The organism is Nocardiopsis sp. CNT312 (genome assembly GCF_000515115.1).
GTDB lineage: Bacteria > Actinomycetota > Actinomycetes > Streptosporangiales > Streptosporangiaceae > Nocardiopsis.
This window is the reverse complement of the sequence record NZ_KI911538.1, coordinates 132,395-247,137: the sequence shown is the minus strand read 5'-3', so window position 1 is coordinate 247,137 and position 114,743 is coordinate 132,395. Positions and strand designations below refer to the sequence as shown.

At 70.9% G+C, this 114,743-nt stretch carries 105 protein-coding genes, 3 pseudogenes and 1 riboswitch (2 of these 109 running past the window's edge); of the genes and pseudogenes, 52 read left to right on the top strand and 56 right to left on the bottom strand.

From position 1 onward, the window contains the following. Both B042_RS0121375 and B042_RS24595 read left to right on the top strand, forming a co-directional pair. Window positions 1–943: the 3' portion of a cation acetate symporter gene (locus B042_RS0121375; protein ID WP_028650069.1), read on the top strand. The gene continues 710 nt to the left of window position 1, outside the view; only the last 943 of its 1,653 coding nucleotides appear in the window; the start codon falls outside the window, past its left edge; the stop codon is at window positions 941–943. Window positions 944–1,015: 72 nt separating this feature from the next. Then, window positions 1,016–1,696, top strand: coding sequence for a hypothetical protein (locus B042_RS24595; protein WP_028650068.1), 681 nt, complete (start codon window positions 1,016–1,018; stop codon window positions 1,694–1,696). A 17-nt stretch (window positions 1,697–1,713) separates the two neighbouring features. On the opposite strand, the gene B042_RS0121365 is transcribed toward B042_RS24595, so the two are convergent. The 4 genes from B042_RS0121365 to B042_RS0121345 all read right to left on the bottom strand — a co-directional run bounded on the left by B042_RS0121365 (window position 1,714) and on the right by B042_RS0121345 (window position 6,810). After that, entirely contained in the window at window positions 1,714–2,490 is a 777-nt protein-coding gene (locus tag B042_RS0121365; protein WP_028650067.1) for a DUF4239 domain-containing protein, read from the bottom strand. Window positions 2,491–2,603: 113 nt separating this feature from the next. Further along, the gene (locus B042_RS0121360) at window positions 2,604–3,179 is read right to left on the bottom strand and encodes a hypothetical protein (RefSeq protein ID WP_028650066.1); all 576 of its coding nucleotides are present in this window, start codon (window positions 3,177–3,179) and stop codon (window positions 2,604–2,606) included. Window positions 3,180–3,763: 584 nt separating this feature from the next. Further along, window positions 3,764–5,572: a phosphoenolpyruvate carboxykinase (GTP) gene (locus B042_RS0121350; protein ID WP_028650065.1), complete on the bottom strand. Its 1,809-nt coding sequence runs from the start codon at window positions 5,570–5,572 to the stop codon at window positions 3,764–3,766. A 329-nt stretch (window positions 5,573–5,901) separates the two neighbouring features. Further along, the gene (locus B042_RS0121345; RefSeq protein ID WP_028650064.1) at window positions 5,902–6,810 is read right to left on the bottom strand and encodes a universal stress protein; all 909 of its coding nucleotides are present in this window, start codon (window positions 6,808–6,810) and stop codon (window positions 5,902–5,904) included. A 233-nt stretch (window positions 6,811–7,043) separates the two neighbouring features. Here B042_RS0121345 and B042_RS0121340 point away from each other — a divergent pair, with 233 nt between their 5' ends. Beyond that, window positions 7,044–7,763, top strand: a complete 720-nt coding sequence (locus tag B042_RS0121340) for a hypothetical protein (RefSeq protein ID WP_028650063.1) — start codon at window positions 7,044–7,046, stop codon at window positions 7,761–7,763. Window positions 7,764–8,526: 763 nt separating this feature from the next. Here the strand turns inward: B042_RS0121340 and coaA are convergent. Next, a complete protein-coding gene (gene coaA, locus B042_RS0121335) occupies window positions 8,527–9,432 on the bottom strand; it encodes a type I pantothenate kinase (protein WP_028650062.1) in 906 nt (301 codons plus the stop codon). 344 nt (window positions 9,433–9,776) lie between these two features. On the opposite strand from coaA, the gene glmS reads away from it, so the two are divergent. Beyond that, window positions 9,777–11,630: a glutamine--fructose-6-phosphate transaminase (isomerizing) gene (gene glmS, locus B042_RS0121330; protein WP_081748927.1), complete on the top strand. Its 1,854-nt coding sequence runs from the start codon at window positions 9,777–9,779 to the stop codon at window positions 11,628–11,630. 69 nt (window positions 11,631–11,699) lie between these two features. Here glmS and B042_RS0121325 read toward each other — a convergent pair whose 3' ends face one another. Together B042_RS0121325 and B042_RS0121320 are read right to left on the bottom strand one after the other, a co-directional pair. Further along, complete coding sequence (locus tag B042_RS0121325; RefSeq protein ID WP_028650060.1) at window positions 11,700–12,065, bottom strand: STAS domain-containing protein; 366 nt, start codon at window positions 12,063–12,065, stop codon at window positions 11,700–11,702. Window positions 12,066–12,217: 152 nt separating this feature from the next. Beyond that, window positions 12,218–12,769: an ATP-binding protein gene (locus tag B042_RS0121320; RefSeq protein ID WP_028650059.1), complete on the bottom strand. Its 552-nt coding sequence runs from the start codon at window positions 12,767–12,769 to the stop codon at window positions 12,218–12,220. A gap of 349 nt (window positions 12,770–13,118) precedes the next feature. Here B042_RS0121320 and B042_RS0121315 point away from each other — a divergent pair, with 349 nt between their 5' ends. Both B042_RS0121315 and B042_RS0121310 read left to right on the top strand, forming a co-directional pair. Beyond that, the gene (locus B042_RS0121315) at window positions 13,119–14,006 is read left to right on the top strand and encodes a helix-turn-helix transcriptional regulator (protein ID WP_028650058.1); all 888 of its coding nucleotides are present in this window, start codon (window positions 13,119–13,121) and stop codon (window positions 14,004–14,006) included. A 421-nt stretch (window positions 14,007–14,427) separates the two neighbouring features. Further along, window positions 14,428–14,664: a DUF397 domain-containing protein gene (locus tag B042_RS0121310; protein ID WP_028650057.1), complete on the top strand. Its 237-nt coding sequence runs from the start codon at window positions 14,428–14,430 to the stop codon at window positions 14,662–14,664. A 161-nt stretch (window positions 14,665–14,825) separates the two neighbouring features. On the opposite strand, the gene B042_RS0121305 is transcribed toward B042_RS0121310, so the two are convergent. Further along, window positions 14,826–16,193: a KamA family radical SAM protein gene (locus tag B042_RS0121305; RefSeq protein WP_081748926.1), complete on the bottom strand. Its 1,368-nt coding sequence runs from the start codon at window positions 16,191–16,193 to the stop codon at window positions 14,826–14,828. A 430-nt stretch (window positions 16,194–16,623) separates the two neighbouring features. Between B042_RS0121305 and plsX the strand changes: the two genes are divergently transcribed. Next, window positions 16,624–17,727, top strand: coding sequence for a phosphate acyltransferase PlsX (gene plsX / locus B042_RS0121300; RefSeq protein WP_028650055.1), 1,104 nt, complete (start codon window positions 16,624–16,626; stop codon window positions 17,725–17,727). Between the two features lie 76 nt (window positions 17,728–17,803). Further along, entirely contained in the window at window positions 17,804–19,549 is a 1,746-nt protein-coding gene (gene argS, locus B042_RS0121295) for an arginine--tRNA ligase (RefSeq protein ID WP_028650054.1), read from the top strand. 52 nt (window positions 19,550–19,601) lie between these two features. Here the strand turns inward: argS and B042_RS0121290 are convergent, their stop codons facing one another. Both B042_RS0121290 and B042_RS0121285 read right to left on the bottom strand, forming a co-directional pair. After that, window positions 19,602–20,501, bottom strand: a complete 900-nt coding sequence (locus B042_RS0121290) for a ribokinase (RefSeq protein ID WP_028650053.1) — start codon at window positions 20,499–20,501, stop codon at window positions 19,602–19,604. After that, complete coding sequence (locus B042_RS0121285; protein ID WP_081748925.1) at window positions 20,498–21,304, bottom strand: exodeoxyribonuclease III; 807 nt, start codon at window positions 21,302–21,304, stop codon at window positions 20,498–20,500. The genes B042_RS0121290 and B042_RS0121285 overlap by 4 nt, the downstream gene beginning before the upstream one ends. A gap of 296 nt (window positions 21,305–21,600) precedes the next feature. Here B042_RS0121285 and B042_RS0121280 point away from each other — a divergent pair, with 296 nt between their 5' ends. The 3 genes from B042_RS0121280 (at window position 21,601) to B042_RS0121270 (ending at window position 26,807) form a co-directional block, all read left to right on the top strand. After that, window positions 21,601–23,550 (top strand): acyl-CoA dehydrogenase family protein, encoded by a 1,950-nt coding sequence (locus tag B042_RS0121280; protein ID WP_028650051.1) that lies wholly within the window; start codon window positions 21,601–21,603, stop codon window positions 23,548–23,550. A 20-nt stretch (window positions 23,551–23,570) separates the two neighbouring features. After that, window positions 23,571–24,791, top strand: coding sequence for a winged helix-turn-helix domain-containing protein (locus tag B042_RS0121275; protein WP_028650050.1), 1,221 nt, complete (start codon window positions 23,571–23,573; stop codon window positions 24,789–24,791). A 591-nt stretch (window positions 24,792–25,382) separates the two neighbouring features. Further along, window positions 25,383–26,807: an FAD-binding oxidoreductase gene (locus tag B042_RS0121270; RefSeq protein ID WP_028650049.1), complete on the top strand. Its 1,425-nt coding sequence runs from the start codon at window positions 25,383–25,385 to the stop codon at window positions 26,805–26,807. A gap of 73 nt (window positions 26,808–26,880) precedes the next feature. On the opposite strand, the gene B042_RS0121265 is transcribed toward B042_RS0121270, so the two are convergent. After that, the gene (locus B042_RS0121265; RefSeq protein WP_028650048.1) at window positions 26,881–28,023 is read right to left on the bottom strand and encodes an acetyl-CoA C-acetyltransferase; all 1,143 of its coding nucleotides are present in this window, start codon (window positions 28,021–28,023) and stop codon (window positions 26,881–26,883) included. 98 nt (window positions 28,024–28,121) lie between these two features. Next, a complete protein-coding gene (locus tag B042_RS0121260; protein WP_028650047.1) occupies window positions 28,122–30,176 on the bottom strand; it encodes an MDR family MFS transporter in 2,055 nt (684 codons plus the stop codon). A 178-nt stretch (window positions 30,177–30,354) separates the two neighbouring features. Between B042_RS0121260 and B042_RS0121255 the strand changes: the two genes are divergently transcribed. Both B042_RS0121255 and B042_RS26295 read left to right on the top strand, forming a co-directional pair. Continuing rightward, entirely contained in the window at window positions 30,355–31,497 is a 1,143-nt protein-coding gene (locus B042_RS0121255; protein ID WP_028650046.1) for an acyl-CoA dehydrogenase family protein, read from the top strand. Window positions 31,498–31,577: 80 nt separating this feature from the next. Next, complete coding sequence (locus B042_RS26295; RefSeq protein ID WP_028650045.1) at window positions 31,578–31,745, top strand: hypothetical protein; 168 nt, start codon at window positions 31,578–31,580, stop codon at window positions 31,743–31,745. A gap of 16 nt (window positions 31,746–31,761) precedes the next feature. Here B042_RS26295 and B042_RS0121245 read toward each other — a convergent pair whose 3' ends face one another. The 3 genes from B042_RS0121245 to pdxH all read right to left on the bottom strand — a co-directional run bounded on the left by B042_RS0121245 (window position 31,762) and on the right by pdxH (window position 35,765). Continuing rightward, window positions 31,762–34,035, bottom strand: coding sequence for a SpoIIE family protein phosphatase (locus B042_RS0121245; protein WP_028650044.1), 2,274 nt, complete (start codon window positions 34,033–34,035; stop codon window positions 31,762–31,764). Between the two features lie 148 nt (window positions 34,036–34,183). Continuing rightward, a complete protein-coding gene (locus B042_RS0121240) occupies window positions 34,184–34,885 on the bottom strand; it encodes a metal-dependent transcriptional regulator (RefSeq protein ID WP_028650043.1) in 702 nt (233 codons plus the stop codon). 226 nt (window positions 34,886–35,111) lie between these two features. Beyond that, a complete protein-coding gene (gene pdxH, locus B042_RS0121235; protein ID WP_028650042.1) occupies window positions 35,112–35,765 on the bottom strand; it encodes a pyridoxamine 5'-phosphate oxidase in 654 nt (217 codons plus the stop codon). Window positions 35,766–35,891: 126 nt separating this feature from the next. Between pdxH and serC the strand changes: the two genes are divergently transcribed. Both serC and B042_RS0121225 read left to right on the top strand, forming a co-directional pair. Then, window positions 35,892–37,016, top strand: a complete 1,125-nt coding sequence (gene serC / locus B042_RS0121230) for a phosphoserine transaminase (protein WP_028650041.1) — start codon at window positions 35,892–35,894, stop codon at window positions 37,014–37,016. Between the two features lie 195 nt (window positions 37,017–37,211). Then, window positions 37,212–38,213, top strand: coding sequence for a glycerophosphodiester phosphodiesterase family protein (locus B042_RS0121225; protein WP_028650040.1), 1,002 nt, complete (start codon window positions 37,212–37,214; stop codon window positions 38,211–38,213). A 340-nt stretch (window positions 38,214–38,553) separates the two neighbouring features. Here B042_RS0121225 and B042_RS0121215 read toward each other — a convergent pair whose 3' ends face one another. Continuing rightward, window positions 38,554–39,618 carry a hypothetical protein gene (locus B042_RS0121215; RefSeq protein WP_028650039.1) on the bottom strand — a complete coding sequence of 355 codons (1,065 nt, stop codon included), beginning with the start codon at window positions 39,616–39,618 and terminating at the stop codon, window positions 38,554–38,556. A gap of 92 nt (window positions 39,619–39,710) precedes the next feature. On the opposite strand from B042_RS0121215, the gene B042_RS0121210 reads away from it, so the two are divergent. Then, window positions 39,711–40,436: a 3-keto-5-aminohexanoate cleavage protein gene (locus B042_RS0121210; protein WP_028650038.1), complete on the top strand. Its 726-nt coding sequence runs from the start codon at window positions 39,711–39,713 to the stop codon at window positions 40,434–40,436. A gap of 212 nt (window positions 40,437–40,648) precedes the next feature. On the opposite strand, the gene thpR is transcribed toward B042_RS0121210, so the two are convergent. The 3 genes from thpR to B042_RS0121190 form a co-directional block, all read right to left on the bottom strand. Continuing rightward, a complete protein-coding gene (gene thpR, locus B042_RS0121200) occupies window positions 40,649–41,197 on the bottom strand; it encodes an RNA 2',3'-cyclic phosphodiesterase (RefSeq protein ID WP_028650037.1) in 549 nt (182 codons plus the stop codon). Between the two features lie 48 nt (window positions 41,198–41,245). Continuing rightward, window positions 41,246–42,529, bottom strand: a complete 1,284-nt coding sequence (locus tag B042_RS24155; RefSeq protein ID WP_081748924.1) for an MFS transporter — start codon at window positions 42,527–42,529, stop codon at window positions 41,246–41,248. A gap of 144 nt (window positions 42,530–42,673) precedes the next feature. Further along, the gene (locus B042_RS0121190; protein ID WP_028650036.1) at window positions 42,674–44,131 is read right to left on the bottom strand and encodes an NCS2 family permease; all 1,458 of its coding nucleotides are present in this window, start codon (window positions 44,129–44,131) and stop codon (window positions 42,674–42,676) included. 225 nt (window positions 44,132–44,356) lie between these two features. Between B042_RS0121190 and B042_RS24150 the strand changes: the two genes are divergently transcribed. Together B042_RS24150 and B042_RS0121180 are read left to right on the top strand one after the other, a co-directional pair. Further along, window positions 44,357–44,635 carry a DUF2530 domain-containing protein gene (locus tag B042_RS24150; protein ID WP_036555788.1) on the top strand — a complete coding sequence of 93 codons (279 nt, stop codon included), beginning with the start codon at window positions 44,357–44,359 and terminating at the stop codon, window positions 44,633–44,635. A 46-nt stretch (window positions 44,636–44,681) separates the two neighbouring features. Next, window positions 44,682–46,166 carry a methyltransferase gene (locus tag B042_RS0121180; RefSeq protein WP_028650035.1) on the top strand — a complete coding sequence of 495 codons (1,485 nt, stop codon included), beginning with the start codon at window positions 44,682–44,684 and terminating at the stop codon, window positions 46,164–46,166. A 36-nt stretch (window positions 46,167–46,202) separates the two neighbouring features. On the opposite strand, the gene B042_RS0121175 is transcribed toward B042_RS0121180, so the two are convergent. Together B042_RS0121175 and B042_RS0121170 are read right to left on the bottom strand one after the other, a co-directional pair. Then, a complete protein-coding gene (locus tag B042_RS0121175; protein WP_028650034.1) occupies window positions 46,203–46,832 on the bottom strand; it encodes an SRPBCC domain-containing protein in 630 nt (209 codons plus the stop codon). 25 nt (window positions 46,833–46,857) lie between these two features. Continuing rightward, entirely contained in the window at window positions 46,858–47,202 is a 345-nt protein-coding gene (locus B042_RS0121170; protein WP_028650033.1) for a helix-turn-helix transcriptional regulator, read from the bottom strand. A 103-nt stretch (window positions 47,203–47,305) separates the two neighbouring features. Here B042_RS0121170 and B042_RS0121165 point away from each other — a divergent pair, with 103 nt between their 5' ends. After that, window positions 47,306–48,166: an MOSC domain-containing protein gene (locus tag B042_RS0121165; RefSeq protein WP_028650032.1), complete on the top strand. Its 861-nt coding sequence runs from the start codon at window positions 47,306–47,308 to the stop codon at window positions 48,164–48,166. 19 nt (window positions 48,167–48,185) lie between these two features. On the opposite strand, the gene B042_RS0121160 is transcribed toward B042_RS0121165, so the two are convergent. From B042_RS0121160 to B042_RS0121145, 4 genes are all read right to left on the bottom strand, one after another. After that, on the bottom strand, window positions 48,186–51,278 hold the full coding sequence (locus B042_RS0121160; protein WP_028650031.1) for a sacsin N-terminal ATP-binding-like domain-containing protein: 3,093 nt from the start codon (window positions 51,276–51,278) through the stop codon (window positions 48,186–48,188). Between the two features lie 138 nt (window positions 51,279–51,416). Further along, window positions 51,417–52,178: a DUF3027 domain-containing protein gene (locus B042_RS0121155; protein ID WP_028650030.1), complete on the bottom strand. Its 762-nt coding sequence runs from the start codon at window positions 52,176–52,178 to the stop codon at window positions 51,417–51,419. 176 nt (window positions 52,179–52,354) lie between these two features. After that, window positions 52,355–52,738, bottom strand: a complete 384-nt coding sequence (locus tag B042_RS0121150; protein ID WP_028650029.1) for a cold-shock protein — start codon at window positions 52,736–52,738, stop codon at window positions 52,355–52,357. Between the two features lie 472 nt (window positions 52,739–53,210). Then, window positions 53,211–53,954, bottom strand: a complete 744-nt coding sequence (locus B042_RS0121145; protein ID WP_028650028.1) for an HAAS signaling domain-containing protein — start codon at window positions 53,952–53,954, stop codon at window positions 53,211–53,213. A gap of 159 nt (window positions 53,955–54,113) precedes the next feature. Here B042_RS0121145 and B042_RS0121140 point away from each other — a divergent pair, with 159 nt between their 5' ends. The 4 genes from B042_RS0121140 to B042_RS0121125 all read left to right on the top strand — a co-directional run bounded on the left by B042_RS0121140 (window position 54,114) and on the right by B042_RS0121125 (window position 59,312). Then, window positions 54,114–56,564, top strand: a complete 2,451-nt coding sequence (locus B042_RS0121140; protein WP_028650027.1) for a helicase-associated domain-containing protein — start codon at window positions 54,114–54,116, stop codon at window positions 56,562–56,564. Between the two features lie 69 nt (window positions 56,565–56,633). Beyond that, on the top strand, window positions 56,634–57,029 hold the full coding sequence (locus B042_RS0121135) for a hypothetical protein (protein ID WP_028650026.1): 396 nt from the start codon (window positions 56,634–56,636) through the stop codon (window positions 57,027–57,029). A gap of 85 nt (window positions 57,030–57,114) precedes the next feature. Further along, window positions 57,115–57,579: a hypothetical protein gene (locus B042_RS26805; protein ID WP_231494165.1), complete on the top strand. Its 465-nt coding sequence runs from the start codon at window positions 57,115–57,117 to the stop codon at window positions 57,577–57,579. Window positions 57,580–57,668: 89 nt separating this feature from the next. Next, window positions 57,669–59,312, top strand: a complete 1,644-nt coding sequence (locus B042_RS0121125) for a DNA repair helicase XPB (protein ID WP_028650025.1) — start codon at window positions 57,669–57,671, stop codon at window positions 59,310–59,312. Here B042_RS0121125 and B042_RS0121120 read toward each other — a convergent pair. Then, on the bottom strand, window positions 59,309–59,545 hold the full coding sequence (locus B042_RS0121120) for a hypothetical protein (RefSeq protein WP_028650024.1): 237 nt from the start codon (window positions 59,543–59,545) through the stop codon (window positions 59,309–59,311). The two genes, B042_RS0121125 and B042_RS0121120, sit on opposite strands and share 4 nt — an antisense overlap. A 242-nt stretch (window positions 59,546–59,787) precedes the next feature. On the opposite strand from B042_RS0121120, the gene B042_RS0121115 reads away from it, so the two are divergent. From B042_RS0121115 to B042_RS0121105, 3 genes are all read left to right on the top strand, one after another. Further along, window positions 59,788–60,777 (top strand): R2-like ligand-binding oxidase, encoded by a 990-nt coding sequence (locus tag B042_RS0121115; protein WP_028650023.1) that lies wholly within the window; start codon window positions 59,788–59,790, stop codon window positions 60,775–60,777. Window positions 60,778–60,922: 145 nt separating this feature from the next. After that, window positions 60,923–61,429, top strand: coding sequence for a hypothetical protein (locus tag B042_RS24140; protein ID WP_155989278.1), 507 nt, complete (start codon window positions 60,923–60,925; stop codon window positions 61,427–61,429). Between the two features lie 161 nt (window positions 61,430–61,590). Next, window positions 61,591–62,568, top strand: a complete 978-nt coding sequence (locus B042_RS0121105) for a mechanosensitive ion channel family protein (protein WP_028650022.1) — start codon at window positions 61,591–61,593, stop codon at window positions 62,566–62,568. A gap of 69 nt (window positions 62,569–62,637) precedes the next feature. On the opposite strand, the gene B042_RS24590 is transcribed toward B042_RS0121105, so the two are convergent. Both B042_RS24590 and B042_RS0121095 read right to left on the bottom strand, forming a co-directional pair. Further along, window positions 62,638–63,189 carry a CAP family protein gene (locus B042_RS24590; RefSeq protein ID WP_051415874.1) on the bottom strand — a complete coding sequence of 184 codons (552 nt, stop codon included), beginning with the start codon at window positions 63,187–63,189 and terminating at the stop codon, window positions 62,638–62,640. A gap of 160 nt (window positions 63,190–63,349) precedes the next feature. Beyond that, complete coding sequence (locus B042_RS0121095; protein WP_028650021.1) at window positions 63,350–64,414, bottom strand: zeta toxin family protein; 1,065 nt, start codon at window positions 64,412–64,414, stop codon at window positions 63,350–63,352. A 270-nt stretch (window positions 64,415–64,684) separates the two neighbouring features. On the opposite strand from B042_RS0121095, the gene B042_RS0121090 reads away from it, so the two are divergent. Continuing rightward, a complete protein-coding gene (locus B042_RS0121090; protein WP_028650020.1) occupies window positions 64,685–65,101 on the top strand; it encodes an NUDIX domain-containing protein in 417 nt (138 codons plus the stop codon). A gap of 4 nt (window positions 65,102–65,105) precedes the next feature. Here B042_RS0121090 and B042_RS0121085 read toward each other — a convergent pair whose 3' ends face one another. Then, a complete protein-coding gene (locus B042_RS0121085) occupies window positions 65,106–65,957 on the bottom strand; it encodes a CPBP family intramembrane glutamic endopeptidase (protein ID WP_051415872.1) in 852 nt (283 codons plus the stop codon). A 133-nt stretch (window positions 65,958–66,090) separates the two neighbouring features. On the opposite strand from B042_RS0121085, the gene B042_RS0121080 reads away from it, so the two are divergent. Both B042_RS0121080 and B042_RS0121075 read left to right on the top strand, forming a co-directional pair. Next, the gene (locus tag B042_RS0121080; protein WP_028650018.1) at window positions 66,091–67,824 is read left to right on the top strand and encodes an ABC transporter ATP-binding protein; all 1,734 of its coding nucleotides are present in this window, start codon (window positions 66,091–66,093) and stop codon (window positions 67,822–67,824) included. Beyond that, a complete protein-coding gene (locus B042_RS0121075; RefSeq protein ID WP_028650017.1) occupies window positions 67,821–69,617 on the top strand; it encodes an ABC transporter ATP-binding protein in 1,797 nt (598 codons plus the stop codon). The genes B042_RS0121080 and B042_RS0121075 overlap by 4 nt, the downstream gene beginning before the upstream one ends. Window positions 69,618–69,713: 96 nt before the next feature. Here B042_RS0121075 and B042_RS26800 read toward each other — a convergent pair. The 5 genes and pseudogenes from B042_RS26800 to thrC form a co-directional block, all read right to left on the bottom strand. Beyond that, window positions 69,714–70,115: pseudogene (locus B042_RS26800) on the bottom strand (Uma2 family endonuclease); the annotation flags it as partial. A gap of 94 nt (window positions 70,116–70,209) precedes the next feature. Next, a complete protein-coding gene (gene groL / locus B042_RS0121070) occupies window positions 70,210–71,841 on the bottom strand; it encodes a chaperonin GroEL (protein WP_028650016.1) in 1,632 nt (543 codons plus the stop codon). Between the two features lie 455 nt (window positions 71,842–72,296). Continuing rightward, window positions 72,297–72,491, bottom strand: a complete 195-nt coding sequence (locus B042_RS0121065) for a hypothetical protein (RefSeq protein WP_028650015.1) — start codon at window positions 72,489–72,491, stop codon at window positions 72,297–72,299. Window positions 72,492–72,576: 85 nt separating this feature from the next. Further along, complete coding sequence (locus tag B042_RS0121060; RefSeq protein ID WP_028650014.1) at window positions 72,577–72,855, bottom strand: ubiquitin-like small modifier protein 1; 279 nt, start codon at window positions 72,853–72,855, stop codon at window positions 72,577–72,579. A gap of 86 nt (window positions 72,856–72,941) precedes the next feature. After that, window positions 72,942–74,201 carry a threonine synthase gene (thrC, locus tag B042_RS0121055; RefSeq protein WP_028650013.1) on the bottom strand — a complete coding sequence of 420 codons (1,260 nt, stop codon included), beginning with the start codon at window positions 74,199–74,201 and terminating at the stop codon, window positions 72,942–72,944. 13 nt (window positions 74,202–74,214) lie between these two features. Further along, window positions 74,215–74,356, bottom strand: a riboswitch (SAM riboswitch). Window positions 74,357–74,707: 351 nt separating this feature from the next. Between thrC and B042_RS0121050 the strand changes: the two genes are divergently transcribed. Further along, complete coding sequence (locus B042_RS0121050; protein WP_028650012.1) at window positions 74,708–76,144, top strand: trehalose-6-phosphate synthase; 1,437 nt, start codon at window positions 74,708–74,710, stop codon at window positions 76,142–76,144. Between the two features lie 79 nt (window positions 76,145–76,223). Here B042_RS0121050 and B042_RS0121045 read toward each other — a convergent pair whose 3' ends face one another. Then, window positions 76,224–76,724 carry a GrpB family protein gene (locus tag B042_RS0121045; protein ID WP_369797743.1) on the bottom strand — a complete coding sequence of 167 codons (501 nt, stop codon included), beginning with the start codon at window positions 76,722–76,724 and terminating at the stop codon, window positions 76,224–76,226. Window positions 76,725–76,961: 237 nt separating this feature from the next. Further along, window positions 76,962–78,128: a S8 family serine peptidase gene (locus B042_RS0121040; protein ID WP_028650010.1), complete on the bottom strand. Its 1,167-nt coding sequence runs from the start codon at window positions 78,126–78,128 to the stop codon at window positions 76,962–76,964. Between the two features lie 227 nt (window positions 78,129–78,355). Here B042_RS0121040 and B042_RS0121035 point away from each other — a divergent pair, with 227 nt between their 5' ends. Together B042_RS0121035 and otsB are read left to right on the top strand one after the other, a co-directional pair. After that, on the top strand, window positions 78,356–78,640 hold the full coding sequence (locus tag B042_RS0121035) for a DUF3263 domain-containing protein (RefSeq protein ID WP_028650009.1): 285 nt from the start codon (window positions 78,356–78,358) through the stop codon (window positions 78,638–78,640). Window positions 78,641–78,780: 140 nt separating this feature from the next. Continuing rightward, a complete protein-coding gene (otsB, locus tag B042_RS0121030) occupies window positions 78,781–79,611 on the top strand; it encodes a trehalose-phosphatase (protein WP_028650008.1) in 831 nt (276 codons plus the stop codon). Here otsB and B042_RS0121025 read toward each other — a convergent pair. Beyond that, entirely contained in the window at window positions 79,577–80,614 is a 1,038-nt protein-coding gene (locus B042_RS0121025; protein ID WP_028650007.1) for a serine hydrolase, read from the bottom strand. The two genes, otsB and B042_RS0121025, sit on opposite strands and share 35 nt — an antisense overlap. A gap of 162 nt (window positions 80,615–80,776) precedes the next feature. Here B042_RS0121025 and argJ point away from each other — a divergent pair, with 162 nt between their 5' ends. Next, window positions 80,777–81,934 (top strand): bifunctional glutamate N-acetyltransferase/amino-acid acetyltransferase ArgJ, encoded by a 1,158-nt coding sequence (gene argJ / locus B042_RS0121020; protein WP_028650006.1) that lies wholly within the window; start codon window positions 80,777–80,779, stop codon window positions 81,932–81,934. A gap of 96 nt (window positions 81,935–82,030) precedes the next feature. Here argJ and B042_RS0121015 read toward each other — a convergent pair whose 3' ends face one another. Together B042_RS0121015 and B042_RS0121010 are read right to left on the bottom strand one after the other, a co-directional pair. Further along, entirely contained in the window at window positions 82,031–82,972 is a 942-nt protein-coding gene (locus B042_RS0121015; RefSeq protein WP_036555785.1) for a type IV toxin-antitoxin system AbiEi family antitoxin domain-containing protein, read from the bottom strand. Window positions 82,973–83,134: 162 nt separating this feature from the next. Next, window positions 83,135–83,887, bottom strand: coding sequence for an SDR family NAD(P)-dependent oxidoreductase (locus B042_RS0121010; protein WP_028650004.1), 753 nt, complete (start codon window positions 83,885–83,887; stop codon window positions 83,135–83,137). A gap of 327 nt (window positions 83,888–84,214) precedes the next feature. Between B042_RS0121010 and B042_RS25975 the strand changes: the two genes are divergently transcribed. Further along, window positions 84,215–85,204, top strand: a complete 990-nt coding sequence (locus tag B042_RS25975; RefSeq protein WP_155989276.1) for a hypothetical protein — start codon at window positions 84,215–84,217, stop codon at window positions 85,202–85,204. Window positions 85,205–85,389: 185 nt separating this feature from the next. Here B042_RS25975 and B042_RS0121005 read toward each other — a convergent pair whose 3' ends face one another. The 10 genes from B042_RS0121005 to B042_RS25445 are packed head-to-tail and all read right to left on the bottom strand — an operon-like array spanning window position 85,390 to window position 93,787. Then, a complete protein-coding gene (locus B042_RS0121005) occupies window positions 85,390–85,860 on the bottom strand; it encodes an NUDIX hydrolase (protein WP_028650003.1) in 471 nt (156 codons plus the stop codon). Continuing rightward, window positions 85,779–86,462: a histidine phosphatase family protein gene (locus tag B042_RS25450; RefSeq protein ID WP_081748933.1), complete on the bottom strand. Its 684-nt coding sequence runs from the start codon at window positions 86,460–86,462 to the stop codon at window positions 85,779–85,781. Before B042_RS25450 ends, B042_RS0121005 begins: the two co-directional genes overlap by 82 nt. Beyond that, the gene (locus tag B042_RS0121000; RefSeq protein WP_028650002.1) at window positions 86,455–87,216 is read right to left on the bottom strand and encodes an SDR family NAD(P)-dependent oxidoreductase; all 762 of its coding nucleotides are present in this window, start codon (window positions 87,214–87,216) and stop codon (window positions 86,455–86,457) included. The genes B042_RS25450 and B042_RS0121000 overlap by 8 nt, the downstream gene beginning before the upstream one ends. Further along, entirely contained in the window at window positions 87,201–88,331 is a 1,131-nt protein-coding gene (locus B042_RS0120995) for a hypothetical protein (protein WP_028650001.1), read from the bottom strand. Before B042_RS0120995 ends, B042_RS0121000 begins: the two co-directional genes overlap by 16 nt. Further along, window positions 88,328–89,431: a glycosyltransferase family 9 protein gene (locus B042_RS0120990; protein ID WP_028650000.1), complete on the bottom strand. Its 1,104-nt coding sequence runs from the start codon at window positions 89,429–89,431 to the stop codon at window positions 88,328–88,330. Before B042_RS0120990 ends, B042_RS0120995 begins: the two co-directional genes overlap by 4 nt. Continuing rightward, window positions 89,428–90,000 (bottom strand): phosphoribosyltransferase, encoded by a 573-nt coding sequence (locus tag B042_RS0120985; RefSeq protein ID WP_028649999.1) that lies wholly within the window; start codon window positions 89,998–90,000, stop codon window positions 89,428–89,430. Before B042_RS0120985 ends, B042_RS0120990 begins: the two co-directional genes overlap by 4 nt. Window positions 90,001–90,022: 22 nt before the next feature. Continuing rightward, window positions 90,023–91,819, bottom strand: coding sequence for a DUF4254 domain-containing protein (locus B042_RS0120980; RefSeq protein WP_036555783.1), 1,797 nt, complete (start codon window positions 91,817–91,819; stop codon window positions 90,023–90,025). Next, window positions 91,816–92,484: a hypothetical protein gene (locus tag B042_RS26795; RefSeq protein WP_028649997.1), complete on the bottom strand. Its 669-nt coding sequence runs from the start codon at window positions 92,482–92,484 to the stop codon at window positions 91,816–91,818. Before B042_RS26795 ends, B042_RS0120980 begins: the two co-directional genes overlap by 4 nt. Further along, window positions 92,481–92,969, bottom strand: coding sequence for an NUDIX domain-containing protein (locus B042_RS0120970; RefSeq protein ID WP_028649996.1), 489 nt, complete (start codon window positions 92,967–92,969; stop codon window positions 92,481–92,483). Before B042_RS0120970 ends, B042_RS26795 begins: the two co-directional genes overlap by 4 nt. A 2-nt stretch (window positions 92,970–92,971) precedes the next feature. Then, window positions 92,972–93,787 carry a TauD/TfdA family dioxygenase gene (locus B042_RS25445; protein WP_255342381.1) on the bottom strand — a complete coding sequence of 272 codons (816 nt, stop codon included), beginning with the start codon at window positions 93,785–93,787 and terminating at the stop codon, window positions 92,972–92,974. A 133-nt stretch (window positions 93,788–93,920) separates the two neighbouring features. Between B042_RS25445 and B042_RS0120960 the strand changes: the two genes are divergently transcribed. Together B042_RS0120960 and B042_RS26290 are read left to right on the top strand one after the other, a co-directional pair. Continuing rightward, window positions 93,921–94,337 carry an NUDIX domain-containing protein gene (locus B042_RS0120960; RefSeq protein WP_028649995.1) on the top strand — a complete coding sequence of 139 codons (417 nt, stop codon included), beginning with the start codon at window positions 93,921–93,923 and terminating at the stop codon, window positions 94,335–94,337. Continuing rightward, complete coding sequence (locus B042_RS26290) at window positions 94,334–95,521, top strand: helix-turn-helix domain-containing protein (RefSeq protein ID WP_197024377.1); 1,188 nt, start codon at window positions 94,334–94,336, stop codon at window positions 95,519–95,521. Before B042_RS0120960 ends, B042_RS26290 begins: the two co-directional genes overlap by 4 nt. A gap of 117 nt (window positions 95,522–95,638) precedes the next feature. Here B042_RS26290 and B042_RS0120950 read toward each other — a convergent pair whose 3' ends face one another. The 4 genes and pseudogenes from B042_RS0120950 to B042_RS0120935 all read right to left on the bottom strand — a co-directional run bounded on the left by B042_RS0120950 (window position 95,639) and on the right by B042_RS0120935 (window position 97,571). Then, window positions 95,639–96,169, bottom strand: coding sequence for a DUF6879 family protein (locus B042_RS0120950; RefSeq protein ID WP_028649994.1), 531 nt, complete (start codon window positions 96,167–96,169; stop codon window positions 95,639–95,641). Between the two features lie 118 nt (window positions 96,170–96,287). After that, window positions 96,288–96,452, bottom strand: a pseudogene (locus tag B042_RS26790) (glutamate--tRNA ligase family protein); the annotation flags it as partial. 65 nt (window positions 96,453–96,517) lie between these two features. After that, a complete protein-coding gene (locus B042_RS0120940; protein WP_028649993.1) occupies window positions 96,518–96,700 on the bottom strand; it encodes a DUF397 domain-containing protein in 183 nt (60 codons plus the stop codon). 28 nt (window positions 96,701–96,728) lie between these two features. Next, window positions 96,729–97,571, bottom strand: a complete 843-nt coding sequence (locus B042_RS0120935; RefSeq protein WP_028649992.1) for a helix-turn-helix transcriptional regulator — start codon at window positions 97,569–97,571, stop codon at window positions 96,729–96,731. A 210-nt stretch (window positions 97,572–97,781) separates the two neighbouring features. On the opposite strand from B042_RS0120935, the gene B042_RS24115 reads away from it, so the two are divergent. After that, window positions 97,782–98,306, top strand: coding sequence for an ATP-binding protein (locus B042_RS24115; protein ID WP_081748919.1), 525 nt, complete (start codon window positions 97,782–97,784; stop codon window positions 98,304–98,306). Window positions 98,307–98,424: 118 nt separating this feature from the next. Beyond that, window positions 98,425–98,856, top strand: a complete 432-nt coding sequence (locus tag B042_RS0120925) for a hypothetical protein (protein ID WP_028649991.1) — start codon at window positions 98,425–98,427, stop codon at window positions 98,854–98,856. A 126-nt stretch (window positions 98,857–98,982) separates the two neighbouring features. On the opposite strand, the gene B042_RS0120920 is transcribed toward B042_RS0120925, so the two are convergent. Both B042_RS0120920 and B042_RS0120915 read right to left on the bottom strand, forming a co-directional pair. Then, complete coding sequence (locus B042_RS0120920; RefSeq protein WP_028649990.1) at window positions 98,983–99,237, bottom strand: hypothetical protein; 255 nt, start codon at window positions 99,235–99,237, stop codon at window positions 98,983–98,985. Window positions 99,238–99,344: 107 nt separating this feature from the next. Further along, entirely contained in the window at window positions 99,345–99,935 is a 591-nt protein-coding gene (locus B042_RS0120915; RefSeq protein WP_369797742.1) for a L,D-transpeptidase, read from the bottom strand. Between the two features lie 435 nt (window positions 99,936–100,370). On the opposite strand from B042_RS0120915, the gene B042_RS0120910 reads away from it, so the two are divergent. The 4 genes from B042_RS0120910 to B042_RS0120895 all read left to right on the top strand — a co-directional run bounded on the left by B042_RS0120910 (window position 100,371) and on the right by B042_RS0120895 (window position 106,665). Further along, complete coding sequence (locus B042_RS0120910) at window positions 100,371–101,096, top strand: response regulator transcription factor (protein WP_028649988.1); 726 nt, start codon at window positions 100,371–100,373, stop codon at window positions 101,094–101,096. Window positions 101,097–101,112: 16 nt separating this feature from the next. Continuing rightward, complete coding sequence (locus B042_RS0120905; protein WP_051415866.1) at window positions 101,113–103,011, top strand: cell wall metabolism sensor histidine kinase WalK; 1,899 nt, start codon at window positions 101,113–101,115, stop codon at window positions 103,009–103,011. A 280-nt stretch (window positions 103,012–103,291) separates the two neighbouring features. Further along, window positions 103,292–103,993, top strand: coding sequence for a GNAT family N-acetyltransferase (locus tag B042_RS24110; RefSeq protein ID WP_036555777.1), 702 nt, complete (start codon window positions 103,292–103,294; stop codon window positions 103,991–103,993). Window positions 103,994–104,100: 107 nt separating this feature from the next. Continuing rightward, complete coding sequence (locus B042_RS0120895; protein ID WP_081748918.1) at window positions 104,101–106,665, top strand: penicillin acylase family protein; 2,565 nt, start codon at window positions 104,101–104,103, stop codon at window positions 106,663–106,665. 76 nt (window positions 106,666–106,741) lie between these two features. On the opposite strand, the gene B042_RS0120890 is transcribed toward B042_RS0120895, so the two are convergent. Next, complete coding sequence (locus tag B042_RS0120890; protein ID WP_028649985.1) at window positions 106,742–107,632, bottom strand: oxidoreductase; 891 nt, start codon at window positions 107,630–107,632, stop codon at window positions 106,742–106,744. A 90-nt stretch (window positions 107,633–107,722) separates the two neighbouring features. Here B042_RS0120890 and B042_RS0120885 point away from each other — a divergent pair, with 90 nt between their 5' ends. The 10 genes and pseudogenes from B042_RS0120885 to B042_RS24100 form a co-directional block, all read left to right on the top strand. Then, window positions 107,723–108,307 carry a TetR/AcrR family transcriptional regulator gene (locus tag B042_RS0120885; RefSeq protein WP_028649984.1) on the top strand — a complete coding sequence of 195 codons (585 nt, stop codon included), beginning with the start codon at window positions 107,723–107,725 and terminating at the stop codon, window positions 108,305–108,307. Between the two features lie 94 nt (window positions 108,308–108,401). Continuing rightward, a complete protein-coding gene (locus B042_RS0120880; RefSeq protein WP_028649983.1) occupies window positions 108,402–108,962 on the top strand; it encodes a DUF4365 domain-containing protein in 561 nt (186 codons plus the stop codon). Then, complete coding sequence (locus B042_RS0120875) at window positions 108,962–110,152, top strand: hypothetical protein (protein WP_051415865.1); 1,191 nt, start codon at window positions 108,962–108,964, stop codon at window positions 110,150–110,152. The genes B042_RS0120880 and B042_RS0120875 overlap by 1 nt, the downstream gene beginning before the upstream one ends. Window positions 110,153–110,265: 113 nt before the next feature. Then, a complete protein-coding gene (locus B042_RS0120870) occupies window positions 110,266–110,460 on the top strand; it encodes a DUF1918 domain-containing protein (RefSeq protein WP_028649981.1) in 195 nt (64 codons plus the stop codon). A 19-nt stretch (window positions 110,461–110,479) separates the two neighbouring features. Further along, a complete protein-coding gene (gene fusA, locus B042_RS0120865) occupies window positions 110,480–112,585 on the top strand; it encodes an elongation factor G (protein ID WP_028649980.1) in 2,106 nt (701 codons plus the stop codon). Between the two features lie 167 nt (window positions 112,586–112,752). Continuing rightward, window positions 112,753–112,962 (top strand): hypothetical protein, encoded by a 210-nt coding sequence (locus B042_RS0120860; protein WP_028649979.1) that lies wholly within the window; start codon window positions 112,753–112,755, stop codon window positions 112,960–112,962. A gap of 230 nt (window positions 112,963–113,192) precedes the next feature. Continuing rightward, window positions 113,193–113,354, top strand: coding sequence for a hypothetical protein (locus B042_RS27180; RefSeq protein ID WP_155989272.1), 162 nt, complete (start codon window positions 113,193–113,195; stop codon window positions 113,352–113,354). Window positions 113,355–113,401: 47 nt separating this feature from the next. Further along, window positions 113,402–113,749, top strand: a pseudogene (locus B042_RS27175) (MauE/DoxX family redox-associated membrane protein); the annotation flags it as partial. Window positions 113,750–113,954: 205 nt separating this feature from the next. After that, a complete protein-coding gene (locus B042_RS24105) occupies window positions 113,955–114,509 on the top strand; it encodes a TlpA disulfide reductase family protein (protein WP_081748916.1) in 555 nt (184 codons plus the stop codon). Continuing rightward, on the top strand, window positions 114,502–114,743 hold the start of the coding sequence (locus B042_RS24100) for an ABC transporter ATP-binding protein (protein WP_036555774.1). It continues 1,663 nt past the right edge of the window; the window shows 242 of its 1,905 coding nt (coding positions 1–242); the start codon lies at window positions 114,502–114,504; its stop codon lies beyond the right edge, outside the window. The genes B042_RS24105 and B042_RS24100 overlap by 8 nt, the downstream gene beginning before the upstream one ends.

The window sequence follows — 114,743 nt, the reverse complement described above, 5'->3', positions numbered from 1 at the left end:
CACCGACTCCTCGGGGGCGGAGGTGCGGCTGGCGGCGGGTGAGCACACCGCTGAGGAAGGCACGGAGTACGTGTTCCCGGCCGGTGCCCCCGTGCCGCACCCGGCGGGGCTGCCGGATCTGGGCGGCGAGCGGTGGAGCACCCCCCTGTTGGACACCGGCGGGCACCCCGTGTTCGAGACGTGGTCGACGCTGCTGGCGATCACGTTCGGGTGCATGGGGCTGCCGCACGTCATCATGCGCTTCCACACCAGCCCGAGCGCGCGGGTCGCCCGCCGGGTGGCGGTGGGGGTGATCGCGCTGCTGGGGCTGTTCTATCTGTTCCCGACGGTGTACGGACTGTTGGGGCGGGTGCTCACCCCGCAGTTGGTGCTGCTGCGGGGCACCGACACCGTCGCGGTGGTCCTGCCCGCGCAGGCCGAGCCGGGGGCGGTGGGGACCCTCATGACCGCGCTAGTGGCGGCGGGCGCGTTCGGGGCGTTCCTGTCCACGTCCTCAGGGCTGCTGCTGGCCCTGGCTGGCGGTCTGTCCCACGACCTGTTCCAGGGCAGTGTGCCCCGGCTGCGGCTGGCGGTGGCTGTGGGGGCGTGCGTGGCGGTGGTGCTGGCGCTGCCCGCCCAACGGATCGACATCAACGTGCTGGTGCTGTGGGCGTTCACCGTGGCGGCGTCGACGTTCTGTCCACTGCTCGTCCTGGGGATCTGGTGGCGCGGCCTGACCCTGCCCGGAGCTGCGGCCGGGCTGGTCGTAGGCGCGGTCACGGCGACGGGCGCGGTCGGGTGGTCGATCCTGGCGGAGGTGCCGACCTGGCTGCCGGGTGTCCTGCTCGCCCAGCCCGCCGCGTGGACGGTTCCGCTGGCGTTCGCGACGATGGCGGTGTGCTCGCGGCTGGCGCGCCCGCCCGAGTGGGCCGAGCACGCGGTCCTGCGTCTGCACTCCCCCTGAGGGTTTCGGCGGTGGCGGCGGGTCGGGCAGCATACGATCACCATGTGAACCCACGCCACCACGAGGAGTAATATGCCCCCCTTTCTCCGCTTTTGCGGCTTCTCGGCTCTCAGCGCCCTCCTGCTCGCCGGGTCCGCGCCCGCCTCGCTCGCCCAGGAGGCCGGCCCACGGGTGGAGGTCGGCCCCTCCGGTGTGGAGATCGTTGCGGGCGACGCCGAGGTGTCGGTGGGCTCCGACGAGACCGCGGTGCGGCTCCGGGACAAGCACGCGGTGGTACGGCCCGGCTCCTACGTCCTGGTGTGCGCCAACGGGGTGCGGGTGGTGGTGCACGCGGGGTCGCCGCCCCTGTGCCCTGCCCCGGCCGAGCCCCCGGCCGTGGATCCGGAGCCCTACCCCGAGCCGGAACCCGCACCGGAGGAGGAGACGCCGGCCCCCGCACCCCCTGAGGCGGAGCCGCAGCCCGCGGCTCCACCCGCGGCTGCGGCGCAGCCGGAGCCCGCTGTGGAACGGCAGGATCCCCCGGTGGAGCCGGAGCCCTCCGAGCCTGCTCCGCAGGAGTCCTCGGCGTCTCCGGCACCGCCACCCGAGGTCCCCGACCAGGCCCGGGAGCAGATCCTGGCCGACCTGTCCGCGCCCGACGGCTCCCAGGCCGCCGGGACGTTCACCCCCATGCGCACCATGGCGGTCATCGCCGTGATCGGCGCCCTGGCCGCCATGGGTTCGGGCCGGGCCGCCGCGCGCTCGGGTGGCTGACGGCACGGGCCTCCCGGCTAACCGAGGCCGAGCATGGCGCGGTCGGCCCGTTCGAAGGCGGCCAGGGTGCCCTCGATCCCCCCGGCGTCGGTGGCGAGGACACCGGTGTAGGGGTTGCCCATGAAGAAGAGCAGGGCCACCGTGCCGAAGACGAACGCCAGGTTGACCGTAGCCCAGAAGTAGGCGACGCTCGCACCCTTCTTGATCATCGCGAAGGGAAGGACGGCAACCGGGATCGCGGTGAGCACGGTGATGATGAGGACGAGGCCGGGGATGCCGTCCCCGGCGGCGTCGGCCCGAGCGATGCGCGCGTCGCTGAGGTTGGTGAGCTCCTGGCGGGCGGTCAGCCGGTCCAGGCCGTCGCTGTTCTCGGTCTCGGGCAGGACCCGCACCGACGCGGTGAGGTCGGCCAGCGCCATGTCCCCCTGGGCGCTGAGCTCACCCGCGTTCACCATCATGGGCCAGTCCTTCTCCACCACCGTGGACAGGTAGGTGCGCAGGCTGTCTCGGACCGCCTCCCCGTCCTCCTCGGGCAGGGCGGTGGTGCTCCAGTACAGCGCCTGTGCGGCACCCGCCTCGGTGGCGACGCCGTCCTGGGAGTCCTTGAAGTCCTCCCAGCCGATGACGACGCCCATCGCCGCCGCCACCAGGTACAGGGCGAGCACACAGGGAGCGATGACGATGCCGACCGAGCCGCCGGAGTAGTCATCGCTGACGCGGAACCGGCGCACCGCGAGCACGGCCCCGGCCACCATGGTGAGAAGGACGGCCAGGACCGGGATGAGAGTCGTCATGGAACTGTTCCTCGGGGAGTGTGCGGATGTCAGATCATCCGTAACACGCCTGTGGCCAGCGCATACGACGAAGTTCGAAACGTCCTGGAATATACGGTCGGCGACCCCGGCCCTCAGGCGGGGAGCAGGTTCAGCAGGAGCGGCACCACGAACCCGAACAGGACCGCCCCGAGCAGGAATTCGAGGTTCAGGTGGGGCGCGGTGCGGATCTCCTCCCCACGGGAGCGGTGGCCGGCCTTCTTGCCGGCGGCAAGGAAGTCCTCGATCTCACGGGCGCACCGCTGGTTGGTCGAGTGTCCGGTGAGCCTGCCGAGCAGTGATCCGTCCAGGTTGAAGCAGGAGAACGCCTGACCACCCCTGACCTCGATCCGGAGACGGCCCTTCCCGTGCACGGCGGTGATCTCTCGGGCCGGGATGTCCACCCGATGGAAGACGTTCTTCACGACGACGCGGTCGTCGGTGAGTTCGACGCGGGTGAAGAAGGTGACCTTGAGGAAGAACCACCAGAAGAAGGGGAAGAAGACCGCCATGAACAGGAGGTTCTGCACCCGGAGCGGCTCACCGTCCAGGGCCTCGAACACCACCATGAACAGCCAGGCGAGGAGGAAGATCACGGTCACGGCGATCCCGAACCCCGCCGTCCACCGGTTCCGGAGAACCTTTCCGGTCTTCACGTCTTCGCCCGCCATGGGTGCACCCCGCTCCTCGTGATCCCGCAATCCTCGCGAAAGCTACCCAACCACCGTAAACCGCCGCAAGCGGCCCCAAGCCCGTCCAGGCTGGTCAGAGCCCCCGGAGGGGCGGCGCGGACCCCGCCGAGCAGGGCGTTCGGGGGCCGGACTCCACCGGGTAACGATCCGCGGGGCCCCGGAGGAGCCAGGGGACACGGCGGGCAGCCTCAGCAGCCGCGGACCAGGCAGATCGGATACCGGACCACCTGGCACAACGCGGAGGCGCCACAGAAGAACAAGAGCCCCGCCACAAAATAGCTCTTCACGTTCCAGGTCCACTTCCTCTTCTCCCCCTCTGTCTGCGAGGGATACGGCACGGCCCTGGAGAAGAACCCTTGGATTCCGTCGAAATTCCCGCAGGAGACCGGGCCGCGAGGAAGAAGAGCAGCGACAGGGCGCATCCCACGAGCATGCCCTGCCAGGGGTGGCCGTCCATGGCCACGGGGGTGGGCCCCTCCGGGCACGGGGAAGGGGGCGCGGGTGCCACGGATCCCGCGCCCCCTGGACCGGCCCCCGCACGGAAGCGGGGCCGGTGCGGCCGCCTACTGGCCCAGACGGTCCAGCAGGGCGTGGTACTCGTCCCAGAGTTCGCTGGGAAGGTGGTCGCCGAAGGTCTTGAAGAACTCGGGGACCAGCGCGGCCTCCTGCTTCCACACCTGCGGGTCCACGTCCAGGACGAACCTCAGGTCCTCCTCGGACAGGTCCAGGCCCTCGGTGTCGATCGCCTCGGCGGGCGGCACGTTGCCGATCGGGGTGGCGACCGCGTCGGCCCTGCCCTCCAGGCGCTCTACGATCCACTTGATCACGCGGCTGTTCTCGCCGAAGCCGGGCCACACGAAGCGGCCGTCGGCGTCCTTCTTGAACCAGTTCACGTAGAAGATCGTGGGCAGCTTGGCCGGGTCGGCACCAGAGCCGACCTTGATCCAGTGGGCGAAGTAGTCGCCCATGTTGTAGCCGCAGAACGGCAGCATCGCGAACGGGTCGCGGCGCAGCTCACCGACGGTGCCCTCGGCCGCGGCGGTCTTCTCCGAAGAGACGTTGGCTCCCAGGTAGACGCCGTGCTGCCAGCTCAGCGACTCCGTGACCAGCGGAACCGCGGTGGCGCGGCGCCCGCCGAAGAGGATCGCCGAGATCGGCACGCCCGCCGGGTCCTCCCACTCGGGGGCGATGGTGGGAGCCTGCCCGGCGGGGGTGGTGAACCGTGAGTTGGGGTGGGCGGCGGGCTCGTCGGAGTGCGGCGTCCAGTCGCGGCCCTTCCAGTCGGTCAGGTGTGCGGGCGGCTCCTCGGTGAGGCCCTCCCACCACACGTCGCCGTCGTCGGTGAGGGCGACGTTGGTGAAGATGCTGTTGCCCCACAGCGTCTCGACGGCGTTGGCGTTGGTGTCGGCCCCGGTGCCGGGCGCGACGCCGAAGAACCCGGCCTCGGGGTTGATGGCGCGCAGGCGGCCCTCGGCGTCGAACCGCATCCAGGCGATGTCGTCGCCGACCGTCTCGACCTTCCAGCCGGGGATGGTGGGCTGGAGCATGGCCAGGTTGGTCTTGCCGCAGGCGCTGGGGAAGGCCGCGGCGATGTAGTGCGGCTCGCCCTGGGGCGGGGTGACCTTCAGGACCAGCATGTGCTCGGCGAGCCAGCCCTCGTCGCGGGCCATCACCGAGGCGATGCGCAGCGCGTAGCACTTCTTGCCGAGCAGGGCGTTGCCGCCGTAGCCGGAGCCGTAGGACCAGATCTCGCGGGTCTCGGGGAAGTGCGAGATGTACTTGGTGGGGTTGCAGGGCCAGGGCACGTCCCGCTGGCCGGGCTCCAGGGGAGCGCCCACGGAGTGCACGGCCCTGACGAAGTCGCCGCGCTCCTCGATGAGGCGCAGGGCGGGGGTACCCATACGGGCCATGATCCGCATGGAGACCACGACGTAGGGGGAGTCGGTGATCTCGACACCGAGCTGGGAGATGTCGCCGCCGAGCGGGCCCATGCAGAAGGGGACGACGTACATGGTGCGGCCCCGCATCGCGCCCTTGAAGACCTCGCCGAAGGTGGCGCGCATCTGGGCGGGGGCGATCCAGTTGTTGGTGGGGCCGGCGTCCTGCTGCCGCTCGGAGCAGATGAAGGTGCGGTCCTCGACACGGGCGACGTCGGTGGGGTCCGAGGTGGCGTAGAAGCTGTTGGGACGTTTCTCGGGGTTGAGCCGGGTGAAGGTGCCCTGCTCCACGAGCAGGTCGGTGAGGCGGGTCCACTCGGCGTCGGATCCGTCGCACCACACGACCTCGTCGGGCTCCGTGAGCTCGGCGACCTCACGGACCCAGGAGATCATCTCCTCGTGGCTGGTCGGTGCTACGCCCACATCGATACCCACGTCAGTCACAGCCGCTCCTCATCGCATGTCGAGAACACTCGCATCATGAACGACAAGCCCCGATGGTGACCAATTGGTATAGTCCAATGGTCTAAAACTGTCATGGCGAACCTTCGGAATACCCAGCGCAGCAAGGGATCCCGTTCGTTGAACCACGCGCCTGACAGCGCTCACACCGTGTTCGCGAGGTCAGGGCCGCGCGACCGTTCCCCCCCGTACAGGGCGCATCCGGCCCCTCGGCGACCCGCTGACCCGACACGGCGTGCTGTTCGTCACATTCATGGCCTCACCAGGCACGACGCACCCCAGGCACTACCTCGACCCCATGGTCAGCGCAGGATCGCCACGGGCCCCTTCGCCCCGTGGACCACGGAGTGGCTGACCGAGCCGAGCAGCAGGCCGCGGAACCCGCTGCGGCCGCGGGAGCCGACCACGATCAGGTCGGCCGGTGTGGCCTCCTCCAGCAGCGCCACCACCGGGTGGGCTCGTACGACCCGCTGGAGCACGCGCACCCCGGGGTGGCGCAGGCGTGCGGCACCGACCTCCTCCTCCAGGGAGCCGCGCGCCGCCTCCTCGGCGGTGGAGTCGTCGAACAGTTCGGGAGGGATGGGGCCGGTGGCGGCCGCGAACGCCACAAGGGGCTGCCAGGCACTGACCGCCACCAGGTCGGTCTCGGCGAAGGCGGCCTGCGCGAAGGCGAACCCCACCGCCCGGCGGCTGGGCTCGGATCCGTCTACACCCACGATCACGCGGCCGCGGACCCCGTGGGCGAAGGCGTGCTCGTGCGGCATGATCACCACGGGGACGGGCGAGCGGGCGGCGAGTTCGATACCCACGGAGCCCACGAAGGCAGCGACGATCCCCTTGAGGCCGCGCGAGCCCACGACCACGGCCGCGGCACCGGGTTCGGCCGCCTCCGCGAGCAGGGCGTCGAGGGGCCGGGTGTAGGACAGGCGCGACTGGACCTCCAGTTCGGGGAAGAGGCGGGACACCCAGTCCGCAGCCTGCTCCAGGAGGCGCTCGGCACTCGGGGTGCCGGCCTCGCCGGGGGGTACTGACTCACTGGGCAGGTGGGCACCGAACGCGCCCACCGGCGCCCTGGCCCCGGCGGACACGACGATCCGCAGCGCCAGCTCGCGCAGCAGCGCCTGCTGCGCGGCCCACTCCAGGGCGTGTCGGCTGGAGTCGGTGCCGTCCACTCCCACGATGAGCCACCGTGTGGTGGCCGCGCCGTCCATCGCGTGCGCCTCTCCCGTCACTCATGGCCCTACCCGGGGCTGCCGGCCCCGCGCGTGTGCCGCACCCCCGATCATGGCGCGGGAACACGCACACATGGGTAACAGTGCCACTGCGACTCCAGTGACGTAGGGTCCGGAAATGACGACCGTCCTCCAGCGGAAGCGAGGAACGCCGGTCCCGCGGGCCGCGTCCCACAGATGTATTAGAGGGTCCCAGCACAACTGGAGGCGCCATGCCGGACAAGGGCACCGCGAGTCTGCATTGGGACTACCGCGACGGAAGGGTCGCCGCCGTGGCGGCGGCCGTGGTCTACAGCCTGTGGGTCCTGGAGATGGTCCTGCCCGGCGGTGAGACCGTACGGGCGGAGCCGGGCACACCGGTCTCGGCGTTCGAGGCGTTCTGGGAGAGCGCCCACCGGATGGCCTCGATCCTGGTCATGGTGGCCGCGGGGCTGGGCCTGTCCCTGGGCGCTCGGGAGACCCGCCGCTGGCTGCTGGTGTCCTGGTGGGCCATGTTCGCCTTCGGCGCCCTGTCCCTGGCCACGTCCCTCCTACCGGGCCGGTGCACGGTGTCCACGGACGTGGCGTGCACGGTGGAGGCACTGGTGGAGGGGGCCGGCGGCCCCGCGACCCTCCAAGCGGTGCTGGCCGTGGCCGCGATGGCCGCGGCGCTGCTGAGCGTGGTGGCGCTGGCGGTGAACCGGTGGCGGTGCGGCGACCGGATGTGGGTACCGGTGGCGGTCCTGGCCGGGTTCCAGGCCGCGACAGCGGTCGGCGTCCTGGTGGTGTCCTGGGTGTTCGTGTCCTCGGGCACGGGGCAGCCGGGCACCGCGATGGGCACGGCGGAGCGGGCCCACCTGGTGGCGCTCGCGCTGTGGCTGCTGGCCGCCGGGCTCCTGCGTGGGCCGTGGCTGCGCACCCCCCGCACCCGGAGGTCCGCCTCCCCCCGCTGACCCCGCCGTGACCCATCGTGCAGGGCGCGGCGGCCAGGCAGTCATGTCGCTGTCTCGTTTCCTGGCCAGGGGCGGGCTCGTACGACAGAGCCGCCCTCGGTGGAAAGGCGGGAACTGTTGAACCGGCTCAGGGGCGCAGCGGGACGGAAGGGCACGGCCCCGGGCTTCGTCCGTCACGGCGGCCAGCATGACATCTGCCGGGTCGGAGCGTTCCGATTCCCGGCCGGGCCTCACCCCGATGTTCCGGAGCTGACTGCCCTCAAGACGGCCAAGGGGGTCGAGAGCCCGTGCCTCCGTCCGAACACCACCACCAGGCATGGTGCGAACGAGAGGGCCGTTCCCGGTCCGTCGGCCTCCCCGAGGTGCGCACTCACGCCTACGGCCGCACCCTCTCAGACGCCGAGGAGAGGGCCAGGGGCGCGATCACGGGTGGACGGGACATGCCCGTAGAAGACGTCTCCATCACACTGCGCGCCAAAGGGGTCGAGGAGCGGCTCGCCGAAGCTCGGGCGGCCCGGTCCCGCCGGGTCCAGGACAGGGCGCGCGGGAAGGAAGCCCTCGTCAACGCGGTAGCGGCACGCAAGGAGGCCGGAGCGAGTCAACGGGATGCCGCACGCCTCCCAGGCGTCTCCCGCCGGCGCGTTTCCCGGGCCTCAACCTCAGGAACGGTTTCTGCGGCCTGGGAACGCCGCGGACACCGGCCGAGCCCATAGGCTCGCGTCCCTGGGGCCCTGTGGGGGGATTCCACGGGGACGCGGTGCCGTCAGGTCTTGCGCAGACGCACCCGCTGGACGCGGTGCTGGTCGCCCTTGTACAGGACCAGTGTGGCCCGCCCCCGGGTGGGGATGATGTTCTCCACGAGGTTGATCTCGTTGATGGTGCGCCAGGTGTTGGCGGCGAAGTCCAATGCCTCGCCCTCGTCGTAGTTGGTCGCCATGTGGTGGAAGTAGGACCGCGGATCGGCGAACGCGGTACGGCGCAGTTCCCGGAAGCGGTCGAGGTACCAGCCGCGGATGTTCTCGACCTTGGCGTCGACGTAGATGGAGAAGTCGAAGAAGTCGGCGACGGCCAGGCGCCCGGGGACAGCGGGCTGGAGGACGTTGATGCCCTCGACGATGAGGATGTCCGGGCGCGAGACGGTCTGGGTCAGACCCGGGACGATGTCGTAGGCCAGGTGGGAGTAGACGGGGATGTCGATGCGCTCGGCACCCGCCTTCATCTCCGACACGAACCGCACCAGCGCGCGGCGGTCGTAGCTCTCGGGGAAGCCCTTGCGGCGCATCAGGCCGCGCGACTCCAGCACGGAGTTCGGGTTGAGGAAGTTGTCCGTGCTCACCAGTTCCACGTCGGGGTGGTCGGGCCACTGGGCGAGCAGGGAGCGCAGGAGGCGGGCCGTGGTCGACTTGCCGACGGCGACGCTTCCCGCTACCCCGATGATGAACGGGGAGGGGCGGGCGTCTTCCGCGAGGAACGCGCGCACGGCCGCGTGCCGCTGCTGGGTGGCGCCCACGTAGAGGTTGAGCAGACGCGACAGGGGCAGGTAGATGTCCCGCACGTCCTCCAGGGACGTGGGGTCGGTGGTGCCGCGCACGGCGGCCAGGTCGGCCTCGGTCAGCGAGAGCGGCGTGTTGGCCCGCAGGGCGGCCCACTGCTCTCTGTCGAGCTCCACGTACGGCGAGGAGACGCCGTTCTTCGTCGTGTAAGACACGGTTGCCCACCCTAGACGAGGCACTGTCGCGCTCCGCGCAGCTGGGTACCCCCTAGTTTCGGATCTTGCGTGAACGGGGAGGGGAACGGGAGTGAAACCCTACGTTCATGTCCGTGTCGCCGAAGGTTTTTTTCGGTGGCCCAGCGGCACAGAACGGTGTTCCACTTCGCATCCCCGCACCTCCCCCACCTGCGCGGTCTACCCCTGATACACCAAATGGTCTATACCGTTACCTGGGAAAACATCCATTGGTATGAGGCACTGGTTGGTCGATTTCCTGTCCGGTTTCACCTAGTCTTGCGCCCATGTGCGGAATCGTGGGCTACGTCGGGCCGCAACCGGCGCTGGATGTCGTCGTGAACGGCCTCGCGAGGCTGGAGTACCGCGGATACGACTCCGCGGGTGTCGCCGTGCAGGGCGGAGGCGCCCTGCACACGGAGAAGCGGGCGGGCAAGCTCGCCAACCTGCGCCAAGCGCTGGAGAACCATCCGGTGGAGGGCGACGGCGCGGGGATCGGCCACACGCGCTGGGCGACGCACGGTGCGCCCAACGACGTCAACGCCCACCCCCACGTGGACAACGACCACCGGCTCGCCGTGGTGCACAACGGCATCATCGAGAACTTCGCCGCACTGCGCGAGGAACTTGAGGAGGCGGGCTGCAAGTTCGTCTCCGAGACGGACACCGAGGTGGCGGCCCACCTGCTCAGCACCGAGCTGAAGCGGCGCGGCGACCGCGACCTGGCCGCCGCGATGCGCGCCGTGTGCCGCCGCCTGGAGGGCGCCTTCACCCTCGTGGCGACCTCGGTGGAGGATCCCGGCCTGGTGGTCGCCGCCCGCCGCAACTCCCCGCTGGTCGTCGGCCGCGGCGAAGGTGAGAACTTCCTGGCCAGCGACGTCGCGGCGTTCATCGCCCACACCCGCGAGGCCGTCGAGCTGGGACAGGACCAGGTCGTGGAGCTGCGTGCGGACTCCGTGGCGGTCACCGACTACGACGGCGCACCGGTCGACGTGAACGAGTACCACGTGGACTGGGACGCCTCCGCCGCCGAGAAGGACGGCTACGAGTACTTCATGCTCAAGGAGATCGTGGAGCAGCCGCGCGCGGTCGCCGACACCCTGCTGGGCCGGGTGACCGCCGACGGGCGCCTGGCCCTGGACGAGATGCGCCTGACCCCGCAGCAACTGCGCACCGTCGAGAAGATCGTCATCATCGCGTGCGGCACGTCCTACCACGCCGGCCTCATCGCCAAGTACGCCATCGAGCACTGGTGCCGGATCCCGTGCGAGGTCGAGGTGGCCAGCGAGTTCCGCTACCGCGACCCGATCCTGGACCAGCAGACCCTGGTCATCGCCATCTCCCAGTCCGGCGAGAGCATGGACACGCTGATGGCGGTGCGCTATGCCCGCGAGCAGCGCGCCCGGGTCCTGGCGATCTGCAACGTGAACGGTTCCACGATCCCGCGCGAGTCCGACGGCGTGCTGTACACGCACGCGGGCCCGGAGGTCGGCGTGGCCGCCACGAAGACCTTCCTCACCCAGTTGGCCGCCTGCTATCTCGTCGGCCTGTACCTGGCGCAGGTGCGCAGGATGAAGTTCGACGACGAGATCGACGCGGTGATCGGGCAGCTCGCCACCATGCCGGACCAGGTCGAGCGGGTCCTGGAGACGGTGGAACCGGTGCGCGAGCTGGCGCGGTCGCTGGCCGACGCCCGCACGGTGCTCTTCCTGGGCCGCCACGTGGGATACCCGGTGGCCCTGGAGGGCGCGCTCAAGCTCAAGGAGCTGGCGTACATGCACGCGGAGGCGTTCGCCGCCGGCGAGCTCAAGCACGGACCGATCGCGCTCATCGAGGAGGGCCTTCCGGTGGTCGTGGTGGTGCCCTCGCCCAAGGGTCGCGGGGTGCTGCACGACAAGATCGTGTCGAACATCCAGGAGGTGCGCGCCCGCGGCGCCCGCACGATCGTCATCGCTGAGGAGGGCGACGAGTCGGTGCGGCCCTACTCCGACACGCTCATCGAGATTCCCGCGGTACCGACCCTGTTGCAGCCGATCGTGTCGACGATCCCGATGCAGGTATTCGCGTGCGAGCTGGCGCTGGCCAAGGGCAACGACGTGGACCAGCCGCGCAACCTGGCCAAGAGCGTGACCGTCGAATAGCGGTTTCCGCGCCTGAGGGGCGTGTCCGGCTCCCCCGGCGCGTCCCTCGCACGTGAGCGCCCGGCGGTGTCAGCGGGGCTCGGTGACGGCGCGGCCGTGCGCCGCGCAGGCGGCGGCGACGTCGGCGTGCGTGGGCAGGAGGGGATGCAGGGACAGTACGTCGAGGATGCGGGTCAACTGGCGCGGCGGGCAGGCCAGGACCAGGTGGTGCCGGGACCGGGTGGCCACGCGCTGCGCCGCGAGCAGGGCGTTGACCCCCGAGGCGTCGATGAACTCCACCAGGGACAGGTCCGCGACCGCGCACTCGGTCGACACCGAGGACGACAGTCGGGCGAACACGTGGTCCGCCGTGGCCATGTCGATCTCACCGTCCAGTTCGACGACGGTGGTCCCACCGCAGACGAACCGTCCCCGCTCCGTGTCCAGCACGGTCACGCCACGCTCCCGGGCTCGAAAGGTAAGGAATTCGCTTGTCATGATGCATCGGTCGAATGCCGATATGCAGTGACAGCCTACTCCGCCCGAGCGGTGGTGCCGATCCCCCCAGCGGGATGAATGCAGCTTATCCGAGCAAGATAAAGGACGACTTACGCATCAGAGGAACAAATCGCCCAGACGACCTTTCCTTCACCGGGGATCCGCTCCCATCCCCATTCACTGCTGAAAGCGCTGACCAGGCCCAGCCCGCGCCCCGACTCCGCGAAGTGGTGGGCGTCGACCCGTACGGGGCCCCGCTCATCGGTGTCAGCAACCATGCACACCACCTGATGCGACAGGGCCAGCAGCCTCAGCTGCACCAGGACCGGGGCCGCCAGCCGTGAACGCCGCCCGGGGGCCGCGTGCCGACACGAGTTGCCGACGAACTCGGAGATGATCAGCCGCAGGTCCTCGGCGACGCCCCGCATCCCCCACTCCGCGGCGGTCTCGGCCGCGAGAGCGCGCGCCCCCCGGACCGAGTCGGGGGTGGACGCGAACGCCCGAGCCACGACCTCGGGCGTTCGCGCGCACTCTCCCACACCGATCCGGCCCAGCGCGGCCTCCCACCATCCTCCGAGAACGGCACCGGACGCTTCCACCAGTGGTGGACGGCTCCAGGATGCCCCGGTGGCGACTTCCGAGGGCACCAGCTCTGCGTTCATCACGGTCCTCACGATGTGATGTCGGGTCACGCGGCCAGATCCGACACAGTGAGCGTTCCTTACATTTGTAAGTTACGTATGCACGTGCAGATCAACGTTGGCCAAGACTATAGGACGAAGGGGGTCAAACGGTAGATCCTGTGGCCACCAATTCACCGACAAGCACAAGTGGTGACACGGGGACCACTGAGTTCAGCCAGCCGCAAAACGAGAATCGTTCCACCCTGTTCACACTTTCGCGACCTCGGTATACTGGGCCGCCCGCGACCTCAGAAGCCGCTAACTGAGCCGTCGCGAGCTCAGAAGCCGCTACAGGGAGGGCGACGTGGCCGGCGACCAGGCCTTGAAACTGCAGGTCACCCAGGACTTTCTGGCCAATTCCAGCGGTGGCCCCACCGTGCTGCGCATTCTCTTGGGCGGCCAACTGCGCAGACTCCGCCAGGAGAAGAGGATCTCCCGCGAGGACGCCGGGTACGCCATCCGTGCCTCGCACGCCAAGATCAGCAGGATGGAACTCGGCCAGGTCAGCTTCAAACCACGGGACGTGGACGACCTGCTGCGGCTGTACGGGGTGGACGACCCCAAGCAGCGCGAGGCCCTCCTCGGCCTCGTCTCCAGTGCCAACGCCCAGGGGTGGTGGCACAGGTACGGCGACGTCCTCCCCGACTGGTTCGGCATCTACGTCGGACTGGAGGAGGCGGCCTCGGGCATCCGCACCTACGAGGTCCAGTTCGTGCCGGGCCTGCTCCAGAGCGAGGGCTACGCCCGGTCGGTGATCCGCCTGTCGACCACGACCACGGCCACGGAGGACATCGACCACAGGGTCGAGATGCGCATGCGCCGCCAGCAGCGCTTCACCACGGCGGGGGCGCCCCGTCTGTGGGCCGTCATCGACGAGGCGGTCCTGCACCGGCCCTACGGCTCCCCGGAGATCATGCGCGGGCAGATCGAGCACCTCATCGAGATGGGCAGACTGCCCAACATCACCATCCAGGTGGCCACCTTCGCGATGGGCGGCCACCCCGCGGCCGGCGGCCCCTTCAGCATCCTGCGCTTCCCCACCCCGCAGCTGCCGGACGTGGTCTACCTGGAGCAGTTGAACAGCGCCCTGTACTTCGACAAGTACAACGACACCCACGGCTACGCGCTGACGATGGACAACCTCGCCACCCAGGCCCCGCGGCCCGAGGAGACGGAGGACATCCTGCGGGAGTTCCTCTCGCGCTACGGCGGCTGACGCGCCCCGCCTCACCACGCGGCCCCCGCCCACGGCGGGGGCCGTTCTCGTGCGCGCCCAGACGGGCCCCCGAGGTGACCGGCCCCGTGCACGGCACCCACCCGTGGGACACCGCCGCCGGGCCGGGGGGTTCGGAATCGGCCTTGTTCGGCCACGGAACGAGAACGATCGCCCCACCCGAACACACTCGGCGCTCGGTTCCACCATGTGTGACATGCGACGAAGTGTTCGCATCACGCCCGGTTTTCTGCCATGTACTTACCGATGTAAGCACATATGCACGTGCATGGGATACGCTTTGGCCTCGTAGCAGGGACGCGGATGCCTTGAGAGACCGCGCTTCCCGGGCCGCGGGCGGCATCTGGACGACCGCGTAAGGACACACCCGCTCACACGTCCGCCGAAGCTCCAGGAGGTTGAATTGCACTCGATCTACAACGGCGTCCCCGCCGACCGCCTGCCGAAGGTCACATGGACGAAGAGCAGTTGGAGCAACCCCAACGGCAATTGCGTCGAGGTGGCCACGCTGCCGTGCGGTGACATCGCGGTGCGCAACTCCCGCGACCCCCAGGGGCCCGCGCTCGTCTACACGCCCGCCGAGATCGAGGCCTTCGTCATGGGAGCCAAGACCGGGGAGTTCGACGCCCTGCTCACCTGAGGCCGCTCCCGTACCGGACGCGCCCTCCCGAGCCACCCAGGGGCGTGCCCGGCCTGTCGGCCGCCGACCCATCCCACTCCCCGGCGGCCCCGGGCCCCACGGCACGCGAGGAGCCCGGCACCGCACCGGTGCCGGGCTCCGTGGTCTCCGCTGGTGTGCGCCTACAGGCGGGTGGGGTCGATCACCGCGCCACCGGGTCCGACGGGCGGCGCGTCCTCCCACGGGAAGTGGGTCGCCCCGAGCGCGGGCTTGAGGTCGAACAGCCACGCGGCCTTCTCGTCGTACTTGGCGAAGAAGGGCTTGCCCACCAGTTCGGCGTCGCGGGCCTGGATGAAGTGCAGGACGAACAGCTTCTCGCCCCCCACCTCGACCACCCCGTCCACGCACACCTTGCCCGGTGTCGCCGACATCGACGGGCCCCGCACCGTACGCGCCAGGCCGGACACGTTCTTGTACGCACCCTGGAAGATCTCGTAGGCCTCGGCCAGGGGCACCGCGAAGTAGTCCTGCGGGCCCGTGTCGCGCTCGACGAACATGTAGTAGGGGACCATCCCGTGGCGCAGGTGGGTGCGCCACATGCTCTCCCACGTGGCCGAGTCGTCGTTGATCGTGCGAATCAGCGGCGCCTGGGTCCGGATGACCGCCCCCGTGTTCCGGATGCGGCGCACGGCCTCCTGCACCAGCTCCGGAGCCATCTCGTTGGGGTGCGAGAAATGGGCCATGAACGCGAGGTTCTTGCCCGAGGCGACGACCTTCTCGAACAGGCGCAGGGTGTCGTCGGCGTCGGGGTCGGTCACGAAGCGCTGTGGCCAGTAGGCGAGCGCCTTCGTCCCGATACGGATGGCCTCCAGGTGCTCGATCTCCAGCAACGGCTCGATGTACCGGGAGATCACGCCCTCACCCATGATCATGGGGTCGCCGCCGGTGAAGAGGACGCTGGTGACCTCGGGGTGGGACGTGACGTACTCGACGAGCTGGTCGATGTCACTGGAGGCGAACTTCAGGTCCGCGTCACCGACGAACTGGGCCCAGCGGAAGCAGTAGGTGCAGTACGCGTGGCACGTCTGCCCCTGTTTGGGGAAGAAGAGCACCGTCTCCTTGTACTTGTGCTGGACCCCGGGGATCGGCTCCTCATTGCCGACCTTGGGGACGTTGAGCTCCATCTGGCCCGCCGGGTGCGGGTTGAGCTCGGCACGGATCCCGTTGGCGGCTTCGTTGAGCTCCTTACGGGAGGCACCGGAGCGGATCAGATCGGCGATCCTGGCGACATCGCCGGAGGGCAGCATGTCGGCCTGTGGAAAGACGAGTCGGTAGATCGGGTCGTCGGGCGCGGCATCCCAGTCGATGAGCTCGTCGATGACGTAGCTGTTGACCCGGAACGGAAGCACGGTGGCCACCGCCTGCACGGCCAGCCGCTCGTCTGCGGCGAGTCCTGCTCGCGCCGTGAGCTCGTCGAGGTGTTTCGTCGTGTAGGCACGAAACCGACGTCCGGCGGACGGGGACAGTGCCGCGTCTGGCGTTACGCTCACGCCTCTCCTCTCCTACATGTCAGCAGGGCCGCGCCGTGCGGCGGCGCAGGCAGCCCTGATCGGGCGGTTCCGGTTCACGGGTCACCGGCGGACCGCCTTGCATACGGAAAACTGTGTGATGATCACACCGGTCCGGTGATCTTGTCGGAAGACCGCACCAAGGGCCGGGTATACCCCCTATCAGGGGCTTTATACCCATCGGGTACTCGGCACGCACGATGCCCGGCACTAAGAACCAGACATGCAGCCATCATCTTCGCATGCCACTACGTACATCCCCAACCAAGACCTCAGAACCCGATAACGTGGCCGGGGCCGATCACACCAGGTCGGCCCGTGTTCCCCGCGGGCTCCGAGGCACCGCGGGGCCGGGCCGGAGGCCCGTCCGCGGTCACCCGACCACCGCACCCACCCGTGAAGGGCACTCGAGTTGAGCGGTACATCCGACGCGGACACACCCGATACGACCGCCCCGACACCCGCGGTCCCGCCGATGATCGCGGTGGACGCCATGGGCGGCGACCACGCCCCCGAGGAGATCGTCAGGGGCGCCGTGCTGGCCGTGCGGGAACTGGGCCTGCGCGTCGTCCTGGTCGGGCGGCGGTCGCAGATCGCGGAGCTCCTCGCCCGGGAGGACGCCCTCAAGGAGGTGCCCGTCGTGCACTCCGAGGACAGCCTGGCCATGCACGAGGGAGCACTGGCCAGTTGGCGGCGGCCCCGCTCCAGCGCCGCCGTCGCCTGCCGCCTGATCCGGCGCGGCGACGCCGACGCCCTGGTCTCGGCCGGGTCCACCGGCGGCATCGTGGCCACCTCCACAGTGCGGCTGCGCACACAGCCGGGGGTGCTGCGCCCCGCGCTAGCCGTCCCCCTTCCCACGGGAGAGACCCCGACGATCCTGGTGGACGCGGGCGCCAACGCCGACGCCAAACCGGAGATGCTCGTCCAGTTCGCCCACCTGGGGTGCGCCTACGCACAGACCGCCTTCGGTGTCGAGCAGCCGCGTGTGGGACTGCTCACCATCGGTTCGGAACCGGGCAAGGGCAACAAACTGACCCGCCGGGCGGCGGAACTGCTGACAGCCGCCTCCGACGACGACTCCCGGTCCCTGGACTTCCTCGGCAACGTCGAAGGCCACGACCTCATGTCCCGCGTGGTGGACGTGGTGGTAGCCGACGGGCACACCGGGAACGTGGCCCTGAAGACGGTCGAGGGCACCGCGGCGTTCACCATGGCGGCACTGCGCGAGGCGTTCACGTCGTCGTGGAGCGCCAAGGCGGGCGCGCTGCTCCAGCGCAGGGCGCTGGGCGAACTGCGCGCCCGCCTGGACAGCGAGACCTACGGCGGCGCCGCCCTCCTGGGGCTCAACGGCACCGTGGTGATCGCCCACGGCGCCAGCCGGGCCCGGGGCGTCGCACGCGCCTGCCAGTTGGCGCACGACCTGGCGACGGGCCGCGTCGGCGAGCGGATCCGCCGCCGCGTGCAGCACCGGCCGCCGAGCTGGCTGCACCGGCTCGCCCAAACCGAGGAGCGCTGAGCCGGGGCCCGCGGCGGACGCCGGCCCGCCCCGCGGGCCGGGCCGGGAAGCACGGTCCTGTCGGTACGCTTGGGGCATGGCCGACCCGCAGGAAGTACTCTCGCGACGGGTCCAGTCCGCCCTCGGAGCCGCCTTCGGCCCCGAGTTCGCCGGCACCGACCCCGTCATCCGCCCGTCCCAGTTCGCCGACTACCAGGCGAACGCCGCACTGGCCCTGGCCAAGCGCCTGGGCCGAAAGCCGCGCGAGGTGTCCGCGGCGATCATGGAGCACCTGGACGTGGCCGACGTCTGCAGCGGCGTCGAGATCAGCGGGCCCGGCTTCATCAACCTGACCCTGCGCGACGACTGGATCGCCGGACAGACCCGCGCCCTGCTCGACGACCCCCGCCTGGGCGTACCCGAACAGGACACGCTCAACATCCCGCTCGACTACTCCGCGCCCAACGTGGCCAAGGAGATGCACGTCGGGCACCTGCGCACGACCGTGGTCGGCGACTCCCTGGCCCGCACCCTGGAGTTCCTGGGCCACAACGTCGTCCGCCAGAACCACATCGGCGACTGGGGCACCCCGTTCGGCATGCTCATCGAGCACCTGCTGGAGGTCGGCGAGACCTCCGACGAGGCACGCCTGGTCACCACCGACCCCAACGCCTTCTACCAGGCGGCGCGGGCCAAGTTCGACTCCTCCGGTCCCGGGGCCGACGACTTCGCCGCGCGCGCCCGCCGACGCGTGGTGGCGCTCCAGGGCGGCGACGAGCACTCCCTGCGGCTGTGGCGCGAGCTGGTCGACCTGTCCCGGGCCTACTTCAACAGGGTCTACTCCACGCTCGGGGTGACCCTCACCGACGACGACCTGGCCGGGGAGAGCACCTACAACCACATGCTCGCCGACGTGTGCGACGAGTTGGAGGCCAAGGGCATCGCCGAGGTCAGCGACGGCGCCCTGTGCGTCTTCCTCGACGAGTTCACCGGCCGCGAGGACAAACCGGTGCCGCTCATCGTACGCAAGAGCGACGGCGGCTACGGCTACGCCACCACCGACCTGGCCACCGTCCGCCACCGCGTGGACGACCTCAAGGCGGACCGCGTCGTGTACGTGGTCGGTGCCCCGCAGGCCCTGCACTTCACGATGGTGTGGGCGGCGGCACGCGAGGCCGGCTGGCTGCCCGAGCACGTGGAGACCGTCCACGTGCAGATCGGCAACGTGCTGGGCTCCGACGGCAAGATCCTGCGCACCCGCAGCGGCGCGTCGATCCGGCTGATGGCGCTGCTTGAGGAGGCCGTGGAGCGCGCCTCGGCGGTCGTCGCCCAAAGCCGTCCCGACCTGGACGGGGCGGAGCGGGCCGCGATCGCCGAGACGGTGGGCATCGGCGCGGTCAAGTACGCGGACCTGTCGGTCTCCCACGACACCGAGTACACGTTCGACTTCGACCGCATGCTGGCGCTGACCGGCAACACCGGACCCTACCTCCAGTACGCGCAGGCGCGGATCCGTTCGATCTTCCGCAAGGGCGGGCTGGCCCCGGAGCAGGCGCGCGGCACCATCACCGTCGGGGAGCCCGCCGAGCGCGACCTGGCACTGAAGCTCCTGGCGTTCGGCGGGACCGTGGCACAGGTCGGCGACCTGCTCCAACCGCACCGGCTGTGCGCGTACCTGTTCGACCTCGCCCAGGCCCTCACGGCGTTCTACGAGCACTGCCCGGTACTCACCGCCGAGACCGACGAGCTGCGCGAGTCGCGGCTGGCGCTGGTCGCGACGGCTCTGCGGGTCCTGGTCCAGGGGCTGGACCTGCTCGGGGTGGAGGCCCCCGAACACATGTAGTGCGCGGGGCCCTGCGCCGCCCGGACGGGCGGTGCAGGGCGCTCCGCCCGGATCATCCGGCCAGGAGCGCCTCGACCTCGGCGCGCGTCGGCATCGACACGCTCGCCCCCGGCCGCTGCACCGACAGCGCGGCCGCGGCCGCGGCGAAGCGCATGGCCTCCTCCAGCGGGCGCCCCTCCGCGCGCGCCACGGCGAAGGACCCGCAGTAGGTGTCACCGGCCGCCGTGGTGTCCACCGGCCGCACCCGGTGCGCCGGGACGTGCACCGGTTCGGCGCCGCGCCGCCCGAACAGGGAACCGTCGCCGCCCAGGGTGAGCAGCACCCCCGGCACCCGCTCCAGCAGCGCCGCCAGGGCCGCCTCCGGCTCGGTGCGGCCGGTGAGCGCGGCGGCCTCGTGCTGGTTGGGCACCAGGACGTCCACGCACTCCAGGAGCGCGTCGGGCAGCTCGCGGACGGGGGCCGGGGTCAGGTGGACGGGCACGCCCAGAGCAGCACCGGTGCGCGCCGCGGACACGACCGCCGCCATCGGCAGTTCGAGCTGGAGCAGCAGTGCCGCGGCGCCCTCGATGATGTGCGCGTCGCCGTCCGAGGCGGCGCGCACCTCGCCGTTGGCGCCCGGGACCACGATGATCCGGTTGTCGCCGCCGCCGTCCACGGCGATGTGCGCCACCCCGGAGGGCCCGGGCACCGTACGCAGGCCGGACACGTCGATCCCGCTGTCGACGAGGCTGTCGCGCAAGCGGTCCCCGAAGGCGTCCTGGCCGACCGCGCCGAGGAAGGAGGTGGGGGCGCCCGCGCGGGCGGCGGCGACGGCCTGGTTGGCGCCCTTGCCGCCGGGCGCTTGGCGGAACTCCGTGCCGGTGACGGTCTCACCGGAGGAGGGCATCCGGTCGGCGTAGGCCGCCAGGTCCATGTTCACACTGCCGAAGACGGCGATCCGCGGCGCACTCACCCTCCGCTCTCCGTGCCGTCCAGTTCGACGATCACCGGGGCGTGGTCGGATGCCCCCTTGCCCTTGCGCTCCTCGCGGTCGATGCGGGCGCCGAAGACCCGGGCGCGCAGTGCCGGGGAGGCGAGCACGAAGTCGATGCGCATGCCCTTGCGCTTGGGGAAGGACAGTGCCTTGTAGTCCCAGTAGGTGTACACGCCCGGGCCGGGGGCGTACTCGCGGACCACCTCGTCGAAACCGGCGCCGACCAAGGCGCGAAAGGCGGCCCGCTCGGGTGCGGTGACATGGGTCCTCCCCTCGAACTCGGCCATGTCCCACACGTCGTCGTCCTGGGGCGCGATGTTGAAGTCGCCCACGAGGGCGATCGGCGCGTCCGGATCGGCGGCCAGGTCGGCGGCTGAGGTCTCGCGCAGCGCCTCCAGCCAGCGCAGTTTGTAGGCGTAGTGGGCATGGTCGACCTCGCGGCCGTTGGGCACGTACAGGCTCCACACCCGCACCCCGCCGCACAGGGCGCCGATCGCCCGCGCCTCGACCTCCTCGGGGTCCCCGTACCCGGGCTGGCCGGGGAAGCCCTTGCGGACGTCCTCCAAGCCGACGCGGGAGGCGATCGCGACACCGTTCCACTGGGAGAGGCCGAAGTGCGCCACCTCGTAGCCGCGGTCGGTGAAGACGGAGGCGGGGAACTGGTGGTCCCGGGCCTTGGTCTCCTGGACGGCGAGGACGTCGACGTCGCTGCGGTCCAGCCACGCACCGATCCGCTCGGCCCGGGCACGGGCGCTGTTCACATTCCATGTCGCGATACGCACAGGGCAAGGCTAGGGCATGGCACCGACACCCGCCCCGGACGAGGGGAAACCCTGGTGCGGCCGTCCTCCGCACCAGGGTCGTGCGACCCCCGGCGCACATGCGCCTTGCGCCGCGACTTCTTGGACGTGCCAACCCCCCCGAGGGTTCGCACGCCGCCAAGATTTTCTCCGAAAGAGCCGCTGAACAGGTCACACACCGGATCGACGGGAGTCAGATCCCAACACCCAGGGTAAGAGAGCGGGCACGGGAAGCCACCGGACCCGTGTGACCCTTTTCCTCGACGAGGGGATCCGCCATGCCGACCACCGAATCCGGCACCACCCCCGCCCACACGTCCGACGTGGACGAGCGGCGGGCGCGCGCCACGGCGGAACAGGCCCGTGAGAGCGAGTGGACCCGGCCGAGCTTCGCCAAGGAGCTCTACCTGGGACGGCTCCGCCTGGACCTGATCCACCCCCTCACCGCACCCGACGAGACCGCCGCGGCGGCCGGGGACGCCTTCCTCACGCGGCTCCGTGAACTCTGCGGGCGGATCGACCCCCAGCGCATCGAACGCGACGAGCGCATCCCCGACGAGGTCGTCGACGGCCTGCGCGGGATCGGCGCGTTCGGCATGAAGATCCCCGTCGAGTACGGCGGCCTCGGTCTGGGACAGCTCCACTACAACCGCGCCCTGACCATGATCGGGGCACTGTCCCCCGCGATCGGCGCCCTGCTCTCCGCGCACCAGTCGATCGGCGTCCCCCAGCCCGTCTCGATGTTCGGCACCGAGGAGCAGAAACAGGCCTTCCTGCCGCGCTGCGCCCGCGGAGACATCAGCGCCTTCCTGCTCACCGAACCGGACGTCGGCAGCGATCCGGCGCGTCTGCGCACCACCGCCACCCCCACCGACGACGGGTACGTCCTCGACGGGGTCAAGCTGTGGACCACCAACGGCGTGGTCGCCGACCTCCTGGTCGTCATGGCACGTGTGCCCCGGCGGCCCGGGCACCGGGGCGGCATCACGGCCTTCGTGGTCGAGGGCGGCTCACCCGGCATCACCGTGGAGCACCGCAACCGGTTCATGGGCCTGCGCGGCATAGAGAACGGCCTCACCCGGCTGCACGGAGTGCGCGTCCCGGCCTCCCACCGCGTCGGCGAGGAGGGCCAGGGGCTGCGGATCGCCCTGTCCACACTCAACACCGGACGGCTGTCCCTGCCCGCTCTGTGCGTGGGCGCGGGCAAGTGGTCGACCCGGATCGCCCGCGAGTGGGCCCGCGAACGCGTCCAGTGGGGCCGCCCGGTGGGCCGACACGAGGAGGTCGCCAAGAAGATCTCCTACATCGCCGCCACCACCTACGCCATGGAGGCCATGCTCGAACTCTCCTCCCGGCTCGCCGACGACGGGCACACCGACATCCGGATCGAGGCGGCGATCGCCAAAATGTGGACGTCCGAGCACGGCTACGCCATCGCCGACGAACTCGTCCAGATCCGCGGCGGGCGCGGCTACGAGACCGCCGCGTCCCTGGCGGCGCGCGGCGAACGCGGGATCCCCGCCGAGCAGCAGCTCCGCGACCTGCGGATCAACCGGATCTTCGAGGGCTCGACCGAGGTCATGCACCTGTTCATCGCGCGTGAGGCGGTGGACGCGCACCTGTCGGTGGCGGGCGACCTCGTCGACCCGGACACCGAGCGCGCGGACAAGGCGCGGGCCCTGGCCAGGGCGGGCGGATTCTACGCCTCGTGGCTGCCCACCCTGCTCGTGGGCCGCGGACAGCGGCCGTCCGCGTTCGCCGAGTTCGGTCCGCTCGCCCCGCACCTGCGCTACGTCGAACGCGCGTCGCGGCGGCTCGCCCGTTCCACGTTCTACGGGATGTCGCGGTGGCAGGGCCGGATGGAGACCAAGCAGGGCTTCCTCAGCCGGATCGTGGACATCGGCGCGGAGCTGTTCGCGATGAGCGCGCTGATCGTACGCGCCCGCCACGACGCCGACGCCCACCGCGAGCGCGGTGACACCCCGCTGGAACTGGCCGACGTGTTCTGCCGCCAGGCGCGGCTGCGCGCGGACGCCCTGTTCGAGGGGCTGTGGTCCAACACCGACGAAGTGGACGGCAAGCTGTCCCGCCGTCTGATGGACGACTCCTACACCTGGCTGGAGGAGGGGGTCATCGACCCGTCGCTGCCGGGCCCGCTCATCGGCCCCTCCGGGCCCGGCCCGTCGTGGGTCTCGGACCGGCACCGGAGGATGGGCGGAGCGTCGTAGGCGGCGGTTAGCGTGGGCGGATGGCAGAACCCTCCCCGCGCCGCGACGCGCGTCTCTCCCTCGCCCAGGCGCGCCGGGCGGCCCTGTCCGCCCAGGGCTTCGCCGACCCGCGCCCCGGAGGCAGGCCCACCCTCACCCACCTGGCACGGGTGGTGCGCAGGGTGGGCATGGTGCAGATCGACAGCGTGAACGTTCTCGCCCGCAGCCAGTACCTGCCGGTGTTCGCCCGGCTGGGCGGCTACGACACCGCCCTGCTGGACCGGGCCGTCACCAGCCGCGCGGGCGGGAGCGCCGCCCGCCTGGTGGAGTGCTGGGCGCACGAGGCCAGCCTCGTGCCGCCCGCCACCCGGCAGCTGATGCGCTTCCGGATGGAGCGCAACCGCGCGAACGCCGGCCGGGACTGGCGCGACGGCGCCCTGCGGGAGAGTCCGGAGCTGATCAAGGCGGTATACGAGGAGGTGGCCCGGATCGGCCCGGCCACCGCCCGCGAGGTCGAGGCCGCGATGGCCCACGACGCCCCCCGCACCAAGGAGCACTGGGGCTGGAACTGGTCCGAGGTCAAGCGGTGCCTGGAGTACCTGTTCTGGGTGGGCGACGTCATGGCCGACGGGCGCAATGCCCAGTTCGAGCGCCGCTACGCTCTCACCGAGCGGGTCCTACCAGCGGGGCTGCACGGAACTCCGGTTCCCGATCCGGAGGAGGCCCACCGGGAGCTGGTGGCGATCGCGGCCCGAGCTCACGGGGTGGCGACCGAGCCGTGCCTGCGGGACTACTTCCGGCTGGAGGCCGCCGCGTCCAAGCGTGCCGTCGCCGACCTGGTGGATGCCGGGGAACTGGTCCCGGTGCGTGTACAGGGCTGGGAGCGGACCGCCTACCTGCACTCCGGAGCCCGGCTACCGCGCCGGGTGGAGGCGCGCGCCCTGCTCAGCCCGTTCGACTCCCTAGTGTGGACGCGCGGCCGCGCCGAGGAGCTGTTCGGGTTCCGCTACCGGCTGGAGATCTACGTGCCCGCGGCCAAGCGGGTGCACGGCTACTACGTGCTGCCGTTCCTGCTGGGCGACCGGCTGGTGGCGCGGGTGGACCTCAAGGCGGACCGTGCCGCCGGGGTACTGCTGGCGCGGCAGCTCACGCTGGAGGAGGACGCCCCGGCCGAGACCGTGCCCGAGCTGGTCGAGGAGCTGTCCGCGATGGCCGCCTGGCTGGGCCTGGAGAGGGGCGTGGGCGGCCCGGCGCTCGGTTAGCGGTGTTCGCCGGCCCCCGCGTTGGAGGAGATCCCGGTCAGTTCGGCGAGACGCGCGGGGTCCGGCACGACCACCGCCCCACGCTCAGGGTTCGGCCGGTTCGTCTCCTCTGGTCATCTGCTTGATCCGGTCGCTGGACAGGCGGACGTCGCCTTTGCCGCGCAGGCGCTCGGTGGTCCGCCTGCCGCTCGGGTGGGTTCGACCCCCGGCCCTGGGATACGAGCTCCGCCAGAGGCGCTCCCCGGCCCGCGGTCTCGCGGGCCCTCTCGAAGGCGGTCCCGTCCAGGCGTTCCCGCGGCTCTCCCGAGGTGTCGAGCGGACCCGCCCGGGAGAGGGCGTCTCGCGGTGCTTGCGGCTCGTGCGTTGTTCGATCCGCGGGAGAAGCCCACGTTTCGACGCTCGCCCCGGGGGCAGCGCATCCCGGAAGAGGTCGCACGGCGCCTCACTGACCACGCATGATCCGGCAATTTTCGTTCAAAATGGACTTATCTCACGGGTGGGACCGGGCCTAGCCTGGAGGGGAGGCGGAGAGGGGCAGCACACCCACCCTGAGTGGCACCGTCCCCGTCCCGCCACTGCGAGGGGAGAGCCATGACCCGGCTCACGACGGCGAAGTCGGGACCCGCGCTCGAAGCGCTCCGCTCCGGGCTGACCGGCCCCGTACTCACCCCCGGAGACACCGGTTACGGGGACGCCCGATCCGTCTTCAACAGCATGATCGGCCTGCGCCCCGCCGCCATCGCCCAGTGCGCGTCCGTCGACGACGTGCGGCGCTGTGTCGAGTGCGCACGCGAGGAGGGGCTGGAACTCGCCGTACGCGGCGGCGGCCACAGCGTCGCGGGCATGGGGCTCACCGACGGCGGCCTGGTCATCGACCTGTGCCGTCTCCGTTCGGTGACGGTGGATGCTGAGGCCATGGAGGCCCGGGTCGGCGGGGGTGCCCTCATGCGCGACCTGGACGTGGCCACCGCACCGTTCGGACTGGCCACCACGGGCGGCCGGGTCTCGACCACCGGTGTGGCCGGATTCGCGCTCGGCGGAGGGTCGGGGTGGCTGGAGCGCAAGTTCGGTCTGGCCTGCGACAACCTGCTCGAAGCAGACCTGGTGACCGCCGGGGGCGACCGCGTGCGCGCCTCGGCGGGAGAGAACCCGGAGCTGTTCTGGGCGCTGCACGGCGGCGGCGGCAACTTCGGTGTCGCCACCCGGCTGGTCTTCCGCCTGCACCCGCTGCCGAGCTTCTCACTCGGACTGCTCTTCTTCCATCCCGAGGACGGTCCCGCCGTGGTCCGCGCGTACCGCGACCTGATGGGACAGGCCCCGGACGAACTCGGCGGCGGCGTCATCTACCTGGTCGCGCAGCCGGAGCCGTTCGTCCCCGACGCACTGGTGGGCACCCTGGTGTGCGCGGTCGTCCTGCCCTGTGCGGGCGATGAGCGGATGCTGCGGGACCTGGCCGCTCCGCTGACACAGATGGGACCGGCGGCCGGGATGCTCGCCGGGATGCCCTACGCGCAGGCGCAGCAGGCCCTGGACGACCCGCCCGGATACCGCAACTACTGGTCGGTGGAGAACATGGACTCGCTGCCGGACGAGTTCATCGAGCGGTTCTGCGCCCGTGCCTACGGGATGCCGATCCCCTCCCCGACCCAGCACGTCCTCTTCCCGTTCGGTGGCGCGATGGACCGTCCGAAGACGGACTACCCCGTGCCGTGGCGGCACTCCGCGTGGGCGGTGCACCCGCTGGCCATGTGGGAGGACGCGGCCGACGACCGGCGCGCCCGCGACTGGGTGCACGACGTATGCGAGGACACCGCCCCCTGGCGGACCGGCGACGTCTACCTCAACTTCGTCGGCGACGAGGGCTCCGAGCGTGTCGCGGCCGGGCGCGGAGCGGCCAACCACCGACGCCTGGCCGAGGTCAAGCGGGAATTCGACCCAGACAACCTCTTCCACCGCAACCACAACATCCGGCCCGCACCCACCGGGTACCGGCCGCCCCCGCCCCGCCAGGGATGAGGGACGGCGCCAGGAACGGCGTCCCTGTGCGTGACCGAGGGCGTTCCCGACCACGCACGGGTGGAAGTCGGCCTCAGACCCGTTCGATGACGGTGGTGTTGGCCTGGCCGCCGCCCTCACACATGGTCTGGAGGCCGTAGCGGCCGCCGGAGCGGTGCAGTTCGTTGACCAGCTTGGTCATCAGGACCGCGCCGGTGGCGCCCAGCGGGTGGCCCAGTGCGATGGCCCCGCCGTTGGGGTTGACCTTGGCCGGGTCGGCGCCCAGCTCGTCGATCCAGGACATGGGGACGGGGGCGAAGGCCTCGTTGATCTCGATGACGTCGATGTCGTCGATGCTCAGTCCGGCCTTGTCCAGCGCGATCCTCGTGGCGGGGATCGGGGCAGTGAGCATGTACACCGGGTCGTCGCCGACCAGGGACAACTGCACGATCCGAGCCAGCGGGGTCAGCCCGTGCCGCTCCACCGCGGCCTCGGAGGCGAGCAGGACGGCACCCGCGCCGACGGAGACCTGGCTGGCCACGGCGGCAGTCAGGTCCCAGCCCTCGCGCAGCGGCTTGAGGCCCGCCATCTTCTCCAGGGTGGTGTCGGGGCGCACGCCCTCGTCCACGGTGACACCGGCCAGCGGGGCGACCTGGTCGTCGAAGCGGCCCTCGGCGACGGCTCTGGCCGCACGCTGATGGCTCTCCAGTGCGAACCTCTCCATGTCCTCACGCCTGTAGCCCCACTTCTCGGCCATGAGCTGTGCGCCGCGGAACTGGGAGATCTCCTGGGAGCCATAGCGCTCGGCCCAGCCGTCGCCGAACAGGCTGAGGCCGTGGTCGAGGGCGAACCGGGCGTTGGAGCCCATGGGGACCATGCCCATGTTCTCCACGCCGGAGGCCACGACGAGGTCCTGGGTTCCGGACATGACGCCCTGGGCGGCGAAGTGCACGGCCTGCTGGGAGGAGCCGCACTGGCGGTCGATGGTGACGCCGGGAACGGTCTCGGGCAGCCCGGCGGAGAGCCAGGCGGTGCGGGCGATGTCGAGGGCCTGCGGTCCCACCTGGGAGACACAGCCCATGATGACGTCCTCGACCGCGGACGGATCGACCCCTGTACGGGTCACGAGCTCCTTGAGTACGTGGGCACCCAGGTCGGCGGGGTGCACGGCAGCCAGCGCGCCCTTCCTGGTTCCGACGGGGGTGCGTACTGCGCCGACGATGTAGGCCTCGGCCACGGGGTCCTCCAAGCACTGGACGGCATCACTGAACCGAACTGTATTCGGTTTTGGCGCACTGACAAGTGCCCTTCACGCCCTCTCCGCGTTCCACCGGGTCAGTCGGCCCCGGAGGACCCCCTGCCCAGGGCCGCGGCGTCCCCCTCGTCCCCCAGGGTGTCCGCGGTCATCCGCTCCAGGGCGGCGACCACCTCCGGGTGCTCCTGCGGCGCGTAGTCGGCCAGCAGGGAGCGCAGTGCCGTGCGCTGGGCGTCGAAGACGCTCCGCGCCGCCCGCGCGCCGGCCGGTCCGAGCGTCCAGGGCTCCCCCTCTCCGACCAGGTATCCCGCTTCCAGGAGCTCGGCGTGTACGGGCTCCCAGCGGTCGGCGGCGATCCCGGACATCCGCGCCAGCTCGTCGGGGCACAGCGGCCCGGTGACCCCGAGATGGCTCAGCACCCAGCACGCGTGCGGGGAGACCTCCAGCCCGGCGGCCTCGCGCAACCGCTCGTACATCTGGTCCGCGCCCTCCCTGCCGCAGGCCCGATAGACCTCGCGCTCCACGTGCGCGAGGGCGCTGCGGCCCCCGGAGGCCACCGGAGGGACCGACTCGTCCAGGTCGGGGGCGTCGATGGTGGTGCGCAGCGGGATCTGCCTGAGGCACAGTGCGATGACGAACCCGAGGACCCCGACGGGCACCGCGCACAGGAAGACGACGTCGATCGCGTCGGCGTAGGCCTGGAGGAAGGACGCCTGCGTCTGCGGGGACAGCCGGTCGAGACCGCGCGGGTCGCTCTCCAGGTCGGCGACGCTCACCCCGGCCGGGAGAGCGATCCGATCGGCGCGCGCGGCGAGGTTGGCGGCCAGCCGCCCGGCGAACACCGATCCGAAGACCGCGGTGCCGAACGCCCCTCCCACGGAGCGGAAGAACGTGACGGAGGAGGTGGCGACCCCCAGGTCGCGGTAGGCGGCGGCGTTCTGCGCGACGATGACCACCACCTGCATCACCAGGCCCAGCCCCACCCCGAGGGTGAGGAAGAACAGACCCATGACCGGGTCGGGGGTGTCCGGGCCGAGGGTGGACATGAGGAGCAGCGCTGCCGTCACCAGCACCATCCCGGCGATGGGGAAGAGCTTGTAGTGCCCGGTGCGGGTGATCAGGTGCCCGCTCCCGAGCGAGGTGAGGAAGAGGCCCAGCACCATCGGCAGCAGGTACAGCCCGGAGGCCGTGGGCGACAGGCCGTGCACCACCTGGAGGAACATGGGGATGAAGGCCAGCGACCCCAGCATGGCGAAGCCGGTGCAGAACCCGAGGGCCATCGACGCGGCGATGACCCGGTTGGTGAACAGGCCGAGCGGCATGACGGGGTCATCCGCGTGTCGGGCGGTCCACCACCAGCCCGCGCCCAGGACCAGGGCGGCCGCTCCCAGACCGATGACCTCCGGTGAGGACCAGGGGTAGACGCTGCCACCCCAGGAGGCCACGAGGGTCACGCACACCGCGGTCGCCGCGAGGAGGACGATCCCGGCGTAGTCGACACGCTGCCTGCTCCCGGGCCGGACGCGGGGCAGGACCAGCAGGACGGTCAGGAACGCCACCAGGCCGATCGGCAGGTTGACGTAGAAGACCCAGCGCCAGGACAGATGGTCGACGAAGAACCCGCCTAGCAGCGGGCCCGCCACACTGGCCACGCCGAAGACCGCGCCGAACCAGCCCTGGTAGCGCCCGCGCTCACGCGGGGAGACGACGTCGCCGATGATCGCCGACGCCAGCACCATGAGCCCGCCGCCGCCGATGCCCTGGAGGCCCCGGAACAGGATCAACTGGAGCATGCTCTGTGCGGTTCCGCACAGGGCGGACCCGGCGAGGAAGACCGCGATGCAGACGAGGAAGAGGTGCTTGCGGCCGAACTGGTCACCGAGCTTGCCCCAGAGCGGGGTGCTGGCGGTGACGGCGAGCAGGTAGGCAGTGATCACCCAGGACAGGTGGTTGAGGCCGCCGAGGTCGGACACGATCGTCGGCAGCGCCGTGGAGACGATCGTCTGGTCCAGGGCCGCGAGCAGGACCGTGAGCATGAGCGCGACCATGATCACCGCGATACGGCCCCCGTCGTGCTCCCTGCGCCGACGGCGGCTTCCTCCGGCCCCACCGGGCCTCGCCTCGTCTCGGGCCATGCTCTCCCCCCTCGGCTCGGGTGCGCCCCCACCCTAGGAACCAGGCGTTCACCGACTTGTCAGGAATCACCGGGATGAACAGGGATTTTGCCCGCGCTTGTCGCCCCACCTTCTCAACCGAACGTGATTCGGTTAGCGTGTGGGCACAGGTGATCCGCGTTCGTATTCGGAGTAGCGCATGAAACGGGAAGCATTCAGCCCCGAGCACGACCTCTTCCGCGAGAGCGTGGCCGCCTTCCTCACCCGCGAGGTCGCCCCCTTCCACGAGGAGTGGGAACGGGACGGGATCGTCCCCCGCAAGGTGTGGGCGAGGGCCGGTGAGGTCGGCCTGCTCGGCCACGGCGTCCCGGAGGAGTACGGGGGTACGGGGACCGACGACTACCGCTACAACCAGATCGTCAACGAGGAGATCACCGGGGCCCGCGCCAGCGGGCTCGGCATCACCCTCCAGAACGACGTCATGGCGCCCTACATGGTGGGCCTCACCAGCGACGACCAGAAGAAGCGGTGGCTGCCGGGCTTCGCATCCGGTGAACTCATCACCGCCATCGCCATGACCGAGCCGGGGACCGGAAGCGACCTCCAGGGCATCACGGCCTCCGCCGTGCGCGAGGGCGGCGAGTACGTCCTCAACGGGCAGAAGACCTTCATCACCAACGGCGTCAACGCCGACCTGGTGATCGTGGTCTGCCGGACCGGTCCCGGAGCGGGTGCCCAGGGCTTCTCACTCATCGCCGTGGAGCGGGGCACACCCGGCTTCGAGCGCGGCCGCAACCTCGACAAGATAGGCATGAAGGCGCAGGACACCGCCGAACTGTTCTTCTCCGACGCGCGCGTTCCCGTGGGCAACCTCATCGGCCGGGAAGGGCAGGGCTTCATCCACCTGATGGAGAACCTGCCCCAGGAGCGGCTGTCGATCGCCACGTGCGCGGTCGCGGGCGCCGCGGGGATGCTCCGGCGCACCATCGAGTACTGCAAGGAGCGCACCGCCTTCGGCCGACCGATCGGACGCTTCCAGAACTCACGTTTCGTCCTGGCCGAGATGGCCACCGAGGTGGACCTGGGACAGGTGTACGTGGACCGTGCGGTCGCACTGCTCAACCGGGGTGAACTCACCGTCGAGGACGCCGCCATGGCCAAGTGGTGGACCACCGAGATGTGCAACCGGGTCATGGACCGGTGCCTCCAGCTTCACGGCGGGTACGGGTACATGATGGAATACCCCGTGGCGAGGGCATGGCAGGACGCCCGTGTCCAGACGATCTTCGGCGGCACCACCGAGATCATGAAGGAGATCGTGGGGCGCGGACTGGGACTGTAGGCTCCGCCGCGTTCGAGTGGCGGACGGGCCTCCGGCTCGGACGCCGGGCGGAGACACGCGAAGGCACGGAGGAGACGGCCATGAGCGGCGCGTGGGACGGCCTCATCGTCATGGGGCTGCTGATCGTCCTGCTCGTGATCGGCGTCCGCAAGCTCCGGCCGAAGGTCCACATCCCCTGGACCACCAGCGGGATCGTGGTGTTCTTCATCTTCGTGTGCCTGCTGCTGTGGGCGTGGTCCTGGCGCTGAGCGGGGCGGGCCCTTCTCAGCCGAGCTCCTCGGCGCCGTCCTCGTCCTCGCCGCCGTACATCGGCATCTCGAACCAGACCGCCTTGCCGTCCGGCGTGGGGCGCGAACCCCACCGGGCAGCGAGCTGCTCGACCAGGTAGAGGCCGCGGCCGCCCTCGTCGTCGGCGGCGGCGCTGCGGATACGGGGCAGCCGCAGGTCGTGATCGAACACCTCCACCCACACGGCGCAGGCACCGCGCCGCAGCCGCAGGAGGAACTCCTTCTCCGCCGGGTCCTCGACCGCGTCGGAGGAGGCGACCTCCTCCAGCAGGTCCGTCCAGTCCTCGTCGAACTCGCCGCCACCCGTGTCGAAGGGCACCTCGGAGTCCAGGACCCCTCCACCGGTGAACGCGCGGTGTACCGGGTGCGGGGTGGCGTGGATGACGACGTTGGTGACGATCTCCGAGACCAGAAGGCAGGCCAGTTCCGCCTGGTCCCGGTCCATCCCCCACTCCTTGAAGGTGCTGGCCGCCAGGTGGCGCGCCTCGCCCACCGTGGAGGCCTCGGATCTGAACCAGCCCTCGCGCAGCGCCAGTTCGTCGGAGTGCGTGCGCACCACCAGGAGCGCGGTGTCGTCGTCGGCGTCGCCGGGCACGCTGTCCAGGGCGGCCTCGGCGATCTGCCGCACGTCCTTGTCCGCGACCTCGGTGACGCCCTCCACCAGGCGCGCCAGCGCGTCGGCGGTGTCGGGCGCGACCCCGGGCAGGTGCCGCTCCACCAGACCGTCGGTGTACATCACCAGGGTGGCCCCGATGGGCAGCGTCAGGTTCGCCTGGTGGTAGACGATGTCCTCGCCGGCTCCGCCGCGGGCTCGCACGCCCAGCATGCGGTCGGTGACCTCCAGTTCGAGGGCCTCCACCGAGTCGGAGGTGACCAGCAGCGGTGGGGCGTGTCCGGCGTTGGCGTAGGACAGCTCCCGTGACCATGCGTCGTAGACCATGTACAGGCAGCTCACACTGGGGATCCAGGTGCCGCCGCCGTCGTCGTCGGGCTTGCCGAGCTGGCGGACCCACTCGTCGAGTTCCCGGAGGATGTCGGCGGGCTCCCGATCCGCCTGGGCGAAGGCGCGCAGGGCGGCGCGCAGTTGCCCCATGACCGCCGCCGCGTGCGGCCCCCGGCCCTCGACGTCGCCGATGACCAGGCCCACCCGACCCGCAGAGAGCGGGATGGCGTCGTAGAAGTCGCCCCCGACCTGGGTCTGCACCCCGTAGCCGTGGGCGGACAGCGGGCCCGCGGGGAGGTAGTCGTGCGCGATCGTGAGCCCGTCCAGGGGCGGGAAACCGCTCGGCAGCAGGCTCTTCTGGAAGACCAGTGCGGTGGCGCGCTCCTCCTCGAACAGCCGGGCGTTGTCGATGGCCAGTGCGACCCGGGAGGCGATGGCACCCACCAAGTCCCGGTCGAACCCGCCGTAGGTGCTCTTCTGGCGCGGGGAGAGTCCCGACAGAGACAGGGTGAGCACGCCCAGCACCTCCCCGCGGGCTCGCAGGGGCGCCGCGATCGCGGAGGTGACCCCGACCTGACGGGAGACGGTGTCGGCCCGGCCCCCGTAGACGCCGTCGAGGAGGTGGTCGCCGCTGACGACGGTCTCCTGACGCCGCAGTGCCTGGGTCACGAAGTGACGTTCGGGGTAGCGGACCTCGTCACCGACGCCGTACCAGGTGCGTTCCGGGGGCGTCCACCCCTCGGCGTGGACGGACACCCTCCGGATGAGGCGCTCGTGGTCGTAGAGGTCGATGAAGCAGTGGTCGGCGAACTGTGGGACGAGTATGCCGGCCACGCCCTTGACCGTGGAGTCGAACCCCAGGGAGTTGGCCAGGCGGGACCCGATCCGCTCCAGCAGGCCGTACTGCTCCTCCACCCGGCCGCTGCGCAGCGCTTCGCGCGCGATCAGGGTGATGCCGTCGATCTCGCCGTTCCCGTCGTGCATGGGGACCGCTTGGGCTCGGACGTGGATCCAGGTGGAGTCGCCCTTGAGGACGGCGAACGTGCCCTCCCACGGCTCACCGCGCAGGACCCTGCGCGCCAGCTGGGAGGCGTGTTCGCGGTCGGACTCGTGGATGCCGATGTCGAGGAGGGAGAGGCCGACGTAGTCGCGGCCGTCGACGAAACCGAAGAGTTCACGCGCGAAGGGGTTCCAGTACCTGAGCAGGCTGAACCTGTCGATGACGACGATGGCGATCTGGGCCTGGTCCACCACGGAAGCCGAGGCCAGGGTCCCACTCTCCCGGAAGGGCTCGCCCCACCGTGTCATCTAGCCGCCACCTCGCCGTCATGAGCTGCACACATGCCCGCTCCCGGTCACCCGAAACGACCGCACCTTGAAGCGAGCGTAGCAATACCGTCAATGCCCCCGCAGCGCGTTGCGGCAACCCGATGTGCCACCGCACGCAAGGGGCGGTTCACGGTTTGGCGACGAAGATGTGCCCGGAGACGTCCGCCGACAGATCGGTGGTACCGGCCTCGCCTCCCGTGACACGGACCCCGCCGTCCAGGGACCGCACCACCACGTCCTGCTCCGGTTGTACCCCGGATCTGCGCAGGGCGAGCATGGTGTCGGCGTCCGACTGCAGGACTTCGCTGATGCGCCGGACGGTGACCGTGGTGTCCGCCGGCCCGACGGCGTCCGCCATCGGGACGATCGACTCGTCGGTGAAGGGCTCGGTCACGTAGTCCTTCAGGCCCAGCTCCTCCAACCCGGGGATGGGGTTGCCGTGCGGGCACACCGAGGGGCTGTTGAGCAGGCCCACGAGCCGCTCCTCCACCGCTTCGGAGATCACGTGCTCCCATCGGCAGGCCTCGATGTGGACGTCCTCCCAGGGGAGCCCGATGACGTCGACGAGCAGCCGTTCGGCCAGGCGGTGCTTGCGCATGACGTGCGTGGCCAGCCTGCGGCCCTCGTCCGTCATGACCAGGTGCCGGTCGTTCTCGACGCGCAGCAGGCCGTCGCGCTCCATGCGGGCCACGGTCTGGCTCACGGTGGGGCCGCTCTGGTGCAAGCGCTCGGCGATCCGGGCGCGCAGCGGGACGATCCCCTCCTCCTCGAGTTCGAAGACCGTCCGGAGGTACATCTCCGTCGTGTCGATCAGCCCGTGTGCTGTCAACTCTCCCCTCCCAAGGCTCTGTGCCCGGCACGCGAGTTACGCCGGGCACGGCGGGTCTCTCACAACACAGGCCGGAGGCACGTGATTCCCAGGGGCCGAGTGGGGACCGGGACGTCCGCAGGACCGCGGGAGCGACCACCGATGACCGTCATCATATCGCGGCGGAACCGGCCCTGTTTTCGCCGGGGTCTCACTATGTGGATACTTCTTCGATCCGTGTCCGCCCTCACGGTGCCAGGCGCTCGACGCGCCATTCCCCCGCCGCACCGCGGGTGTAGGCGAACCGGTCGTGCATGCGGTCGGCCCCGCCCTGCCAGAACTCCACCTCCTCCGGCACCAGGCGGTACCCGCCCCAGTAGGACGGGCGGGGCACCTCCCGGCCGTCGGCCCACACGTCCTCGAACTCGCGGTAGAGGCGGTCCAGCTCGGCGCGGTCGGCCACCGGCCGCGACTGGCGCTCACTCGCCCACGCTCCGATCCGGGAGCCGCGCGGCCGCGTCGCGAAGTAGCGGTCGTTCTCCTCGCCGGAGAGGCGCACCACCCGCCCGGCCACCATCACCTGGCGGCGTACGGAGTGCCAGGGGAAGACAGCGCAGGCACGCGGATCAGCGTCCAGCGCCCGGCCCTTGCGCGAGGCGTAGTTGGTGAAGAAGCGCAGTCCGCCGCGGTCACAGCCCTTCATCAGCACCGTGCGGGCCCTCGGCATACCCGTGGGCTCGACCGAGGCCAGCACCATGGCGTTGGGTTCGACGACCCCGCGGTCACAGGCCTCCTCGAACCACAGGTGGAACTGGGTCATGGGGTGGTCGGCCAGTCCGGATCGCCGCAAAGGCTCTCCCAGGTACGGTTTCCGCAGTTCGGCAGGGTCGTGGTGGTGCACAGACGGCATACTCTCGCGCCGCGCGGCTCCCGCGCCACCCGCCCCCACCGGTGGCGCGGGAGCCGCGCCGGGAAATCTCGCGCCCTGACCGGCGCGGGCAGGGCCCGGACCACTACGCTGGAGGCCGTGACCGACGACATTCAGATTCCCGCGAACCTGCTGCCCTCCGACGGCCGTTTCGGCAGCGGTCCGTCCAAAGTCCGCCCCGAGCAGCTGGCGGCCCTCCACTCCTCCGGCAGCCGCTACATGGGCACCTCCCACCGGCAGAAGCCGGTCAAGTCCCTGGTGTCCCGGGTGCGCTCGGGTGTGAGCGAGCTCTTCAGCCTCCCCGAGGGCTACGAGGTCGTCCTCGGCAACGGGGGCACGACCGCGTTCTGGGACATCGCCGCCCACGGCCTGCTGCGCTCCAAGTCGCAGCACCTGGCCTTCGGCGAGTTCTCCAGCAAGTTCGCCAAGGTCGCCAAGGGTGCCCCGTGGCTGGAGGCGCCCACCGTCATCGAGACCGAGCCGGGCAGCCACGGCGCGCCCGTCGCCGAGGCCGGCGTGGACGTGTACGCGCTCACCCACAACGAGACCTCCACGGGCGTGGCCGCTCCGATCAAGCGGGTGGCGGGTGCCGACGACGACGCGCTCGTGCTCGTGGACGCCACCAGCGGCGCCGGCGGCCTGCCCGTCGACATCTCCGAGACGGACGTCTACTACTTCGCGCCGCAGAAGAGCTTCGCCTCCGACGGCGGCCTGTGGGTGGCGGTCATGTCGCCCAGGGCCCTGGCCCGGGTAGAGGAGATCGCGGCGACCGACCGCTACATCCCGGAATTCTTCTCACTGACCACCGCGGTCGCCAACTCCCGCAAGGACCAGACCTACAACACCCCGGCCGTGGCCACGCTGCTGCTCCTGGCCGAGCAGTTGGAGTGGATGAACTCCCGGGGCGGCCTGAAGTGGACGGTGGAGCGCACGGCGGAGTCCTCGTCGGTCCTCTACGACTGGGCCGAGCGGTCCCCGGTGGCCACGCCCTTCGTCACCGACCCCGCCCAGCGGTCCCAGGTGGTGGGCACCATCGACTTCAGCGACGACGTGGACGCCGCCGCGATCGCCAAGGTGCTGCGCGCCAACGGGGTCGTCGACACCGAGCCCTACCGCAAGCTGGGCCGCAACCAACTGCGCGTCGCCATGTTCCCCGCCGTGGAGCCCGGCGACGTCAGGGCACTGACCGAGTGCGTCGACTTCGTCCTGGACAAGCTGTCCTGACCTGATCGCCGCGCGGAGGGGCCGCCCCGGGCGTGAACTGGATTTCCCAGTCCAACTTCCGGGGAGCAGTTCAGACGGGCCGGCCCCTCCGCGTCCGAGGCGGCGCGCCCGCTGGGGGACAATGGGGGGCGCGGCCCTCCCCGGTTCCCCCGAAGGGCCGTACCGCCACCGCACGCACTCCAGGACGGTTCGACCTTGCGCAGGAACAAGAAGGAACTCCCGATCACGATCATCTCGCACCGGGGCGCCTCAGGTCACCGGCCGGAGCACACCCTGGCCTCTTACGAGCTGGGGGCCCGGCACGGGGGCGACTTCATCGAGATGGACCTGGTGGCCACCAGGGACGGCCGACTGATCTGCCGCCACGAGCAGGAGATCGGGCACACCACGGACGTGGCCGACCGGCCCGAGTTCGCCGATCGCCGCACCACGCGGACCATCGACGGCCGCGAGGCGGAGGGGTTCTTCGCCCAGGACTTCACCCTGGCCGAGATCAAGACCCTGCGGGCGGTGGAGCGGCTCCGGGACGTGCGCGCGGAGAACACGGCGATGGACGGGGTCTACGAGGTCCCGACCCTGGAGGAGGTCATCGGGCTGGCGCTGTCCCTGACCAAGGAGCTGGGGCGCCCCATCGGGATCTACCCGGAGACCAAGCATCCCGCCTACCATGCCTCCCAGGGCCTGGAGCTGGAACCGCTCCTCATCGCGGCGCTGCGTGGGGCCGGGCTCACCGGCGACGAGCCGAAGGTGCCGGTGTTCCTCCAGTCCTTCGAGGCGGAGAGCCTGCGCAAACTCGCCGGGACCGGGCTGCGGCTCGTCTACCTCATGGGTGCTGGGGAGCCGTGGCGGCCCTACACCACCCCGGAGGGCCTGGCGGAGGTGGCCACGTTCGCCCACGCGATCGGCCCGGACAAGAACCTGGTGGTGCCGGTGACCGGAGACGGCGAACTGGATGAGCCGACACCGCTGGTGGCCGACGCGCACGAGGCCGGGCTGCTGGTCCACCCCTACACGTTCCGCAGCGAGAACCGCTTCCTGCCCGAGAGCCTGCGATCGCCGGGCGATCCGTCCGATTACGGGGGCTTCGCCGCCGAGTACGAGGCCTTCTTCGAGGTGGGCGTGGACGGTGTGTTCACCGACTTCTCCCGGCACGCCTTCCTGGCCCGCGAGCACTTCCTCCTCGGCGACCAGGGCTGACGCCGGTCACTGGACGTCGAACTCGTTGCCCTCCGGGTCGAGCATCGTGACCGGCGAGACCCCGGGCTCCTCCACCGTGCGCACCGCCCGGGAAGAAGCGTTCCGGGGCGTCCACGCTCACCAGGCGCGGATCGACCCGTGAGAGGGCCGCGAGAGCCGTCGACGCCAGTCCCCGGTGGCGGAGAGCCGCTCCGGGGCGGCGGCCGCGGCACGGGCCGAGACGGGAACGGGCACTCCGTACAGGTGGGACTGGGCGGGCGGGGGTTTCGTTCACGCATGCGGCGTCCGAAGGTGCGACAGAGCATCCCAAGACAGAAGCCTGCCCCGCATAACCGACTATCTACCCCTTCCGGGCGAGCAACACGATGCCTCCGATGGCGAGCAGCGCCACAGCGGCACCGGCGACGATGAACCGCAGTGCGCCGCCCGAGCCGGGACCGGCACCGCCGGCCTGCTCCGTCTCCCCCTCCTGCCCGGTCTCCGCAGCGCTCTCCGGGGCCTGCCCGGACCGGTACTCCTCGGGCAGCGGTACCCGCCACACGGGGGCGTTCACCCCCTCGGTCCCGGCCATGAGCGCGGTGCCGTCGGGGGTGAAGGCAATCGCCTCCCCCCGGTCGGACTCCGGCAGTTCGAAGGAGCCCATGGAGGTGCCCGGCACACCCTCAGTGGAGTCGTAGACGGTCACCCCCCAGTAGGTGCGCAGCACGTACCGGGTTCCGTCGGGGTGGAACGCGGCGTCGGTGACGAACAGCGGCGCGCTGTCGATCCGCTCCAGGACGTTGGTCGCCGCGGGGTCGATCTCCTCGGGTGCCGCGTACACCGTTCCGGAGAACTCCTTGGACACCACGTACAGGCGCCCGTCGCGGGGGTCGACCATCATCGCCTCCGCGTCGCGGCCACCGTCGGCGTAGGTGAGGGTGAGCGTCTCGGGTTCCACGGTGGTGTCGGCGAGCACCTCCGGTTCGGTGAACCGGTGCACGGTGACACTGGGCCAACCGCCCCCGTAGTTGTCACCGATGTTCCCCACGAGGACCACCGGGACGCCGTCAGGCCCCTCGGTGACGGTGACCGCCTCCCAGTCGCGGATCCGCACCGCGAGGGTGACCGTCGCCAGTGTCTCGCCCTCCCCGTTCACCGCGTACAGCGCGGGTGCCACGTCCACGCCGCTGTCGTTGTGGGTCCACCACACCCCCTCGTGTCTGAGCGAGGGGGCGATCCCGCTCGACTCGGCGATCCGCGGGTCCTGGAGGGTGAACGCCGTCTCCGACCCCTCCGGGCCCTCGCCGCCCCGCGGGTAGTCCAGGCCGCCGGTCCCGCCGCCGTCGGCCCCGGCGGCCAGCGCCGGAAACGGCACGAGGGCGAGGCCGACTGCGGCGGCCGCGGCGAGCGTGAGCGATCGTGTCATGGCCGCCATCCTGCCAGGCATCCGCGGAGACGTGCTTGCACCCGCTGGGGAGCGGGCACATTCCGGCATACGGAGCGCGGTGAGGAGGGCCCATGAGGATCGTCGCCTGTCTCAACGGTGACCGCCGCCCCGGTGCGCACCCGGCCCTGCCGGTGTCCCCGGAGCAACTGGTGGCGGACGCCCACGCCGTCGTGGGCGCGGGAGCGACGGAGATCCACGTGCACCCGCGCGACGCCACCGGCGCCGAGTCGCTGGAACCCCAGGTGGTCACACCGCTGATGGAGTACCTGCGCGAGGCGGGACCGAACGTGCCCGTGTCGCTGACCACCGCCTTGTCCGCACAGTCCGACCCCTGGCGCCGCTACGACATGGTGCAGCGGTGGGCGGCCTCGGCGCTCCCGGACTCGGCGACGGTGCACCTACACGAGGCCGGTTCGGTGGACCTGGCCCACCTGCTGGAGGACCGGCGGGTGGCCGTGGAGGCGGGGGTGTGGACGGTGGAGGCGGCGCGCATCCTCGTCGCCACGAAGCTCCGGGCGGCGGCGGTGCTGGTCGAGCCGACCCAGGTGAGGGCCGAGGACGCCCGCGCCAACGCCGACGCCGTCCTGAGCCTGCTGGACCGCGCCAAGGTGGCGGCGCCCCGCCTGCTGCACGGCTCCGACGCGACCGCGTGGCCGATGCTGGAGGCGGCCGTCTCCGCCGGGTACGACGTGCGGATCGGACTGGAGGACACCATGCGCCTGCCCGACGGCACGGAGGCCCACGACAACGCCGCCCTGGTGGCCCAAGCGGTGGAGCTGGTGGGCGCCGCGGCGTAAACGGTTCAGGGCGCGCGGACCGCTTCGGCTGGCCCCCGGACCTCCCGTAAGCGGGGCACCGGACACGGCGGCCCGCCTCAGTCCAGGAGCGCTCCAAGCAGCACGAGGAGCATGATCGAGCCGAGCACCACGGGCAGCAGCCAGCGCTGCTTGCGGTTGTTGGTGAGCATGCTCATGGTGTCGGGCTCCGGAGGGTCGGTTGAGAGATCGTCTCAGCCTAACTCCCATGTTCGAACGGTCCGGTACCGGTCGGCGGCTCCCGGACGGCTCTCCACGAGGTGCACCCGGCGCGCCTCCCACACGGTCCCGGACAGGGTTCCCAAGGCGGCGACCGTGTCGGAGAGGTCGCGCGGCGGCCTGCTGCGGGCGATCGTGACGTGCGGCACGTAGGGTCGGCGCTCGACCGGGATCCGCGCGGCGCGCGCGGCCGAGCGCAGACCGCGGGCCAGCCGGTCCAGGGCGACGGTGTCTCCGGTGACCGCCGCCCACAGGACCGCCGAACGCGGTCCCCGCCGCGGGAAGCGCCCCCAGCCCTGGACTCCGAGCGTCAGGGGGTGGCGGACCCGCACCTGCTCCGCGACCCGCTCGGCCAGGGCGGGCAGGCGCTCCTCCGCGACCTCGCCGAGGAAGACCAGGGTGATGTGCCACTCCTCACGGGGCACCCATCTCAGGTCGGGCGTGTGCGCGCGCCCGAGCGCGACGGCCGCCTCGACGGCGTCCAGGGTGTCGGGGGGAGGGGAGAGAGCGACGAACAGCCTCATGTCCCGTTCCTTCCCCCGTGGTGAGGCGTACTCCCGAACGCGTGCCTCTCAGCGTGCGGGGGCCGGTGCGCCCCGCTCGTCCCGGGACCGCGCTCCGGCCCGGCCGGGCAGCAGGTCGCGCGGGTGCACGCCCTTGGCCCTGAACAGCAGCGTGCTGATCACGGCGACCACCAGAACCGTCGCCGTGCCGCCGACCATCAGGCTCACCTGTGGCCCGAAGAGGTCGGCGAGGATTCCGACCATGGGCGCGCCGAGGGGGGCCACCCCCATGAACACCAGCATGAACATGCTCATCGCCCGACCGCGCATCGTGGGTTCGACGGAAAGCTGGAAGGTGGCGTTGAGCGTGGTCACATAGGTCATGAAGCACAGTCCCATGGGGACGAGGACGCACACGAACGACAGGTAGCCCGGCATCAGCCCCGACACCACCTGGGCGATACCGAAACCCAGGGAACCCAGGAGCACCATCCGAAGCCGGGGCCTCTCACGCCGCGCGGCCAGCAGGGCACCGACGAACGCGCCGAAGGCCAGGCAGGCTGCGGCCGCTCCGAAGGCGGCGGCTCCCGTCTCGAAGACGTTGTTGACCATCAGGGCGATCTGGTTCTGGGTATTGGCGCCAAAGAACTGGACGCACGCCGACAGGACGAGCAGGAGGACGAGGTCGCGTCGGCCGCTGATGTAACGCAGCCCCTCGCGGACGCGGCCCTTGCCCAAGGGGACACGGTCGGTGGGGTCGAGTTCGCCGGTGCGCATGAGCAGCAGGGCAGCGATCGTGCAGGCGAAGGAGACGCCGTTGAGCATGAAGACCGGGCCGCTGCCGATCCAGCCGATGAGCAGTCCGGCGACGGCGGGACCGGTGACACGGCCGAGCTGGAAGCTGGCGCTGTTGAGCGCAACGGCGTTGCTGAGGTGGTCGCGGTCGACCATCTCCGGGACGAAGGCCTGGCGTCCGGGGTTGTCCAGGACGGTGACCATGCCCAGTGCCAGGGCGAAGAGGTAGACGTGCCACACCTGGGCGGCACCGATGGTGGCCAGGACGCCGAGGGCGACGGCGAGCACGCCCATGGCGCTCTGGGTGAAGACCAGGAGCCTCCGCTTGTCGAACCGGTCCACCAGCGCGCCGGCCACGAGCCCGAACAGGAGCATGGGCAGGAACTGGAGAGCGGTGGTCATGCCCAGCGCGATCCCGCTGCCACCGCTGAGCTGGAGGACGAGCCAGTCCTGGGCGATGCGCTGCATCCACGTACCGGGGTTGGACACGAGTTGGCCGAGCGCGAAGAGCCGGTAGTTGCGGTTGGCCAGCGAACGGAACATCGCCACACGCCGCATCAGCGCCTCACCGCCTTTCCGAACGGGTGGTGGGACGTCTGGGGCTTGGGGGGCCGGATCGCGGCCACAAAGGTAAACGGCGTTGACTCATCAGTGGAGTCAACGCCGTTCACCTCGGGGTGATTCCCGCCGGAGCGGGTCGGATCAACCGAACAGGGCGGTGATCGGGGCCTCGGCGAAGTGGATCAGGAAGACCACGGCGACCAGCCACAGCAGCGGGTGGACCTGACGGGCCCTGCCCGTCACGAGGCTGACGAAGGCGTAGGTGATCAGGCCGAACCCGATGCCGTTGGCGATGGAGTAGGTGAAGGGCATCATGATGATGGCCATGAAGGAGCCCAGGCCGATCGCCGGATCCTTGAAGTCGATGCTGACCACCTGGGTCATCATCATGAAGGCCACCAAGACCAGCACCGGCGTGGCCGCCTCGAACGGCACCAGGTTCACCAGCGGGGTGAAGAAGGCGGAGACGAGGAACAGCACCCCGGTGACGATCGGCGCGATGCCGGTGCGGGCGCCCTCACCGACACCGGCGGCGGACTCGGCGTAGACGGTGTTGACGGAGGCCGAGCCGACACCGCCGAGGACGGTGCCCAGGGAGTCGGCGACGAGCACCTCCCGGGCGTTGGCCAGGTTGCCGTCCCCATCGGTCAGGCCCGCCTGGTTCGCGACGCCGACCATGGTGCCCATGGTGTCGAAGAAGTCGGCGAGCAGCAGCGTGAAGACCAGCATGAGGATGGTCGCGACGCCGATGGAGCTCCAGCGCTCGACGAGGTTGAAACCGCCGTCGGTGAACAGGCCGACGAGTCCGAGGTTGGGCAGGGCGACCAAGTCGCCGATACCGGTGGGGACGCTCGGAACGGTCAGGCTCCAGCCGAGACCCTCCTCGGTCCCGCCGAACACGGCCTCCACGAGGATCGCGAGGACGGTGGAGGCCACGATGCCGATGAGCAGGGCGCCCTTCACCTTGCGGGCGTACAGGGCGATGCTCACCAGCAGGCCGACGACGAAGACCAGGATGGGCCAGCCGTGCAGTCCGCCGTCGCCCAACTGGACCAGGGTGCCCTCGCCCTGCTGCACGAACCCGGCGTTGGCCAGGCCGATGAGGGCCAGGAACAGGCCCACGCCGACGGCGATCGCGGTCTTGAGGCCCGGTGGGATCGCGGCGAACACCGCGGTACGGAAGCCCGTGAGGACCAGGATCAGCAGGAGGACGCCCTCGATGATCACCAGGAGGAAGACGTCGGCCCACGGCATCAGCGGGGCCAGACCGTAGGCGATGACCGCGTTGAGGCCCATGCCGGCGGCGATGGCGAAGGGGTAGCGGCTGACCACGCCCATGAGGAGGCAGGAGATCGCCGCGACCAGAGCGGTGACGGCCGCGACCTCGGGGATGCCCAGGGTCTGGCCGTCGACGTCCTCGGCGGTGCCGATGATCAGCGGGTTGAGGACGACGATGTAGGCCATGGCGAAGAAGGTCGCCAGGCCGCCGCGGATCTCGGTGCCGAGTGTGGAGCCGCGCTCGGAGACACGGAAGTAGCGGTCCAGCGGCCCTCCCGGGGCCCGCTCCGCGGCGTCGGGGGATGTGGTGGGTGTGTTCACGACCTCAGCCTGACCTGATCTTGTTAACGGACAAACGGGATTCTGAGTCAGATTAGTTGCATATTTCTACAGATAGGAACACATGTATCGGACATGTTTCATAGGAAACACCATAGAGCCGGGTGATCCATCGTAAAAGTGTGAGCGATCACTCCCGGCCGCGCGACCCGCGCCACCCCGGCCGCCGCACCGTCCGGCGGAGCCGTCGGCGGATACCCTGGAACCGTGCCCACATCCCGCCGACCCGACCCCGGCGTCCACGAGAGCGACTACCGCGTGCCCGCGGCCCTGGGCACCCTCGCCTGGACGGTCGCGCTCGTCGTCCTGCTGTCCATGGGCGACTCACTGCCCGAGACCGAGCACTGGTGGATCGGGGTCTGCGTGACCGGGATCCTCCTGGGCGTCTTCGGCTTCCTCTACATCCCGCGGCTGCTGCGCTCACGTGCCCGGGCCGCCGAGCGGCCCGCCTCCCGCACCGGCGGGGACGGCGCGGACGAAGCCTGAGCGCCCCGACCACCACGGAGCACCCCGCGTGACCGATAATGGGCGCGTGCCTGAGACAGACTTCCCCCGCTCGCTCGCCGACCGGCTCCGGGGCATCCTCATCGACGCCGACTACACGGTCTCCGGCGTCCGCGACCGGCTCGGCGACGCGGCCGCGCGTGCCCTGGCCCGCGAGGAACTGGTGCCCGCCCTGCGGGCCACCGGAGGGGACGAGCGACTCGGGCTGCTCCTGCGCCTGTGGTGGCTGCAGTCGCCGATCCCCGAACGGGCCGCGCGCGCCATCCTGCCCGTCGACGAACTGGCCGGGGCCGGGCTCGTGGCCACCGACGGAGACACCGTCCGCGCACTGGTCAACCTGACCCCCTGGGAACTGGAGGAGGGGCGGCCCGGCTTCGTGGTCTCCGACCCGAAGGTACGCCCCGGGCAGGGCCTCGTCCCCCGCCCGGACCACGTGGTGGGTGCCGGCGGCGCCTCCTCCACCCTGGCCGAACTCATGGTGAACGGCCCCTTCGACCGGGCGCTGGACCTGGGCACCGGCTGCGGGGTCCAGGCGCTGCACCTGGCCTCGCGGGCCCGCGAGGTGGTGGCCACCGACCTCAACCCGCGTGCGGTGCGCCTGGCCGGGACCAGCCTGGCCCTGTCCGGCGTCCGCGACGCCCGCCTGGCCCAGGGATCGCTCTTCGAGCCCGTGGCGGGCGAGCGCTTCGACCTGGTGGTGTCCAACCCGCCGTTCGTCATCACCCCCGAGTCGGCCCGCTACACCTACCGGGAGTCCGACCTGCCCGGCGACCAGGTGTGCGCCGAACTCGTGCGGCAGGCCCCCGCGCACCTGACCGAGGGCGGCTGGTGCCAGATCCTCGCCAACTGGGTGCACTCCGACGGCGACGACTGGGAGGACCGGGTCGGCGGCTGGGTGACGGGGACCGGCTGTTCGGGCTGGGTGGTCCAGCGGGACGTGCAGGACCCAGCGGAGTACGTGGAGCTGTGGCTGCGCGACTCGTGCGAGCACGGCACACCGGAGTACACACGGCGCTACGACGCCTGGCTGGACTACTTCGAGCGCGAGGGCATCAAGGGGATCGGGTTCGGCTGGATCTGTCTGCGCAACGACGTCGCCCAGGACGCGGCCGTGCGCGTGGAGGAGCTGCGCCACGAGATAGAGCGGCCCGTGGGCCCCTACCTGCCGGAGGTGGTGGACGGCGCGATGACCGCGCTGCGGCTCCCCGACACGGCCCTGCTGTCGGCACACGTGGCGCTCGCCCCCGGCGTGGTGGAGGAACGCGTGGGCCGCCCCGGGGCGCCGGACCCGGAGAAGATCCTGTTGAGACAGCGCGACGGCCTGCGCCGAGTCGCCCGGATCGGGACCGTGGAGGCGGCGCTGGCCGGGGTGTGCGACGGCACCATGCCGGTGGGGCCGCTGCTGGACGTGATCGCCGAGCTGATGGGCGAGGACCCCGAAGTGGTGCGCGGACGCGCCCCCGACGCCCTGCGCACCCTGATCTCCGAGGGCTTCTTCAAGGTGATGCGCTGACGCCCGCCGCGGCGCCCTCGCCGACGGCGGCGTCCGCTACCCCTCGGGCTGTCCGGTGTAGGCGGCCAGGGTCCGGTCGGCGGCGGCCTTCGCGGTGGCGGTGTCGGCCCCGGCGGCCCCGTGCGCCTCGCCCCACAGGCGCGCGCTGGCCGCCATGAAGCGCAGCGCCTCCTCCGACCGTGCCCACTCGGTGGCCTCCACCGGTTGGTCGGCCCCGCTCCCCAGGTGCAGGGTGAGGCCGAGCAGGCCCATCTCCCAGCCGATACCGGTGGCTCCGGGTCCGTACCGCTCCCAGTGCTCGCTCATCGGGGCCTCGTGCCTGAGCTCGAACCGTGCGCTCGCCTCCGACACCGGGGTAACGCTCACCGTGATCTCGCTGTACTCGCCCCCGTACTCCCAGCTCGCGCGGAACGAGCGCGGCGGGTCGCAGTCCAGGACCCTCCCCCCGGCGTTGCCCTCCAACTGGTAGGTGCCGCCCTCCCGGAGATCGCCGCTGACGGGCATGAACCAGCGCGGGATGCGCTCGGCGCTGGTGCAGGCCTCCCACAGGTCCTCGGCGGTGGTGCCGTAGACGCGGGAGACCACCACGGTGGTCTCCTCTCCGGAACCGGTGGCCCGTACACTCACGGTCCGCTCGATCGCGGCGGTCTGCTGGTCGATGTCCATCGTGTTCCCCCGTTCGGGTGCTCTCTCACTGCTGTTCGCCGCTGCGGCGCCGCGCACGCCTGCCTCGCGCGATCTCGGTTTCAAGGGCGTCCAGGTGGGGCCGCCAGCGCTCGGCGAACCGTCCCAGCCACTCCTCGGCCTCGCCCAGCGGGGCACGCTCCACCGCGTAGAGCCTGCGGTTGCCCTCGGGCCGCACGGTGGCGAACCCGTTCTCCCGGAGCACGCGCAAGTGCTGGGAGACGGCGGGCTGCGAGATGCCGAACTCCTCGCGCACGGCGGCGGTCAGCTCGCCGGCGGAGCGTTCACCGTCGTTGAGCAGCTCCAGGATGCGGCGGCGGACCGGGTCGCCGAGGACGTCGAAGGCATGCACGGACCTCACTATATAAGTGATCAGCTATATAAGCTAGAGGGGATAACGGGTGGGAGCGCCCGCACCGGGCCGCCGCGCACGGCCACGCGGTAGGTTCCTGTCCATGGCCGACATCACCGAACTCGTCCACTACCCCGTCAAAGGGTGCTCCGGCACCCGTGTGCCCGCCGCGGATCTGACCCCGGCAGGTCTCAGGCACGACCGCACGTTCATGGTGGTCACCACCGAGGGGGCCTTCCGCAGCCAGCGCGTCGACCCCCGCATGGCCCGCGTGCGCACCGGCGTCTCCGCGGACGGCGCGCACCTGTCACTGGCCGCGGACGGCCTCGAACCGCTGCGCGTGGCGGCCGACCCCGACGGCCCGCCGGTAGAGGTGGTGATGCACGGCAGGACCTACACCGGGCTCGACCAGGGCGACACCGCCGCCGAGTGGTTCTCCGAGGCGCTCGGCGCGGACAGCCGACTCGTGCGGGTTCCCGACGACCACGACCGCCGCACCGGCGGCACGACCCCCGGAACCGCCGCCTTCGCCGACAGCACCGCCGTGCTGATGGCCTCGCTGTCCTCACTGGACCTGCTCAACGAGCGCATCCTCGCGCGCGGTGCCGAACCCGTCCCCATGAACCGCTTCCGCCCCAACGTGGTCGTCTCGGGCTGGCCGGAGCCCCACACCGAGGACCTCGTCCGCACGGCCCGCCTGGGCACAGCCGAACTCGGCTACGCGAAGGTGTGCATCCGCTGCGCGGTGCCCACCGTGGACCAGGAGACCGGGGAGAAGCGGGGCCCCGAGCCGATCCGCTCCCTGGCCGCCTACCGCCGCTCCGACAAGGGCGGGGTGGCCTTCGGCGCCAAGTTCGCGGTCACCCGCCCCGGCACCCTGTCGGTCGGCGACACGGTCGACGTCACCGCCTGGGGCGAGGCGGAGGAGGGTCTGGGCGAACGCCTGGCCGCCGCCCTGGCCTGAGCGGGGCAGCGGAACCGGCTCAGGCCAGGTCGGCCTCGGCCAGCAGGTCCGCCACCGCGGACGGCTCCCGCAGCGCCGCAGCCAGCAGGTGGCGCCGCTCCCACTGCCCGGCCCGCCAGCACAGCGCGCGTGCGAGGCCGTCGGCGGTGGAGGCGTGCACCCTGCCGTCGCCCACGTACCACTCCACCTCGACACCGTCCACGGTGAGCGTGTCGTGGTGCAGGTAGGTGCGGTCCGGCTCCTCCGCCGGGTCGAGGAACAGGACGGCCTCCCCCGGGACGGAGCGCATCCGTCCCTCGCCCTCCACCTCGCCCTCCACACTCTCGCTGGCCAGTTCCAGGTCGAGCACCTCCGCGAGGGCCTCGGCGGAGTCGGCAGGCGCCAGCACCAGGGCGTGGTCGGCGAGCAGCGGCAACAGGTCCGGTGAGTCCACGACCACGGCGTCCTCGGCGTCGGCGACGACGACCGCGCCGTCGCGCACGGCACGCACCCGGGACGGCGGGGCGACCAGGTCGGCCTCGACCCCTGCCAGGGCCGCCCACACCCTGCGCAGCGTCGCCCGGTCCACGTGCCGGGACGGCTCCGCGAGCCGTTCCAGCAGGTCGTCGGGGCCGTCGGGGTCAGCGACCAGGTCGGCCAGGCTCGTACGCACGCCCAGGGCCCGCGCCAGTTCGGGATCGAGGTCGGCGGGCGCCTCGTCGTACAGCCCGGCCAGGGTCTCCTCGGCGTCGGCGATGCGCAACTGCACGGGGGTCCGGCCCCCGATCAGGGCACGCCCGCGCAGCCACCAGGCAGTGTAGGAGGGGACGTCCACCGCGCGCCCGTCCGGAAGCAGGACGCGGGCCGGTGCGGTGACCGCCTCTCGGAGCGGGCCGCGGGAGAGCATCCGCAGCGCCTCCGGCCACCGGTCGTCGTCCACGTAGTCGAGGTCGGCGACGCAGACGAGTTCGGGCACGACCGGTGGCAGGTCGGGGTCGCCGACCCGCTCCAGCACCTCGTCCGCCCAGTCCTCCAGCCCCTCCGGGGCGTGCTCCCCGAAGGAGGAGACGACCTCCTCGCCCAGCACGGCCTCCTCGGCGCGGACCACCGACAGCTCCCACAGGGCACCGACGGCGCGCAGGGCGTCCGTTCCGTGCCGTTCGACGAGATCGGGGTGGACGGTGCCGAAGGGGGCGTCGTCCGTGAGAAGGCCGGCCAGGGGAGCCCCCGGCACGAGCAGTTCGGCGGCGACGGAGTAGCCGTCCTCGTCGTCGCGCAGAGCCAGGTCAGCCAGCCAGGGGGCGTCCGCGGCGGTCGTCCCGGCAGCGGCCACCAGCTCCAGCACGGCCTCCGCGACCGGGTCGGGGTCCTCTGCCTCCAGGGAGTCGCGGACAGCGGCCTCGGTGCGCGGATCGGACAGTACGGTCGCCGCCCCGGCGTCCAGTGCGCCGAGCCTCCGCAGGAGGGGGCGCACCGCGTCCGGGTGGACCACCCGCACCCCCAGAGCGGACACCGCGGCAGGGTCGACGCCGCCGCCGGACCAGTCCTCGGTGGGCAGCAGCAGCGACCGAGGGCCGCGCACGAGCCTGCCGTCGACGAGGGGGACCGGCAGTGCGCCCAGCTCGTCCAGGTCGGCCCCGGCGGCCCCGGCGAGTTCCAGCGCCGTGTACAGCCCGGCCCACCAGAGGGGCGGCCGTTCGGTGTCGGCGAGCAGGTCGGCGATGTCGGCGAGCCCGAGGCGGTCCACCCGCAGGACTGCCAGCGCGGGATGGCGCGGGTTCCAGGACCCGGGCAGCAGGGCGGGGACGAGCTCGGACAGCACACCGACCAGTTCGTCGGCGCCGCCCGGGGCACCGGTGTCGACCAGCACCGCCTCACGCGGGGCCACCGGGGCGCCGAGGGCGGTGGTGAGGAACGGGGTGTCCCGGAGCGGTTCGGCGACGCGGGCCCGGAAGACGGCGTCCACGGCCCCGCCGCCCATGCGGGTGCCGGGCACCAGGTCGAGGGCACAGCGCGGGTCGATCTCCCTCAACAGCGCGCAGTAGGCGTGGGCCGCCTCCACGAGCAGGAGGTCGGTGGCGGCACCGGTCTGGACCGTCCGCCGGTCGGTGCTGAGCGGGAAGGTGCCGATGAGGACCGCGGGGAGGTCGAGTTCGGTGGCGGTGGGAGTGGGCGCGTGCACGACCGGTTCGACGTCGGGGGGCAGCTCGGTCACCCGTCCCCGGGCGTCCACGGGCACGGCCCACGTCAGCGACCACTGTGTGCGACCGCGCTCCTCCACGGGGCGGTCGGCGAGCAGGGAGGGGTCGAACGAGCCGGATCGGGAGAGCACCCGCCAGCAGGTCGTCCGGGTGCCTCCGCCGTCGCTGTAGGCGGTCACCGGCCCGTCGGCACCAGTGTCGTCCCGGGTGAGGACACGCGCGGAGCCGTCGACGGACACGGTCACCTCGCCCAGGCCGGGCAGAGTCAGCAGCAGCGCCTCACCCGTGGCGTCCAGGAGTGCCGCCACACGCTCACGGGCGGCCTCGTCGCGCAGCAGGAGGGTGACGGACGTGTCGTAGCCCGGCACACCCCGGGACTCGGTGGGGAAGGGCAGGCGCAGCATGGGCACGTGGCCCGAACGGTGCCCCACCTCGTCCGCCAGGCCCTCGTGGGCGGTGCCCTCGACGAGCAGGTCGGCGACGGCGGCACTGGCCTGCTCCGAGCTGAACCGCACGGCGGCGCCGCCGGAGGCGACGGTGACGTCGTCGCTGACCGCGACCACGGCGGAGAAGCCGACCCCGAAGCGCCCGGCCGCCCCGTGCTCACCGCGCTTGGTGGAGGCCCGCAGCGTGGCCAGCGACTCCACCCCCTCCGCCGTGAGGGGGGCACCGGTGTTGGCGGCGGTGAGCCGGTCGCCCTCCAACGCCAGCAGCAGCCGACCGGGCACCCCGGCACGGCGGGCGGCGTCGGCGGCGTTCTGTGCCAGCTCCACGACCACGCGGTCGCGGTAGCCGTTCAGAGCGTAGTCCTCCTCGGCGTTGGCGTCCTCGCGGAAGCGCGCGGGCGCGTCGGCCCACGCGGCGAGCACACGCCGACGGAGCTCGGCGGTGTGGAAGGGATCGACCGCCGGAGCGGTCACCGGCTCGGACATCGCGGACTCCTCCTGCGGTGCGGACCACCCCGGAACGGCGCGCCGGGCGAACGTGGCCCGGGCACCAGGACGACCCTAGGCCATCGTCGGCGACGCCGCGCGACGGGACGCACCGAACCGCCCGGTGGACCGGAGCGCTCAGTGGTCGGAGGAGACCAGTTCCAGCTCAGCGGTGTCGTCGAAGACGATGTGGTCGTAGCCGAGTTCGTCGACCACCGGTGTGCCGCTCCCGCGTTCGGCGCGCTCCTCGGGGTGGCGGACCTCGGAGTGGGCCCCGCAGCCGTGGTCGAGGGAGACCACCCTGCCGTCGTCGGGCGCGTACTCGTTGGTGCACACGCCGAACATCTGGCGCAGTTCGCCGGCGAGGGGGGTCATGAAACCACACGTGGCGCACCGGGCGGGCGCGGCGGTGGCGACCGCGCTGCGCGGTCCGGCCTCGCCGTTGTACCACCGCTCTGCGGCCTGCTCGCGGCCGGTCTCGGAGAGCACGTGGCGCCGCCCCAGGCCGAGCTCCCACTGCATCTGCTGGTCCGCGCCCTCCTCGTCCAGTTCACCCGCGGGCACCTGGGCGAACCCGGGGACGAGCCGCTCGTCGTCCTCGTCCGTGGGCAGGAGGTCGCCCACGCCGACGTCGCCCGGCCGCAGGCGCTCCTTCCAGGGCACCCACTCGGGTGCGACGACCGCGCCGTCGCCGGGGAGCAGCACCACCTCGTTCACCGTAACGTTCTTGGCACGTGAGGCGCGCACCACGGTGACGGCGTAGTTCCACCCCGGGTAGGCGGGGTCCAGGCAGGTGAAGTAGTGGGTGACCAGGCGCGTGCCCTCGACTCGGGGGGCACGGTGCTCGCCCACCCACTCGGGGCGGCCGGCCTCGGCGGCCACCGAGCGCGCCAGGTCCACCGCCTCGATGCAGGCTTTGTCCGGTACAGGGGAACGTCGAGTAGGGCTCACGCCCCCCATTCTCACTGATCGCACACACCGATTCGACCATGCCGGAGGCCAAGATCGGGCCGGTTCCCCGTCACGGGCGGGTCCCCCCGCGCCAAGGGGCGGTCAACGGGGACCGACCCGGCCGCTCAGACGTCGAGGTCGTCGGCGAGCACACGCAGGACCGACGCGATCCTGGACGCGTCCCGGCGTTCGGGGTGGTGCCCTCTGCGGTAGCCGTTGGACAACCCTTCGAGCAGCGTGATGAGGTCCTCGGTGATGACCACCATCTCGTCGGGCTTCTTGCGCCGGGCCCTGGCCACCGAGTGCTGGCCGTCGAGCGGTCTCACCTGAAGCGCCTGCATCCCCTTGCGTCCCTCGGCCACACCGAACTCGACGCGCTGTCCGGGGCGCAGGGAGTCAGTGCCGTCGGGCAGCGCGGAGGAGTGCACGAACACCTCACCGCCGTCGTCGCGCGTGAGAAAACCGAAACCCTTGTCTCCGTCGTACCACTTGACCTTGCCGGTGGGCACCTGGCGACCTCATGCTCTCTCTGTTGGGCGCCTCGGTTCCCGGCTCTCCCAGAGAACGCGCTCCGCCCGCTCCCCCGCCCGTATCCTCGGCGCCCCAGGACTGCTGGGGACCCTCCCAAGTTACTTGGACGGGCTGCCCCGCGCGAGGGCATATCGCGCGCCCCGCGCCCCTAAGCGGGGCCGGATGCGGACACGGCCCGCGCTCGGGGCCCGGATACGGATCATCCGGGCCCCGTGGGACGTCGGCGGCGCCCCGTGCGCCGGGTTGCGGAGTGCGGGACGGGACTCGACGCGGGCGCGGCGCCTCGACGTGACGGCTCCCGGACTGGACGCCGGGCGTGGTGCCGTGACTCGGCCCCCTGGGCGCGGTACGCACCGGGGTAAGGACAGGAGTACCGCACCGGTCGGCCTCCGGGCACGACGCCGCTGCGGAACGGAAGCGGTCATTCCCCAATATTTGCCAACCGGTGACTCAGATGTGCTCTTGGGCGGACCGCAGGGCCTTCGGGTAGAGGTGGAACACGCATACCAGGGAGCCCAGTCCGATCCCGATCACCCCGGTGGCGGGCAGCGAGCGCGCGATGTAGACGTCGATGAACTTGGCCTCCCCGTTCCACAGCAGCATGGCGACGGCGCAGGCGGCGAGCGGCAGCCCCACGCCGATCCACTTGTCCGCGGTGCCCCAGACCCGGCTGAGCACGACCAGCGCGGCCGACAGCACCCACAGGAACGTCAGCCCCAGGCCCCACGGCACCGCCAGCAGCATCAGCCCGAGTGCCACCGCCTCCGAGGTGTGCGTGCGCAGAGTGAGGGAGAGCCCCCGCAGGCCTCCGTGGCGCTGGGCGCGGTGCGGTCGCGCGTTCCCGCCCCCAGGCCCGTCCAGGAGCCGCATCAGGCCGTTGTTGGGGCCGCCTCGCCAGGGCGGGGGCACCCGGACGGCGTGCGCGGGCATGGGCGGGATGAGGTCGTCGTCCTCCAGGTCGAGGGCGCGGCCCCCGCACGCCTGGCGCACGCAGTCCTGCGGGGAGCCGAACACCCGCAGGATGTCGCGGACGCCCTCCGGTCCGGGGTCGCCCAGGGCCGAGCGCCGCGCGTCGATCCGCTTGCGCAGTCCGGCCAGGTACTCGGTGCGCTCCCTGGGGGACAGCCGACCGTGCAGGGCCAGACCGACCTCGGACAGGTAGTCGAGCACCAGTTGTTCCGCTCGCTGGGACATGACCCCATAGTGACCCAAGCGATCCCGGGTTTTAACCCTCTCTCCTGATTTCGGTTGACGATTCCTGTTCGAATACGGGCCTTCGGTCACCGCTGGCGTCGGCGGACCGGCACGGACCCTGACGAACGCCGCAGTGGCCATCGCCTAGCGTGGAGCACGATGAACGACAACGCACACCCGGGTCGACCTGGGACGCGAAGCGGCTCGGCGGTCTCCCCCGGGCGTCCGCCGACGCTGACGTCCTGGCTGCGCGGCCGTTCGGACGACGAACTCACCGCGCTGCTCACCGCGCGTCCCGAACTCGCCCGGCCGGTTCCGGCCGACGTGGGCGCGCTGGCCGCCCGGGCCGCCGGACGCAACGCCGTGCTGCGCGTCCTGGAGCGCCTGGACCGCTTCACCCTCCAGGTCCTGGAGTCGGTGATCGCCCTGGGCGACGACCGCCTCTCCGAACCCGTGGGCGCCACCCCCGCCGACCTGGCCGAGGCCCTGGGCGTCAAGCCGCCCCCGGCACCGGCCGACGACCCCCTGGCCCGCGCCCTGGACACCCTCCTCGGTCTGGCCCTGGTCTGGCCGGACCGGGGGCGGCTGCGCCCCGTCCAGGTCCTGCGCGACCTGATTCCCCACCCCGCACGGCTGGGCCCCCCGTTGCGTGCCCTGCTCGCTGCCCTGCCGCACGCCGCCGTCGTCCGGCTCGCGGACAGCCTCGCCCCCGACAGCACCGCCGCCACACCCGTGGAGACGGTGGCCACGGCCCTGTCCGACCCGGCTCGGGTCTGCGGCCTGCTCGAACAGGTGGACACGCGGGCGCACCGGCTCCTGGACGGTCTCGCCTGGGGCCCGCCCAACGGCACGGTCGCCAACGCGCGCCGCGAGGTGGCCCCGGACACGGCCGCCTCCCCCGTCGACGCGCTGATCGCCCGCGCCCTGCTGCTGCCCACCGGCGACGACACGCTGACCCTGCCGCGTGAGGTCGGTCTGGTCCTGCGCGGCGGAACGCTCTTCCGGGACCTGGCCCTGGACCCGCCGCCGTTCCAAGGTACGGAGCGGACGGCCGCATCGGTGTCGCGGGCCTCGGCCGGTCAGGCGTTCACTGTGCTGCGCGCGGTCGGGGAACTCCTGGAGCACTGGTCCCAGGAGCCCGCAGCCGTGCTCCGCAACGGCGGGATGGGGGTGCGGGACCTGCGGCGCGCCGCCCAGGTGATGGACACCGACGAACCCACGGCCGCCCTGCTCGTGGAGACCGCCCGCGCCGCGGGCCTCATCGGTGCCGACGACCGCGTGGGCGGCGAGTGGCTGCCCACCCGCGAGTACGACCTGTGGCGGGAGAGTCCTCCCGAACGCCGCTGGCTGCGGCTCGCCTCGGCGTGGCTGGAGTCGGACCGGGTCGCGGCCCTGACCAGCACCCGGGACTCCGGCGGTCGGGTCCGCAACGTCCTGGGCCCCGGCCTGACCCGCCCCGGCGCGCCGCAGGCCCGCCTGGACGTGCTCGGGGAACTGGGGAGCGCGCCCCCCGGCCTGGCACCGACCGCCGAGTCGCTGGAGGCGCGCCTGGCCTGGCGCCACCCGCGCCGCGGTTCGGCCGTGTACACCGAACTCGTGGGCGCGGCCGAGGAGGAGGCCGCCGTTCTCGGCCTGACCGGCCTGGGGGCCCTCGCCGAGCACACGCGGCCGCTCCTCGACGGCGACGAGGACGGCGCGGCCCACCTTCTGGCACCGGCGCTGCCCGAACCCCTCGACCACGTCCTCCTCCAGGGCGACATGACCGCGGTCGCCCCGGGGCCCCTGGTGAGCGAACTGGCCCGCGAACTCGCCCTGGTCGCCGACGTGGAGTCGACGGGCGGCGCCACCGTGTACCGCTTCACGGAGGGGTCGGTGCGGCGCGCGCTGGACGCCGGCCGGGGAGCCGTCGACCTCACGGCGCTGCTCGAACGGCACTCGCGCACCCCGGTCCCGCAGGCACTGCGCTACCTGGTGTCGGACACGGCCCGCCGCCACGGACGCCTGCGCGCGGGGAGCGCATCCAGCTACTTGCGGTGCGACGAGCCGACGGTGCTGGAGGAGCTGGTGGGCGACCGCAGGACCGCCGAGCTGGGCCTAGTGCGGTTGGCCCCCACCGTCGTGGCCAGTCGGCTCAACCGGGCCGCCCTGGTGGAGCGGCTGCGATCCCTGGGCTACCACCCGGTGGCGGAGAGCGGTGACGGCTCCATGCGGCTGACCCGCCCGGAGGTCCGCCGCGCCGCGCCCGCGGACACCGGGGGCCCGGCCGAGTCGGGGACGCGCGGGGAACTGGCGCGCGCCGCGGTCCGCGCGGTCCGTGCCGGGGACGAGGCGGCCACGGCCACGCGGCGCCCCGTCCCGCTGCCCGAGGACGGGGCGCCCGGCTCCCGGGCCCAGGCGGCCATGGAGGCGCTCTCCCACGCCGCCGAGGAAGGGCGCCGGGTGTGGATCGGCTACACCGACACCGACGGCCGCCAGGTGAGCCGGATCGTCGAACCGTCGAGCGTGGACGGTGGTTTCCTGACCGCCTACGACACGACCCGCGGCGCCGTGCACCGGTTCGCCGTGCACCGCGTCACCGCCGTCGCCGAACTGGGGCCCACCGCCGACTGACCGCAGGGGCGCCACGGCATAGGGTGGTGCCGGTCGACCGGGCCTTCCGACGGTGGAGAGAGACACCCCATGAGCGACGCATCGCTGCCCCCCGGGGCATCGTCCCCCCGCGACCACGGGCACGGCGCGCCCGCGGGCGGCGGGACCCGGGATCCGGAGCGCGGGGAGGCGGGGCCGGCCTCCGGCGGGGCGAACAGCTCCACGATGGCCCTGATCCTGCACGCGCTCACGTTCCTGTGCTGTGCCAACTGGCTGTTCGGGGTCGCCGGGATCGTGTTCGCGGTCCGCGCCGCGCACGCGCGCGACCGGGGCCGCCCGGTGCAGGCGGAGACGCTGACGCGCTACTCCTGGTACTGCCTGGGTGCGGCGGGCGTGATGTTCTTCGTGATGCTGGTGCTGACGTTCGTGGTGTTCACCCAAGCCGGATCGTGGGTCGAGGGCATCGTCCCCGTCACGCACTACTGACACGGCCCGAAGGCGGGCGATCCGACCGGGTCCGATGAGACGATGGGGGTTCGAAGACGGCGACCGGAGGGGGCGCGGACGAGGGGTGGACGGCGGACGGTACAGTCCCAGGACCTTCTGGGAGAGGGGTTCCGGCACGGTTCCCCGAACGCCCCGGCACAGCCCGCGGGGCGGTCCGGCCCTGCCCGCACCGCACCCGCCGGGCGCCCCGCCGCCGGTACCGGCCGCGCCCCCTCCGGCCACCCGCGGACCGAGCGGACCGCCCCCGCGGGTCGGCGGTGCCACCGCGGCCCTGGTCACCGCCGCGGCGACCCTGGCGGTCCCGGCCGCGGCCGTGAGCCTGGGCCTGTGGTTCGCCGCGCTGGCGGCCAACCTCCCGGGCATCGTCCTGGGCGTGGTCACCCTGACGAAGGTCCCCGACGCCGACGAGGTGGAGCGCTACCTCAGGTACACATGGGCGTGTACGTTCGCCTATCTCGTGCTGTACGTCCTGTTGCTCGTGCCGATCATGGCCGTGGCGATCGTGCTGGCCGCCCTCGAATCGCCGTGACCCGGGCATGATCGAAGGACCCGGACGCGTTACACCCACTGCGCCCCGACCGGCGCCCCCGCCCCAGCGACCACCGAGGGAAGGTCCGTGTGTCCTGCCTGATCGTCCAGTCCGACAAGACGCTCCTACTCGAAGTGGACCACGCGTCCGCCGAGGAGTGCCGCCGCGCCATCGCCCCGTTCGCCGAACTGGAGCGGGCCCCCGAACACGTGCACACCTACCGGATCACGCCGCTGGCCCTGTGGAACGCGCGGGCAGCCGGGCACGACGCCGAGCAGGTCGTGGACGCGCTGATCCGCTTCTCCCGGTTCCCGGTCCCCAACGCGCTGCTGGTGGACATCGCCGAGACGATGGACCGCTACGGCCGCCTGCGGCTCGTGGGTGACCCGGTGCGCGGCCTGGTGCTGGAGTCCACCGACCGCGCGGTGCTGGAGGAGGTCGTGCGCGCCCGCAAGCTCAAGGGCATGCTGGGTGAGCGCCTGGACGAGTCCTCCGTGGCGGTGCACCCGAGCGAGCGCGGCAACCTCAAGCAGGCGCTGCTCAAGGTCGGGTGGCCCGCGGAGGACCTGGCCGGGTACGTGGACGGCGAGGCGCACCGGATCGAACTGGACCAGGACGGCTGGGAACTGCGCGGCTACCAGAAGGAGGCGGCGGAGGGCTTCCACGCCGGGGGGTCGGGCGTGGTGGTGCTGCCCTGCGGTGCGGGCAAGACCGTCGTCGGCGCCGCGGCGATGGCGCTGACCGGCACGACGACCCTGATCCTGGTGACCAACACCGTGTCGGTGCACCAGTGGCGGGCCGAACTGCTGCGGCGCACGTCGCTGACCGAGGACGAGATCGGCGAGTACTCGGGTGCCCGCAAGGAGATCCGCCCCGTCACCATCGCGACCTACCAGGTGATGGCGGCGCGCCGCAAGGGCGTGTACGCGCACCTGGAGCTCTTCGACGCCCGCGACTGGGGGCTGGTGGTCTACGACGAGGTGCACCTGCTGCCCGCCCCGATCTTCCGGATGACCGCCGGCCTCCAAGCGCGCCGCCGCCTCGGCCTGACCGCGACCCTGGTCCGCGAGGACGGGCGGGAGGGGGACGTGTTCTCGCTGATCGGGCCCAAGCGCTACGACGCCCCGTGGAAGGACATGGAGAACCAGGGGTGGATCGCGCCCGCGGACTGCGTGGAGGTGCGGGTGGACCTGTCGGAGTCCGAGCGCCTCGCCTACGCGACGGCCGAGCCGGAGGACCGCTACCGGTTCTGTGCCTCCTCCGACTCCAAGACCGCGGTGGTGCGGGAGATCGTGCGCCGACACGAGGGTGAGCAGACCCTGGTGATCGGGTCCTACATCGACCAGCTGGACGAGCTCGGCGCCTCACTGGACGCCCCCGTGATCAAGGGCGAGACGCGCAACAAGGAACGCGAGCGCCTGTTCGACGCCTTCCGGGCGGGTGAGCTGCGGACCCTGGTGGTGTCCAAGGTCGCCAACTTCTCCATCGACCTGCCGGAGGCCGGTGTGGCGGTCCAGGTGTCGGGGTCGTTCGGCTCCCGCCAGGAGGAGGCCCAGCGTCTCGGCCGGGTCCTGCGCCCCAAGGGCGACGGCCGGGCGGCGCGCTTCTACGCGGTGGTGGCGCGGGACACCCTGGACCAGGAGTACGCGGCGCACCGGCAGCGCTTCCTCGCCGAGCAGGGGTACGCCTACCGGATCACGGACGCGGGCGACCTGCTGGCGGGGGAGATCTAGAGGGAGGGGAGGCCGCCCACCGTGTAGGCGGCCAGGGCGATCGCCCACGCGATGAGCGAGTAGACGAGCGTGCGGGTGCGCAGGCAACGGTCGTCCTTGACGGAGGGTGCGGCGAACGCGGCGACGAAAAGGGCCACGCCGAGCAGGGCGGGGACCGCGGAGGCCAGGGCGAACAACTGGGTCTGGGTCGCGCAGGCGGCATAGCCCGGGCTGCCGGGATCACCACAGAACACGTCGTCTCCGGTGCGGTCGAAGTGGGCGGTACTCCCCGACCGTACCGTTTCGGCGGGCAAACGATCACCGCCGCGGGCGTCCGTATCCTGGTGTGCGAGGGGTACCCGTAGGCGTGTGTCCGCTTTCGGGACCGTTTCCGACCGGGGAAACAGAACAGTATTCGGTTTTTGTCGACGGGCCTCCTACGCTCTCTCCACAGACGCCCGTGTCCGACGAACCCACCCCGACGGAGGTCTTCGCCATGCCCGACGGCCCGGCCCCGGCGGCCCCCACCGACGAGCACCGCACCGGATTCCACTCCCTGCGCGGCGGCGGACTGAACTGGGAGTCCCTCCCCCTCAGGCTCTTCGCCAAGGGCAACGCCCGCTTCTGGAACCCCGGCGACATCGACCTCTCCCGGGACGCGGAGGACTGGAAGGGGCTGCCCGACCGGGCACGCACCCGTATCCTCCGCCTCTGCGCGCTCTTCGTGGCGGGAGAGGAAGCCGTCACCGAGGACCTCCAGCCCTTCCTCCGGGCGATGGCCGCCGAGGGCCGACTGGGCGACGAGATGTACCTGACCCAGTTCGCCTTCGAGGAGGCCAAGCACGTTCAGGCGTTCCGGATGTGGCTGGACGCCCTCGGCATCGACCAGGACCTGCACCACTACGTCGACACCAACCCCGGCTACCGTGCGCTGTTCTACGACGAGCTGCCCCGCTCCCTGGAGGCGCTCCTCGACGACCCCGGCCCGCACAACCAGGTCCGCGCCTCGGTGACCTACAACCACATCGTCGAGGGCTCGCTCGCCCTGACCGGCTACCACGCCTGGAACCGCATCTGCACCGCCCTCGACGTCTTCCCCGGCATGCGCGAGATCGTGCGGCGGATCGGCGACGACGAGCGCCGCCACATGGCGTGGGGCACGTTCACCTGCCGCAGGCACGTCGCCGCCGACGACGCCAACTGGGCGGTGGTCCGCGAGCGCCTGGACGAACTGCTGCCCCACGCGCTGAACACGGTACGGGCGGGCGAGTTCCTCTCCGGAGAACCCGGGGAACACGACTTCGAGTTCCCGCCCGGGGAGATGGTCGACTACGCCGGGGACCGCGCACTGCGCCGCCTGGGCGCGATCGAGTCGGCGCGCGGGGTGCCCCTGGAGCGGATCGACGTGGACGCCGCACCCGAGGAACTGGAGGAGCGGTTCGGCCGGGAGGACCGCAAGGCCATGGCGGCCGAAACCGCGTCCTGACCCGTGCGGTCCCGGCCGGGCCCACCTGGATTCCGGCTCCCGGACACGGCGCGTCGCCGAGCATCACCCCCGGGGGAGGGTTTGTGGTGTGAACTAAGGAGGGGCGGCCAGGCCCCGCCCGGACACCGGATGCCGAAGGGGACGCATGACAGCAAAGGCATGGGAGTCGACCGCGCGTATGGCACGCTGGCCGACGATCCTCGCCCTCACGGCGGTTCTCACGGTCGGCTGCGGCGACACGGGCCAGGGGGCGGGGCTCTCCACCGAGAATGCCGAGGAGCCGCTTCCCACCCCCGCCGCGTCGGCCTCGGACGGCACGGATACCGATGCCTGCGCGGACGGCGACTGCCAGATCGCCGTGACCGAACAGGTCTCGTTCCCCTTCCGTGCCCCGAACGGCACCGCGCGGCTGACGGTGAACCGTGTGGACGACGAGAGCTTCGAGTACACCGTGGCCAGGGACGGCGGAAGCAAGGTCAGCGGCGGTGCCAGCGGCACGGGGTACGGGTGCTCCACCTTCCTCGACCCCGAGGCCGCCAACACCGTCTGCGAACGGGCCGAGCAGCTCCCGAAACAGGCGCGCGGCACGGTGATGATCCAACTGCTCAAGGGAGAGGGCTCCGAGACCGTCGTGACCATCGCCACCAGGTGAGCCGGGCCATACGGCCCCGGCCGCCACCCGCCCCGATCCCACTCCAGCGGCGCCGGCGAGCACGGTTCGCGTTCCTCGGTACAGTTCAGTCGGTGTTGGCTCTGAGCTGCTACGTTCGACGGCAATCGTCTTGTATGTCCCTCTAGAGTGGAGCATCTCCCATGCCACCCTCCAGCCTCGAAACGGTGAGCGATCAAGCCGTCGCGCAGGCGGTCGCCATCCCCGGATGGGTTCAGGACAACCTCGATCTCCTGGTGGGCATCCCCCTGCGGATCATCCTGATCGTCATCGGCGCGCTGATCGTCCGTGCACTGGCCAAGCGCATGATCTCCCGCGTCATGGAACGCGTCCTGCGGTCCAACGGGAAGGAGAACGGGCAGAGCCGCTCCGCCCGGGGCCCGGTCCTCCTCCAGCGGGACGGGGCCCGGGCCGACGAGCGGCGCGAACAGCGTGCCCGCACCATCGGCTCGGTGCTCAGCAGTTTCGCGACCATCGTCATCGCGGCGACCGCCCTGGCCATGGTGCTCGAGCAGATCGGCATCGCCCTCGGTCCCCTGCTGGCCAGCGCGGGTGTGGTCGGCCTGGCGATCGGCTTCGGTGCCCAGAGCCTCGTCGCGGACTACCTGTCCGGCCTGCTCATCATGGTCGAGGACCAGTACGGTGTCGGCGACGTCGTCGACCTCGGTGAGGCGGTCGGCACGGTGGAGAGCGTCGGTCTGCGGCTCACCCAGGTCCGCGACATCAACGGCGGCCTGTGGCACATCCGCAACGGCGAGATCCAGCGGGTGCGCAACGACAGCCAGGACTGGGCCCGCGCCGTCCTGGACGTCTCCGTGGCCTACGAGGCCAACCTGGAGACCGTCTACGACGTCCTGGAGAAGACCGGCCGGGCCATGCGCGAGGACGACGAGTTCGGCGGTCTCCTCCTGGAGGACCCCTCGATCTGGGGCGTGCAGTCCCTGGACGCGGACGGCGTCGTGGTGCGCTTCGTCGTCAAGACCGTCCCGCTGGAGCAGTGGGCCGTCACCCGTGAGCTGCGCCGCCGGGTGAAGGACGCCCTCGACGCCGCCGGCATCGAGATCCCCTTCCCCCAGCGCACCGTGTGGATGCGCAATGAGGACGGCGCTGCCGCCTCCTGACGCGCCCGCTTCCGGGGGCCGGGGGCCGCGCACGGTGCGACCGTGCGCGGCCCCCGGTCGGGGAAAGGGCTACCCCCGTTGAAGAGGCAGAACATTCTCCTCGAATCGGCCCATGACGTTCCCGGGCGGATCGAAACGGGCCACCACCATGCACCTGTGCCCCTCGGGCGTGGCCGCGATGCCGACACCGACGCGCTCGCTCGACTTCCAGACGAGCTGGGTGAAGCTGCCCACGTGAGGGGAGAAGGAGTGGCTGTGGAAGTCGTAGTCGACCACCTGCCTGTACCAGGCGTCCACCGCCTGGCTCAGGTCCCGCTCGTCGCAGGGGAGCCCTCCGTTCATGAACAGGTTCTCCCCCGCTCCACCGCGTACCTCGGAGGGGCTGTGGCGGAACTCTCCCTGACGCGCCAGCGACTCCGCCCACTCCTGCGCGCCTTCGGCCAGGCCGGCGTCGGCGGCGAGCGGGGGCGCGGAGTGGCGTTCCCGGTAGTCGTTGACCAGGTCGAGGACCGCGCCCGTGGGGTCGGGCACGTCGGTCTCGGCATGGGCGGGCTGGGTGGTGGCCGCCAGCAGGGCACAGAGGGCGAGGGCGGCAAAACTCGAACGAGAGATCTTCACCATGAAAGAGTAACCCAGGGTAATTCAACGATCACAAAAAGAATGAGTTGAGGGGAATTCCCTTCTCGCCGCTTCCCTCCGGTCCAGGGGTGACCGCATGCCCAGGGCACCCCGCCCCGAGCGTGTTCGGGGCGGGGCGCCGCTCCGGCGGAGCGCTCGGACCTCAGCCCTGGTCGGCCACCGCGGGCCGGTGCCACAGGTCGCGGCGGCCGCGTTCGGCCTCCAGGGCGATCCGCCCGAACGGTTCGGTCCGCCAGTCACCCGTCCCGGTGAGGTGGTTGGCGTAGAGCACCTCACCCAAGCGCGAGAGCACGTACACCGTGTCCACGAGCCGGTGCGTCTCCAGGAACTCCAGGGTGTTGGGCACCCCGAGATAGGCGCGGTCGTGGTCCACCGGCGGGACCCACCGCCCGAACCCCTGGTCGCGCCGCGCCCGCTCGTAGCGCTCCTCCAGCGAGGACACGCTGTTGGTGCTGTGGGTGGCCACGAAGGCCACCTCCACCCGGTACCCGGCCTCGCGGAACCCCTCCGTCCACGCCGTCGCCCAGTCCGAGCGGCCCAGCCGATGGCTGCACACCACGTCGACCCGCTCCCGGCGCACGTACTCCAGGGCCCTGTGGTGCATCCAGGCCACCTGTCGCCCCAGGAAGAGCGACGCCGTACGGTCGTCGGAGCTCATCACCCACTCGTAGTCGGGGGCCAGGCGCAGCAGGTCGTCCCCGTCGTAGCCGACGGTGCCCTCGGGCAGGACCGGCAGGAGCAGGCGCTGCAACGTGGTTTTGCCCGCCCCGGGCTGGCCGCCCAGGAGCAGCACCCGTGGCCGCTCCCGGGCCGGTCCGGTGAGGCGCGGACGCAGGAAGAGGTCGAAGAGGTCGTCCCGCCCGGCCCGGCCGGGGTCGCGGGAGGGGTCTCCGGGTACGGCCCCGGAGGGGGTGCGCAGGGGGACCCGCCTGAGCACGGCGACGGTGTCGGGCAGTTCCCGGTTGAGCCGGTCGATCTCCTCGTGCTCCAGGAAGGGGAGCCGGGCCTCCTCGTCCGACAGCGCCCTGGCACGCGCCGTGTCCCCGCGTGCCAGGCAGGCGCCGATGGCCGCGCTGTAGAGGTTGTAGGTCCGCTCCCTGGCCAGTCGCTGGGTCTCGGTCTGCGGCGGCACCCCGCCGCTGGAGCTCTCCAGCAGGAGCGGGCGGGCCGTGCCCGTCTCCTCGGTCACGTCGTCGTGGATGGTCATCACAAGCTGTGCCTTCCCTCGGCTCCTGGGGGCGGAGCCGGTCGGTCAACGGCGTCGGCACCCGGATGGTAATGCGTGATTCCGCTTTGGGGGGAACGTTCGGTGAAGCCGTGACGAGAACGGCCTACAGTGGTCACCCGACGTCCTCTCCCAGCGGAAAAGGGCGTGTTGCGGCGGCCACCCAACGGTAGTTCAGGTCCCTCCGCCACCACGGGTCGCACCGCCGCCGCCCCGCTCAACCCCCGTTTCTCCCTCCCGGAAGGACCCCCGTTGGAACCGACCCCCGCTCCCCCGGTGATCGACGCCCTGGCCTGGGTGCACGTCCGCGACGGCCGCCTGCTGTGCGTGCGTTCCCGGGGCAGGGACCTGCTCTACGTGCCCGGCGGGAAACGCGAGCCCGGTGAGAGCGACGAGACCGCTGTGACGAGGGAGGCGTTGGAGGAGGTCAGCGTCCGGCTGCGCCCAGGGACCTTTCACCTCGTCACGGTGATCGACGAGGACGCGCACGCCCAGGCACCGGGCACGCGTGTGCGGATGACCTGCTACACCGCCGAGCACGACGGGGAGATCGCCGCGGACCACGAGATCACCGGCCTGGAGTGGATCGCCTTCGCCGACCGCGACCGCTGCGCCCCCGCCGTGCGCAGGCTCGTGGAACTGCTGCACGCACGGGGCACTGTCCACTGACGGCTCAGGCCCGAGGATCGTCGGGAACACGCGCCCCCCACCGGCCCGGCTTCCCCACCAGCAGCATCGCGGTCGACACCCCGAGGAGGAACGGGGCGGCCAGCCCCACCGACGTCAGGGTGTCGACACCCCGGACCTGGACGTAGTCGCCGCCGAGCACCCCCTGGGCCACCGTCTGGAAGACCAGGTGGAACCCCACGCACGCCCACACGCTCCCGGTGACCACCCGGATGCACCCGAGCACCACCCCCAGGCCCAGGAACAGGGGCAGCCGCTCCGCAAGCACACCCCACCCCTCGGTGGACACCCACAGCGCCGTGCCGAACAGGACGAACAGGGCCGCCTGCGCCGCGACGGCGGCCCAGGCGGGCAGGGCGGCGTTCAGGTTCCGGAACAGGTAGCCGCGGAAGATCAGCTCCTCGGGCAGCGCCTCGGCCAGCAGCACCACCAGCGCCAGGAACACCAGTCCCGGCACCAGCTCGCCCCACGGGGCCGTCCGCACGACGAACGACCACCCCAGCACCACGCACAGCGCCATCCCCGCACAGCCGGGCAGCGCCCACGACGCCACGCCGACGAGGAAGGGCCGCCACCCCGCGCGGGGACCGGTCAGCGCCGGCCCGTGCCACGGCTGCCGGTCGAGGAAGCGGCGCGCCGCCCACACCAGCGCCACGGCGAGCACGCAGAGGGCCGCCGCGGTGGCCGCGCGGCCGAGCGGTCCCGGGAGCAGGCCGCTCACGCTGAGCATGAGCCACCAGAGCAGAAGGGCCGCCGCCGTCACCACGGTGCTCCGCACGGGCAGGGGCGGCCTCCGGGAGACGGGGGACGACGGCCCGGACACGGGGGTGCCATCCATGGGCCCCACTCTTGCGCACAGCCAAAGCACGGCGCATCCGGTATCCCCCTGAGAACACCCCCGAGACCTCCCGCGCCCCGCCGGAGAAAAACCAGTGGCCCCGCCCGCCCCCACCGATTAGAGTCCGGTGACCGTGCGCGATCTTCCCGAACCCCCGGGCGTCCCCGATCACCGGTCGGCCGACCGCTACCTGCTCTGGCTCGCGCGTCGGCAGTGGGCCTCCCTCACGTGGGGCTCCCTCGTCAGTGGCGCGTACACGACCTGCGGTGTGCTCAGCGCCGCCGCGCTGGGCGCCGCGATCGACTCCGGGCTCGCCGACGGCGATAGCGACGACCTCCTGCTGTGGTGCGGCGTCCTCACCGGGCTGACCCTGATCCGGGTCGTGATCGTCCCCTTCCATGAACGCACCACGTCCTTCAACTGGTACGCCTCGGCCTACCGCACCGTGCAGTCGGTGACCGGGCGGGCCGTCGCCCTGGGCCCCACCCTCACCCGCAGGCTCCCCTCCGGGGAGGTGGTGGCGGTCGGCACCGACGACATCGACCAGATCGGCGAGTTCTTCGAGGACTCCGTCCGCGGCCCCGGCGCGGTCGTCTCCATCGCCGTGGCCGCCGCGCTCATGCTGGCCGCGCACACCGTGTTCGGTCTCGCGGTCCTGGCCGCGGTCCCCCTGATCACGGTGGGCATGGTGCCGCTGCTGCGATCGCTCTCGCGCCGCCAGACCCACCAGCGCGACCACCAGGCCGAACTCACCACGATCGCCGGGGACCTGGTGGCGGGCCTGCGCGTCCTGCGCGGCGTGGGCGGCGAGCGGGCCTTCGTGCGGCGCTACCGGGACGAGTCGCGCCGGGTCCGCGACGCCGGGGTCCGGGTCGGCTGGACGGACGCCTGTCTCCAGGCCGCGCGGACCCTCCTGCCGGGCCTGCTCCTGGTGGGGGTGGTCTGGTACGGGGCTCGGCTGGCGCTGGAGGGCGCACTCACCCTCGGCCTGCTGGTCGCCTTCTACGGCTATACGCGCGCCCTGGGCGAGGACGTGCGCCGCCTCATGCTCGTCGCCTCCCTGTACGTGTCGGCCCGCGTGGCGGCGGGACGGATCACCGGAGTGCTGGGCCTGGCCCACGACCACCCCGACCCCGCACACCCACGGCCGGAGCCGGAGGGGCCGTGCGACCTCCGCGACCCGGTGAGCGGTGTGACCGTCACCGCCGGGGAGGTGACCGGCGTGGTGTGCGCCGGCCCCTCCGACGCGACCGCCGTCGCAGCGCGGCTGGGCCGCTATCGCGAGGACTGCGCGGAATTGGTCGAGCGCTCCACCGGCCGCACGGTGTCCCTGCGCGACCTCCCGTTGAAACGGGTGCGCGAGCGGGTGCTCGTGGCCGCCAACGACGCCCACCTGTTCTCCGGCAGGCTCCGGGACGAATTGGACCCCGGCGGGGACCTGTCAGACGCGCACCTGGCCCGGATCGTGCGTGCCGCACACGCCGGGGACGTGGTGGAACGGTCACCGCTGGGGTGGGACACCGTGCTCGCCGAGCGCGGACGCGAGCACTCCGGCGGCGAACAGCAGCGGCTGCGGCTCGCCCGGGCGCTGGCAGTGGCCCCGGAGGTCCTCGTCCTGGTCGAACCGGCCTCGGCGGTGGACGTGCACACCGAAGGGATCATCGCCCAGCGGCTCGCCGGGCAACGGCTCGGCCGCACCACCGCCCTGATCACCACCAGCCCCCTGCTGCTCGCCCACACCGACCGCGTGTGCCTCGTCCGAGACGGCAGGGTCGTGGCCGAGGGCACCCACCGCACGCTCCTGGCCTCGAACCCGGACTACGCGGCCACCGTCGCAGGCTCCGCCGCAGTGGAGGAAGGCCGATGACCCAGACCACCGCACGCCCCTCCCCCGACCTGCCGAGGGCCCCCCGGACGCGTCCTCCCGACCAGCTCCCGATCGCCCCCTCCCCCACGGTGTGGCGGCGGCTGCGCCGTGTCTGCGCCGAGCACGGGTGGACCCTCACGGGCATCGTCGTACTGTACGGAGCCGCGTCGCTGAGCGCGCTCGTCGCGCCGTGGATGCTCGGCACCATGATCGACACCGTGCGCGCGGACGGCGACGGGGGACGTGTCGACCTGATGGCGGCGGCGATCGTCGTCTCCCTGTGCGTCCACGCGGCCCTCCTCCTGGTGTCAGTGGCCACCGCCATCCGGTTCGGGGAGAACCTGCTCGCACAGGTGCGCGAGGAGTTCGTCGACGGCGTACTGCGCCTGCCCCTGGGCGCGGTGGAGCGCGCCGGAAGCGGCGACCTGCTGGCCCGTACCGGCCGCGACACCGACCACCTGAGCTACGCGGCCCGCCAGTCGGTACCCGCCGTCCTGGTGAGCGCGGTGACCCTGGTGGTCATCACCGCCGCGATCGCGTTCCTCCACCCGGCCCTGCTCCTGGCCTGGCTGCCCTCGGCCCTCGTGGTGTGGCTGTCCACCCGCTGGTACACCCGCCGTGCGCCCGAGGGGTACGTGCGCGAACTCGCCGCCTACTCCGACCTGACCCAGGGCGTGACCGAGACCGTGGAGGGCGCGCACACCGTCGAGGCCCTCGGGAGGCAGGCCCGCCAGCGGGGCCGGGCCGAGGAGCGGGTCCGCCGGTCCTACCTGGCCGAGCGGTACACGCTGTGGCTGCGCTCGGTGTGGTTCCCCCAGCTGGATTTCGCCTACGCCTTCCCCCTCCCGGCGACACTGCTGGTCGCGGGGCTGCTGCGGATGGACGGGCAGATCACCGTGGGGCAGATCGCCACGGCGGTCTTCCTCGCCACACAGATGGCCCGGCCGCTGGAGGAGCTGATCGACGAGGTGGACAGCCTCATGATGGGCTTCACCTGCCTGCGGCGGCTGCTCGGCGCGGAGTCGGCCGGGACCGGCGGCGCGGCGGCGCCCCCGGCGGGGGGCTCCGAGCCCGGGACGGTCGAACTGCGCGGGGTGCGGTTCGGCTACACCGGAGCCGAGGTCCTGCACGGGGTCGATCTCCTCGTGCGGCCGGGCGAGCGGCTGGCCGTGGTCGGCCCCAGCGGCGCGGGCAAGTCCACGCTCGGCAAGCTCATCGCCGGTATCCACCGGCCGACCTCAGGCGACGTACTGATCGGGGGCGGTGCGCGGGACCCGGGTGAGGCACGGAAACCGGTGATCCTGCTGAGCCAGGAGAGCCACGTATTCCGGGGGACCATCGCGGAGAACCTGTCACTCGTGCTGGGGGACGGCGAGGCCGACGAGGACCGGCTGTGGCAGGCGCTGGCGGCGGTGGGTGCCCACACCTGGGTCCGTACGCTCCCGGACGGGCTGGACACCCCGGTGGGTTCGGGCCGGGACGCGCTGGAGCCGGACCGCGTGCAGCAGTTGGCGCTGGCCCGGGTGGTGCTGGCCGACCCGCACGTGCTGGTGCTGGACGAGGCGACGTCGTCGATCGACCCGCGTGCGGCCCGGGACCTGGAGCGCTCCCTGGCGGGTGCTCTGGCGGGCCGGACCGTGGTGGCGATCGCGCACCAGCTGCACACCGCCCGCGACGCCGACCGCGTCGCGGTGGTGGAGGACGGGTCGGTCAGCGAGCTGGGCACCCACGACGAACTGCTCGCCCGGGGCGGGTCCTACGCGCGGCTGTGGCATGCCTGGCACGGCGGCTGAGCCGTGCCGGGGAGCCGGTCCCTCGGGTCCGGGCTTCCACTGTTCGGGTCCGGGGAACCTGGAGGCGTCCAGTCCCAGGTCGCAAGGCTCGGGTAGGCGGACCTTCCCGCCGGAGTTCACCGTGGCGGCGTGGTTGTACCGGCCGTGGTCGGGCTGCTCGTAGAGGGTCACCGACGGTCCGTGCTCGTCCCAGACGCCGATGAGCAGGTAGAGGGGGATCGCCGCATAAGCGTCACCGGCCAATTTCTTCCTGCGGCCGATGCCCCGACTGCTCCTGGACACGATTTCCACGACGAGCGACGCCTCCTCCGCCGGGGACGGGGAACGGGAAGGGTCGAAGGCCACGTCTTCGGGCATGACGACGAGGTCCGGCATGTACAGACGTTCGATGGCCGAGACCTGCACGCCCAGTGTCTGCAAGACGTGCCGGTCGTCCGGGATCACACGATTCAGCGCCCGGTGCACCAGCGCACCGCACAGCGCGGCCGTCCGCCGCAGACCCCCTGGAAACGGCGAAACCGGGCGGCCCCGCAGGGCCGCCCGGTCGTCGCGGGCGAGGTCGCGTATCCGGACCCCGGACTCCAGGCGGAGCCTAGAAGTCCATGCCGCCCATGCCGCCGGTCGGGTCGGCGGCGGGAGCCGCGGCCTTCTCCGGCTTCTCGGCGATGACGGCCTCGGTGGTCAGGAACAGACCGGCGATGGAGGCCGCGTTCTGCAGAGCGGAACGGGTGACCTTGGTCGGGTCGATGACGCCGTCCTTGAACAGGTCGGTGTACTCGCCGGTGGCGGCGTTGAGGCCGAACCCGGGCTCCAGGTTCTTGACCTTGTCCGCCACGACGCCGCCCTCAAGGCCGGCGTTGACCGCGATCTGCTTGAGCGGCTCGGCGATGGCACGGCGCACGATGTCGGCACCGATGGACTCGTCGCCGTCCAGGTCGAGCTTCTCGAACGCGGGGACGCTGGCCTGCAGCAGCGCGACGCCACCGCCGGGCAGGATGCCCTCCTCGACCGCGGCCTTGGCGTTGCGGACGGCGTCCTCGATGCGGTGCTTGCGCTCCTTGAGCTCCACCTCGGTGGCGGCACCGGCCTTGATGACGGCCACGCCGCCGGCCAGGCGGGCGAGACGCTCCTGGAGCTTCTCGCGGTCGTAGTCGGAGTCGGTGCGCTCGATCTCGTTGCGGATCTCGTTGACGCGACCGGCGATCGTGGTGGCGTCACCGGCGCCGTCCACGATGGTGGTCTCGTCCTTGGTCACGACGACCTTGCGGGCGCGGCCGAGCATGTCGAGCTCGGTGTTCTCCAGCTTGAGGCCGACCTCCTCGGTGATGACCTGGCCGCCGGTCAGCACGGCGATGTCGCCGAGCTGGGCCTTGCGGCGGTCACCGAAGCCCGGGGCCTTGACGGCGACGGACTTGAAGGTGCCCCGGATCTTGTTGACGACCAGGGTCTGGAGCGCGCCCTGCTCGACGTCCTCGGCGATGACCATCAGCGGACGGCCTGCCTGGAGGACCTTCTCCACGACGGGCAGGAACTCGTTGTTGTTGGAGATCTTGGAGTTGACGATGAGGATGTAGGGGTCCTCCAGGACCGTCTCCATCCGCTCCAGGTCGGTGGCGAAGTAGGGCGAGATGTAGCCCTTGTCGAAGCGCATGCCCTCGGCGAGTTCGAGCTCCAGCCCGAAGGTCTGGCCCTCCTCGACGGTGATGACGCCTTCCTTGCCGACCTTGTCCATCGCCTCGGCGATGGTCGCGCCGATCTGGGCGTCACCGGCGGAGATGGAGGCCGTGGAGGCGATCTGCTCCTTGGTCTCGACCTCCTTGGAGATCTTGCCGAGCTCCTCGTTGATCCGGGTGACGGCGGCCTCGATGCCGCGCTTGAGGCCGACCGGGTTGGCGCCGGCGGCGACGTTGCGCAGACCCTCGCGGACGAGCGCCTGGGCGAGCACGGTGGCGGTGGTGGTGCCGTCACCGGCGACGTCGTCGGTCTTCTTGGCGACCTCCTTGACGAGCTCCGCCCCGATCTTCTCCCAGGGGTCCTCGAGCTCGATCTCCTTGGCGATGGAGACACCGTCGTTGGTGATCGTGGGGGCGCCCCACTTCTTCTCCAGGACGACGTTGCGGCCCTTGGGGCCCAGCGTGACCTTGACGGCGTCAGCGAGCTGGTTCATACCGCGCTCAAGGCCGCGACGGGCCTCCTCGTCGAACGCGATCAGTTTGGCTGCCATTGAGTTCTTGTCCTCCCGTGACCGGGCTGATACGCGATGGGACGAGGCGTGCGCCCGCGACGGACGGCCGCGACGTACCGACACCCCTGCTGTCGGACGCGCACGGCCTCGCAGCCTCGCTCCGGTTAGCACTCAGGCTCAGCGAGTGCTAACCAGGTCTATTTTTAGCACTCTCCCCGGGAGAGTGCAAACGATGTGGTCACGATTTCCACAGCCGTCGCACCGCCTTTCACCTGCGTGTACAAAAGGCGGCGTGAACGGCCGCTCGGCCCGCGGCCGCACCGGGACGCATGCCGCCGCCCGGCACAGCTCCGTGAAGTACCGGGTGATCGGCAGCGGGACCGGCCCGGCCTTCCCACAGGCCCGGCGGGCGGGGGCACGGCCCTCCTCAGCGCCGGTCTCCACCCTCGAGGTCCCCCTACCCCGATCCCGGATCCGCCCAACCGCGAACACGGTCAGCTCCGTACCGGTCCCCCAGGCGGGGCCGACGGCGGCCAGGGTGATCCCGCCCATGCCGCCGTCGGGCCGCGGGCGCACCGACCGGACCCGGCCACGGTGCCCTCGACGGGCACGACCCAGACGCGGGCCTCCTCCGCGTCCAGGTCGGCGGTGACCTCCTCGCGCTGGGCGGCGCGCCGGTCCGGCGTCATCCGGCCGTAGGGCCCCGCCCGGAGCGCCGAACGGCTCCGATCCCCTGTCGGGAGCGGAGCCGTGTCCTTTCGGGCCTGCTCGGGGTCAGCAGCCCCCGGCCACGGCCGGGATGATCGAGACCTGGGCACCGTCGGCGACCGCGGTCCGCAGGCCCTGCTCGAAGCGCACGTCCTCGTCGCCCACGTAGACGTTGACGAACCGGCGCACCTTGCCCGAGTCGTCGAGGATCCGCTCCCGGATGCCCGGGTAGTTGGCCTCCAGGTCGTCGAGGACCTCGGCGAGGGTGGTGCCCTCGGCAGACACTTCGGCGGCGTCGCCGGTGTAGGTGCGCAGGATGGTGGGGACGCGAACGCTGGCGCTCATACGGGTGTTCTTCCTTCGTCGGGTGGTGTGCGGTGCCCGGGGCACGCCGCCGCCGGCACCGCGGAGTCGTCGGTGCGGGCCGCCGCTCAGAGCAGGCCGGCGTCGGTGAACGCGGATAGCGACGGCTTGATCGTCGCGGTCACGCCCGCTTCCACGGCGTTGAGGGTCTTGAGCCCGTCGCCGGTGTTGAGGACGACCGTCTCGGCCTTGGGGTCGATCCTGCCCTCGCGCACGAGCTTGCGGAGCACACCGGTGGTTACCCCGCCCGCGGTCTCGGCGAAGACCCCCTCGGTGCGGGCCAGAAGGTTGATGGAGTCGACGACCTCGGCGTCGCTGACGTGCTCCACCGAACCGCCGGTGCGCTGGGCGATGTCGAGCACGTAGGGGCCGTCCGCCGGGTTGCCGATGGCCAGCGACTTGGCGATGGTGTCGGGCTTGACCGGCTGGATGACGTCGTGGCCGGCCTCCCATGCCCGGGCGACCGGGGAGCAGCCGGTGGCCTGGGCGCCGAAGATCCGGTACGGGCGGTTTTCGACCAGGCCGATCTTGATGAGCTCCTGGAAGCCCTTGTCGATCTTGGTGAGCTGGGAGCCGGAGGCGATCGGGATGACGATCTGCTCGGGCAGGCGCCAGCCGAGCTGCTCGGCGATCTCGTAGGCCAGCGTCTTGGAGCCCTCGCCGTAGTAGGGGCGCAGGTTGACGTTGACGAAGCCCCAGCCCTCGCCGGCCGGGTCGCCGATGAGCTCGGAGCAGAACCGGTTCACGTCGTCGTAGTTGCCGTCGATGGCCACGACCTTGCCGCCGTAGACGGCGGCCATGACCACCTTGGCCTCCTCCAGGCCGGCGGGGATGAACACGCAGGAATCGAACCCGGCGCGCGCGGCGGCGGCGCCGACGGCTCCGGCCAGGTTCCCGGTGGAGGAGCAGGACAGGGTGGTGAAGCCGAAGGTGCGGGCGGCCTCGACGGCCATCGCCACGACGCGGTCCTTGAAGGAGTGCGTGGGGTTGCCGGAGTCGTCCTTGACGTACAGCGAGTCCAGGCCCAGCTCGGCGGCGAGGCGGTCGGCCTTGACGAGGGGGGTCAGGCCGGGGTTCATGTTGGGGAGTTCGGCGACGTTGGGCGGCACCGGCAGGAGGGAGCGGTAGCGCCAGATGTTGGCGGGGCCGCTCTCGATCTCCGCGCGGGAGACGTCACCGAAGTCGTAGGCCACCTCAAGGGGGCCGAAACAGAACTCGCAGGCGAACTTGGGGGTGAGGTCGTAGCGCTCGCCGCACTCGCGACAGGAGAGGGCGTCGGCGGGGCCGAAGGCGCGGACGGTGCTGGGTTCTGTGGCGGCAATCGCCATGGCGAGGCGTCTCCCCTCATCTTTCCTGGCGGCCACCTTGACCCCAGGCCGGAGTTGGCACCTGTCCCGGACGCCTCGCGAGGAACACGAGATCGCGTACCGGGATGGTTGCCGGGGCTTCGCCGGGCCGGTCCCTCCACCCCTCTGGATGAGCAATATGAAGTTTTGGTGCCGATCCTCTGTTCGGACCCGCACGGCAACTGTAACGGAGGTGTCGGACTGATTTCCACAGCGGGTGATCCGCATTACACGGACCGGCCCACATGCTGGGACGCCTCCGTGGCCGCAACGGCCGGGAACCCCCGCGGCCCTCGGCCGACACGCCCGGCGCGGCCCGGGCCCGTAGGCACGCGCCCGTGTTGCGGCCGTGTGCCCCGTCCACAGGTTGGCCCCTGGTGCGTTTGGGCTTCGGGCAGAGGGGCGAGACCTATGGTGCGCCCTGCGCCGGTGCGTCCCCCAGCCATCGTGGAACGACCCCCATGCACGCTTTTCGAGAGGACGAGTACGTGGACAAGGCACAGATCCTCATAGCCTCCAACCGGGGACCGGTGTCCTTCTCAACCGCCGAGGACGGCTCCCTGGAGTTCCGGCGGGGCGGGGGCGGGCTCGTCTCGGGAATGACCTCGGTGGCCACCGAGGTCGACGGCATCTGGGTGTGCGCCGCCCTGTCCGAGGCCGACCGCCGCGCCGCCGCCGAGGCCCCCGATGCGCGGCTGGACCTGGCACACGACCTCGACGGCATGCGCGTCCACATGCTGGACATCCCGGAGGAGACCTTCACGGGCGCCTACACGGAGATCGCCAACTCGACCCTGTGGTTCGTGCAGCACATGCTGTACGCCACACCGAACAAGCCGTCGTTCGGGTCGGACTTCCGCGAGCGCTGGAAGGACTACGAGGCCTACAACAACGCCTTCGCCGAGGCCCTGGTGGCCGGGGCCGCCGACGGTGCCCGCGTGGCCGTGCAGGACTACCACCTGTCACTGGTACCGCGCATCCTGCGTGCCCGCCGCCCCGACCTGCGGATCGCGCACTTCTCACACACCCCCTGGGCCCCGCCCGAGTACTTCCGGCTGCTGCCCGAGCACGTCGCCCGCGACCTGCTGGAGGGCATGCTCGGCGCCGACCGCCTGGGCTTCCACAGTCCGCGCTGGGCCGACGCCTTCCTGCGCTGCTGCGCGGAGGTGCTCAACGCCGACGTCGACCTCGACAAGCGCACCGTGGAGCACGGCGGCCGGGTCGTCGGAGTGGGTGTGCACGCCCTGGGGGCGGACGAGGAGGACCTGCGCGCGAGCGCCGCGGACCCGCGCGTGGCCGAGCGCGAGGAGACCCTGCGGGAGGTCGTCGGCGACACCGCGCTGATCGTGCGGGTGGACCGCACGGAACTGTCCAAGAACATCGTCCGCGGCCTGGAGGCCTACCGAGAACTGCTCAGGGAGCGCCCGGAGTGGATCGGGCGGGTGACGCACCTGGCGTTCGCCTACCCCAGCCGGGGCGACGTGCCCGAGTACCGGGAGTACACGGACGCGGTGCTGCGGGTGGCCAAGGAGATCAACGAGGAGTTCGCCACCCCCGAGTGGCAGCCGCTGGTGCTGGAGGTCAACGACGACTACCCGCGTTCGCTCGCCTCCTTCCGGATGGCCGACGTGCTGCTGGTCAACCCCATCCGCGACGGCATGAACCTGGTGGCCAAGGAGGGGCCGGTGCTGTCGGAGCGCGACTCCGTACTGGTGCTCTCGCGCGAGGCCGGGGCCGCCGACGAGCTGAGCGGGCACGCCCTGATGGTCAACCCCTACGACACCGTGGAGACGGCCGAGGCCCTGCACCGGGCGCTGTCGATGGAGGCAGGGGAGCGCCGTCGGCGCCGCGAGGCCTTGCGGGAGGCGTCAGTGGCGCTGCCGCCGCGGCGCTGGTTCCAGGAGCAGTTGCGCTCGCTGGACTGAACGGACCGAACGTCGGAGTGCGCCCCAGGGGCGAGGGACCACCCCCGGGGGTGCCCGGCGGGTCGCGCCACCCTCGCCCTCAGGACGGGCTCCGTGGCGGCGCGCCGCTCTCGGCGAGGACGGCGTCGACGAACGCGGACTTGGCGCTGATGTAGTCGTCGACGCGCTCCCACGTGCGCTCGGCGAGGCCGTCCTTGAGCGCACGGTAGCGCTCGCGGGTGTCCTCGTCGGCGGCCAGGCGGTCGCGGAAGGCGAGGATGCGCTCGATCTCCGGGTCGCCCTCGCCCAGGACGTGCAGGTTGAGGTTGACGTCGAGCCCCTCCAGCACCCGGTGGCCGAACGGGCTGTCCCGGTCGGCGACGACGCGGTAGCCGGCGTGCTCCAGGTCGGTCAGGTAGGCGGGTTCGTCGTCGGGGTCGGCGACGGCCAGCAGCAGGTCGACGCAGGGCCGGGCCGCCAGGCCGAGAACCGCGGTCGATCCGACGTGTTCGATGAGCAGGGCGCGCTCGCCCAGGGCCTCGTGCACCTTCGCCTTCTGCCGGGCGGAGAGCAGCGGCCATTTGGGGTCGTAGGGGGACATCAGGACAGGTCCGGGCGGGAGGTCACGGTGTCGGGCGACCTCCGCGCGTCCTCGGAAGGGCAGCGGTGACGTTTCCAGGGGTGGCATGCCACAAGATTTCTCTGTCACCCCGCACTAGTCAAGACACCGATACGTGTTTGTATGTGCACGCGCATGATGTCACCCTCGCGCTCCGCGGGTGTCCGGACCGGTCCGGGGTCTGGCTCCCGACCAGAAAAACCCGCGGGGAAAGAGATCTCAGCCCCTGCCGTTGCGCGGCTTGCGGCGGCGCCCGCCCCTGGCGGGGCGCTCGGCCTCCTTCGCGGCGGCGCGTTCGGCGGCGATCTCCTCGTCCTCGTGGCGGCGGTCCTCGCGCACCCCGTAGGGATCGGCGCTGGAGCGGCGCATCCACACCGCGACCAGCAGCGCCCCGAGAAGCAGGACGGCACCGACCGCGGCGAACCACGCCCACAAGGGGACGCCCGGACCCTCCTGGGAGCGTTCGAGCAGTTCCTCGTCGATGAGCGGGTCGCCCTGGGTGATCTCGGCCGCCGCACCGGCCGCCGAGGGCAGGTGGAGGGCGGGCGTCCCCTCCGGCCCGGGCTGCGAGCCCTCGACCAGGGCCTGTCGGGCCTGGTCCGGGCTGAGCTGCGGGTACTGCGTGAGCAGCAGGGCGGCGGCCCCAGCGGCCATGGCGGCCGCGTAGGACGCACCGGTGACCTGCGCGGGGCTTCCGTCGGGCGACGTGGCGGCCAGTGCGGCACCGGGCGCGGTGAGTGCGATGTCGGCGGTGTCGGGGGACCCGGGGATCAGGGCGCCGTTCTCGTCCGCTCCCGCGACGGAGAGCACGCTGGGGTCGTCTCCCCCGGCAGGCCCCACGACCAGGACCCCGGCACCCACCGCCTCCTCGGTGGCGGCGGCCAGGTCCGCGTCCGAGGCCTGCGCCGCCTCAGGCAGCAGGATGACCTGGACCCCCTCGTCGGCGGCTCCGCGGACGGCGTCGGGCAGCAGGTCCGCGGTGGGCAAGGCCAGCACCCCGGCCTCGGGTGCGACCCCGAGCATGCCGCCGTCGGCGTCCATGCCGTGGCCGTGGCTGGCCACCAGGGCGGCCACGGCGGTGCCCTGGTCGAGGTCGCCCTCGTTGGGGCCGTAGGCGGTGTCCACCGTCACGTTGTCGACCAGGTCGGGGTGGTCCTCGGGGACGGCGGCACCGGGCAGGGCGACGGTGGTGCCCCTGCCATAGGTGTTCTCCCACGCCTCCTCGACGCCGATGGAGAGCAGCCCCCACTGCTCGGGGCGAAAGTCCGGCTGGCCGACGGCCACGGACGGAACGGCCACCGTGCCGAGAAGGACGGTGGCCGTGACGGCCCCCACGGTTCCCAAGCGGCGCTTGCGAGTCGTGTTACGGCTGTTGCCCCCGAGCACGTCAGACTCCCTCGAACATTGCGATCGGCGTTCCACGGTCCAGTCCGGACCACCGCGATTCTCCCATGAGCACATGATCACAGCAGGGACAAGTGCCTTGAGGGCCAGGAAAGGCAACTGTATCCCTCGTGCCAGTCCTGGCCGCCGAAGCCTTCACTGGGCATGTCGAGTCGCTAGCATGGTCGCGCCGATCCGGACCATCCAATTTCCCGTCCAGGGGGTGTCCTATGCCGAATATCGGTCCAGCCGAGGACGGCCAGTCGGCCCTCGCCGAACGCGACCAGCGCATCCTCGCCTTCGAACGCCAGTGGTGGAAGTTCGAGGGTTCCAAGGAACAGGCGATCCGCGACGAGTTCGGGTTCTCCGCGACCCGCTACTACCAACTACTGAACGGACTGGTAGAGCGCCCCGAGGCGCTCGCCCACGACCCCATGACCGTCAAACGCCTGCGCCGGCTGCGCGCCGACCGCAGACGCCAACGCAACGCACGCCGTCTCGGTATCCGACTCTGACCCTGGGCCCGCCCCACACGCCCGCTCAGGGACCCCGCGGGCGGCCCTCCACCACCGGCGCTCTCCCGGGCGCACCGCCGAACCCCCGGCGGTGCGCCCGGGCGCACCGGCCCCGTTCCGCCTCCCAGGAAAGGCCCCGCATGTCCCTGCCTCGGCCGAACACGGCCGCCGGACGCTCCGCCCTCGACCTCCTCCTGGCCGAGCCCGCCCGGGCTCTGGCCGCCTTCGACTTCGACGGCACCCTCGCCCCCATCGTCGCCGACCCGCGCGACTCCGCGCCCCTGCCCGGGATCGTGGAACTCCTGGCCGAACTGGCCGGCACGCTCGGCTCGGTCGCGGTGGTCACCGGCCGCCCCGCCGCCACCGCCGTGGAACTGGGCGGCCTGGACCGGGTGCCCGGCATCACCGTCCTGGGCCACTACGGGGCCGAGCGCTGGGCGGACGGGCGCGTCACCGCCGCCGACCCGCCGCCCGGCGTGGCGCGGGTCCGCGCCGACCTGCCCGGCGTGCTCGCCGAAGCGGGCGCTCCGGAGGGCACGTGGACCGAGGACAAGGGACGCTCTCTGGCCGTCCACACCCGGCGCACGGCCGACCCCGACGGCTCCCTCGCCCTGCTCGCCCCCGCCCTGGGCCGCCTCGCCGAGCGGACCGGGCTGAAGGTGGAGCCCGGAAGGATGGTGATCGAACTCCGTCCACAGGGTGTGGACAAGGGCGCGGCACTGCGCGGACTCGTCGAGGAGACCGGGGCCGCCACCGTGCTCTACGCCGGAGACGACCTGGGCGACCTGCCCGCCTTCGACGCCGTGGACAGCCTGCGCGAGCGGGGCCGCCACGGGCTCAAGGTGTGCTCCACCTCCGACGAGGTCACCGCCGTCGCCGAGGCCGCCGACCTCGTCGTCCCCGGCCCCGCCGGTCTGGCCGGCCTGCTCACCGCCCTCACGGCTGCGATCCGTGGTGCGGCTGCGGGGTGAGCGCCGCGCGCACCTGCGCCCGCAGCTCCCGCAGCCCCGTCCGCTCCCGCCCGTAGTGCACCGCGTTGGTGAGTACGCCCACGTACCGGCCGCTCTCCGGGTGCAGGAACAGGCTGGTCCCGGTGAACCCGTTGTGGTGGACGACCCCCTCCGGGGTGACCAGCCAGCCCAGCCCCCGCCAGAGCCCCTCCCCCGCGTCCGCGTGCGGGCGCCAGCTCTCGCGCACGTACGACGCAGGGAGCACCCCGCCCCCGGACTCACCCTCCCGCAGCACCTCCCGCGCGAAGGCACCCAGGTCGATCGCGGTGGTGAACACCCCCGCGTGCCCGGCCACCCCGCCCATGAGCGCGGCCGCCTCGTCGTGCACCACCCCCCAGGTCGGTGCCGTCCCGGGCAACCGGACCTCCGTCGGCGCCACCGCCAGGGAACGCGTCAGCGGCCCGAAGACCGTCGAGCGCATCCCGAACTCGTCCCACAGCTCGGCCGCCAGGACGTCCAGGCCACTGCCGTACAGGCGCTCCAGGACCAGACCCAGCAGGATGAACCCGCGGTCGATGTAGTGGTGGCGCCCCGGTTCCTCCAGCGGGTCGGCCAGGATCGCCTCCGCCAGGTCCTGGTCGGTGCCCACGTACCGCTCCAGCCACGTCACCGGGTTGAGCCCGCTCGTGTGGGTGAGGATCCGGCGCACGGTCACCGCCCCACCCGGCAGCCCCTCGGCGGGCAGGTACTGCGACACGGGCGCGTCCAGGTCCACCAGGCCGTCGGCGACGGCCTGCCCGACCAGCGGCCAGGTCGCCATCATCTTGGTCAGGCTGGCCACGTCGTAGAGGACGTCCGGCGCGGTCCCGTGCTCACCGTCCACCCCTCCCACGGCCACGAACTCCCACATCCCCCCGGTACCGACGACGGCGGTGCCGCCCGGCAACCGCCCCCCGTCGACCATGGACTTGAGGACACCGCGGATCCGCCCTCCCGTCTCCGTGAGCCAGTCACCGTCGTGCACGACACGCCTCCCGCTCTCACCTCAGCCGATACCCCGCTCTTCCAGTGTCGCCACACGGAGTCCGCCAGGCGTGTTACGAAACTCCCATAACGTGGAGAAGGCCGTCCCCCTCAGCCGCGGTCTCCGAAGTACGCTGACGCCCAGGAACCCCGAGGAGGACCATTGAGCAGCCAGACCCCCGTGCCCGCCGGATTCCGCGGTATCGCCGGCAACATCGGGATCAAGGACCCCCACGACGACTTCTTCGCCGTGGTCTCCGAGGTGCCCGCACACGTGTCCGCCGTGTTCACCAAGTCCCGCTTCGCCGGATCCAGCGTGGTGATCAGCCGCAACGCCGCCGCCGACGGCCGCGCCCGCGGCGTCACCGTCATCAGCCGCAACGCCAACGTGGCCACCATGACCGGCGAGGCCAACGCCCTGGAGGTCCAGGAACGGGTGGCGCGCGCGGCGGGGATCGAGCCCGGCGAACTGCTCATCGCCTCCACCGGGGTCATCGGCCGCCCCTACCCCATGGACAAGGTCCGCGCCTTCCTGGACGCCCTGCCCGCCGAGTTCCCTCCGGCCGACCTCGACCGCGCCGCCGCCGCACAGATGACCACCGACACCCGCCCCAAGACCGCCTCCGCCACGGTCGGGAAGGCGACGGTGACGGGCATCGCCAAGGGCGTCGGCATGATCGAACCGGACATGGCGACCATGCTGGCCTGGTTCTTCACCGACGCCGACCTGGAGCAGCCGGTCCTGGACGCGGTGTTCCGCCGGGTCGTGGACCGCACGTTCAACGCCCTGAGCATCGACACCGACACCTCCACCAGCGACTCCGCCGCGATCTTCGCCAACGGCGTCGCCGGCCCCGTGGACACCGCCGCCTTCGAGGAGGCCCTCTACGGCGTCGCCCTGGAGCTGGTCCGGATGATCGCCTCCGACGGCGAGGGCGCCGGCAAGCTCATCGAGGTGCGGGTGACCGGCGCGCGCGACGACGCGCAGGCCAAGCGCGTGGGCAAGGCGGTCGTGAACTCGCCGCTGGTCAAGACCGCCGTCCACGGCTCCGACCCGAACTGGGGCCGCGTGGCGATGGCCGTCGGCAAGCTCGACGCGGAGACCGACGTCGAGCCGGAGAACGTGCGGATCGTCTTCGGCGACGTGGAGACCTACCCCGCGGAGGCCACCGACGAGGTCCTGGCGCGTGCCGCCGAGCACATGAAGGGCGAGGAGGTGGTGATCGGCGTCGACCTGGGCGTCGCCGACGGCGCCTTCACCGTCTACGGCTGCGACCTCACCGACGGCTACATCCGCATCAACGCCGACTACACCACCTGAGCGTGGGATATCCCCAAACCCGGACGTGATCGTGCTACCAGCACAGGGAAACAGCCGATTCCGTGCACCGGTAGCACGATCAACAGGGCCGGGCGGTCATGCCCGGTGTCGGGCGACGGTCGCCAGGATGTACTCGGGGCGGTTGAGGTCGCCCCAGGTGAACCGGACGATGCGCGTCGACGGGTGCCAGAGCTGGAGGGCGTTCTGCCGTGTGCGGTCCCTCGCCAGGACCCGCGGGGAGCCGTGCGGGCCGATCCCGTCCGCCTCACCGATGAGGTCGAGGTCCTCCCACCAGAAGTCGACCCTGGCGATGCATCGGCCCCGACCGTCGAAGAAACGGTGCTGCAGGTCGGTGGGCGGCAGGCCGCCGTCGACACAGACCAGGCGCACCCTGGTCTCCAGCGGACTCTCCGCGCGGCCGTCGGCCGACCGCCACCAGCCTCGCAGGCGAACGGATCCCCTGCGCCTCCAGTTGACGCGCTCGACCTCCTCGATCTCCTCGGCCCCGATGAGCCCCTTGTTGAGTGCCGAATCCATGAGGCAGACGGCCGTCTCCCGATCGACGTCCAGGAGAGTGTCCGCCAGAGCCCGCTGGGGGGTGGCCGAACGGAGGACACCGTCGATGGTGGTGACCTGTTCGGGGCGGGTCTTCCAGGTGTGCAGCGTGATCCCGGCGATGTGTCGCTGGGTACCGCGGGCGGGGATGACCATGTGCGTCTCGTGGAGGTCCCCTTCGGGCAGGCCCTGTATGCCCCACAGCCTCACGGCGGTCCTACCGCCCACGAACGACGCCTCACCGAGCGCCAGTTGGGCGGCCATGGCCTTCGCGCGCAGGCGAAGGCCCGGATCAGTGGCGTCCACGAGGGCGAGGACGGCGTAGACGCGTGGATAGACACGTCGCCAGTTTCCGTTGCGTACGAACCGGCGGACGTCGCTCTTGGTGAGTCCGATGTGCTTGGCCTGGTCCCAACTGAGGACACCGTACTGGCGGGCGGCCGTATCGAGCGCGACGGCTTGTGGAGGAAGGATCGGGTCCATATCCCCAGCGTGCGGCCGAACGGCGGCGGATGGCAGTGGGTTCTCCGACCTGTGGACAGCGGGTACCCGGCTCTCTCCGTGACCGTGCTACCAGCACAGGAGACGGCAGGTTCCGTGCACCGGTAGCACAATCACGGGAGCAGGGCGGCGGCACGCCGGAGGTCACCGCACCCGGTGCACCTTGGTGTTGGAGGCCTGGGCGCGCGGGCGCACCACCAGAAGGTCGATGTTGACGTGCGGCGGGCGGGTCACCGCCCACACCACGGTGTCAGCGACGTCCTCGGGGGTCAGCGGACCGGGCACCCCCGCGTAGACCGCCTCGGCCGCCTCGGCGTCGCCGTGCAGCCGGTTCAGGGAGAACTCCTCGGTCTTGACCATGCCGGGAGCGATCTCCACCACCCGCACCGGCTCGCCGCACAGCTCCAGGCGCAGAGTCCTGGCGGTGGTGTGCGCGCCGTGCTTGGCCGCCACGTAACCGCCGCCGCCCTCGTAGACGTCCAGGCCAGCGGTGGAGGACAGGATCAGCACGGTGCCGTCGCCGCTCTCCCGCAGCTTGGGCAGCAGGGCCTGGGTCATGTGCAGCACGCCCAGGACGTTCACCTCGTACATCGCGCGCCACTCCTCCGGGTCCCCGGTGGCGACCGTGTCGCGGCCGATCGCGCCGCCCGCGTTGTTGACCAGGACCGCGCAGGAGTCCAGCGAGGCGGCGAAGGCGTCGACCGCGGGCCGGTCGGTGACGTCCAGGGTGTGGGCGCGGGCGCTGTGGCCCTGCTCGGCCAGCTCCGCCGCGAGGGCCTCGATCCGGTCGGCGCGGCGGGCGACGAGCACCACGTCGAAACCCGCGACCGCGAGCCCGCGCGCGGTGGCCGCGCCGATCCCGCTGCTGGCTCCGGTGACGACGGCGGTCGCTGTCATGGTGGGTTCCTCCCGCTCGGATGCGCTGTCGCGCCGAGCGTATCCGGGGCGGCCCTCCCGGTCGGGCGCGGGGAGGGAGCGTTGTGTCCTCCGGGGTCGGGACCCACTTCCAGAGAATGCGCCGTTGTCAACGGGGGTCGTCCGCCGGGTGGCTGTGGTGACGGTGGACGGGTCGCGGGGCATGGTGGCGAAGGCGGTGGAGGGTGGGTGAGGTGGTTTGAGCTGAGGGAACTTCAGCCCTCCAGCAACTCGTGCAGCTCACGGAGCTATAGCAGCACCATCCCAAAAAAGCTAACAAATACGACATAAGAGCTGTACTTTGGAAGCATGGCTGACGACCCCATCAGACCTGGTGCCCTCACTACACGCGCAAAGATGAAGGAAGTCTTTGGCGGTGGCCAAGGCCAAGGGATTCAACCCTCTGCACGCACACCCAACGTGCTGATCTACACCGACCCAGCTTCCGGCGAGAAGTCGGGTTTCTACGATGGGTGGATCCCAGAAGAGGAAGAATCCGAACATATTTTCGAATACACCGGAGACGGGGAAGGCGACCAGGTCTTCACTGGCCCCTACGGGGTGAGAAACAAAGCTATCCTCACGCACGTTGATGATGGACGTGACCTTCGCGTCTTCAAAGCTTGCGGAAAAGTACCAGGGAGTGGAGCCAAGCTTCAGCGGTATATCGGCAAGTTCGAGCTTGACCCCAAGCAGCCGTATGTCCCTCGGCAGGCACCTAACCAGCAGGGCGTTATGCGCAACGTCATCGTGTTCCGGCTGCGCCCCATCGATGCTCTGCCACCAAGTCCTGAAGACACCATCACGGCCTTGTCCAAGACGGAAGTTGTCTCGGTTCCACCTGACATCACGAAAAGCGCGCTGATCGAGCCGGAGATGCACAACGGGAAGCCGATCTCCCGGTCAGCGGTACCGCGCACCTCAGTGAGAAGAAACGAAGCTTCCCTGTGCCAGGAATTTCAGAAGCTCCTTGAGGAACATGAACACAGGGTCGCCAGGTTTCAGATCAGAGTTGCTGGTCTCTCATCCAGTCTGCTGACAGACCTCTACGACACCAACTCCCACGTCCTCTACGAGGCGAAGGGCACGAGCACACGCGAATCCGTGCGGATGGCCATCGGCCAACTCATGGACTACCGGCGACACATTACGCCCACGGATCCCACACTCGCTGTGCTCCTCCCCAGAAGACCCCATGATGATCTCGTAGATCTCTTGGACTCCATCAATGTCAACCTGGTCTACCAGCACCAGGGATCTTTCGTGGGTTGGCCAGTAAACGCCCACGCATCACACTAACGAACAACTGCCACTCAGAGCACCCTTGTATTCATGCTGAGCCTCGGTAGCAAACGAATTTTTCAGCCCCTCACATGATCAGATATCGAGCCGCTGGCCTGTGAAGATGGGGTTCTCCGAGTGGACAATCCAGCCAGGTCTTCCTCAGGTCGCAATCAACTGATCGCTCAACAACCATGTGCCCTCTACGGGATGGGGTGGCCGTTCTCCAGGTACGCGGTCGTGTCCTGCTCGCGTGCGTGCGCACCGTGAGTGATACGGCGGGCGAGGCGGGGGATGGTGATCGACTCGATGGTGTCCACAGCGTAGAAGTCGTACCCGGTCAGTTCGGACGGGTCCAAAACGATCTTGTCCAGCCATTCCCTGGCGAGGACACCGCCATCGAAAACGAACAGTTGCTTATCGCCCTCGGAAGGATTGGGTGCCCAGTCGACAACCAGCAGGCGGCCGATCGATGGGGTGACACCCAACTCCTCCTCGACTTCCCGAGCCACAGCCTGGCTCGGGGTCTCCCCGTGCTCGATGTAGCCGCCGGGGATGTCGGGGTAGTCCTTGTAGGAGGGGACCACCATCATCACCCGTCCGAGGTCGTCGAAGAATAGGACGCCGGCGGCGACCCGGGGGCGGGCGAAGGACTCTGCCGGATCAATGGCCATACTCCGACCCTAACCCCAGGAAGCTGGATACAGTGCGGGTATTGAGCTTTCGAGTCCCAGCGGCGAAAGCCCAGAAAGGGCCATGTGTCCCCCGGTCCTGCTGTGAACACGGATGCTGGAGGTCCCATCTCCGTGAGCGCGCGGAAAAGGAGCTTGTGGGAGACCACGAGCACGGGACCGTATCTGTCGGCAAGGTGCGCTAGGCGGTTACGGAGCCGCGCGGCGCGGGCGGCCAACTCCTGCGGGGACTCGCCGTCTCCGTAGCGGCTGGCCGGATCAAGGAGCCGTGTGTGGCGCCATGCGGCGTAGTCCTCGGGGAAGTCCTCCGGAGGGATAGCCCGAATCGCAGTCGGGCTGCGCCATTCCCGGAGTTCGGGGAGTACCTCGATCCGCAGGCCCCCGGAGTGCTCGGCCAAGATCTCGGCAGTTTCGAGGGCGCGCCGCAAAGGGCTGGAGACGATCGCGTGCACGACGGGTATCCGCTGGGCCGCCGCGATCGTGTCCCTCCCGCCTTGGGGTGAGAGTTGCGCGTCGTCGGGTGCGTGGTATCCGGGGCTGTGCCCGGCGTAGTGTGCGTGGCGTATGAGGTAGATGTCAGCCAAGGACCCATCCCCCGTCTACGCGCAGGGTCTGTCCGGTGATGAATCCGGCCTCGTCGCTGGCGAGGAACTCCACGGCGGCGGCGACGTCCTCGGGCTGGCCACGACGCTGTAGGCACTGCCGGGCGAGTTGTCGTTTCTCCATGGCCTTCGGGTCGGGGACGACCCGGTTCTCAGCCGGGCCCCGGATGGATCCGGGGGCCACGCAGTTCACGGTGACCGCGTGTGTGCCGAGTTCGCGGGCCAGTGCCCGGGTGAGGCCTTCGAGTCCTGCCTTGGCCGCGATGTAGTCAGCGAGGCCGTGTCGGCCGGTGGCGGCGAGCACGCTGCCGACGGTGACGATACGGCCGTGGCCGCGCGTGGCCATGGCTGGTGCGGCAACCTGGGCAAGCAGGTGGTGGACGGTCAGGTTGAGGGACAGGCACTCCTCCCACCGCTGCCGGGTGAGGTCTGCGTGCGGTGTGCGGGGGTAGTCTCCGGCGGCGGTGACGAGAATGTCCGGCGACCCCATCCGTTCGTGCACGCGGTCGTAGAGTTCCGCGGGCGCGGTGGGTGAGCGCAGGTCCGCCTCGAAGGTGTCGGCCGTTCCCTGCCTGGAGGTGATCTGCTGGGCGAGAGCATGGGCCTGGGCCGGGGTGGCGAAGTGGGCGAGCGCGACACGGGCTCCGGAGTCGGCGAGGGTGCGTGCGATGGCCGATCCGATGCCTCCGGTGGCTCCGGTCACCAAAGCCAGGCGGCCGTTCAGCTCGTGGGGCATGTGGCCTCCGTCAGGTCGAAGAAGCGGGCGGGTGAGAAGTCGGGGGCCGTGCACAGCGCGAGCTTGGCGATCAGGTACAGCCTCATGTCCAAGGGCATGTGTGCGAGGTCGAACACGGCGATGATCCGCATGGCCAGATAGGGGCGCAGTGCCTCGGCGAAGGCGTCGCCGGGGAAGTAGCGGGCAGCGAGCGGGGTGGCGAGCAGCTCCCAGTAGCGGGACAGTGCGCGTCGCCGGGCGCGGGTGAGTCGGTCGGTGAAACGGATGTGCGGTGTACCCGAACTGGATCGGGTACTGATGCGTGGTGTGTTCTCCGGGAGGCGGTCGAATGTGGCCGGGTGCTGGGTGAACGCCTGCGGGTTGAGTGTGGGGACCAGCCAGCCTCCGAGGACGGCCGTGGAGAACATGAAGTTGGCGATCTCGCCCGCGATGGCGTTGCGTCCGGCGGTGCCGTAGTCCAGCCAGGCCAGGGGGACAGCGAGGTTGACGTCGGTGGGGTCGCCCTGGCTGATCGCGCTCCAGACGGGGGTGTGGAACGCCCCGCGCAGCCAGGAGATCGTCTTGGCCCAGTCGAGTCGGTGGTGGTCCCCGTTGACGTACAGGCCGGTGCGCGCAAGATCGCTGAGCCTGGCTCCGTCCGCGGCTGCGGTCAGGGGGATGTCGTGGTGGGCGTAGTAGTGGTCGAGCCGCCCGCCGGGGGCGGCCCTGTCTCGGTAGAGCTTGCCGACCAGGGCGGAGGGCGGGCTCAGCTTCGCCGTTCTGGTGAAGACGCGCAGGTAAGTGTCCGTGAGGTGGCGCATGTAGGCGTCCAGGGCCGAGTGGTCGCCGTCATCGGGGGTGTTGAGCAGGTCCAGCAGGAGCCCGTGGTCGGTGCCTGCGGGAAGGCGTTCGTAGACCAGGACCGTGTGTCCGGGGAGCCGGAGGCGGCAGTGCAGTTCGGGGGCCGGGTACCACGCGCGCAAGAGCCGGTGTCCGCGTGCTTCGGCGCGGGCTTCGCCGTGGTCGGGCATGCACTTGGCGATGAGGCGGCGGCGCGGTGTGTCGATCGGGTAGAGGCGGTTGCGGGTGAACGTGAGCGGAGTGCCGATGCGTGGGAACAGGTTCGGGATCCTCATGGATGCTCCAGGGCCTGGAGTGCGGTGTCGGCGAGGGTCGCGGGGGAGATCGCGGACAGCGGTGCGCGCCGTTCGTTGTCGGTCTCGTGCGTACGGTCGCGGACCGGGCACAGGTCCTGGCGGTGCATATGTTCGGAGAAGGGCGTCGCGAGCGCATGGTGGCGGGAGAGGCCGGTGCGCCACTTGCTGTGGGAGTGCCGTCCGTACAGGCCGATGACCTGAGCCTTGGCGGAGACGAGCGCGGCCAGGTGGGTGAGTCCGGTGTCGTTGCCCAGGATCACGTCGCACCGGGCAAAGAGGTCTGTGAGTGTTCGCAGGTCAGCACCAGTGACCGGTTGGACTCGCGCCTCGGCCGTATCGGGAGGGGCGGGGGCCGTAGGGCCGTGTCCGGACACGAGAAGGAGCCGTACACGGCGGCGGCTTCCCCGGGCGATCTCCTGGGCGGCCGCGGTGAAGCGCTCGGCGCCGTAGTCCTTGCGTCCCGGCCAGCTCGTCGCGGTCACGGCGGCGATCGTCAGCCCCTCTTCCTCTGGGGAGGGGCTGTCATGGGCCAGCGGCGGCAGGAACGGCGGTGTGCCGGGAAGACGCAGACCGAGGCGTTCCTCGATTCCCAGGTAGTAGCGGGCGGGGAGGAAGGGATGGGCGCGGGGACCGTCGATGCGGCAGTGGGCCTGCTCTGGTCGGCAGCAGATGACGTGGTCGTCGCGGGTCGGGCTGGCCAGGGCCAGCCCGGGTTCGTCACCGACGATCAGCCGGGGCGGGGACGCTCGGACCCCGTTTGTCCACCCTGTCGGGTAGAGGTGGCCGTAACGGCCCACTGTGGTGAGGGGGACGTTCCTGCCGAGGACGTCGAGCGCGTCGGTGATCGCGGCGACCGCGCCGAGGGCGAGCAGGGAGTCGCCCAGCTTGCCGTCGAAGGCAGCCACGACCCCGGCGCACCGCTCCAAGGCTCGCCGCAGTGGGCGGTCAGGAGTGCCCGGAATCGTGGCCGCGACCGGTGTCGCTTCCCGGTCGTAGCCGAGCGGGAACCCGCTCACCTGTGCGGAGGTGTAGCTGGTGTGCCCCCAGTGGCGAGTGGCCGGAGCGGTGTCGGTGATCATCGGTCCTCGCCGAGGCGGGTGAGGGAGAGGAGGGGGATCCCGAGCTCCTCGATGACGGGCCTGGCGCGGTAGCGGGTGTCCTCCGCCAGGCACACCGCCGCTACGGGACGCGCCCCCTGGCCACGCAGGGCCTGGGCGAGGTTGACCAGGGTGATGCCGGTGGTCACTTCGTCGTCGACCAGGACGTAGCCGTGTCCGGGGGTGATCCCGTAGGCGAACACGTTGGGTCGGTTGGCGTGGCCTTCGACGAAGTGGACAGCGCCCGGCAGGGGGACACGGACCTTCCAGGCCAGTTTGTAGGGGAGCCCGGAGGCCAGGCTCAGGGCCAGGGCGGGCACGATACCGCCCGCGTCCAGGCCGAGAATCGCGTCGGCGTCCGCGCTGCTGGGAAGGCTGCCCAGCAGGCGTTCCCACAGTGTCCGTCCGACATTGTTCAGGCTGGCGGGCGGGACCGCCGCTCGGGTGCCGTCTAGATCGTGCAGTACCCGTTCGGGTCGGCTGTCAGGGCCAACGTCCAGCCGGGTGACGACCTCGGCGTGGAACGCGGCGTCGTGGGCGATGGTTTCCATGCGGTTCCTCTCCGGTGCGTGGTCAGGCGGCGCACTGGCGGTGGTGCCAGGCGAGGAGGCGGTCCACGGCGGCTTCGACTGCTGCGAGCACTGCGGCGTGGTCGGTGCCGTCCCGGTGAGCGGCGATGATCTGTGCCAGCGGCGGCAGGGCGAGGGGGCCCAGTCCCGGAAGCAGGCGGACGGCTTCGGGGATGGCGTCGTCGTTGCCATTCGCCCACACCGCTTGCTCCCTGAGCAGGAGTCGGCAGATCAGGAGCAGGTGCTTGTAGAGGGTGCGGACCCCTCCGCGTCCCGGGTCGTGTCGGAGGCGGCGCGTGGTGGCGACCACCTCGGCCAGGGCAGCGGGAGTGGCGCGCTCGACTTCGCCTCGCGTGATCACCGGAAGCCGCAGGGCGGGGCTTGCCAGAAAGGCGGGAGCGCCCTCCTGGAGCATGGCCAGCGCGGCGAGCACACGGTTCGGGAGTCGGCGGGCCTGGACCTCGTTGAGGGGGAGAACCGTCGCGCCCAGGGGGATGCGGTCCAGGTCCCACAGCGCGGAACGGTACTCCTCGACCGCGCGCACGACCTGGGCTTCGTATCCGTTCTGGGTGACCAGGAGCAGGTCAATGTCGGACCAGCCCTCCTCCCACCCGCCGTTGACCGCGCTCCCCGTCAACGCCGCCAGCCCCTCCCCCGGGACGGTGCTCAGCGCGTCCACGAGCCGGGCGGTCTCGGCCCGCACGTCAGCGGGCAGGGCGAGGTCCTGGGCCGCGACGGTCTTCAAGCGGGAGCCGACCGGTGGGCTGGCCAGGCACCGGAGCCGTCCGTGCAGGCGGGTTACGCTGCCGGAGTTGTCCAGCACCTCATCGGCCGGGATCCGATCCGCTCCCCGGTCGGTCTTGACGCGGTCCTTTTCCTCCAGCGCCGACCTGGCGGCTCCCGAACGTGCCAGCCGGACGGGAAGGGGGGCGTCGATGCAGACCACCCGCAGCAGCTCACCCATCATCGCCTTGAGCTGCGTGATCGACTCGGCCCGGTGTACGGACTCGATGGTGATCAGGTCGACGTCCAGGTGCGCGTCGGCGAACCGGTTGAGCTCGTCCAAGAGCAGCTCCGCCTGGCGCTTGGGCGAGAGGGCGTAGGGGTCGGCGAGTCCGCGCCGGGCTGCGGCTTGGGTTAGCAGGTAGCCGATCTTGAACCGTGCGGCGCCCCCATCGCGGTTGAGGAAGAGCCCCGCTGTGCTCTTGCCGCATTCGCTCAGGCCGCCCAGCGCGATGACCGGCGGAAGGTGGGGGCTCGGTGCAGGATCGGTGTCAATGCGCTGTGCTGTTCCGTAGAGCTTGAACCGCTTTCCGTCGGGGATCCGCTTTCGGCCGGCCGCGACGTCCTCGATCAGGAGGCCGAGCGCCTCACGCAGGTCGTGGAGCTGTTCTCGGACCCCGGCCACTCGGGGGCGGACGCTCGAATCGTCGGCTGCCGCCCGCTGGGTATGGTGCAGGCGAAGCACCGTCACCGACAGGCGGTCGAGCACCGAGCTGATCGGCTCGGTGTGCAGCGGAGCGGTGGGGGCGGCAGGCGGGCACGCTGCGCCAATCACCTCATCGAGGCGTTCGGCGCGGCGGACGCGGTCCATGTTGAGCTGGTCGATCGTGCGCTTGCCATCAGCGATCCGTACTGTGTCGACCGGGTCGACGCGCACGCCGTCTTCAGCCAGCCACAGGCGGTGGTTCGTGTGGTGGAGGCCGTCGAGGGCCTCATCGAATCGGAAGCGCTCCTTGTTCGGGAGCAGGGAGAGTAGCGGGCGGAGAGGGCCGCTGAGGGCCAGGGGCGGGATGGTCACGGGAGTCGTCCCTCCTGTACGGGATGAGGGCCTGAGCTGGTATTGACGCCGTGTGCGGCGAGGATGCGGCGGATCAGGGCGTGCGTCTCGCCGATGCCGTGGGAAGGGCCGGAAACGACCCCAGCGAACACGCCTCGGCCCGCCATGCGCAGGAGCACGCGGTGCAGGTGCCGCTGGTAGTCGAGGTAGACGCCGGTCCACGGACGCCCCTCTCTCGACTGGGCGATGGCGACGCTGCGTTCGGTGTCGGGTGAGGGCAGCAGGAGGACCAGGACCTCCGCCGGGTGGGGCTCCTGGGTGCCCAGGAGCGCGAGGACACGGTCCCAGGCCGCTTCGATCGGCAGGGATTCCTTCACCGCGCACGTAGCGACGGCCGTGGCCAGGAGCATGTGCCATCCGCGGTCGAGGAGGCCGACCCGGCCTGAAGGGAGCGCCTGGGCCCGGGCCTCGTGGCCGGAGAACAGCAGGTGGGTCAGTTCCTCCGTCGTGGAGGTGGTAAACCACCACATGCCGAACTCCGGCCCGGAGACCCGCGACCAGGAGGCGGGATCGTGCCGGTGGACGGGCCCCAGGTCGCAGAAGCCGTCCCAGGAGCGGGCCAGCCTGCGGGCCTGCGTCGACTTGCCACTGTTGTCCGGACCGTTGAGGCTGACGAAAGCGGTCATGGCACCTCGACTGCCTCTTCGGGCCCGTCCTCCTGCTCGGTGAGGGCCAGCAGCCCGTGGAGGTTCGCGTGGGCGAACTCGGCGAGCCGGGGCGGGAGGAGGCGGATCTGTGACAGCGCCTCCCGCGTGGCGGGGACACGGACGACCTCGTAGGTGCCCCGGCCGGGTTCGTCGAACTCCGCACCCGTGCGCTGGGCCAGGTCCGCGGAGACCAGTCGTGCGGTGTAGACGTGTTGGAGGCCGATGCCGCCGGGCAGGTCGTCGGTGATGAGGAGGACCTGGCGGGCGCGGTCGATCCGGCCGCCGAGTTCCTCGTGCACCTCGCGGTGCAGGGCCGCCTCGGTAGTGCGGTCCTCGAGTTCGAGGCCGCCACCCACGGCGACCCAGTAGGGCTCCCGGTCGGGTTTGGTGCGCTTGATGAGCACGAGCCGCCGCTCACTGTCGAAAAGGAGGGCACGCGAGCTCTGTTTGACGATCTCGGTCATGGTCACTCGTTCCTGGTCGTGAGTTCGAGGTCGGGGAGGTGTACACGGAATCCACGGTCCAGCGGAAGGCTAGGGCGCGGTTCCCCCAGGGCGCGCAACATCACGCGAGGTCCTTGGAAAGCGTGGCGGCCGTGGAGCCAGCGTGTGTTGTCGAGGACGAACCCCTGCCCCGAGTCCAGGCGCAGGCTCGTCACGTGTCGGTCGATGACTTTCCGAAGGATCGCCAGGTGCGGGATCGCGCGGGGTGCGAAGCGGACGAGTTCGTCGAGACGCAGCCGGATCGTCCACTGGTCGGTACCGGTGGGCTCGAAGATGGTCCCGGCGTGGCCGGTGGATCCCCCGAAGTAGGCGGTACGCGGGCTCGACAGCACACGCCAGGTTTCCGGCTCGGTATGGGCGAGGTCCTCGGCGACGGCTCGTCCGTCAGTGAGGAGGGTCCGGCCTCCATGGTCGGCCGGGGTCAGGCACATGAGCATGAGCAGGCGCGGAGGAGTCGGTGTGCATGACCGTTCCGTGTGAGGGAGGAGTTCGGAGTCGGTGAACCCTCGTCTTCCGGTTCCTGGATTCCCCTCTGCCTCTCGTGCGTGCAGCAGGGTGAGGCCGTCCGGGTCGCCGTCTGGGTGGGGATAGAGAGCGACCAGTTCGCGGGCCAGACCGGCGAAGGCCGCGCGGTCGGGAATTCCATCGAAAGTGGCCAAACCGGTCTCTGCGAGGGCGGGGACCAGACGTCGGTGGAGGTCGTTTCGGCTCAGGTCAAACAGGTGTCGGCTGAAGAGGGAATCGGTACCGGCGGTCGCAGGGGGTGTTGTCTCGTACACACCGATCAGCTTCACGGACGGTGGACGGGAAGGCCAGTGACAATCTGTCAAGGCGTGATCCGCCCGAGGGCCAACGGTTCCCTGCTAGCTTCGCCAGTGTCGAGCCCGTACGCCGTCGAAAGCGAGCCCTCCCGTGTCCGACACCCCTTACGTCCCGTACGCGTTCCCCGTCTCGGTCAAGGGCGTCGTGATCCGCGACGGCCAAGTGCTGTTGTTGCGCAACGAGCGTGACGAGTGGGAGCTGCCCGGCGGCAAGATCGAGCTCGGGGAGACCCCCGAGGAGTGCCTGGCCCGGGAGATCGAGGAGGAGACCGGTTGGCCCGTGCGGGTGACCGGGATCCTCGACTCGTGGATGTACCACATCACCCAGGTCGACCGGCACGTCTTCATCGTCACCTACGGGTGCCGTGTGGACTCCAAGGCTCCTGTGGTGGTCTCCAGCGAGCACAAGGAGGCCGGGCTGTTCACCGAGGCCCAGGTACCCGACCTGCCGATGCCCGAGGGCTACAAGCGGTCGGTCCTGGACTGGTTCGCCCGCTCCCGCGCGTGAGCGCCGTGCCCGCTGTCCGCTGGCTCTGGCTACTGCCTGAAGCACGCCAGGCCTTGGAGAGCCGGGAGCTGGCGGTAATCCTGCGCTGCTACCGGAAACTGACCGGCTTGTCGCAAGCGGCGATGGGTGAGCTTCTCGGCTATGACCCCTCCTATGTGTCCCTGCTGGAGCGGCGGCAGCGCACCATCAGCGACCGTCAGGGGCTCTTGCACGTCAGCCGGGTTCTGGCCATCCCACCACACGCCTTGGGGATCACGACCGAGGAGGACACGGATTTCATCGCGGCGCTCCAGTTCGGGGAGTCGACCGTACGGCTCGCAGAGATCGCGCGGCAGGCGGGGCGCGCTGTCGAAGCGGTTGAGGAGCTGTGGCCGCTGGTGGCCCGGTTGGAGGCCCGGCTCAGGGAGGGGCGGGTCGACTACGGGACCGCCTCACTGCTGGCGCGTGCACGGGCGACCCTGGGCACGTCGTTGGGTCATGTCCTGGCCGAGGAGCGGCTGTACTTGGCCGCGTACTGGACGGGCCGGGCCATGCGGCTCGCCCGGCATCTTGACGATGGTGCCTTTCTCGGGCACGTGCTGCGGATGCACGGCAACGAGCTGAGGAAGGCGGGCCGTGAGGAGGCCGCTATCGCGCGGCTGACCGAGGCGGCGAAACTCTCTTATGGCGAGAGGGAACGGGGACAGACCCTCATCCTGCTCGCCCGCGCGGCCGGAGAGCAGGGGAACGCGAACCTGCACGATGACTCCGTGGCCGCCGCCGAGCGGTTGATGGATTCTGTGGGGCCGAGCGGAATCCTCTTCACCCCTTTCTCCCTGCGTGAGGTGCGCATGAGGGGATTCATGGGAACCGGACGCACAGCTCTGGCTGCGGAACTGGCCCAGTCGCGCCCGAGTTCGGGAGAGGCTCCGGCTCCTCAGTGGGCGGCCATCGAGGCGGTCACCTCCGCGGAAGCGCTCTCGGCGGCTGGAGACCTCACCAGCGCGCACGCCCTATACGACGAAGCGCTGTCACTCGCAGTACGTCACAAGCTGCCGCACCAGGTCCAACGCGTCGTGCGCAGCACGGCGGGCGCGGGGTTCGAGGAAGTCCACACCGATGCCCTAAAACGCCTGCGTGGCCTTGACCGGCACCACACACCCGCTGGTTCCCTCACCACAAGCACCCGGTCGAAGCACAGATGACGGGAAGCACCCCCGCGTATCCAGATCTCGTTCAAGAAGTCGGGAACGAGCATCTGGGTTATCACCCCGCAGCCTGACATTTCAGCAAGAGAAGCTGTCCGGAATTTTGATGGCCCTTCAGTTCAGTCGTGCCCTGTACTGCTCGTAGGGGATCCCCAGGCGCAGCGCGGCGTCCTTGCGGGAGATGTAGTCTCCGATGTCCACACCTTCGAGGAGGATACGGTCGATCTGTGTGCCGTCGTCCTCGTAGCGCATGAGGACGACGTGCTCGTCGTCGAAAAGCCAGAAGTCCTCGTGCGCCGGGAACGGAAGGTCCGCCGGTGCGTCCGTTTCGAGGATCCGCACGTCCTCGCCCGCCAGGATGTTGAAGTCGTACCCCCACGCCATCTCATAGCGCAGGTAGTCCGTCAGCGGCGGCGTCACGACATGGACACGCCCCACCCTGCGCCCGGAGGCGGTGAACCTGCGGACCCGGTGCAGCCACGGGGAGTCCGCCAGCTCCTCGTCCGGGCGCGGTTCGCCGACTAGGAAACGCTGGAACTCCTCGTCCTCGGAGGCGACCCCGTAGACCGGCAGGGTCTCCAGCCGGAACGCGTAGTCGCTGAACGCGTCGAAGAACTCGCGCCAGGCCTCACCCTCCAAGCGCACGGGCTGCCTCCTCCCACACCTGCCGGGGGATCTCGACGACGGCCTCGCCGTCGGGGCTGTCCAGGCTCGTGACCAGATCGCCCTGGACCACGATCGAGTTCCTGTCAGTGGTGAACACCTTGGGGCGGGACCGAGCGGCGTCGGTGTCCCCGATCCGCAGCACCATCGTGCCGCCGGATTGTCGCGCGACCGCCCGGTTCAGCAGCAGGGACCGGGCATTGCCCACGTGGAACATGCCGGTCGGCGACGGTGCAAACCTGGTACGAATCGAGGTGACGGCCACCCGAGAAGCGTACTCTCCGCAGCCTTGTGAAGGCTCGCTATTTCCTCATGAGGCAGGGTTGCCGCCTACCTCTTGAGGAGGGCGACGAGCCCCGCCCACTCCCCACTCTCGAACGAGAGGTGGCCGAGGTCCCGGTTCCGGGTGTCTCGCACAGCCGTCTCTCCGGGGAGGTCGGCGACCTCGACGCATTGGGGGCCGTCGGGGTTGCTGTAACTGGACTTGCGCCACCGCGCGAGGTTGATGTCCAAGGGGGGAGCCTCGTTTCGGATCAGTGCCTCATGAGATCAAGCCCTCCAGGAAGTCGGCGGACTCCTGCACGGACAACGCGCTTCCCTGAGTACGGCTGAACACCAGCCTATGACGGTCGATCTCGTCCTTGGACTCCAGGTAGAACCCGTCACTGCGGGATTCGAGGAAGACGACGCTGTCAGCACTGTGGCCGTCACCGAAACTGAGGATGGTGAAGGGGAGACCGGCCGCTGCGTGGGCACCGGAAGCGAACGGAAGCACCTGGATCTCGATGTTGGGCCGTTGTCCGGCGTGGAGAAGGTGGCGGACTTGTTCCCGCATCACGTCCGCGCCTCCGATCTGGCGGCGCACCGCCGCCTCATCGACGACGGCGAAGAGCAACGGCGGCTCCGGGCACTCCAGTACGTTCCTCTGGCGTTCGAGCCTGATCTTCAGCCGTTGTTCGGCCTGGTCCTTGGTGCTGCCGACAGCGGACTCCAAAAGCGCGGCGATGTAGTCCGGGGTCTGCAACAGGCCGGGGACCAAGCCGATGTTGAACTCCTGGATCATCGTGGCCTCGGCTTCCAGGCCGACGAAGGCCCCTGGAAGGACGTCCTGGTACTGCAACCACCACGGTTTGTGGGTTCGTGAGTCGCGCGCGATCTGGATGAGCTCCCGCGCGACGTCCTCCGGAGCATCGTAGAGCTGGCACAGCGCCATGATGTCGCCAGCCTTGACCCGCTGGAACTCCCCCGCTTCGAGCCTTTGGAGCTTGGCCCGGCTCCAGCCGAGGTCCTTCCAGACCTCGTCCTGGGTCAGGTTCGCGGCGCTGCGCAACCGCCTGAGCTGGATGACCAGATAGCGCCGACGAACCGGCATACCTGTCGCCATGCCGTCCTCCTTGTCTGGGACCGCCACTGCTTCTTCACAGTGTTCCAGACTCGAAACGAACAAACATGACTTTGGTGCACATCAAAGACACTTATCTCATTAAATGAGGCCGCCTCATTTAAGTTATGAGTCATCTACGAGGGAGCCTCTGGTGTGCACCACCACATCGGTTGCCCTCATGAAGTCACGGCTGACGCTGGGAGGCGCGCGATGACCGGATACGAGATTCCACGGCAGAGGGCCACCACCCCCGAACCCCACCAGTCCCCGCCCCGGGTCCCACGGCCCCGTACCCGGCACCACCGCCGCCTCGGCGAGCACACCGGCCTCTTCGACGGCCGCCCCGACCAGGTCGCCCGCATCCGCGACTGGTGCCGCGCGGCCACCGGCCTGGACGACGACCGTGCCGCGCCCGTACTCCTCGTCGTGAGCGAACTCGTCACCAACGCCATCCGTTACAGCGCCTCCGGCGACCCCTGCGGCCGGGTTCGGGTGATCGTCGAGGTCCTCCCCCGCGGCCTCGTCCTCATCCGGGTTACCGACGACGGCCCGCGCCCGGGCCGCCCGGTCACCGGACCCCGGGTGCTGAACCGCGTGGCCAGCCTGCGCCCCGGCGGGCGCGGCCTGCACCTGGTGGCCGAACTCTCCCGGAAGTGGTGGTGGACCCGCAGCCACCGCGACGGCCCGGTGACCGTGTGGGCCTACATCGACCTCCACAGCGCCCTCGACGCCTAAGCGCCGAACCCCGCACCCCCGCCCCGCTGCTCGCGCCCCCACATGAAGATGCCCAGTCCGGTGAGCGACCACCGATCCGGGGCGTGACCACTCGCCTGAAACCCCCAGGAGGACGACCGTGCACCACCCCAGCGGCCGACACCGCAGGCCACACCCCACTCCGACCCGGCAGCTGTGGGCCCTGGCCGCCGCGCTCCTCGCCTCGGCCCTCACCCTCCTCTTCCTTCCGAGCACGCCCCGCCGCGCGCCCGAGACACCCCAGCCCCCGCCCGAGCACCCCGATCCGGAAACCCCGCCACCACCCACACCACACCAACACCCCGCCCGGTGGCGGCCCGAACCCGACGAGACCGGGGGCACGCTCGTCCGCCCCTACATGCCGCCGCCTCCCCCGCTGCACCCGCTCATCCCCCGGCCCCGGATGCCCGAGGGCGACCTCCTGGCCGCACCGGCACCCCCTCCACCCCCACAGCCGCCCAACGACCTGGCCGACCTCACCACCGCCATCCGCACCTACCTCCACGTCACCGGCCGGGCCTCGACCTGCTGACCGGAAGGCCGTGGGCGGAGGACCCAGCCTCCAAGCGCGGTGATCTGAGACTTTGGGAGCCCAACGAAAGGCCGTGGACCCGACTCACCGATCGGTCCACGGCCAAGGCAAGGGGGAGAACTGGGATCAGCCAGTGTAGTTCGGGTCCGCGGGCACGGGCTGTGCCGGGAAGGAGTCGGCGTACTCCAGCTCCAGAGCCTCGTCATTGCGCGGAGCCTCAGAGCCCGAGTACTCCAGCTCCAAAGCCTCGTCATTGCGCGGAGCCTCAGAGCCCGAGTGCTCCATCTCCAGAGCCTCGGTGCTGTCCGCCAAGGCGGGTGAGGCACCGAAGATGATCGTGGCCGCGGCTCCAACGGTGAGGAGGAAGGGCTTCAACTGCATGATCGACCTTTCGTTGGTTCTTCACGTGATTGTTGTTCGTGCGATAAAGCGGCCCGGCATACCGCCAACCCGTGGTTCCGCCCCCTGCATACGGGCGGGAGCACCGGTCACTCGGAGATCTCCACCGGGGTACCGACGGGCAAGTTCTCGGCCATCCAGGTGATGTCCTCGTTGGAGACTCGGACACACCCGTGACTCACCTGGCGGCCCAGCGCACCCTCGTCGTTGGTGCCGTGGACAGCCAGTTGGCCAGGGCCTCCCGCGAAGGTCTCCAATGACTCGGAGAACCCGCTCAGCCCGAACGCGTAAACGCCGTAGGGCCCGTCGGGGTCCGAGGGCTGGAGCAGCTCGGTGAAGTAGTACCGGCCCGGTGGGGTGGGTGTATCGCTCTTTCCCGTGCCGATCACTCCGCCGCGCACCTCTTCGTCCCTTTCGTAGACGGAGAACTCGAACTCCGCCATGTCGATCTCCACCCGGAAGTCGGTGCTGGTCAGTGATACCTCGTCCCTGCGCACCCACCCGGTGGTGCCGTTCGGGCGGACCGGCAGGAGTACCTCCAGCCACGCGTCCTCGTCACTCTCCACGAGGAACGCACGGTCCACCCCGAACCCGTTGGGGTTCACGAGCGTGTCCAGCACCTCCTCACCGCCCTTCTCGGTCATCACCCCGATCTCGTCTCCGAGAACCGTGGCGATCACCGCACGAGGCGGAGGGGCCCCTTCCGAACCCGCCGAGTCGGCGGAGGACGGTTCCGCCCCGGATCCGTCCGGGGTTCCGGGCGAACAGGCCGTGAGCGCGGCCAGGAGCAGGATCGCTGCCAGTGGCGGCGGAGCCGTGCGCGGCCTGGTCCGTGCCGGGTTCGGGGGGAGCGAGGATCGAAGCATGAGCAGCCGTCCGGATTCTTCTCACGGGGTGCGGCCGTCCGGGTACGGGCCGGGCCGCTTTCGGGTCGTCCGGAGCGAGCGGCTCCGGACGACCCGAACACTGACGCACGGATGTGAAGAAGTCGTGTGTCCGCTATGTGCCCGTTGTGTTCTGACCTGGGAGGCGGTTTCCGCACTACGTTTCGTCGCCGCGAAGGGCCTCTACCATCTTTTCCGTGTCAGGCGTTCCACGGCAGCGGAGGTGTCCACGTGTGTGCCCATGTGCTCGTCGCCGAGGACGACGTGAACCAGGCGGACCTGATCCGGCGGTACCTGGAATACGAGGGACACACCGTACGTGTGGTCCATGACGGTCGCGCGGCTGTCGCCGTGTACCACCACGACCGTCACGACCTGGTGATTCTGGACGTGATGATGCCGGCCATGAACGGCATGGAGGCGTGCCGGGCACTGCGCGCCGAATCCGACGTCGCGATACTGATGCTCACCGCACGTTCCACTGAGGAAGACCTGTTGACCGGGCTCGATCTCGGGGCGGACGACTATGTCACCAAGCCCTACAGCCCGCGCGAGCTGATGGCGCGGGTGCGCACCCTGCTGCGCCGGGCGAGGTGGACAGAGAACGGGGACGGTCTCGGCCGGACCACCGACCCTGTCCTGCGGGTGGGACCGATCACGCTCGACCCGGGTCGTCATACCGTTCACCGCGACGAAAGACCGGTGTCCTGTACCCGGGCCGAGTTCCAGTTGCTCGCTGCGCTCGCGACCCGACCGGGTCAGGTGTTCACCCGGGCACAACTCCTCGAACACATCCATGGAATCAGCCGGTTCATCACCGAGCGCACTATCGACGTGCACGTCAAAAACCTGCGCCGCAAGCTCGAACGGGTTCCGCGCAAGCCCGCCCTGCTGGTCACTGTCTACGGGGTCGGATACAAGCTGAACGAGACCACCGATACTGCGTCCTTTGGGTAAGGCGGAACCGCGGACTATGACGGCGCTCTGGCGGAGCCTGCGCACCCGGCTGCTGGCGAGCTCGATACTCATCGCGGCGTGCTCTATCACGGCGACCGCGTGGCTGTCCGTGCAAGGGACCTCGGAGTCGCTCCGCGTCGAGCAGGGGGAGACGCTGGCCGCCGACACCCGGATCCACGACACGCTCGTCGGCTACGCTGCGACCCACGCTGATTGGGACAGCGTCGATGGCACGGTCCGGGTTCTCGCCGAGGAGACCGGGCGGCGAATCGCGCTGGTCACGGAGAACCTTCGACCTATCGCTGACTCCCGGGACAGGTCACCGCTTCCACCCCGGGCGTCCTCGGTCGTGGACCCGCTCGCCGTGGACGTGACCCTGGCCTCCGAGGGTGCGGGCCGCATCGACCCGCGCGCGGTCGGCCCGTTCACTGTCGCCGGATCCGACCTGGGGCGGCTCACCAGTGCCGCCGAGGAGAGCGCCGCGTGCCTCAATGAGGAGTTCGGGATATTGGCGACGGTGGAGACCGCGCCGAGCGGCCGCCCCTACGTGAACGTGTCAGGGAGCGAGGAGATCGGGTCCCTGCGGTTGTTCTGTGGGCTCACCGCACTGGAAGAGCCCGTCACCAGCGAGCGTACGGCCCTTGAGGACTTGGCCGAGCTCACCGCCTCGTGTCTGGACCCAGCCGGGCCTGAGGTGGTGTTTCGCATCGACGGCACCACCGGCACGCCGATAGCCGTGCCAAGGAACACCTCGGGTCTCACACAAGAGGAAGAGGAGGCGTTGTGGGCCGAGGGGGCTCTGTCGTCGGCAGAGGTCCGGTGGATGGAGCCGCTGTCCCCGGAACTGGACCGGCACACCGCCGACTGTGTCGACTCCGCCCGGCGCGACCTGCTCGCCCCTTACGTCGCGCCAGCCGCTCTCCTCTTCATCGACGACCCGGCCGAGAATCCGGCCGCCAGCCCGTCCCTGTCGCGCGAGGGTGTACTGCGGGTTTCCGGTGTAGTGCTGCTGGTTCTGGTGCTGACCCTCGTGGTGAGTGTGACCGTCTCGACACAGCTGGTGCGCCCGGTCCACGCTCTCACGGACGCGGTACTGCGTATGCGAGCTGGTCAGGGCGCTGGGCGGGTCGAGGTACGTGATCCCGGTGAACTCGGCCAACTGGCCACGGCGTTCAATGAGATGTCCGAACACCTGGAACGGTTGGAGGAGCAGCGCAAGGCCATGGTCAGCGACGTCTCACACGAACTGCGGACACCGCTGAGCAATCTCAGGGGCTGGCTGGAGGCGGCCCAGGACGGTGTGGCAGACCTGCACCCGGAACGCATGGGGATGTTGGTAGGCGAGACCCTGCTGCTCCAGGCGATCATCGACGACCTCCAGGACCTGGCGCTGGCTGACGCGGGCAGGCTAAGGCTGTCACCGGAGCGTGTGGAGGCCCGTGTCCTGGTCGAGCAGGTCGTGGCGAGCTACCGGCTGCGCTCGGACGAAGCGGGGCTGCGACTGGTCGCCGAGGCGGACGGGACCGTTCTCAGCGCCGACCCGACACGGCTGGCCCAAGCTCTCGGCAATCTGGTGGGGAACGCTCTGCGGCACACTCCGAAAGCCGGAACGGTCACCGTACGGGCATGGGGTGAGGAAGGGGAGGCGATATTCCAGGTCGCCGACACGGGGGCCGGGATCGCCCCCGAGGACCTGCCTCAGGTGTTCGACCGGTTCTGGCGGGCGGAGAAGTCTCGCAGCAGACAGACCGGTGGAAGCGGCTTGGGGCTGGCCATCGTACGCGGCCTCGTCGAACTGCACGGCGGTTCGGCGGCGGTGAGGAGCACCCTCGGTGTGGGCTCCGTGTTCACGCTGCGTCTCCCGTTGTCCGGCCCCACGTCCACGGGCTCCTTCCGACCGGCCCCGAACATCTGACCGTCCGGAGTCCCGCTCCGCAACCGTTTCGCGCTCTTGTCCCCGGGCCCATGGCGGCCGACTTCGTGCACGGCGCGGCGTTCGGCGAAGACCGACGCCGAACTTCGCCGTAGAGCGAACCCCGATCGCACGGCCCGGGGCACGTTCCAAGAGTTCACCTGATCGCACCCCCCGCCCTCCCTACTCACGGCAACCCGAACCTGACACAATCGTCCGAATTCCCTGTCCCAGCCGCTTTGAGGCCCCCAGAGAGCCCCCGCCCTCCCTTGGAAGGAGCCCCATGGACACCGTGCGCGCCTACGCGTGGAACATGGCGGAGATGCGCCGCCACCTCCTGCCCGGACGGACGGTCGCCCCCGGCGTCGATCTCCTCCAGGGCGGTATGCCGCCGCTCACCTGGATCAGTGTGTGGGAACCGACCCGCAAACTCACCGGGAAGGCGCGCGAGGCCCTGTCCGACCCGGGGAGCCTCACCGTCGAGGACCCCTTCGGGCTGCTGGAGCTGTCGGGCACCCGGCGCACCACCCGACCGATCATGCGCAGGCCGGCGGCGACCCCGCTGCCGGAGGCGGAGGCGTCGCGGAGGGTGCGCGAACTCGCCGCTGCCGAGCTTCCCCTGGCCGAGCGGGTCATCGTGGACGGGTTTCCCATGCCCGCGCTCCAGCCCTACTCCCCCTCTCGGCTGCTGCCGACGGACCTGCTCGACCGGCGGGGCTGGCGCGCGTGGGCGATCCGGCGCCTGGGCGCCTGTGTGTCCACGGCCCTGACCTTCGACGACGACAACACCGTGTGCGTCTACTGGATGGCCACCCTGCCCGAACACCGTTCCCTGGGCCTGGCCCGCCAGATCCTGTCAGCGCTGGTCCGCGGCCACGGGGGACGGGACATCGTGCTGGTGGCGACGGAGGACGGGCGTCCGCTGTACGAGTCGCTGGGGTTCGTGTCAGAGGGGGCCTGCTCGCTGCACCAGCGGACTAACTGACCTGCCGGAACAACCACATCGCCATCGCACTACCGACAGGTAACAATTGGGTCGGTCGTCCCATGAATCGCGCCTGACGTGAGCTAGAACACCCTATTGTTCCCCGCATGAGTGTCTTGCGTAGTCGTGCCGTCGTCCGCACGCTGATATGGGTCCTCGCCGTCCTGGCGGCGCTGGCGCTGGTCGCCTCCCTCCTCGGGGTGTGGGCCGTCCGCCGGTCCTTCCCCGAACACGCCGGGGAACTCACCCTCCCAGGGCTGGGCTCCGAGGTCACCGTCCTGCGCGACGACTACGGCGTCCCGCACGTCTACGCCGATACCGCCCACGACCTCTTCATGGCCCAGGGCTTCACCCACGCCCAGGACCGCTTCTGGGAGATGGACTTCCGCCGCCACGTCACGGCTGGGCGCACTGCCGAACTCTTCGGCCCCGAGCAGGTGGAGACCGACGCCTACCTGCGCACCATGGGCTGGCGCCGCGTCGCCGAGCAGGAGTACGAACTCCTGGACGCGTCCACCCGCGGCTACCTCGACGCCTACGCCGAGGGCGTCAACGCCTGGCTCGACGAGAACGACGGCCTGGCCGCCAGTGTGGAGTACGGCCTGCTCGCCGTGACCGGCACCGAGACCGGGATCGAACCGTGGACCCCCGCCGACAGCCTCGCCTGGCTCAAGGCCATGGCCTGGGACCTGGGCGGCAACATGTACCAGGAGACCGAGCGTGCCCTCCTGCTGGCGGGCGGGCTCTCCCGTGAGCGGGTCGAGGAGCTCTACCCCGCCTACCCCTTCGACGAGCACGAGCCCATCACCACCACCGCCGACCACAACGGCGCCGACGTGGAGACGGACCCGGCCCCCGCCGACGCCGCCCGTGCCCCCGTCGCCGACAGCGCCCTGCCCGAGGAGGCACTGGCCGCGCTGGAGGGGCTCGACGGGCTCGCCGACGCCGTCCCCGAACTGCTCGGCCCCTCCGACAGCCCCGACATCGGCTCCAACTCCTGGGTGGTCTCGGGCGAGCACACCGAGTCCGGTCTGCCGCTGCTGGCCAACGACCCCCACCTGGGGGCGGCCATGCCCTCCACCTGGTACCAGGTGGGCCTGCACTGCACCGAGCTGAGCGAGGAGTGCCCCTTCGACGTCAGCGGCTTCAGCTTCTCCGGCCTGCCCGGCGTCATCATCGGTCAGAACGAGTCCATCGCCTGGGGCTTCACCAACATCAACCCCGACGTCATGGACCTGTACGTGGAGCGCATCGACGGCGACCACTACATCGTGGACGGCGCGCGCGTCCCACTGGAAACCGTCGAGGAGACGATCTCCGTGGCCGGCGGCGAGGACGTGGACCTCACGATCCGCATGACCGCGCACGGCCCGCTGCTCTCGGACACCACCGTCGGGGAGGACCTGGCCACCGTCGCGGAGCGCACCGCCCAGGTCGTGGGTGAGGCCGAGGAGGCCGGTACCGGCTACGGCGTGGCGCTCCAGTGGACCGCGCTCACCCCGGGGCGGACCGCCGACTCGATCTTCGCACTGAACCGTGCCCGCGACTGGGACGACTTCCGCGGTGCCGCCTCCCTCTTCGAGGTGCCCGCGCAGAACCTCGTCTACGCCGACAACGAGGGCAACATCGGCTACCAGGCCCCCGGACGGGTGCCCGTGCGCGGCGAGGGCGACGGACGCTGGCCCGCGCCGGGCTGGGACACCTCCTACGACTGGAAGGAGTTCCTCCCCTTCGACGAGCTGCCGAGCGTGTACAACCCGCCCTCGGGCGTCATCGTCACCGCCAACCAGTCGGTCGTGGACGAGGACTACGAGCACTTCCTCACCGACGACTGGGACTACGGCTACCGGAGCCAGCGGATCAACGACCTGCTGGACGAGGCGATCGCCGAGGGGCCGGTGACGAGCGAGGACATGTCCGAGATCCACCTGGACTCCTACCACGCGCCAGCGTTCGCCGCCGTGCACCACCTCCTGGAGGTGGAGGTGGACGGTGCCACCGCCGAGGCCCGGGAGCTGCTGCGCGACTGGGACGGGTACGCCGAACCCGACTCCGCCGGCGCCGCGTTCTCCATGGCCACCTGGCGCCACCTGCTCCCGCTGCTCTTCGACGAACTGGGGGAGCGGCACATGAGCGACGGCGCACGCGGCCTGTACGTGGTCGACGCACTGCTGGACGACCCCGACGCGCCGTGGTGGGAGGGCGAGGAGGCCGACGGCTACGACGCGGTGCTCGCCGCAGCGATGGACGCCGCGACCGAGGAGCTCACCGAACGGCTCGGCGACGACCCCTCCGCGTGGCGCTGGGGCGACCTGCACACCCTGACGGCCACCAACGAGTCGTTCGGCACCTCCGGGATCGGTCCGGTGGAGTGGCTGGTCAACCGGGGGCCGGTGGAGAGCGCGGGCGGGTCCAGCATCGTCAACGCCACCGGCTGGCGCGCGGAGCACGGCTACGAGATCACGGCGGTGCCGTCGATGCGCATGGTCGTGGACCTGGCCGACCGGGACGCCTCCACCTGGATCCACCTGACCGGCAACTCCGGACACGCCTTCCACGAGGACTACGACAACCAACTGGAGCTGTGGGCGCGGGGCGAGACCCTGCCGTTCGCGGTGACGCGTGAGGCGGTCGAGGCGGCCGCCGTGGACGAGCTGCTGCTCGTGCCCTAGCGCGCAAGACCCGGCCCGCCGCCGCCCCCTGACCCGGGCGGTGGCGGGCCGTTCCCCTGCGCCCCGCGGAACGCTCTCAGCCGCGCAGGTCCTTCTCGGGGAACCGGACCCCGGTGAGTTCCTCGGAGACCGTCCACAGACGCCGGGCCGCGATCGAGTCCCAGGCGGCCTCGCTGCGGCTCGCCAAGGCGGGGGCGCCCCGCATGCCGCCCATGCCCTTGGGCCCGGCGAGGGCGGCCCCGGGGACGTCCTGGGTGGCGGCGTAGATCGTGGGCAGCGCGCCCACGGCGGCCTTCTGGGCGACCACCGTGTTGGCCACGGCGAGCAGACGGTGCAGGACGGGGTTGCCGGTGTGGCCCTGGAGGTTGGTGGCGGCGTAGCCGGGGTGGGCGGCGACCGAGAGCACCGTCGAGCCCGTCTCCTCCAGGCGGCGCTGCAATTCCAGGGTGAACAGCAGGTTGGCCAGCTTGGACTGGGCGTAGGCCTTGGCCGGGTGGTAGCCGCCCTCCATCTGGAGGTCGTCGAAGTCGATGCCCTTGGCCATCTTGTGCATGTCGGAGGTGACGGTGACGACCCTGCCGGTGACGTGCGGCAGGAGCAGGTTGGTGAGGGCGAAGTGGCCCAGGTGGTTCACACCGAGCTGGGTCTCGAACCCGTCCTCGGTGCGCGACTCGGGGAGCGCCATCACTCCCGCGTTGTTGATCAGCAGGTGGATGCCGCCCTCCCACCCCTCGGCGAACGCGCGCACCGAGGCGAGGTCGGCGAGGTCGAGCGGGCGGACCTCCGTCGTGCCCTCGATCGTGGCGGCGGCCTCGCGGCCCTTGTCTTCACTGCGGACCGCCAGGACCACGCGCATGCCCTTGCGGGCGAGGATGCGTGCGGTCTCCAGGCCGAGTCCGCTGTTGGCTCCGGTGACGACCGCCGTGCGGCCGCTGAGGTCGGGGATGATGACCGCTTGCGTCTCCATCGCGCCAAAGTAGGGGAAGGCGGCGCACCTTGTCCACGACGGTCGCGACCGCTGTGGGGGCGCGCCGGGGGGCCGTTCTATGCTGGGGCCATGGCCGACCGCCCCTACCACCACGGTGACCTGCGCGCCGCTCTCCTCGCGGGTGCCGAACGCGCACTGGAGAAGCGGGGACCGGAGGCGCTGTCCCTGCGCGAACTCGCGCGCGAGGCAGGGGTGAGCCACGCCGCCCCGGGCCGCCACTTCAAGGACAAGCAGACGCTGCTGGACGCGCTGGCGCTCACCGGCTTCGAACGGCTCAACGGGTATCTGGAGCCCGCCGTCGCAGGCGCGGAGACCGCGCGTGAACGCCTCTTCCTCCTGGCGCGCGCCTACGTGGGCTTCGCGGTCGAGCACGCGGCGCTGCTCGACCTCATGTACGCGCGCAAGCACAGCCCGAACGCCCCCGAGGAACTCACCGAGGCCGTCGAGCGCATCCTGGAGACGGTGGTGCGCCCCATCGCGGAGGGCCAGGCCGCCGGGGAGGTCGTCGACGGGGACCCGGCCGCCCTCGCCACGGCGGTGTCCGCCACCGTGCACGGGCTCGCGATGTTCACGGCCGACTCCTCGCCCACCGCCCCCGACGCACAACTGCGCGAGGTCCTCGACGTGCTGTACAACGGTCTGGGGCCGCGTTGACGGGTCTTCCCCGCACGGTTCCCCAGCAGTCGGGAGGGCGTCACCGGGCACCGCTACACTGTCGGCGTCATGGCCGCGCTTCGCTGGGAGACGCATGACCGTAGCCGACGAAGGTCCCCTAGGGGTGGACGACCTCGTCGACGGCCAACTGCCCATGAACGCCCGACAGGAGCACTTCAGCCTGGCCTTCACCCGCATGATCGCCTACACGGCCGGATGCTCCATCAAGACCCACGAGACCGACTACGACGGCGTCGACATCACCCTGGTCTCCTCCGCCGAGTACCACCGCTACTACGGCCCCCAGTTCGAACTCCAGCTCAAGTGCACGACCCAGCACCGCTACCTCAACGACGACCACATGGCGTGGCCGATGAAGGCGAAGCCCTTCCACAAGCTCACCAGGGGCAAGCGGTACATCCCGGCCTACCTCGGTGTGCTGCTCGTCCCCCGGGAGCCCGAACCGTGGCTCTCCGTCGACGAGGAGGGCCTCGTCACCAGGAGCAGGATGTACTGGCAGTCGGCCGACGCCCTCGCCACGTCGGAGGAGATCGGCGGAACCCGGACCGTCCACCTCCCCCGAAGCCAACTGTTTACCCCGGCCCGTCTGATGGGCATCATGAAGGACATCGGCGAGCAGGAGGGAGGATTCTGATGGCTCCCACCGCTCCCGACTCCTTCGACGACGCGGCCGGGCTACTGGCCCCCAAGGCGGTATCGCGGTTCCTGGCCGCACAGGGCTGGGAACTGGAGACCAGGCGGCCCGGGGTCCGGGAGATATGGCGTCTGGGCCGGGACACTTCCTGTGGTCCGGCCCGGGTCATGCTGCCCCTGGCCAGGGACTACGTGGACTTCCAGGACCGGTTCAAGGACGCGCTCGCCTCACTCGGGCACGTCTACGAGATCAGCGCCGAGGAACTCAGAAAAAGGGTTTCCTCAGCGGATTTCGATTCCCTCTTCGTTCGAATAAACCAGCCCACAGCCGATGGATCACTTCCTTTCAGGCAAGCGGGAAGAACTATTGATTCCCTTGTCAGAATGATGAAGGCGGCGGCCACGACAACGGCGGATCCCCTCCATTCCCACCAGGGGAGGAGGCCGGCCGTCGTCTCCGATTTCATGGAACGGCACGTGCGGCTGGGGCAGACGATGCGGGGCAGTTTCGTCTTCACCGTCGTCGCCGGCCCGGGCGGCACGCCCCCGGAGGGCGACGACGCACCGGAGTCGCGAACGGCGTTCTCCCGGCGGGTCATGACCACCCTGGCCCGGGGCCTGGAGTCCACCCGCCGCCTCGCGCTCCAGTGGGACGAGAGCGTGCTGGACCTGCCCGCCGAACACGCCTTGAGCGCGGCTCTCGTGGAGTCGGTCGAGGAGATGACCCGGCCGGACGACCTGGACACCCTGGACCTGTCGTTCGCGTGGGCGGCCACGGGGCCGCCGCCCGAGGTGGGGCCGTGCACCATCGTCATGGACCGTGATGTCATCGCCGGGCTGCCGCGGCTGCGCGAACGGCTCGTACGCCGCGAGGAGCCCGCGCACAGGACCACGCTCATCGGGATCGTCAAAAGCCTCGTGCGGAGCAGCACCGAACCCGATTCCGCCGTGGCGACCCTTCTCACTGAGGTCCGCGGAAAGACGCGCAGCGTTCACGTCCCTTTGAAGGGCAGCGACCACGCGTGGGCGGTGGCCGCCTATCAGGCGAAGGTCCCCATTATCGTGACCGGAGACCTCGAATTCGAGCGCAGGGCGTGGCGGCTCTCGGGTGGCATCGACATGGACAGAGCCTTTCTCAAGAACGTCCTGAAGGCTCGCCTTTCTGACTCCCCCTGGCCGGAGGACGCCTAGACCGTGTTCTCTCCGGCTTACCCGGCCACCCTCGGCCAACCCCTGTTTCAGCAGGTCACAGCGGCGGGTAGACCTCGGGTAGAGGCGGCGGTCGGACACGATCGGGGCAGGCGATGAGGGCGAAGGTCGGCGACTACGTGCACACCCACGGGGTGGCCAGCACGGACGGTCAGCACAGCGGCAGGATCGTGGAGGTGCGCGGCGCCGGAGAGCGGCCGCCCTACGTGGTCCGCTTCCCCGACGGCGAGGAGCGCCTGATCTACCCGGGCCCGGAGACGGTGGTGGAGCCCCGGTTCCCGCGGGACTGACCGGGAGGGACGCAGGGCCATGGCCGTCCGTGACTGGAACCCGGACACCGTCCGCAACATCGGGATCATGGCGCACATCGACGCGGGCAAGACGACCACCACCGAGCGCGTCCTGTACTACACGGGTGTCTCGCACCGGATCGGCGAGGTCCGCGATGGCGACACCGCCATGGACTTCATGCCGGAAGAGCGCGAACACGGCATCACCATCACCTCCGCCGCCACCACGTGCCACTGGCCGGTGGACGGTGTCGACCACACCGTGAACATCATCGACACCCCCGGCCACATCGACTTCACCGCCGAGGTGGAGCGGTGCCTGCGTGTCCTGGACGGGGCGGTCGCGGTGTTCGACGGGGTGGCCGGTGTGGAGCCGCAGTCCGAGAGGGTGTGGCGCCAAGCCGACCGCTACGGGGTGCCGCGCGTGTGCTTCGTCAACAAGATGGACCGCGTGGGCGCCGACCTCGCCCCCTGTGTGACGGCCATCGCGCAGCGCCTGGGCGCCGTCCCGCTGGTCCTGCAACTGCCGGTCGGAGCGGAGGCCGGTTTCCGGGGCGTGGTCGACCTCGTCCGGATGCGGGCGCTCGTGTGGCCGGTCGGGGCCGGACCCGGCGAGGCCTACGACGTGACCGGCATCCCCGACGAGCTGGCCGACCGGGCACGCCTGTGGCGGACCCGCCTGGTGGAGGCGCTCGCCGAGTTCGACGACACGGTGTTGGCGGCCTACGTGGAGGGTGCCGAGCCCACGGCCGAGGACGTGCACGCGGCGGTGCGCCACGCCGCGCTCGGCCGGATCGGCGACGGGACCGTGTACACGCCGGTGCTGTGCGGCGCGGCGTTCAGGAACAAGGGGGTGCAGCCGCTGCTGGACGCGGTGGTGCGCTACCTGCCCTCCCCCGGGGAGGCGGGCGCGGTGGAGGGCCGTCCGCCGGGGGAGCCCGGAACGGTCGTCACACGGCGCCCGTCGGAGGACGAGCCGCTGGCCGCGCTGGCCTTCAAGGTCAGCAGCGACCCGCACCTGGGTGCGCTGACGTTCCTCCGTGTGTACTCGGGGCGGCTGGAGTCGGGCTCCCACGTGCACAACTCCGTGAAGGGGGAGAGGGAACGCGTCGGCAAGATCTACCGCGTGCACGCCGACAAGCGCGAGGAGATCGGGTCGGCGGGGGCCGGCGACATCGTCGCGGTGAGGGGACTGAAGCGGACCGGCACCGGTGAGACGCTGTGCGCCCCGGGCGACCCGGTCGTGCTGGAGTCCATGGACTTCCCCGACCCGGTCATCGAGGTCGCGGTCGAGCCCGGCTCCCAGGCCGACCGGGACCGGCTCGCCACGGCGATCGCCCGCCTCGCGGACGAGGACCCGACCTTCCGGGTACGGGCCGACCCCCAGACCGGCCAGACCGTCATCGGCGGTATGGGCGAGCTGCACCTGGAGATCCTGGTGCACCGGATGCTCCGCGAGTTCCGGGTGGCCGCCAGGGTCGGCAGGCCGCGGGTCTCCTACCGCGAGACGATCAGCGAGGCCGTTCCGCGGGTGGAGCACACGCACCGCAAGCAGCACGGGGGCAGGGGGCAGTACGCGCGGGTGCGGATCGCGGTGGAACCGATCGGGGAGGGCTACGAGTTCGTGGACGCGGTGACGGGCGGGCACGTGCCGAGGGAGTTCGTGCCGTCGGTGGACGCGGGCTGCCGCCAGGCGATGCTGGAGGGCGCGCTCGCCGGGTACGGGCTGACGGGTGTGCGGGTGACACTGCTGGACGGGGCCTTCCACGCGGAGGACTCCTCGGAGGCGGCGTTTCGGACCGCGGGCCGCGCCGCGTTCAAGGAGGCGGTGGCCCGGGCGTGTCCCGTCCTGCTCGAACCGGTGATGGCCGTGGAGGTCACCGTGCCCGAGGAGCACATGGGCGAGGTGATCGGCGACCTCAGCGCCCGGCGCGGGCGGGTGCGGTCGATCGGGGAGCGCTACGGCGCAAAGACGGTGTCGGCGCTGGTGCCGTTGGCGGAGATGTTCGGCTACGTCGTCGACCTGCGCGGACACACGTCCGGACGGGCGGATTTCACGATGGAGTTCCACTCCTACGCCCAGGCGCCGCGGTCCGTCACCGCTGGTTTGGTCGGCGCCGCCTGACGGCCGGGGTGTGCGCCCCGGGTCGGGTGGACCGGGGGCCGCAGTCGCGCGGTGACCAGGCGTTGTATCCCGTTTGTATAGGCCCTGTAGGTGTGCTTCCTAGCGTGGCGGAACCGCCGTGCACCCGTGCGGACGGTCCTTCCCTCCACACCCGCAAAGGAAGACACGTGTTCGACCGCGTCGGTTCTTTCGGAGACCAGCTGCTCTCCGTCTTCGTCCCCAAAGCCAAGGCGAGCGCCGTCGGTACCACCACCAACTGCTGGTGGACCGACTGTAGCCGCACCCACATCCAGCGGTGCTGCTACACCACCACCATCATGCCCGGCAGCAGGATTCCCTACAGCTTCATGTACTGCATGCCCTGCCGCAGCAGGTGACCCCGGGTGTCCGTCGGAGGATCCGAGCCTGCCCGACAAGGAGCCGACCCGCATCTGAAAAACAGACACAACTTCCGACCGCGCTCCTGGGAAACACCCACCACGACCAGCGCTTGTATCACACATGTATCCCACGTGTAGCAGTGGTCACTAGCTTCAGTGACGGCCGCTACCGACCGGCGGTCCGATCCACGACCACGAACCCGTGGTCAGGACAGGAAAGGAATCCTATGTTCGGCTCCTTGAGCGACAGGCTGCTCAGCCTCATCGTTCCCCAGGCCCAGGCCCGCGCCAGCTACTGCTGGTACAGGTACTCCGGCCCCGCCTGCCAGTACTGCTGCGACCCGCCCGGCAGCACCCCGGTCTGGTGCACCAACTGGAGGATCTGCTGATCCGCTTCCGCCCCTGATCGGGGCCCGTCCACCGGGGGTTTCCACCGATGTCCCACGTCCAGGTCGCGTGCCAGGTCCTCTTGGCCCTCGTCTTCTGCGTGTCCGCCGTCAGCAAGGTGCGCGGACGCGCGGCGTTCGAGAGTTTCGTGCCCGCCGTGCGTCGGCTGGCCCCCCGGTGGGCGGTCCAGAACCCGCCCACCACCCGCCGCCTCGCGGCCCTCCTCGTGGCGGCGGAGGCGGGGACGGCACTTCTCCTCCTCGTCCCCGCCCTGGCATGGGCGGGCCTGACCGCCGCCGCGCTCCTCCTCACGGCGTTCACCGTCGCCGTGGCCAGGGTCCTGCGCGGCGGCGGACGCGTCGCCTGCCGATGTCTCGGGTCCTCGGACGCACCGTTGCGCCCCCTGCATCTGGTCCGCAACCTCGCCCTGCTCACCCTCGCCGTGGCCGGGCTCGTGCCCGCCCTCGCCTCCACCCCCCTCTCCGAACCGGGTGCCGTCGCGGCCAGCGCCGCCGTCGGCGCCTTCGGAGGTCTGATCGTCGTCCTCCTGGACGACATCGCCGCCCTGTTCTCCCCCCTCGCACAGAGGAGTGCCCTTCCATATGACCGTGTTCCTCACCGTGCTGTGCGCCCTGGTGGGCGCCCTGTGCCTGCTGAACATCCTGCTCACCGTCGGCGTGATCCGGCGCCTGAAGGAGCACACCGAGACCATCGGACACCTGCGCTCCACCGTCCCGGCCCTGCCCGAACAGGTCATACTCCCGGCCGGTGAGGAGGTCGCGGACTTCTCCGCCGAGACGGTGGACGGAACCACGGTGAACCGCGCGGACCTAGAGGGCGAGACCCTCGTCGGCGTCTTCTCCCCGGGATGCCCCGCCTGCACCGAGCAGCTCCCCCGCTTCACCGACCTGGCCGCCTCCTTCCCCGGTGGCCGCGACCGCGTCCTCGCCGTCGTCGTGGGCGAGGCCGCCGATGCCGCCCACGAGATCGCCCAGCTCACCCCCGTGGCCCGGGTCGTCCAGGAAGAGCACGGCGGCACCACCGCCCCGGCCTTCGGCGTGAACGGCTTCCCCGCCATGGCACGCGTCGACGCGACCGGACGGGTGCTGGCCAGCGGCTACAGCGTCGAGGCCGTGGAGGCCCTGTCCGGTGTCTGAGTCCACCGAAGAACGCTTCTCCGGCGGGGTCAGAGCGTCGCTGCGCGGAGCGGGCGCCGCCCTGGCCCTGACCTGGCACACCGGCCCCCACCTGCTGATCGCCTCGGGCCTGCTCACCCTGGTCCAGGGCACCGCACCGGTGGTCGTGGCCTGGCTGACCAAGCTGATCCTCGACCTCATCACCACCGGCATCGACCCCGGCCGGGTCCTGGGCCTGGGAGCGGGCCTGGCCGG

Coding starts and splice junctions, on each gene's coding strand:
- B042_RS0120985 (WP_028649999.1), bottom strand. CDS start 90,000: ATGGAAACCATCGCCCACGACGCCGCGTTCCACGCCGAGGTCGTCACC.
- B042_RS0121075 (WP_028650017.1), top strand. CDS start 67,821: ATGACCCAGACCACCGCACGCCCCTCCCCCGACCTGCCGAGGGCCCCC.
- B042_RS27180 (WP_155989272.1), top strand. CDS start 113,193: ATGTTCGGCTCCTTGAGCGACAGGCTGCTCAGCCTCATCGTTCCCCAG.
- B042_RS0120990 (WP_028650000.1), bottom strand. CDS start 89,431: ATGATCACCGACACCGCTCCGGCCACTCGCCACTGGGGGCACACCAGC.
- B042_RS0121280 (WP_028650051.1), top strand. CDS start 21,601: ATGCCGACCACCGAATCCGGCACCACCCCCGCCCACACGTCCGACGTG.
- B042_RS0121255 (WP_028650046.1), top strand. CDS start 30,355: ATGAAACGGGAAGCATTCAGCCCCGAGCACGACCTCTTCCGCGAGAGC.
- B042_RS0121320 (WP_028650059.1), bottom strand. CDS start 12,769: ATGAACGCAGAGCTGGTGCCCTCGGAAGTCGCCACCGGGGCATCCTGG.
- B042_RS0121360 (WP_028650066.1), bottom strand. CDS start 3,179: ATGGCGGGCGAAGACGTGAAGACCGGAAAGGTTCTCCGGAACCGGTGG.
- B042_RS0120995 (WP_028650001.1), bottom strand. CDS start 88,331: ATGAGGATCCCGAACCTGTTCCCACGCATCGGCACTCCGCTCACGTTC.
- B042_RS0121000 (WP_028650002.1), bottom strand. CDS start 87,216: ATGCCCCACGAGCTGAACGGCCGCCTGGCTTTGGTGACCGGAGCCACC.
- B042_RS25975 (WP_155989276.1), top strand. CDS start 84,215: ATGGCTGACGACCCCATCAGACCTGGTGCCCTCACTACACGCGCAAAG.
- B042_RS0121140 (WP_028650027.1), top strand. CDS start 54,114: ATGAACGACAACGCACACCCGGGTCGACCTGGGACGCGAAGCGGCTCG.
- B042_RS0121010 (WP_028650004.1), bottom strand. CDS start 83,887: ATGACAGCGACCGCCGTCGTCACCGGAGCCAGCAGCGGGATCGGCGCG.
- B042_RS0121365 (WP_028650067.1), bottom strand. CDS start 2,490: ATGACGACTCTCATCCCGGTCCTGGCCGTCCTTCTCACCATGGTGGCC.
- argS (WP_028650054.1), top strand. CDS start 17,804: ATGGCCGACCCGCAGGAAGTACTCTCGCGACGGGTCCAGTCCGCCCTC.
- B042_RS0120875 (WP_051415865.1), top strand. CDS start 108,962: ATGGCTCCCACCGCTCCCGACTCCTTCGACGACGCGGCCGGGCTACTG.
- B042_RS0121165 (WP_028650032.1), top strand. CDS start 47,306: ATGGCCGACATCACCGAACTCGTCCACTACCCCGTCAAAGGGTGCTCC.
- B042_RS0121210 (WP_028650038.1), top strand. CDS start 39,711: ATGAGGATCGTCGCCTGTCTCAACGGTGACCGCCGCCCCGGTGCGCAC.
- B042_RS26795 (WP_028649997.1), bottom strand. CDS start 92,484: ATGACCGCTTTCGTCAGCCTCAACGGTCCGGACAACAGTGGCAAGTCG.
- B042_RS0121145 (WP_028650028.1), bottom strand. CDS start 53,954: ATGTCCCAGCGAGCGGAACAACTGGTGCTCGACTACCTGTCCGAGGTC.
- B042_RS26295 (WP_028650045.1), top strand. CDS start 31,578: ATGAGCGGCGCGTGGGACGGCCTCATCGTCATGGGGCTGCTGATCGTC.
- B042_RS0121045 (WP_369797743.1), bottom strand. CDS start 76,724: ATGTCCCCCTACGACCCCAAATGGCCGCTGCTCTCCGCCCGGCAGAAG.
- thpR (WP_028650037.1), bottom strand. CDS start 41,197: ATGAGGCTGTTCGTCGCTCTCTCCCCTCCCCCCGACACCCTGGACGCC.
- B042_RS0121085 (WP_051415872.1), bottom strand. CDS start 65,957: ATGGATGGCACCCCCGTGTCCGGGCCGTCGTCCCCCGTCTCCCGGAGG.
- B042_RS0121275 (WP_028650050.1), top strand. CDS start 23,571: ATGGCAGAACCCTCCCCGCGCCGCGACGCGCGTCTCTCCCTCGCCCAG.
- glmS (WP_081748927.1), top strand. CDS start 9,777: ATGTGCGGAATCGTGGGCTACGTCGGGCCGCAACCGGCGCTGGATGTC.
- B042_RS0121005 (WP_028650003.1), bottom strand. CDS start 85,860: ATGGCCATTGATCCGGCAGAGTCCTTCGCCCGCCCCCGGGTCGCCGCC.
- B042_RS0121175 (WP_028650034.1), bottom strand. CDS start 46,832: ATGGACATCGACCAGCAGACCGCCGCGATCGAGCGGACCGTGAGTGTA.
- B042_RS0121260 (WP_028650047.1), bottom strand. CDS start 30,176: ATGGCCCGAGACGAGGCGAGGCCCGGTGGGGCCGGAGGAAGCCGCCGT.
- B042_RS24155 (WP_081748924.1), bottom strand. CDS start 42,529: ATGCGGCGTGTGGCGATGTTCCGTTCGCTGGCCAACCGCAACTACCGG.
- B042_RS0120920 (WP_028649990.1), bottom strand. CDS start 99,237: ATGCAGTTGAAGCCCTTCCTCCTCACCGTTGGAGCCGCGGCCACGATC.
- B042_RS0121160 (WP_028650031.1), bottom strand. CDS start 51,278: ATGTCCGAGCCGGTGACCGCTCCGGCGGTCGATCCCTTCCACACCGCC.
- B042_RS0121270 (WP_028650049.1), top strand. CDS start 25,383: ATGACCCGGCTCACGACGGCGAAGTCGGGACCCGCGCTCGAAGCGCTC.
- B042_RS24595 (WP_028650068.1), top strand. CDS start 1,016: ATGCCCCCCTTTCTCCGCTTTTGCGGCTTCTCGGCTCTCAGCGCCCTC.
- B042_RS0121215 (WP_028650039.1), bottom strand. CDS start 39,618: ATGACACGATCGCTCACGCTCGCCGCGGCCGCCGCAGTCGGCCTCGCC.
- B042_RS24110 (WP_036555777.1), top strand. CDS start 103,292: ATGGACACCGTGCGCGCCTACGCGTGGAACATGGCGGAGATGCGCCGC.
- otsB (WP_028650008.1), top strand. CDS start 78,781: ATGTCCCTGCCTCGGCCGAACACGGCCGCCGGACGCTCCGCCCTCGAC.
- B042_RS0121345 (WP_028650064.1), bottom strand. CDS start 6,810: ATGGACGGCGCGGCCACCACACGGTGGCTCATCGTGGGAGTGGACGGC.
- groL (WP_028650016.1), bottom strand. CDS start 71,841: ATGGCAGCCAAACTGATCGCGTTCGACGAGGAGGCCCGTCGCGGCCTT.
- B042_RS0120880 (WP_028649983.1), top strand. CDS start 108,402: ATGACCGTAGCCGACGAAGGTCCCCTAGGGGTGGACGACCTCGTCGAC.
- thrC (WP_028650013.1), bottom strand. CDS start 74,201: ATGGCGATTGCCGCCACAGAACCCAGCACCGTCCGCGCCTTCGGCCCC.
- B042_RS0121015 (WP_036555785.1), bottom strand. CDS start 82,972: ATGGACCCGATCCTTCCTCCACAAGCCGTCGCGCTCGATACGGCCGCC.
- B042_RS0121245 (WP_028650044.1), bottom strand. CDS start 34,035: ATGACACGGTGGGGCGAGCCCTTCCGGGAGAGTGGGACCCTGGCCTCG.
- B042_RS0120885 (WP_028649984.1), top strand. CDS start 107,723: ATGGCCGACCGCCCCTACCACCACGGTGACCTGCGCGCCGCTCTCCTC.
- B042_RS0121095 (WP_028650021.1), bottom strand. CDS start 64,414: ATGACCATCCACGACGACGTGACCGAGGAGACGGGCACGGCCCGCCCG.
- B042_RS24115 (WP_081748919.1), top strand. CDS start 97,782: ATGACCGGATACGAGATTCCACGGCAGAGGGCCACCACCCCCGAACCC.
- B042_RS0120970 (WP_028649996.1), bottom strand. CDS start 92,969: ATGACCGAGATCGTCAAACAGAGCTCGCGTGCCCTCCTTTTCGACAGT.
- B042_RS0121135 (WP_028650026.1), top strand. CDS start 56,634: ATGAGCGACGCATCGCTGCCCCCCGGGGCATCGTCCCCCCGCGACCAC.
- B042_RS0120890 (WP_028649985.1), bottom strand. CDS start 107,632: ATGGAGACGCAAGCGGTCATCATCCCCGACCTCAGCGGCCGCACGGCG.
- B042_RS0120935 (WP_028649992.1), bottom strand. CDS start 97,571: ATGGCGACAGGTATGCCGGTTCGTCGGCGCTATCTGGTCATCCAGCTC.
- B042_RS0120870 (WP_028649981.1), top strand. CDS start 110,266: ATGAGGGCGAAGGTCGGCGACTACGTGCACACCCACGGGGTGGCCAGC.
- fusA (WP_028649980.1), top strand. CDS start 110,480: ATGGCCGTCCGTGACTGGAACCCGGACACCGTCCGCAACATCGGGATC.
- B042_RS0121060 (WP_028650014.1), bottom strand. CDS start 72,855: ATGAGCGCCAGCGTTCGCGTCCCCACCATCCTGCGCACCTACACCGGC.
- B042_RS0120905 (WP_051415866.1), top strand. CDS start 101,113: ATGACGGCGCTCTGGCGGAGCCTGCGCACCCGGCTGCTGGCGAGCTCG.
- B042_RS0121105 (WP_028650022.1), top strand. CDS start 61,591: ATGCCACCCTCCAGCCTCGAAACGGTGAGCGATCAAGCCGTCGCGCAG.
- B042_RS0120895 (WP_081748918.1), top strand. CDS start 104,101: ATGAGTGTCTTGCGTAGTCGTGCCGTCGTCCGCACGCTGATATGGGTC.
- B042_RS24140 (WP_155989278.1), top strand. CDS start 60,923: ATGACAGCAAAGGCATGGGAGTCGACCGCGCGTATGGCACGCTGGCCG.
- B042_RS0121115 (WP_028650023.1), top strand. CDS start 59,788: ATGCCCGACGGCCCGGCCCCGGCGGCCCCCACCGACGAGCACCGCACC.
- B042_RS24105 (WP_081748916.1), top strand. CDS start 113,955: ATGACCGTGTTCCTCACCGTGCTGTGCGCCCTGGTGGGCGCCCTGTGC.
- B042_RS0121340 (WP_028650063.1), top strand. CDS start 7,044: ATGCCGGACAAGGGCACCGCGAGTCTGCATTGGGACTACCGCGACGGA.
- B042_RS24590 (WP_051415874.1), bottom strand. CDS start 63,189: ATGGTGAAGATCTCTCGTTCGAGTTTTGCCGCCCTCGCCCTCTGTGCC.
- B042_RS0121065 (WP_028650015.1), bottom strand. CDS start 72,491: ATGACGCCGGACCGGCGCGCCGCCCAGCGCGAGGAGGTCACCGCCGAC.
- B042_RS0121035 (WP_028650009.1), top strand. CDS start 78,356: ATGCCGAATATCGGTCCAGCCGAGGACGGCCAGTCGGCCCTCGCCGAA.